The following is a 115,343-nucleotide window of genomic DNA, read 5'->3' as shown; positions in this document are numbered from 1 at the left end:
GCGGCGCTCGACACCGCGGAGCGCTCGCTGCTCCGCGCCCTCGAGGCGAACGGGGGCAATCCGAGGATCTTCGGCGCCCTGGCCGAGGTCCACCGGCAGCGCGCCGCCCTGACCGGGCCGGGGCTCCTCGACGTGCGCTCGGAGGTCGAGGCGGGGCTCGCGCTGATCGAGCGCACGCTGGCCATCGACCCGGGCTTCCCGCTGGCGAGCGCCAGGAAGGGCGCGCTCCTCCTCCTCCGGGCGAAGGTGGAGCGCGAGCGCGCGGCGCGCCTGGATCTGGCCCAGCGCGCCGCGGCCTTGCTCGACGAGGCGCTCCGCGGCAACCCGCTGCTCGCGCGCGAGTACGCGCCGCTCCTCGACGAGGCGCGGAAGGTCGCCGCGGCGAGCCACCCTTAGCCCTCGATCCTCGTGGCGGCGCTACCGACGTCTGGGCCGAGACAGCCTGGCCATCGCCTCGTCGTGGGCCCACTTGACGCGCATGAACTCGCGGGCGTCGCCGCCGCGATCGGGGTGCGTGAGGAGCGCGAGCCGGCGGAACGCCTGGCGGATCTCGTCCGCGCTCGCGGCCTCCGCCAGGCCGAGCACCGCGAACGGCGACGCGCCGCGCGCGGACGCCGGCCGCGACGGCGCGCGGCTCGACGGCCCAGGGGGCGGCGGCGGGGGCGCCTCCCGCCGCGCGCGCGGCTTGGGCCACGGGGGCTCGCCGCGCAGGACGCGCGTCCAGGCCGTCGCCCACGCCGGCTCGATCTCGACGAGCGGGCGCCCGGCCGCGCGCTCGGCCTGCGCCCGCGCCTCCTCGACGGTCCGCGCGCCGCCCTGGCTCGCGTCCGGAGGGCGGAACGGCTCGCGCGCGGGCTCGGCCGTCCACCAGGCGGCCCACAGGAAGCGGCGGCGGCGGGTCGGGGTCACCGCGTAGACGCCGCGGAGCGGGAGCGTCATCGGGGCCTGGCCTTCAGAAGATCTCGGGGCACCACGGGGCGCGCGCGGCGCGGAACAGGCTGTCCGCGCGCTCGATGGCGCCTCCGGAGAGCGCCTCGACCTGGCCCGCGTCGGCCATGCAACGGAACGAGACGCCGCCGAGGTACGCCGAGCCGAGCGCCGTGATGTCGAGGCGGAGGTCCGGCGCCGCCGTGATCCGCGTCGCGCGCCGCTCGCCCCCGTCGAGCTGGAACCGGCCCGCGTTCCAGGGGCAATCGCGGTCGGTGATCTCGAGCGTGAGCGCCTCGCGGCTGCCGTAGGCGCGCGCCGCGAGCGCGGCCTCGACGTCCGCGATGCGCACCCACAGCCCGTCGCTCGCCGTGAGGCGCAGCCGCCGCGGCTCGACGAGGAGCATGCCGAGGGGATGATCGGGCGGCAGCAGGCTCGCCTCGATCCGCTGCGCCAGGTCGATGTCGAAGAGGTACCGCCAGACGAGCCTCGTCCCGAGCGGCGAGGCGCCGATCGCCTCGATGACGCGGACCGAGCCGATCGGGATCGAGGACGCGTCAAACCGGTGGTGCACGCAGTACAGCGCGTAGGCCTCGGCGCGCCCGTCGACCTCGATCACGACGCGCTGGAGCGGGCCGCCCCCGTGGCGGATGAAGTCGTTGTCGGAGAGCCGCCGGCCCTGCCACCAGGGCTCCGAGCGCGCCAGCATCCCGGGGACGAGCGGGCGGGCGCGCTCCCAGACCGGCGCGAACGCCTCGAGCGCCTCGGCTTCCCCGAGCAGCCGCGCCCGGCCCTCCGCGCTCGCCTCCCCACGGAACGCGCTGCGATCGCGCTCGATCGAGATGGAGCACGCCTGCGACGCGAGGCCGTAGCCGAAGCGGCCGTAGATGGAGCCCTCCGTGGCCCAGAGAGCGGAGATCGGCTGCCCCGCGGCGCGCGCCTCGTCGAGGTGCCGCTGGATCAGGCGCGTGAGGATGCCGCGGCGGCGGTGCGTCGGCATGACCGCGACCATCGTGAGTCCGGCGACCGGGACGGCGCCGCCCGGCGTGGTCAGCGTGAGCGAGAACGTGCCGGCGGCCCCGACGAGCGACCCGCCGTCGTACGCGCCGAGGCCATACGTGAGCTCCGGGAGCCGCTTCGTCGCCTCCAGGCGCTCGGTGTTCACGAGCGCGCCGAAGGCGGTGAGGATGGGATGGACGAACTCGCCGTGCTGCTCGGGGGCCAGCTGCCGCAGCTCGATGGTCATCCGCCCACGATAGCAGTCGCGCCGGCGCCCTCGCGCGGCGTCCTACGCGCTCAGCTGTTCGCGCTCCCTCGCCGCCGCCCGCCGGATGCGCGTCTTCAGCCAGGCCTCGATGAGCGGCCACACCGTGAGCGGCGCGTCCCGGCCGACGACGATGTCGAGGTGGCCGCGCGGGAACTCGCGGTACGTCTTGTCCGAGGAGCGGCTGAAATCGTACGCAGGCTTCACCGACGCCGGCGGCGCGAGGTCGTCGTGCGTGCCCGCGATGACCAGGAGCGGCAGGTCGAGCTGCTCGAAGCGGTCGGCGTAGCCGAAGAGGCTCCCCATGTGGTGGCCGCTCTTCCGCGACGCCGCCGCGTCCAGGAACATGTTCCGGAGCACCGTGATGCTGCCGCTGTCCATCGCCAGCGACATGTGCTGCGTGAGCACCCGCGTCTCCATCGAGCCGGGCACGAACCCCCGGATCGGCAGCGGAAAGATCGGGCTCTCGACGAACGCCCGCACGAACCGGAACGGCTCGCCCCAGGCCGACAGCGGGAGCGCCCCCTGCCCGAGCGGGACGCGCCGGTCGACCGTCAGCATCAGCCGGCCGAGCAGCGCGAGCGACCGCGACCCGTGCGTGAACAGGTACGGGCTCCCGAGCGTGACGATCCCGCCGACCGCGTCCCCCATCGTCGGCGCCGTCGCGTAGCCGACGAGCCCCCCGAGCGAGTGGCCGATCAGGTACACGGGCCGCGGGCCCGAGATGCGCCGGATCTCCTCGATCGCCGCCGGCACGTCCTCGCGGACGAAATCGGTCACGTGGGCCGGCCGCCGCGCCCCGAGGTGCCGCGACCGACCGTGCCCCCGCAGGTCCAGGTTGAAGACGTCGAAGCCCGCGCGCGCCAGGTAGTTCGAGAAGCTCCGCGACGGCAGGTGCCAGATGTACCGGTTCTGGCCGTACCCGTGGACCAGCAGCACGCTCGCCACCGTGCTCCGGAGCCGCGCGCTCCGCTTGCGGATCATCGCCAGCGGCACGTCCCGCTCCACCGACTCCGCGTCCTCCACCCCCGGCGCGCGCGCCCCCTCGATGCCACGGCTCGCGCTCGCCGGCGGCGACTCGTGCGCGGTGCTGCGGACCCGCACCACCACGAGCTCCTTGATGAACCTGTCCCGCTCGTCGCGGTCGATCGTCTGCTCGACCTGGGCCTGATGCAGGATCATCCTTTCCGTCTATTGCGGATTATTTTGCTGTGTGCAACCTCGTTTGGTCCGCCAGCAATGCCACCGCCGTGGGGCCCTGCCGCGCCGATATCGCACGGCCGCCGACGGCGATCACGAGCAGCCGCGCTCTGGCGCGCCGTCATGGAAAAAGCTCCGCCGTGGGCGGTCCGCGGGCGTCACATGGCGCTGCGTCTCGTGTACCCTCCCCTCCGCTGGTGCCCGGTCCACCGGGGCGCGCGGAGAACCCGATGCTGGCCTCGGCGCGCCCGTTCCGTGGGCGCGGAGCCCGGCCCTGAACTTACGCATCGCTAGGTGACCTACAATGGACCACGTGAAGATGGGTCGGCAGCTCGCGGTCGGGGTGCACGCAAGGGCCGCCGCGCTCGCCGCATTGCTCGGCGCCGTGAGCTTCTCATCGAGCGCCGGCGCGCAGCCCAAGGACGACGCCGAAGGCAACCTGGACGACTCCGCCGCTGCCGAGAAGCAGGCCGCGGACGAGAAGGCGCAGGACGACAAGGCGCCCGGCGAGAAGGACAAGCCGCAGGAAGCGCCGCCCGAGGCGGCGGATGAGAACGCCCCGTTCGAGCGCGAGGGCAAGACCTATCGGTTCGCCGGGCTCCGGTTCCGGAACCTCATCGTGCCGAAGGCGATGATCAACCTCTTCGCGGACGGCGGGTCGAGCGTGAACGTGTTCACCTTCGGCCCGGAGCTCTCGACGCGCAGGGACGGGCTCGAGATCGATCTGGCGATCTCCTACGCGGACTACTCGATGGATCCCTTCCTCTTCAAGGGGAAGAACGACGGCAACGACGCCTGGGAGATGGTGTCGAGCACCATGAAGCTCGTCTACTTCACGACCGATCTCCTCTACGAGATCCCGCTCGACAAGGAGAAGGGCCGCTTCTCCCTGCTGATCGGCGGCGGCGTCGGGCTCGGCGTCGTCTTCGGCAACCTCTACCGCGCGCAGGCGTACCCGAACAACCCGTCGCGCCTCGACCCCGACGACGTGGGCTCGTGGAGCAAGTGCGCCGGCCCGACCGGCGGCTTCTGCGACGGCTCCAACGAGCATTTCGGCGACTACGACGAGCCGAGCTGGATCAACGGAGGCTCCAAGCCGTCGGTGTTCCCGTGGATCTCGTTCCCGCAGCTCAGCTTCCGGTACAAGCCGATCAAGCAGCTTCAGACGCGGCTCGACGCCGGCTTCTCCATCACAGGGTTGTTCTTCGGGCTGTCCGCGGGGTATGGCCTCTGATCGAGGGATGAGGTGACGTCGCGTCCGCTGTTTCCGCCGCGTTATGAGCCGATCGGGGCCCTCGGAAAGGGCGGTGGTGGCGAGGTGTGGGCGGTGCGCGACCGCCTCACCGGCAAGACGGTCGCGCTGAAGACGCTCGGCGAGGAGGCGGATGAGCCGGAGGTGCTCGCGCTCGTCCGCGAGGCGGCGGCGCTGTCGGGCGTCGAGGGCCTCGGCGTGCCGCGCGTGCTGCGCTTCGGCCGGCTGCCCGCGTCAGGGCGGCCCTTCATGGTGCGCGAGCTCGTCGAGGGGACGAGCCTCGCCGATCTGCTCGCGCGCAAGGGCGACCTGGCCAGGAACCTCGCGGCCATCGCCGACGCGGCCGATCAGCTGACGCGCCTGCACCGCGCGCTCCTGCTGCACGGCGACGTGAAGCCCGCGAACATCATCGTCGGCGAGGGCGGCCGCGCCACGCTCGTCGACCTCGGCCTCGCCGCGCCGTTCCGGGACGACGGCTCGCGGCCCGTGGGCCTCACGCCCCGCTACGCCGCGCCGGAGCTCTTCAAGGGCGACCCGCTCACCGTCCGCGCCGAGGTGTTCGCGCTCGGCGCGACGCTCGCCGAGGCCCTCCGCGACAGCGGGGGCGAGCGTGATCCGAAGGTCGTCGAGGCGCTCCAGGGGGTCGTCGACCGGGCGACCGCCAAGGACCCGAACGCGCGCTACCCGAGCGCGGACGAGCTCGCGAACGCGCTCCGGCGCGCGGCGCGGCTCCCCTCCGGGCCCGGAGAGGAGGCCGCGAGGCCGGGCGAGGCGGGCGCGCGGCCCGACGCGGACGCGGGCGCCGTGGTCTGGCCCATCGTCGGGCTGGACGCGCCCTCCACGCGGCTGCTCGCGCAGATCATGGCGCTGCCCGCGGGCGGCGGGCTCTCGATCGAAGGCCCGCGCGCCTCCGGGCGGAGCGCGCTGCTCCGGCGCATCGCGTGGTCGCTCGAGGTCGGCGGGTACGCCGTCGCGTGGGTCGAGGCGGCCGGCGTGGCAGACCCGCGCGAGGCGCTCTCGATCGAGCTGTCGGAGCACGATCTCGGCCGGGTGACGGCGCTCGTCGACGACGCCGATCGGCTCGGCGACGCGGCGATCGAGCGGCTCGACGAGGTGCGGAAGGCCGGCGGCAAGCTCGTGCTCGTGCTCGGGGATCCATCGGACAGCGGCGCGAACCGGGCGCCAGGCGCGCGGCGCGGCGCGCGCGGTGCGCCCACGGGCGGCGCGCCTTCACCCGCGCGCCTGGGCCGCGGGTTCGAGCGCTTCGAGATGGCGCCGCTCGACGAGCAGATCGCCCGCGAGCTCGTGCAGCGCACCATCCCGTCGCTGAGCGACGCGGTGGCGGCGCACGTCGTCTCCCGCGCGGGGCGGTGGCCCGGGCGCATCCGCGAGATCGTCGCGTGCATCGCGCGCGCGCCCGTCGCGTCGACCGAGGACGTCGATCGGCTGCTCGACGCGCCCCCGACGAGCGCGGTGGCGTCCGGGCCGGGCGGCGCGGGCGCCGAGGGGGCGGCGCTGCCGCCGGCGGAGATCCACCGGCTGCTCGACCGCGGCCACTTCGACGCGGCCGCGGAGGCGCTCGGGCGGCACGAGGGCGACGGCTCGGCCGCCGCGGTGCCCACCTTGACGCTCGCGCGCGCGCGGCTCGCCATGAACCGCGGCGACACGGCGCGGGCGCTCGCCGAGCTCGGGCGCGTGAAGGACCAGGTCGAGGCCTCGGACGATCACGCGCTGGCGGCGTTCTGGTCGCTGCAGATGGCCCGCGCGCTCGTGCGCGCCGGCGACTACGGCGAGGCGGAGCGCCGCGCGGGCGAGGCCGTGGAGCGGGTGGGCCCGCTCAAGATCGAGGCGGGGCTGACCGGCGCGTCGCGCCCCGAGCTCACGACGGCCGCCGCGTTCGGCGCCTCGCCGGAGGCGATCGTCGCCGAGGCGGTGGCGACGCGCGGGCTCGCGCAGAGCTTCGCCTCGCGGCACGAGGACGCGAAGCGCACGCTGGAGCACGCGGTCCGGCTCGCGCGGCTCACCGGAGAGCCGCGGATCCTGTCGGTCGCGCTCGTGTCGCTCGCCTTCGCGCTCCAGCGGGACGACCGCCTCAGCGAGGCGAAGGCGGTCTACGAGGAGGCGCTCACGGCCGCGGAGCAGGCCGGCGACGCGGGCACGCTCGCGACGACCCGCCTGAACCTCGCCGCGCTCACGAAGCTCCAGGGCGACCTCGGCGCGGCCATCCGCCACCTCGAGGCCGCCGTCGATCTGGGCCGGCGCTCCGGCCGCGTGGCGACGATCCGCCAGGCGCTCCTCAACCTCGCCAACCTCGACCTCTACCTCGGGCGGCTCGCGCGGGCCCGGGTGTCGCTCGACGCGCTCGCCGCCCAGCGCGCGGATCTCGCGCCGCAGCAGCAGGCGCAGCTGCTCGCGCTCGAGGCGGAGCACGCGGCGCGCTCGGGCGATCTCGAGCAGGCCGAGCGGCTCTGCCTCGAGTGCGCCGAGGCGTACGAGGCGATGGGCCGGCGCATCGACGGGGTCGAGGCGCGGCTCGAGCGCGTGCTCTTCGCGGTGGCGCGCGCCGGCGCGGATCCGCGCGCCCTCGGCGAGGAGATCGACGTGGCGTCGGAGCGCCTTGGGACGACCGGCGCCCACCGCGCCCTGCTCGCGCTCGCGCGCGGCCGCGTCGCGGCGGTCGCGCGCGACGAGTGGCGGGCCCGCGCGGCGTACGACGAGGCGCTCGACGCGGCGCGCGCCGCGGGCCAGCGCGACTGGATCTGGCGCGCGCTGGAGGCGCGGGCGCAGCTCGAGACGGAGCGGGGGCACCTCATCCGGGCGCGCCACGACCGCGAGGAGGCGCTGATCACGCTGGAGGAGATCGCCTCGAAGCTGCCGCGCGACCTCCGGGAGGTGTTCTGGAACGACGCGCGGCGCAAGGAGATCCGGGCGGCCGCGATGCTCGAGCTGATGAGCAGCCGCACGGTGCCGTTCACCCAGCAGAGCGCGGCGGCTCAGGCAGGCGCGGCGGCCCCGCAGGGCGAGGACCGGCTGGCGCGGGTCCTCGAGATCAACCGCGAGATCGCCGGCGAGCACGACCTCACGCGCCTGCTCGCGAAGGTGACCGATCATGCGATCGCGCTCCTCCAGGCGGAGCGCGGGTTCATCATCCTGCAGCGCCCGCCGCGCGACGAGCTGCAGCAGGTCGCGGGCGAAGGCGCGGTCGATCTCTCGATCCACGCCTCGCGCGATCAGGCGGGGGACGACCCGCACGCGCGCTTCTCCAGCTCGATCGCCGAGCGGGTGATCTCCACGGGCGAGCCGGTCGTGACCGCGAGCGCGCGGGACGACGCGCGCATGAGCGATTACGTCTCGGTGCACCAGCTCATGCTGCAGTCGGTCGCGTGCGTTCCGATCCGGCAGCGGAGCGGGCAGGTGATCGGCGCGCTGTACCTGGAGACCCGGCTGAGCGCGGCGGCGAAGTTCGAGGTGGAGCTCCCGACGCTGACGGCGCTGGCCGATCAGGTCGCCATCGCGATCGAGACGGCGCGCCTCGTGAGCGAGAACGAGCGCCGCGCCCGCGAGCTCGAGCGCGCGAACGAGGAGCTGCGCGCGGCGCGCGCCAAGCTGGAGGAGCTCCTCGGCCACCGCACCGCGCAGCTGGCCGCGACGCGGCGGGATCTGCGCTCGGCGCGCGCGGTGATCCGCGGCCATTTCGGCTACGAGGGCCTGGTCGGCACGAGCGAGGCGATGCGCCGCGTCTACGCGCTCATCGACCGGGTGAAGGACACGGACATCCCGATCCTGATCACGGGCGAGAGCGGGACGGGCAAGGAGGTCGTCGCGCGGACGATCCACAACGCGAGCCCGCGGGCGAAGAAGCCGTTCGTCGGCGTCAACTGCGGCGCGATCCCGGAGCACCTGCTGGAGAGCGAGCTCTTCGGGCACGTCCGCGGCGCGTTCACGGGCGCCGATCGCGACCGGAAGGGGCTCTTCCGGGAGGTGACCGGCGGCACCATCCTGCTCGACGAGATCGGGGAGATGCCGCAGAAGATGCAGGCGGGGCTGCTGCGCGTGCTGCAGGAGAAGGTCGTCCGTCCGGTCGGCGGCGCGCGTGAGGAGCCGGTGGACGCGCGGGTCATCGCGGCGACGCACCGGGATCTCGCCGACATGGTCTCGCGGGGCACGTTCCGCGAGGATCTCTACTACCGGCTGCACGTCGTCGAGGTGCGGGTGCCGTCGCTGCGCCAGCGGATCGAGGACATCCCGCTGCTCATCGACTACTTCCTCGGGATCTTCGCCGCGCGCTACGGCCGCGATCGCCGCAGCGTGTCCCGCGCCGCGCTGAAGCGGCTGTCGGCGTACAACTGGCCCGGGAACGTGCGGCAGCTCGAGAACGTGCTGCTCAACGCGTGGGTCCTGTCGGATCGCCCCGAGCTGGAGAGCGAGGACTTCGAGCTCCCCGACGCGGCGCCTCGGTCGCTGCGGGGCTCGCTCGACAGCGGCGCCACGCCCCCGCCGCGAGCGCCCGCTGGCGGCGGGGCGCCCGCGAGCGCGGGCCGGGCTCCGCCGTCGAGCGACCCGCATCGCGTCGAGACGTCGCTGGACGCGCACAAGGCGAGCGAGCGGGAGCGGATCCTCGTCGCGCTCTCGAGCTGTAACTGGAACCGGGTGAAGGCGGCGCAGGTCGTGGGCCTGCCGCGCCGGACGTTCTACCGGCGCCTCAAGGAGTACGGGATCCAGTGACACGGGGGCCGCGCTCGGGGCAGGGCGCGGCGGCGAAGCGGGCGGAGCACTGGCGCCGCGGCCGGAGCACCCGTGTCCGCGCGGCGGCGTGTCAGCTCGCCCAGAGGACCGAGAGATCGAGCTCGATGGCCTCGAAGGGCTCGGCGCGGACGCGTGTGGCATCGCGGTGGACGACGGCGGGCCCCCAGCGACGATCCTCGCCGAGCACATAGACCTCGAGCGTCCGCTCGATCGGGTCGACCAGCCACGCGTGCCGCACCCCCTCGCGCGCGTAGATGGGCATCTTCACCTGCCGCTTGTACTCTTCCGTCAGCGGGTCCAGGACATCGCACATCCAGTCCGGCGCCAGCTCAACGTACGCCGTCTCGGGGAGCTCTGGCATGCGCTCACGGCGCCACCCCACGAGGTCCGGAACGAGCACGTCCGTGTCATCCGGCGAGCCTCGGTCGGGGAAGTGCAGCTCAGGTCCGTTCAGAATCCACCAATCCCCCGGCAGCCCATGGCCATGGTCCCGGGGCGCCCTGGCACCGGGGCGGAGCTCGCCGAGAAGAGCTGATCTTGCCAGAGCATTCCGCGGGGCAGACCGCGAGGTGATGTGCAGCACGCCCCCGATGAGCTCCGCCACCTTGTTCGGTGGGACAGCTTCGAGGTCGGCGTACGTCGCGCGGCGCTGCTTCTCGGCGGGCTGGCCCATCGGCGAAGCCTGCCCGGGGGCGGATGGCGCGGCAAGGCGGCGAGACGTGCGGGGTAGACCCGCCAATAACAGCTGGAAGCGCCGCACTTCACGGCGCATCATCCCGGCCACGGGACCCACGTGAGCGATCGTTCGAACCTCGCCGCCTCCATCGACGGCGCGCCCCTCGCCGACGAGGAGGCGCGCGATCTCTGGACGCGGTTCAGCCGGTACATGGATGAGCACCGCGGCGACATGGCGGGCTTCGCGCGCGAGAACGGCTACGTGAGCGTGACGCCGACCTTCGAGCGCGGGCAGGCGCTGCTCGTCGTCCGGACGACGGAGGCGCCGCCGGAGAAGCCGGCACAGCGCCCCGGCGGAGCGAAGCCGGCACAGCGCCCCGGTGGAGAGAAGCCGGCACAGCGCCCCGGCGGAGAGAAGCCGGCCCCGCGCCCCGGTGGAGAAAAGCCAGCGCCGCGCCGCAAAGGCGGCAGCAAGCCAGCGCGCGGCAGGCGGCGGCGCTGAGCGCCCACCGTACGGGCGCGAATCGCGAGCTGCCTCGATCCCGGCGGAAAGGCGCCCCGCTCGGCCGGAGCCTCACCGCGACTTGCCGGCCCCTCCGGGGAAGTCCTTGCGCTTGATCTTGGCGCGCCGGCCGTCGGGGTGGTGGAACACGATCCCCTCGGCGAGGTGGCCCGGGGCGAAGCGGCTCTCCAGGTGCTGGAACAGGCCGCGGAGGCCGTCATAGGTCCTCGGGACGTCATCGTAGACGGGGATCTCGAGGTTGAACGGCACGACCATGTGCCTGGCGAGCCCGAGCGGGTTGCCCTGAATGCTCGGTCCGAGCGCCTCCGCCGAGTGCTCGCCGTCCGGCCAGCCCTGGAACTCCGTCCCGCGAACCGCCTCGAAGATCCACCTGTCTTCCGGGCCGTGCTCGTCGGCGTCGACGTACCAGCCGTCGATGATTCCCTGCTGCTTCTGGAGCTTGCTCGGGTTCCTGCGCTTCTCGACCCGGACCACGTGGCCCGAGCGGATGGTCAACCGCACGTTCGTGCCGTCGAGCTTCTCGGTGGGACGGCCCTCGCCCGCAAAGACCCACTCGCACCCCTCCCGCGGCTTCGGGAGCACCTTGAAGTCGTCGCCGCGATCGAAAATCGTCGGAATCTTCTCCATGACCTGAATGCCCTTTCGTACGTGGCCGAGCAGCTCGTCAGGGGTGATGACGCCCCCAGCGAGCCCGCTCGCCAGCGCACGCACCAGCTCCGCGACAGAGGTGTTCGCCTCGAGCGCGACGCGCTTCAGCGCCATCCGCTCCTCCGGCGAGATCCACGCGACAAGGCGTGACCAGCCTTCGGGCGGAACCCATGTCGCGAGCTGCTGCGGATCCTTCCTCGGTCTGCCGCGCGGGCGGCCTGGCGCTGTCACGAGCTTCAAGGTAGCCCGATTTTCTATTGTGTCAATTAGCAAAACAAAAATTGGGAGCGAGGCGGGAGAGGTAGGAACAGGTAAGACGTCGAGTGCTGCCCTCGTGTCGAGCGCTGCTCTCGTGGAGATCGGGAGACAGGGCGAGCTCCGCGAAGGCGCGCGTGGAAGCGCGCCTGGGGACATCGGGGGCTCCGTGCGCGGTGACGCCCTCGCCCTGCAACAGGGCAGCTGGTCTGCCGACGCGGGTTCAGTCGGGGAGGATCCAGGTGGCCTTGGCGGTGCAGCCGTAGGCGTCGAGCGCGCCGGGGTGCGTGAGGGGGACGAGCTTGGTCTGGCCCTTCGCGAGCGGCCCGGTGACCGAGCGGGTGTAGGGCCCCGGATCGCCGTAGTAGTGCGTGACGGTGAAGGTGATCTTCGCATCTTCCGGAACGCCAAAGAGCGAGGTGTTCTTGATCGCGGCGTTCGGGTTGAAGATGCTGGGATAGGTGATCGAGCAGGAGAGGTTCACGGTCTTCGTGACCGGGCCGCCGCCGTCATCCCCGCCGGGGCCGATGATCGCCTCTGCGCCCTCGCCCACGACCTCGGCGGCGTCGCTCGCGCCCTCATCGACGCTGTCGCCCTCGAGCGGCTCGGCGATGCAGCCGACGAGCGAGGAGGAAGAGATGAGCGAGCAGAGGAGCAGGTTCTTGATGTTCATGGTGGTGTGTCCTTGGGCCTTGTGTTCGCGCTCGCGAGATCGCGTGTCGACGGCCTCTTTGCGAGCTCGAGCTCGCCTCGGCGTCCCTCGTCGCTGTCTCGCGGCGTCGCATCCGGATAGAGCAACCGGCGGGCCAGGTTGTCGGGGTGCTTCGGCCCGCCCTCGGCGCGCCCAGGATCCGCGGGGAAGACGGCCTATCTCGGGGTTTTTGCGCTCCACCGCGCCGCGCCGGCGGGCGCCCGCGCGGCGCGGTGGAGGTCAGAGCCCCCATGCCGACGGCGCGGGCCTCCACCAGGTGTCCTCTCAGGTGCTCTCTGGCCCGGAAGATGGCGGCAGGCCCAGACGCGAGCCGCGCCGCCGCGGGGGCCGGCGCTCCCCCTGAAGCCCCGCGACCGAACGCTCAGCGCCGGCGCCGTCGCGACGCCAGCGCGCCGAGCACGCCGAGGAGCATGACGCCGCCGAGATCGGCCGATCGGCCGGTCGTCGAGCAGGAGCACCCGGCATCGCCGCCAGACCCCTCATCGCCGCTCTTCGGCGTGTCGTCGGGATCGGCGCCGCCCGCGCCGCCCACCCCGCCGCTCGAGGCGACCGACGAGCTCACGGTCGCGCCCACGGTCGATCCGCCGCCGGTCGATGAGGAGGAGGAGGTCGACACGCTGCTGCCGTCCGCTCCGCCATCGCCCCCGCTGCCGCCGGCGCCGCCGGCGCCGCTGCCGCCGCCATCGAAGCCAGCGCACTCGGTCGAGCACTCGGTCGAGCATTCCCCGCAGATGCACTCGAGGATGCTGATATACATGCCGGCGCCCTCGGCATGGTCATCCATGCATCGCTCGACGCACGCGTCGTCCTGGCACTCGTTGACACAGCCGATGAATCCCCTGCACGCGTTCGACCCACCGCACGCGTCATAGGGCGCCCTGCAGGTGTCCGCGAGCGAATCGTTCGAGCAGCTATCGCAGCTGCCGCCGCCGCCGGCGGCAGCGCTCGCGGCGCTCGCGGCCGTGGTCCCGCCGATGGGATACAGCGCGCACACGCCATCGATGTCGTCCTGCTCGATGGTGCGCATCGACGAGCCCACGACATAGTAAGGGGTCATCGTCGCGCTCCGCTCGGCGGAGTGGCCGAGGCCCAGGAAATGCCCCTCTTCGTGCGTGGCGATCGACTGCGTGTCGACACAGCCGTTGTTGCCGGTGTCGTTCCAGCAAAACCCGACGTCGTTGAAGACCATGTCGGCGTCAATGATGGCGCCGTCGAAGCTCCAGACCGGCATCGTGACGCCGATGACCGAGTTGACGTCGCCGAGCATGTTCGGCCAGGAGGAGCTGATCCACTGAAACACGTTCTTGCCGTCGTTGTAGTTGTAACGATCGGTGGTGTCGCCGAGGAGCTCGACCTGCCACGCCGTACACCCCGCGTTCGACCAGGCCTCGAACCCGGTCTCGACACGGTCGACGGCGAAGGCGGAGATCTCGCCCGGGATCGTCGAGCGGTTGATGTAGTAGGTGACGGGCAGCTTGCCCCAGCGGGGGACCACGTCATCGAGCGGCGTCCACGCGGCGGCCTCACGGGCCACGGCGAGGGACGAGACGGCGCCGAGCAGGGCGGCGAGGGCGACGCGGCGCCTCACCTCACTTCCCTCCCGCGATGCGCACGACGTCCGTCATGAGGCTCTCGATGGGCTCGACCGCCTCGACGGGCGTCTCGACGGGCACCAGCGCGGCTCCGGTCCGCCGGACGAGGTGCAGCCCATCGAGGATGCGCCGCGCCATGCCCTTCTTGTCCACGTGATAGGCCGACAGCGCCAGCGCCGTGAGGTGCCACCGCCCCTTGTCGCCCGAGCGCAGGAAGACCACGGCGTCCTCGCCGGGCGAGAGCTTGGCGTCGCCGAGCAGCCGCTGTGTCTTGCCGTTGTAGGTCCCGCCCATCTGCTCCAGCACAATCATCTTCGACCCCCCCTTGTCCGCCGCGCCGCCCTTGAGCGGCTGGGTGATCGTGAGCTCGGTGCGGGTCACGATCGATTTTCCGTCGTCGGATTCCGCCGTGTACGATCGGCCGACGATCACGCGCGCGATCGTCGCCGACTGGCGCACGAGCTCCTCCCGCGAGAGAAGGACGGCCGTCGTCGCGTCCGCGGGCGCACCGATGCCTAGCAGAGCGAGCGCGGCGGACAGGGCGAGCACTGCTTTCAAGCCTCTCTTCATGTAGATGACTCCTTAAGACATTCTTTTCTATCCCGAAGCGCACGCGGCGGCCAGACAGGAAACAGCGCTGCAACGTGCTCGCGATGCCGTGGTGTTGCCCATCTGTCGTGACGGCGGATCATCACACCGCGGCGCGATGCCATGCCGACATGTACGGAAGCGGGCATTGGCGCCCGCGCCGTGGTGCGCCTGTATTTGTGCCGTACATGTAGACGACCCACTCCGGAGCTCTCGGGAGGAGATACCCCTTATCGGGTCATCCCGGCTCTCGGCAGCATCGGTCGGAGTCAGGGTGGTTGTCCGTCGATCCGGTCAACTCGCCATCAGCGTCATCAAAGGCTGTCCTCGCTCGCCGGGAGCGGCGCGCGGGTCCTCGGTGCGGCGCCGCGCCGCCCGCGGAGGCCCGGGGGCGCGGAGGCTCTCCCGGGCGCCCTCCGCGCGCCGGCGCGGCTCAGGGCCTCTCTCAGTCGAACCGCTTCAGGCCGTTCGGCGCCCTGGAGTCGCGCTTCGCGAACGCCTCGTCCCGGGCCACGACGCGGCCGGCGAGGACCGCCTCCGCGAGCTCGCGGTGCTCGGCGCTGGTCGCGCGATCGGCCCGCGCGAGCGCCTGCTCCGCCGCGGCGCGCGCCTCGGCCGCGCGGCCCGCGAGCGCGTGCGTCCGGGCGATCTCGGCGAGGGTCGCCGAGAGCTCCGCGGCGTTTCCCGACACGTCCAGGAGCCGCTTCGCGCCGAGGTAGAGCGACAGCGCCCCGGCGAGATCCCCCTGGATGCGCGCCAGATCGCCCCGCGCCCGCAGCACGCCGGCCTGACCCGCGCCGTCCTCGAGCACCTCGAACAGGGCGAGCGCCTGCTCGTAGTCCGAGAGCGCCTCCTCCAGATCCGACGCGTCGGCCGCCGCGACGCCCACGAGCTCGGCCACCAGCTCGAACTGCTTGCGGCGGAGATCGCCCCGCACCTTGAGCGTCGCGGCCTGCCCGCGGCGCTCGAAGCCCGTGCGGAACAGCGCGAGCGCCCGGTCGTAGTCGCGCACCGCGTCCACGAGGTCCTCCTGCACGGAGCGCAGATCGCCCCGCGCCTTGAGCACCGCGGCCTGGCCCAGGACCTCGCGCGTCGCCGTGAACAGCTCGAGCCCCTGGTCGTAATCCTTCTCGGCGCCCGCCAGATCCCCCTGCCGCACCCGGAGATCGCCCCGCGCCTTGAGCACGCCGGCCTGCCCGAGGTGGTCCTCGGTCGCCTGGTAGAGCGTGAGCGCCCAGTCGTAGTCGCGCGCGGCGCCCGTCACGTTGTCCTGGGCGAACCGCATGTCGCCCCGCGCCTTCAGCACGCTGGCCTGCCCGCTCCGATCCCCCGTGTCCTGGAAGAGCGCGAGCGCCGTGCTGTAGTCGCGCGCCGCTCCCGCCAGGTTGCGGAGCCGGACCCGCAGATCGCCGCGCGCCTTGAGCGCCCGCCCGTGCGCGGCGCCGTGAGGGCGGGCGCGAGGCGGCTCCGAGGGGCCCGGAGCGTCGGCGTCGCCGGCCGCCCCGCGCGACCCGGCCCGGGGCTTGAGCGGCTCGCGATCGCCGAGCTGCAGGAAGAGGTGGATCGCCAGATCGTAGTCGCACACAGCGCCGCCGAGATCGCCCTCCTCGGCGCGCGCGAAGCCCCGCGCCCGCAGCGCGTCGCCCTCCGCCGCGCGATCGCCCGCGGCCTGGAACAGCGCGAGCGCCTCGTCGTAGTCGCGCACCGCCTGCACCGGGACGCCCTCCCGCAAGCGCAGCGCGCCCCGATCCATGAACACCTGGGCCTGCCCGAGCGCGTCGCCCGTCGCCCGGAACATCGCGAGCGCCTCGTCGTAATCGCGCGCGGCGCCCGCGTAGTCGTTCCGCCGGAGGAGCAGGTTGCCGCGCTCCCGCAGCGCGTGGCCGCGCGCCTCCGGCGGGGTGCTGTTGAGGCTCGGAGGCGCCGCGCTCGAACGGGGCCCCCGCACCACCCCCTCGCCGAGCACCTCGGCCAGCGATCCGCTCCTCGGCGTGCAGCGATCCGTCACGCTGTCGAACGAGCGCTGCGTGGGAGGATCGCCGTCCACTCCCCTCAGCTCGGACTGGACTTCGGGAAGGCGACGCATGCCAGGCGGAACATCATACCGCGCCGGCGCCCCCCTCGTGGAGACATTGCGCGGTCAGCGCGGCGGCAGCGCTTGGTCTCCCTCCGCCGCCTCCGCCGCCCAGGTCGCGCGCGGCGGCGCGCCGACGGCTGGGGCCGCTGCCTTCGCGCACGTTGGCCCGCTCACGCAATCGGACGCGGGGCCGTGGGCTTCGCCCCGCACACCCCGGCCGTGAAACGCCGCAGGCGGTCGATCCTCAGAGGCCCTTGCGCGAGACAAGCACCGCGTCCCGCTCGACCTCGTACATCGCGTGGGTCACGAGCGCCGCAGCCGTGCGCTCGCGCACATGCACGACCCGCAGCTCGGCGTAGGTCTCGTCCGGCAGCAGCTCCTCGTCGACGCCGAACTTCGGCTCGTCGACCTGCGCCGGACGCTCGTCCTGCACCCGCGGCCGGACCGTGGCCAGCTTGCCGGCGCCGCTGATCTGCTGCAGCCAGCGGTCGCCCCGCCGGACCGCGAAGAAGCGCTGCCCCGGCTTCACGCCGTCCTTCTCGCCCTTGTCGATGAACACAACCTGGTGCTGCCCGACGAGCTGGTAGGGGTAGACGGCCGCGAGGATCTTCGCCTCGAGATCCGCCTCGGCGCCCACCGGCGGCACCACGTCGAGGCGCCGCAACACCGCGCCGACCCTGTCCGTGCGCTCGACAACGTCGAGCGACTCGATGAGCCGCGCGCGCACCATGTGCGTCTTCGGGTTGTAGCGATCCACGCGCGCCGTGCCGCGCACCGTCACGAGCTCGCCCTTCACGTCCCCGCTCTTCACCTTCTTGATCTCGCGGAAGATCGTCAGCTCCTGGCCGATCGAGACGTCGTGATCGTCCGAGAGGCGGAGGTAGACGTCGTCGCCCTCGCTGAGGAGCATCTGGTCGTCGGGGCTCGCGACGAGCTCCCCCCACGTGTCCTTCTTCACGTCGTCGACCCAGCCGAGCTCGCGCAGGAAGATCGTCTTCGACGGCACCCGCCCCCCGCGCCCCAGCTGGTTCGCGCCGAACCCGATGCTGCCGCGGGTCGGGCCCTCGCTCGGGTCGCGGAGCCGGATCCGGTCGCCCGGGTAGATCCAGTGCGGGTTCTGGAGCTGCGGGTTCAGCGCCCAGACCTGCGGCCACGCGTAGGGGTTCGTGTAGTACCTGCCCGAGATGTCCCAGAGCGTGTCGCCGCGCCGCACCGAGTGCGACTCGGGCACGAACTGCCCCTCGACGACGTAGCTGCCGTTCGCGCCGCCCTTCACCGAGGCGGCGCCCTCGCTCCGGCGGCCCAGATCGAAGCCGTCCGACGGGCGGGACGTGTCCGTCGTGCCCCGCGAGCTCGAGGGCAGGTGGGCGTTCGGATCGAACCCCGGCTGCGGATAACCCGGCACCACGACCTGCGTCTCGACGGTCGGCTCGCCCCTCGGGAGCTGGACCACGGTGACGCCCGGCGCCTGGCCGGCGCCCTCCTCGCCGCCCTGCTGGTCCTGAGCGCGCGCCAGCGGCGGCGCGGCGACGATCGCCAGGGAGACCAGGACCAGCGTTGCCTTCGCGGGGAACATCATCGCTTGCGCCTCGACAGGGTGGAGGGGGGCGGGCTCGACGGCGGCGACCCGCCCGTGGGCTCTTCGATCACGGCGCCGTTCGCGGTCGAGCGGAGCACCGGCGGCCGCGCGCCGTCGTCCTCCGGCGCGAGCCGCACCACCTCGAGGTCGGGCCTGTCCGGCTCCTCCGGGGGCACCGCGCGCGCCCCGGCCTCGTCAGGGCGCGCCGCGCTGCGGGCGCCGCCCCGCGAGCGCTCCAGCGAGCCCACACGATCCGCGAGCACCGCGTTCTCCGCGCGCACCCTGACGAGCTCCGCGCGCAGCTCGGAGAGCTGTCGTTCGACCGCGTCGTGCCCTCCGCCGCAACCGACGTTGAGCGCGGCGAGCGCGAGCGCCGTCGAGCCGATGCCCAGGCCAATCCTCATGGGACGCCCAGCCTACCCGCCGCCGCGCCGGCCGGCCAAACGCGCGGCGATCTCCGCGCCCAGCGACAGGACGCCGCGCGCCCCGACGGGGCGACGCGCCGCGCGCGCCGCGCTGGAACCACCGCACGCGACCGGAGGTGCGCGGCGCGACGTCACGCGTTACGGAGCGCGCGCAGTTCTGCTAGGGTCCCAGCCCGAGATCTGGGTGCGAGGGGTGAACGTGCGGAAACTCTTCCTGATTTTCCTTGTCGCGACGGCGTGCGCCGGCGCCGGCTGCGGTGACGACGGCCCCGGGCCCGCGGCGACGGAGTGCTTCGACTACAGCAAGTTCGACGGCACCACGCCCGAGGTGAGCTTCGCGGGCGAGGTCCTCCCCATCTTCCAGCGGTCCTGCGCGTTCAGCTCGACGTGCCACGGCGCCGAGGCCGGCTCGGCCGGGTTCGCGTACCTCGGCCCGCCGCTGATCGAGCAGGCCACGCAGGCGCAGATCGACGCGATCGTGGCCCAGAACGTCGGCGCCGCGTCGAGGGCGCCCTCCGGGATGGCGCGGATCACGGCCGGCGACCCCGCGAACAGCTTCCTCATGCACAAGCTCGACGACACCCTGAGCTGCGGGGACCTCGAGTGCGCCCCCGACGGCTGCGGGGACCCGATGCCCTCTGGCGGCGACCCCCTGCCCTCCGCGGAGCGTGACGTCATCCGCAGGTGGATCCAGCAAGGGGCCAAGGTCAATTGATCGGCCGGCTCTCCGGCCACGTCGTGGAAGAAGGCGACGAGGGCACGGTCGTCCTCGACGTCAGCGGGGTCGGCTACGAGGTGACCGTCCCGCTCGGGGCGCTGGGGCGCGCGCGCGGCATCGCCGCGAACGCGAAGGCCGGCTCGGACGCGATCACCCTGTTCGTCCACACCCACGTGCGCGAGGACGCGCTCCTCCTGTACGGCTTCGCGACGCGCGAGGACCGGGCGGCCTTCCGCGTGCTCATCGGCATCTCCAGCATCGGCCCGAAGATCGCGATGGCCATCCTCAGCGCGCTCGGCGCGGGGGAGCTCGCCGCGGTGATCACCCGCCGGGAGACCGCGCGCCTCACCGCCATCCCCGGCGTCGGCAAGAAGACCGCCGAGCGGCTCGTCCTCGAGCTGAAGGACAAGCTCGTCCACCTCCCCGCGGCCCCGCTCTCCCCCGCGGCCCCCCCGCCCGCGGCCACCGGCGCCAAGCAGGACCTCCTGCACAGCGCGCTCACCCGCATGGGCTACCGCCCGGCCGAGGCCGAGCGCGCCGTCACCGCCCTCGGCGCGCGCGTCGACAGCGCCCCGCTCGGCGACCTCGTGCGCGATGCGCTCGCGCTCCTCTCCAAGTGACCCACGCCGCCGGCGGCCGGCAAAACGCGATCGCCCGCGCCCGGAAAAACGCGGCCGCCCGCGCCCGGCGAGCCGCGATTTGCCCGGCAGAATCGCCCCGGCGAACGGGCGGGCGGCGGCGCGGGACCCCCGCTCGAGGGGCGGAGGAGCGACAGACAGTCGACAGAGGGCCGCCGCGGCGAATATGCTCCCGCCGCCGTTCGCCCTGGGACCCAGTCCGGTCGCTCGTTGTGAGGAGGCGTGGTGATCACCTGCCCGAAGTGCTCCAAAGAAAATCAGGACCATTACAAGTTCTGTCTCGGCTGCGGCGCCGAGCTGCCTCGCGACGTTTCGCCCAAGAAGTTCGCGGCAGGCACCCCGCCCCACGGCGTGCCGGCAGCGACGCGGGCGAAGGATTACGGCGATGAGCCGACCGCTATCGGCACCGGCGCCCAGAAGGGCCCCGCGGTCGCGCCCCCGCCGCCCGCGCTCGTCGATCCCGCGGCGTTCATCGCCCCGGCCCGCGGGGAGGACACCGGCGCCAGCAAGAAGGCCGCGTCCGCGACGCCGGCGGCGGCGGCCGGCGCAGGGACGGTCGTCTGTCCCCAGTGCCAGGAGCCCAACCCGCCGTCGAACAAGTTCTGCGCGCTGTGCGGCTTCAAGCTCGTCAAGCCGGCGGGCCAGGCCGCGCAGCCCTCCACGCCGATCGTCTCCACGTCGGGCGCCGCGAACGTCGTGCTGACGGCGCTCCGGGCCGACGGCACCGAGGCCGGCTCGTACACGCTGCCCACGAACCCCACGCTCATCGGGCGCGACTCGGGCACGATCTTCGGCGGCGACAGCTACCTCTCGCCGCGCCACGCGACGTTCTCGATCAAGGGCGGGCGGCTCTTCGTCAAGGACGAGGGCTCGCTGAACGGCGTCTACCGCAGGCTGCGCAGGGACACGCCGGTGCAGCTCGACAACGGCGACGTCTTCCGCATCGGCCAGGAGATCGTCCGCGTCGAGCCGCTCTCCCCGGCGCCCACGACCCCCGACGGCGTCGAGCGGCTCGGCAGCCCCTCGAAGGGCTACGTCGCGCGGCTCGCCCTCATCATCGGCAGGGACGCGACCGGCAACGCGTTCCCGGTCCCCGACACCGGCCTGCACCTCGGGCGCGAGCGCGGCGACATCCTCTTCCCCGAGGACGGCTACGTCTCCGGGCTCCACTGCCAGATCTCGCTCCAGGGCGGCCGGCTGTTCCTCACGGACCTCGGCAGCTCGAACGGCACCTTCCTCCGCGTCCTCGGCGAGACCGAGATCACGGGCGGCGACATCCTGCTCATGGGTCAGCAACTGTTCCGCATCAACGTCTGAGCGCGCGCCAGCGGCGCCTTGAGGGCGGCGACCGTCCCGCTCGCACAACCCGACGCCCCATCGTACGCTCAGCAGCCCTGAGGCACTCGCCATGGAAATGGTCCGCACCATCCGCGTGGTCGCCGCCGTGATTGAACAGGACGGCCGGTACCTGATCACCCAGCGCCGGCCGACCGCCGTGCTCCCGATGCTCTGGGAGTTCCCCGGGGGGCGCGTGGAGGAGACCGAGACGGACGCGGCCGCGCTGAAGCGCGAGGTCCGCCACCGGCTCGGCGTCGAGATCGAGGTGGGCCAGCTGATCTCGTTCGTGAGCCACCCCTACGAGCGCTACGTCGTCGATCTGTACCTCTACGAGTGCCACATCAAGAGCGGCGAGCTCGCCTCGCTGGCCGTGAACGCGTTCCGGTGGGTCACGAGCGCCGAGTTCGATCGCTACCCGTTCACGCCGGCGGACGAGGCCAGCATGAACAAGCTCCTCGGCATGACCTGACGCGCCCGCGCGCCCTTACAGCCGCGGCGAGCGCCGCAGCAGCACGAGGAACAACGGCCCGCCGAGCACCGCGGTCACCGCGCCCACCGGCGGCTCCGTGCCGAGCCACCGGAACAGGAGCCGCGCGACGAGGTCGCACGTGACGAGCAGGACCGCGCCGGCCACGAGCGACAGCGGCAGGAGCCGCCGGTGATCCGCGCCGCAGAGCCGGCGGACCGCGTGCGGGACGATCAGCCCGACGAAGCCGATGAGGCCCGTGCGGCTGACGATCGCGCCGACGACGCACGAGGACGCGAGGAAGACCCGGCGCTCGACGGCGCGGACGTCGACGCCCAGGGTCCCGGCCGACTCGTCGCCGAGCGAGAGGAGGTTCAGCCGCGCGGCGTCGGCGAGGAGCACGGCGCAGCCGGCGGCGACGTAGACGGCGACGCCGAGGAGGGCCGAGGTCGTGGGCAGCTCGACGAAGCCGATGAGCCACCGGAGCAGCTGCTGGGCGCGCGAGGGAGAGACGAGCGTCTTGAGGAAGGAGATGAGGCCCGCGGCGATGGAGTTCACGATGACGCCGGCGAGGAGCATCGAGGCGCCGGAGGTGCCCTCGGCCGCGCCGCGCGCGATGGCGTAGACGAGCAGCGTCGCGACGAGGCCGCCGGCGAGCGCCGCCGCGGGCAGGAGGGTGGCGCCGAGGACGGTCGTCGCGCCGACGCCGAGCGCGATCGCGACCGCGGCGCCGAGCGCGGAGCCGCCGGAGACGCCCAGCACGTACGGCTCGGCGAGCGGGTTCCTGAGCAGCGCCTGGAACGCGGCGCCCACGGCCGCGAGGCCGGCGCCGGAGACGGCCGCGAGGAGCACGCGCGGCAAGCGCACGTCGATGAGGAGGGTCCGGTCGAGGCCGGGCTCGGCGACGGCGCGCGCGATCGAGACGGGCTCGGCGCCGAGGAGGACGGCGAGGACGAGCGAGAGCACGAGCGCCGCGGGCGCGGCGGCGAGGACGAGCGCGCGGCGGGGGCCCCGGCCGGACGCCGGCGGCGCCGGGAGGGAGGGCGCGCTCGCTCGGCGCGGGGCGGGACCGGACACGGGCGACGTCAATCCTGGCCGCCTCCGCGCGCCGCGGGCGGCAGGGTGGCGGGCCCGCTGTTGCGCTCGGCGTTCCGCTCGTAGATGAGGCGCAGCCCGGTGAGCGTCAGGTCGTCGTCGACCTCCTCGATGGTCTCGGTCTGCGGCGCGATGAGCCGCGCCAGGCCACCGGTCGCGATGACGCGGCACGGGTAGCCGAGCTCCCGCCGGAGGCGGCCCACGAGCCCGTCGACGAGCCCCGCGTAGCCGTACACGATGCCCGACTGCATCGAGTGGACGGGGTTGCGGCCGACGACCCGGGGCGGGAGCGCGATCTCGACGCGGGACAGCCGCGCGGCGCGGGAGAAGAGCGCCTCGGCGCTGATCTGGATGCCCGGCGCGATGACGCCGCCCAGGTACTCTCCCTTCGGGGTCACGCAGTCGAACGTCGTCGCCGTGCCGAAGTCGACGACGATGACGCCGGCGGCGGCGTGATCCCCCCGGTCGTGCTCGGCCGCGTGCGCTCGCGCCGGCGCGGCGCGGGGCGCGGGCTCGGGCTGCCGCCGCACCCACTCGTGCGCCGCGACCGCGTTGACGATCCGGTCGGCGCCGACCTCGCGCGGGTTCTCGTAGAGGATGGCCATGCCGGTCTTGATGCCGGGCCCCACGACGAGCGGCTCGATCCCGAACGCCCGCTCGACGAGCCCCACCATCGTGTCGGTCAGCGTCGGCACGACGCTCGCGACGATCGCGCTGTCGATGCGGGCGAGGTCGACGCGGCGGAGGTCGAGCATCTGCCGGACGAGCACGGCGTACTCGTCCGAGGTGCGGGAGCGCGCGCTCTCGCAGCGGAGGTGGTGCTGGAGCACCTCGCCCTCCAGCACCCCGAAGCTGATGTTGGTGTTCCCGACGTCGATGGCGAGCAGCATGCTGGCCCGACTCTAGCGCCGCGCGCCCGGGATCCGGCCAGGATTTCGGACGCGCTGCCGGCGCGCGCGGCGCGCTGCCGCACGTCCGCCGCGCCCGGCCTTCAGCGCTTGCGCGCGAGCGTCACCCCGTCGCGCACGGTGAGCATGACCTTCTCGACCCGGGGATCGCGGAAGACGAGATCGTTGAAGGCGGCGATGGCGCGGCCGTCCACGCTCTCGGGGGCGAGGACCTCGCCGCTCCAGAGGGTGTTGTCTGCGACGATCAGCCCGCCGCGGCGGAGGCGCGGGAGGGCCTCCTCGTAGTAGGCCGGGTACCGCTCCTTGTCGGCGTCGATGAACACGAGATCGAAGGCAGGGCTCGCCGGCATGGCGCGCAGGGTGGCGAGCGCGTCGCCGAGCGCGATCCGGATCTTCCCGCCGTGCTCGCTGCGGTCGAAGAACGATCGGGCGATGCGGACCACCTCGGGGTCGCGATCGCACGTGATGAGCTCGCCGTCCGGCGGGAGCGCCTCGGCCATGCTGAGCGCCGAGTAGCCGGTGAACGTCCCGATCTCGAGCACCCGGCGCGCCTGCATGAGCGCGACCAGCATCCTGAGCAGGGAGCCTTCGACCCGCCCGACCTGCATGACCGCCCTCGGCTCGTGGGCCAGGGTGAACTCGCGCAGCTCATCGAGGAGCGCGGGCGGCGGCTCGGAGTGGTCGTGAACGTAGCGATCCAGCTCTGGATTGACGATAGCGATCATGGCGAGGCTCCTCGGCCGCGCACCGTAGCATCGGTGCGCGCTCCCTCCTCACCTCACCTTGAGCCGCCGGCGGCCTTCGCGGTAGCGTCGACCATGGCCTTCTCTTCCTGGAAGACGTGCGCCGCAGCGGCGCTCCTGGCGGCGGCCTGCAGCTCGACGGACGGCAGCCCCGGGACGGGCGGCTCCGGCGGAGCCGGCACGGGCGGCGCAGGCGGGGGCACGGGCGGCGCAGGCATGGGCGGCTCCGGCGGGGGCGCGGGCGGCGCAGGCGGCTCCGGCGGCGCAGGCGCTGGCGTGGGGGCGAGCTCCACGACGGCCGGCGGCGGCGCGGGGGGAGAGGCGGTCTACGATTGCGCGTCGCTCGGCGATCCGTGCACGACCTGCCTCGCCCTGCGCTGCCAGGAGAGCTATTGCGCGTGCCAGCGGAGCGCGGAGTGCGCCGCGCTGGGCAACTGCCTCCTCGGCTGCGCGGCGGAGGACGCGGCTTGCGAGCAGGCGTGCCTGACGGCGCACCGGGCGGGCATCTCGGGCATCTTCCTCGAGGGCGGCTGCGCGTCCGAGCGGTGCAGCGCGCAATGCCCATCGCGAGACGCGCTGTCCCCTTGCGCGTCCTGCCGGTCGACAGGGTGCGCAGCCGAGATGAACGCGTGCGTCGCCGAGCCGTCGTGCAGGGCAATGCTCGCGTGCGTGGATGCCTGCCGTGCGGACGGAGATGGCTGCCTGGAGGTGTGCTCGGCGATGCACGCGGACGGCGTGCAGGCTGCCGGGGTGGTCTTCGCATGCGAAGAGGCGCGGTGCGGGGCGGATTGCGAGTGACCGGTGAAACGCCGCGGGCCGCCATGCCGCGCCGCGCCGCGGGGGTCGACGCCCTGGGCGAACAGGCATAACATTCCGTCGTGGCCTTCCTCGGATTGCGCGAGATTGAGCGGGACCCGTACGCGGTCGTCCATCACGACCCCGCTCAGCAGCTCGTGCTCATCAAGCGATATTCGCTGAACTATCCGAGCATCGCGGCGATCGAGCTGAGCTTCGATCGCATCGATCGGTCGCTCGAGGCGATCGCCAGGCGGCACACGCTCCTGCTGGTCGACGCCCGCGACGCACCGCTGCGCAACGACGCCGGATTCGAGAATGCGTTCGCGCACTGTCACACGCGGCTGACGCAAGGTTTCAAGAAGACCGCGGTCCTCCTGAAGAGCGCGACCGGGGTGCTCCAGGTCGGCCGGCTTTCGAAGGGCTATGAAAAACCGATGGGCATTTTCACCCGCCCCGAGGACGCGCTCCACCACCTCGGCGTCAGCGTCGACCTGAAGCAGCTCACCGATCCCTGACGAGCCCCGCTCTAGGAAAGCGGTTTGCCGCCGGTTACACCGAGGACCTCGCCGTTGACGTAGATCGCCTCGTTCGAGGCGAGGAACACGAATGCGGGGGCGAGCTCGACCGGCTGCGCCGGGCGCTCCATTGGATGATTCTTGCCGAAGGTGGCCACCTTCTCCTTGTCGAACGATTGCTGGATGAGCGGCGTCCACACGGGGCCGGGCGCCACGACGTTGACGCGGATGCCACGCTCGATGAGGTCCTGCGCCAGGCCCTTGCTGAAGGTGACGATCGCCCCCTTCGTGGACGCGTAATCGAGGATCGCCGGGCTCGGCTGGTACGCCTGGATCGAGGCGACGTTGATGATCGAGCCGCCTTCCTTCATGTGCGGCAGCGCGTACCGGATCATGTGGAACATGGCCAGGATGTTGACGCGGAAGGTGCGCTCGAGGCGCGCTGCGTCGATGTCCTCGAACCGCTCGACGGCCTTGCCCTGCTCCGCCGCGTTGTTCACGAGGACATCGATGCGCCCGAATTTACGCGCCACCTCCTCGACCACCTTCCGGCAATGAGCCTCGTCGGCCAGGTCGCCGGGTAGCGTGAGCGCCTCGCGCCCCGCCTCCTTGATGACCCGCGCCGTCTCCTTCGCGTCCTCGTGCTCGCTCAGGTAGGAGATCGCCACGTGGGCCCCCTCGCGGGCGAACGCGAGCGCGACGGCTCGGCCGATCCCGCTGTCCCCTCCGGTGATCAGCGCGATGCGGTCCTTCAGCCGGCCGAGCCCCTTGTACGACGACTCGCCGTAATCGGGTCTCGGATCCATCTTGGCTTCGATTCCGGGACGCTCCTGTGTCTTGCCCTCGAAAGGCGGCTTCGGGCCCGCGCCTTTCGGATCCGCTGCCGGTCCAGTGTTCTGCATAACCTCCTCCTGACGCTGCGATGTCGTGAGAGGCCGAACGCGCTCCCACCGAACCCTGGCCATAAGGGCGGCGGCACAGCCCGGCCATCGGTGGCCGCCTGCTCTCCAGATCGGAGGCGCCCCTACACCGGCGCAGCGACCAGCGAGCGGCGCGCCGTCGGACCCTCGCCGGGCGCTCCCGAGCGGACACGGCGGCAGACATCTCTCGTGGATCGACGTGATCGAGCAGACGGCGCGCGCCACTGTCGCGCGGCACCGCCACGACCTGTCACGTCAAGGCTTGACAGGCGACAGCTGGTCCGGTGTCTTCACCCTGCGTTGTCTCGCGGCACGCCGCCGGCGAAGACGCGGAGGAGAACCGTGGTGATGAAACACGTCGACGAGAGCCGTCTGGAGTCAGATCTCGAGTATCGGTTCGGTTATCTCATCGAGTTTGTCGGCTTCGGCGAGGCGGACATCGCGGCGATCCACGGCGCCGCGCCGCACCTCGCCCCGCGGGTCGAGGCGCTCGTCAACGCGGTGTACGAGAAGCTGTTCCTCTACGACGCCACGAAGCGCCACTTCGTGCCGAAGCAGCACGGCTACGAGGGGGCGCCCCCGGTCGACCTCGCGTCGCTCACGATGGACCACGAGCAGATCAAGTTCCGCAAGCAGCACCTCGCAGCCTACCTCGTCCGGCTCGTGACCCATCCGTACGATCCGAAGATGGTCGCCTACCTCGATATGGTGGGGAAGATCCACACCGCGAAGGCCGGCAATCCCGAGGTCGTCGTCCCGCTCGTGCAGATGAACGCGCTCATGGGCTTCGTGTCGGACGCCCTGCTCCAGACCATCCTGTCGCTGGGCCTCGACCGCGAAACCGAGGTGCGCACCCTCCGCGCGTTCAACAAGCTGCTCTGGCTCCAGAACGACCTCCTCGCGCGCCACTACGTCTCGGCGGCCTGATCCCCCTCCCCTTCCGGCCATGTGTCGCCCGCCGGGACGGACCGCAGCGGCGGGCTGCGCGCCGGCATCCCGGGGGCGGCGGCGCGTCGAGCGGACGGCCCATTGCGCAATCGCGCGACCGTTTGCGCAAGCGCACAACGGCGCGCGCTGCGCCGCCCTGCCGCGCGCGCCACGCGCCGGCGAGGGCGCCTTTGGATCGCCTGGATCGGCCGGGAACACCGCGACGAAGAGCCCGGCACATGCGGTGCTAGGCGCCCGCCCACCATGAACCGATTCTTCGATGGCATCGCGCTTCTCGTGGGGCTGTCCGTCATCCCGACGATCGCCGGCTGCAGCGACGAGCCATCCGAGGAAGAGCGCCGCTTCGCCCGGCTCGCGAAGCGCGCCGAGCAGGTGCGCGAGCTGTCATTCCGCCACGCCGTGCCGGTCGTCACGATCACGCGGGACGAGTTCGAGGCGGACCAGGAGGCGGCCGCGGCCGCCGCCGAGGAGGACGACCTCGCGGAGATGGCCGCGACCTACGGCCGGCTCGGCTACTTCGCCGTCGACGCGGACCTCCGGGAGACGCTGGCTCGCTCGGGGGACTGGGCCGCTGCGTGGTACTCTCTCGAGAGCAACGGCATCGTGCTCATCGGCGAGGTGGACGACTCTGTTCTCATCCACGAGTACGTGCACGGGCTCCAGGATCAGCATTTCGACCTGGCGCCGGACCAGGACGACGCGCTGACGAGCGACGCGTTCCTCGCGCAGCGGGCGGTCACCGAGGGCGACGCGACGCTCGCGGAGGGGCGCTTCATCATGCAGGAGCACCTCGACGCTGATCTGCACCTCGTGGACTGGGGCCGGCTCCTGTCGTCGGTGCATGCGCAGCGGGAGGAGCTCCTCGCCGGCAGCGGGCTCCCCCTCTTGTTCATGGCGTATCCATCGTTCGCCTACAGCTTCGGGCTCGAGTACTGCGCCCACAACCTGACCGGCGCGAGCGCGGCGACGCCCGTCATCGACAGGCTCCCGCCGTTCGACTGGTCGAGCGAGGACGCGCTCTTCTCGACGCGGGCGCCCACGAGCACTCAGCAGATCCTCACCCTCGACGCCCAGGACCCCGAGGTCGGCGTCGGCCTGGACGAGATCCCGTCCACGCTCGACGACCGGCTCGAGCGGCTCGACTGGGACACCCTCGGTGAGTGGTTCACCTACCTGCTCCTGCGCCCGCTCGAGGGCGCGCCCGATCTCGGCGACATGCGCGCGCTGGCCGCGGCCTGGGACGGAGATCGCGCCCTGTTCGTGCGCGATCGGAAGACGGACGCGATCGGCACGGCGTGGGCGTCGGCGTGGGACGACGCCGGCGCCGCGGCGGGCGTCGAGGCCGCGCTGTGGCAGCTCTACGACGGCTCGCCGATCGCCGGCGACGAGCCGCGGCTCGGGCGCGCCGGCGACGGCGAGCTCATCTGGATCGAGCGCAGGGAAGAGCGCGTGGTCGCCCTCAAGAACGTGGACGAGGCGCTCATGCCCTCGCTCGCCGAGGCCGCCTTCCCCTCCGGGATCCGGCCGATGCGGCACATGATCCGGACGCGCCCGTCGCTCGCGGCCAGGCTCTCGCGGCGCCTGGCCGGGCGACATCACTGAAGCAGCGACGGCGCGGCGCGCTCAGATGCAGAGCGAGTCGCAGTCGTGATCTTCTTCGCACGCCGAGACGCAATCGCCGTCGTCGTCGCACGCCGCGATGCAATCGTCTCGATCCGTCGAACATGCCGTGATGCAGTCGTCCTCGCCTTCGTCCTTGTCGTCGTCCGCGTCGACGAAACAGCCGGCGGCCAGGGGAATCGTGGAGACCAAGAGCACTGCAAGCACCTTGCGCAACATGGGTTGTCCTCCTTCGTGGTGTACTGTCCGCATGCGATGCAGGGGACATCGAACACTCAAGCAGGGGGCGTACCAATCGCTGTTCTGACGCGACTCAACCGTTGGATCGCAGGCCCGAAGAGCCGTTATGCCGCGCAAAGCGAGCTCGGCGCCGGAGCTCCGGGCCACCCGAGCGCCCCGGCCGGCGGACGTGAGGGTTCCCGCGAGAAGGCAAATCGCCACAGCGGAGGAGGCCATGGCGGCGCGCGACGCCCTCGGCGCCGGGCTTTCCGCGCGGCGCGCCGGGCGTGCGCGCTGGGTCAAAGTGTCACAGCCGGCTCGACCGTGGGCGACGGACCTCCGTCCAGGTGAGCCTCCGGCCACGCTGGGTCTCACCGCAGCGCGGCCCGGCAGCTCACGCCTCGTCCTCGGGCTTCTGCGGCTTGGGCGGCGGCCGGTCCACGGCGTAGCGCCGTAGATCCAGCGTGTAGGGCGCGTCCCCGTGGGCGATCGCCTGCTTCGCGGTCACCGGCCAGGGCGTCGGCCCCTCGATCGTGAACCGCTGCGCGCGCCGCGCCGCCGCCTCGAACCGCGTGAGCGGCGCGGCGTCGTAGGCGCGGCCCTCGGGGTGCCACACGTGGTAGGCGCACGCGCCGATCGAGCGCTTGCCCCACGTGTCCAGGATGTCGATGTGGACCGGGTGGTGAATGCCGATGTGCGCGTGCAGGCTGTGCGGCGGCGCCCAGGCGCGGAACCGCACGCCGCCCACGTGCTCGCCCGCCGTCCCCGTCGGCCGGAGCGGCAGCACGTGGCCGTTCACGAGCACCGTGTGGCGCTCCGGCGTGAGCCCCTGCGCGCGCACCTCGATGCGCTCCATCGACGAGTCCACGTAGCGCGACGTGCCCGTCGTCGTCAGCTCCTCGCCGAGCACGTGCCACGGCTCGATCGCGTTGCGCACCTCCAGCACCACGTCGCCGGCGTGCAGCGTGCCCACCACCGGGCAGCGCAGCTCGATGAACGGCCGGTACGCGTCCGCGGGCAGGGCGAGCCCGCGCTGCTTCAGGTGATCGAGCACGTCCTCGAAGTCGCGCCACAGGTAGTACGGCAGGAGGAAGCGGTCGTGCAGCGCCTGGCCCCAGCGCACGAGCCGGCCCGTGTACGGCTCCTCGGCGAACGAGGCGAGCAGCGTGCGGACGAGGAGCGCCTGGGCGACCGCCATCCGGAAGTGCGGCGGCATCTCGAAGGCGCGCAGCTCGATGAGCCCCTGCCGGCCGTGCGCCGTCTGCGGATCGAACAGCTTGTCGATGCTCACCTCGGCGCGGTGCGTGTTGCCCGTCATGTCCACGAGCAGGTGGCGGAACAGGAGGTCCGAGAGCCACGCCGGCTCGTTCTGCCGGCGCTCGAACGCGCGCGCGAGCGCGATCTCCAGCTCGTAGAGGTTCTCGTGGCGCGCCTCGTCCACGCGCGGCGCCTGCGACGTCGGGCCGACGAAGAGGCCGGCGAACATGTACGAGAGCGACGGGTGGTGCTGGTTGAACGTGAGCAGGCTGGCCAGGAGATCCGGCCGGCGCAGGAAGGGGCTCGAGAGCGGCGTCGGGCCGCCGAACGTGAGGTGATGGCCGCCCCCGCTCCCCGCCATGCGCCCGTCGACCAGGTATTTCTCGCAGTGCAGGCCGCTGTGCAGCGACGCGTCGAACACCGTCTCGAGGAGCGACGCGTACGCGCGCACCCCGTCGGAGGGCGGCAGGTTCACCTCGAGCACGCCCGGGTCCGGCGTCACCGAGAAGCGGAGCACGTTCGCGCCGGACGGGGGCGGGTACCCCTCGAGCAGCACGTCGATGCCCGTCTCCTGCCGGGTCGCGTCGATCGCGGCGATGAGGTCGAAGAAGTCGGCCGGCGAGAGGAGCGGCGGCAGGAAGACGTGGACGAGGCCGTCGCGCGTCTCGACGCAGAGCGCCGTGCGCACGCCGTAGCCCGATCGTCCCGCGGCGGGGGCGGCGCGCTGGGCGTGATGCGCGGCGCGCTCGCCGTCGTGGGCGTGCCGCTGGGCCGCGCGCGCGCGCGCCGTCTCGGCGTGCTCCGGGTCGCCATCGGCCTCGAGGAGCTCGACGCGGCGCTGCCTCTCTTCCTCCTCGTCGGCCTCGGGCTCGCCGCGCCGCGGGTCCTGCGGCGACACGAGCTCCTCGATCGGCGGCGGCGGGGCCACCGCGACGAGCGAGCGGAGCGGGAGGCGCAGGCCGATGGAGCTGTCGCCCGGGATCAGGAAGAGGTGCCCGCGCCGGAAGCCCCAGCGCTCGCTGATCCACGACCCCCACTGGCGCGCGAGGGGCAGGACGAAGCCGACCTCTCGCCCGAGCCCGCGATCGAGGACCCGCGCGAGGCGCCGCCGCTCCTCCGGGTCGTCGAGGTTCGCCTTGAGCGGGTCGACGTCGGTGGGCAGGCTCGCCTCGTCCTGGAGGTGGCGCCAGGGGTCCTCGAGGGCCGGCATCAGGAAGTCGGTGAGCCCGAGCCGCGCCGCGAGCGCGTCGGCGAACTTCCGCGAGAGCTCGACGCCGCGCCCGCGCGACGCGCTCGTCGCCGGATCGGCGTGGCGCGCCTGGGACATCTCGGTCCAGATCGGGACGCCGTCGCGCCGGCCGATGATCTCGAGCGCCCAGCGGGGCAGGCTCTCGCCGGGGTAGTGCTTGCCGGCGCGGAGCAGCAGGACGCCGCCCGGCGTGATCCGGCGCCGGAGCTCGTGCGCGAGCCGGAGCCCTTGCGACCACTTCGTCGGGCCGAGCGCGCCCTCGCACCACTCGGGCGCGTCCGGGTACTCGCGCGAGTTGAACGTCGGCTCGCCGCCCATCGTCAGGGAGAAGCCCGCGGCGGCGAGCCGCTCGTCGGCGCGATCGGCCACGGACAGGAGCTCCTGCCACACGGGCTCCTCGTAGGGCGTGGTGGGCCTCGGCTCGTGGCCGAGCCGCCCGACCTTCATCTCGAAGGTCACGTCGGTCGCGCGCGTGTCGCTCGTGCCCTCGACCGGGGCCGCGAGCGCGGGCGAGGCGGTGCAGGCGAGCGGGATGTGGCCTTCGCCGCAGAGCAGGCCGCTCGTCGCGTCGAGGCCGATCCAGCCTCCGCCGGGGAGGTAGACCTCGGCCCACGCGTGCAGGTCGACGACGTCGCGGCTCACGCCGCGCGGCTGGTCGGGGATCATCCCCTCGTCCGTGAGCTGCACGAGGTAGCCGCTCACGAAGCGCGCGGCGAGCCCGCGCGACCGGAGCGCCGCGATGAGCAGCACCGCCGAGTCGCGGCAGCTGCCGCGCCCTTGCGCGAGCGTCTCCTCCGGCGTCCAGATGCCGGCCTCCTCGCGGATGACGTACTTGATGCGCCGGTTCACGGCGGTGTTCAGCGCGACGAGGAGCGACACGGTGTCGCCCTTCGAGGGCAGCCCGGCGAGGAACTCGTCGAGCAGCGGGCCGCGGGCGAACGAGGGGTCGGTGCTGTCGAGGAAGGGGGCCAGGTCCTGCTTGAGCTCGGCCGGATACGCGAACGGGACCTCCTTCGCGCGGTCGTCGAGGAAGAAGTCGAACGGGTTCACGGGGCGCACGCTGACCGCGAGCTCGACAAGGACGTCGAAGTGAGGGACGCGCTCGCCCGCGGGCAAGAGCACCCGCGCGACGTGGTTGCCATACGGGTCCTGCTGCCAGCGCGCCGCGATCGGCGGGTCGATCTTCAGGCTGTACGACTCGATCTTCGCCTTCGCGTGCGTCGCGGGCCGCAGCCGGATGAGCTGCGGGCCGAGCGAGGCGGGGCGGGGATAATTGTAACGGGTCCGGTGCTGGATGAGCAGGCGCACGGTGGTTTGTCTCCGGGGGTGGCCCTATCCAACCAGAAGTGCCCCCTTCCGTCTCGCCTTCCGTGACGCGCGTGAGGCGCGCTGCGCGATCGTTTCGAGGACGATTCGGCCAGGGATCGACGGCGTGGCGGCGCGTGGGCGCGAGCGTGCGGCGGGCGAGCGCGCGGGCATGCGGCGGGCGAGCGCGTCGCGGCGCGAGCGCGTGACGGTGCGTGAACGCGAGCGCACCGCGGCGCGCGGACGCGATACCACGAGCGTCTGACGGCGGCGTGGCGCAACGCGACCGCACAGCGGCGCGAGCGTCTGACGGAGCGACCGCGCAGCGACGCGAGCGTCTGACGGAGCGACCGCACGCCAACGCGGCCTCGCGACGGCGCGAGCCGCGCGCCGAAGCGACCGTGCGACGGCACAAAAACCGCGTGCTGCTGCGCCTTTGGCGCCGTTCTGTCCGCCTCGCCACGCCGCGCCCCGATACCGGCGCCGCCCGCGCTTGCCGTCCGAGGGCGAAGCGGTGATCATCGCCCGCTGTGTCGGGTTCGGAGACGAAACAGCCCTCGCTGCCCCCGGTCGAGCCGGGGACGGTGCTCGCCGGCAAGTACCGCGTGGAGCGGGTCATCGGCCAGGGCGGCATGGGTGTGGTCGTCGAGGCCCGCCACGTCGTGCTCGACGAGCGGGTCGCCCTGAAGTTCCTGCTCCCCGAGTTCACCCAGCACCCGGAGGGCTCGGCCCGCTTCCTCCGCGAGGCGAAGGCCGGCATGAAGATCAAGAGCGAGCACGTCGCCCGTGTTTCGGACGTCGGCACGCTCGAGAACGGCGCTCCCTACATGGTCATGGAGTTCCTGATCGGGAGCGACCTGGCGCGCCTGCTCCGCGATCAAGGGGTGCTCGGCATCGAGGACGCGATCGATTGCATCGCGCAGGGCAGCGAGGCGATCGTCGAGGCCCACGGGCTCGGCATCGTCCACCGCGATCTCAAGCCGGCGAACCTGTTCCTGACGACGCGCGTCGACGGCTCGCCGCTCGTCAAGGTGCTCGACTTCGGCATCTCCAAGATGGCGACCGGCGCGGTCGACATCCTGACGGGCACGGACGCGGCCCTGGGCTCGGCCCTGTACATGTCGCCGGAGCAGATGCGGCAGACGCGCTCGGTGGATCACCGGACGGACATCTATGCGCTCGGCGTCTCGCTCTACGAGCTGCTCGCCGGCAGGCAGCCGTACTACGCGGAGACGCTGCCGCAGCTCTGCGCGGAGGTGCTGACGGGCACGCCGACGCCGCTGCGGGAGATCCGCCCCGACGTGCCCGCCGCGCTCGCGGCCGTGCTGGAGAAGGCGTACGCGCGCGAGCGCGAGCACCGGCATGCGTCGGTCGCCGAGCTCATCGTGTCGCTCGCGCCGTTCGCGCCCGCGCGCACGTACACGACCCTGGCCCGGATCGCGCGCATGGGCGGCCTGTCGCTCCACGCCGCGATCCCCGGCGGCCAGCGCGCGTCACAGCCGTCGTTCTCCACCATCGACTCGAGGCCCCCTGGGCCGGCCGCTCGCGAGCCGTCGTGGCCGGGGCTCGCCTCGCATCCGGCCGGGCAGCGCGACACCGGGCAGCCGCGCCCGCCGACGCCGCTCCCTCACGGGACGCCGTTCCCGCAGGCGCCGTCGCCCGTCGCCCACGCCTCGACGCCTTACCCGCATCCCTCGTCGCCGTTTTCCCAGCCTCCGTCGTCCGGCAACGGCGCCTTCGGGCCTCGCCCTGGCGAGGACGGCAGGCCGAGCCCGGTCCCGCCGAACGGCTTCCCGGCGCCAACGCCGCAGCAGCACATCGTCCCCGGTCCGTACAACGCGCCGATGAGCTCGCGCGCCGCCGCGACCTTCGCGTCGTCGACCCACCTCGGGATCTCGTCGGACGGGCGCCGGATCCCTGGGCTATCGGTCTCCCCTTCCGCGATCCTCGCGATCGCGCTGATCTCCGCGACCCTCCTCCTGGGGCTCATCGTCGGCAGCGTGTACATGCTCCGCCGGAGCGGCGCCGACGGGACGGAGAGCACGGCGGCGGCGCCGACGGTCGCCGTGAGCGCGACGGAGACCGCCGCGCCGGCGCCGGCGCCGACCCCCGAGCAGCCCGCGCCTGCCGCCGGGACGACGACGCCGGACGGGCCGACGATCCGACCGACAGGCGCGGCAGCCGACGCAGCGACCACGGCGGACACAGCGGCGGCGAGCGCCACCGCGGCCGCGAGCGCCACCGCGCCGAACGCCGCGGCGGCCGCGAGCTCCCCCGCGGCGTCGCCGAGGACGGCGCCCACTGCCGCCCGGGGCGGCTCGCCCGCAGGGCGGACCACGCCGGCCGCCCGCCCGTCGCAAGCCACGACGACGCAGCGCCCTCCGAAGGGCATCGACCTGAACGACCCGCACTGAGCCCACAGCCATGATCCCCTCGACAGTCCATGCCCCCCGCGCGCTCCGTCGCGCCCGCCTCGCCCTCGCCGCGGTCGTGCTCGGCTCGGCCGCCCTGCTCGCGCCCTCGGGCGCCGCCGCGCAGGGCGCGGGCGGCGATCCGACGCTCGCCCAGACGTTGTTCGAGGAGGGGCGCCGCCTGATGGAGGCGAAGTCGTACGCGCAGGCGTGCCCCAAGCTGGCCGAGAGCCAGCGCCTGCGGCCCGGCACGGGGACGCTGCTCAACCTGGCCCTGTGCAACGAGGGGCTCGGCAAGACGGCGACGGCGTGGGGGCAGTTCAAGGAGGCGCTCTTCGCCTCGAAGAAGGAGGGCAACGCCGCGCGGGAGGCGTTCGCGCAGGAGCACATCGACGCCCTGGAGCCGAGGCTCTCGAGGATCCAGCTCAACGCGGAGAACACGCCCGGCCTGCTGGTCCGCGTCGACGGCGGCGACATCCCCGCGGCCGCGCTCGGCACGCCGATCCCGATCGATCCCGGGGCGCACGAGGTCGAGGCGACGGCGAGCGGCTACACGGTCTGGTCGACGACCGTCCAGGTCGGCGAGAGCGCCGATCTGAAGGCGATCGCCATCCCGAAGCTCCTGCCGGTGGCACCCACGAGCAAGCCCGCCGGGCCCGAGGCGCCGCCGGCCGGCGGCACCGACGGCGGCCGCAGCGGCGGACGCGGCCTGCAGACCGCGGGCTTCGTGATCGGGGGCGCCGGCGCGGCGGTGCTCGGCGTCGGCGCGGTGTTCGGCATCCTCGCCGCGGGGCAAGCGAGCGACGCGGAAAAGGACGAAGCGCTCTGTCCGGAGAAGCTGTGTACGCCGGAAGGTCGCAAAGAGATCAACGCGGCGGAGACCAAGGCGCTCGTGTCCACGATCGGCGTCGGCGTGGGCGTCGCCGCGCTCGCCGCGGGGGCGGTCCTCGTGCTGACCTCGGGCCCATCGAGGGCGGAGGGCGCGAGCGCCGCTGGGGCACGGCAGGGCTCGCCGGCGCGGGTGCAGGCGCGCATCGTGCCGCTCATCGGCCCTGAGGGCGGCGGGGTCGGGGTGCTGGGCGCGTTCTAGCGCCGGGGCGCGGCAGACGCCCATCGGCCGGGGACTGAAGAGCCAGCGGGCCGAGGGCGGAGGCGTCGGGCCCGGTGGCCGAGGGCGGAGGCGTCGGGCCCGGTGGCCGAGGGCGGAGACGTCGGCCCCGGTGACGGTCACTTACGCGCCAATCAGGGGGTGTCCTCACGTGACATCCGCGCCGGCGGGCGCTCGCTTTGTAGCGATGGATGACGCCGGCCCGCTAGCAAAGATCTCCGCTGCCTCCCGGCTCCGCAGCTGCAAGCGCGACGTGCTCGATCGCTGGACGCGCCGGGTGCTCGACGATCCCAGGGCGCCGGCGCCGCGGCGGGGCGAGCGCCCGGTGCTCGTCGACGCGGCGCCGGCGCTGCTCGAGCACCTCATCGAGGCGCTCGCGGCGAGCCGGCTCACCGGCGAGGACGCGGCGCTCCGCGGCGCTTACGAGCGGGTCGAGGACCACGCGCGCCGCTGCGTCACGCGGGGCCGCTGCATCGAGGCGGCGCTGCGGGAGCTATCGCACCTCCGGGCCGCGCTGATCGAGGAGTGCGTCGCCCAGGGCATCGCGCTCGGGGCGGGAGAAGCGCAGGTCCTCCATGCGGTGGTGGACGCGAGCATGTGGACGAGCGCGCTCGAGATCGAGCGGGCGACGCGCGCCGCGCTCGAGGACAGCGGCGCGCGCCTGCGGCTCGCGACGCAGGCCGGCGGCGTCGGCGTCTGGGATTACGACACGGTGACCGGCAAGCTGCGCTGGGACGACCGCTGCCGGGAGGTGTGCGGGCTGGAGCCGGCGTCGGACGTCGATTACGAGCTCTTCCTCTCGGCGATCCACCCGGACGATCGCGCGCGCGTGCAGGAGGCCGTGCTGCGCTCACAGGCCCCGGAGAGCGGCGGCGAGTACAGCATCGAGTACCGCCTCGTGGGGATCCGCGACGGGATCGAGCGCTGGGTCTGCGTGCAGGGGCGCACCTTCTTCGACGCGACCGGGCGCAGCGTCCGGATGATCGGCACGGCGATCGACATCTCCGATCGCAAGCGGGCGGAGGCTGCGCGGCTGGACGATCTCGCGTTTCGCGATCGATTCCTGGCCGCGCTCAGCCATTACCTGCGCACGCCGCTCACGGCGGTCACGCTGGCGTCGAGCACGCTGGTGCGCCACGGCAACCTGACGCCGCGCCAGGCGACGAGCGTCGAGGGGATCGCGGCGAGCGCGCGCCGCATGGCGCGGACGATCGACGACCTGCTCGACCTGACGCGGAGCTGCTTCGGCGACAGCATCCCGATCGCGCGGAGGCCGGGGAACCTCCATGTCCTCTGCAAGGGGGCGATCGACGAGCTCCGGGCGACGCGCGCGGGGGTGCCGATCCGGCTCGATCTCCGGGGGAGCGGCGCGGGGCTGTGGGATCCCGAGCGGATCGCCCAGATGGTGACGAACCTCGTGCAGAACGCGGTCGACCACGCCGAGCCCGGGAGCGCCGTGCGGGTGGCGCTCCGGCCGCGCGGGGGCGACGTGCTGATCGAGGTGCACAACAAGGGCCCGGAGATCGCGCCGGAGCGGCTGGCGACGCTGTTCGAGCCCTGGCAGCAGGCGTCGCCCGCGGAGGGGCGAGCGAGCGCGGGGCGGGGGCTCGGGCTCGGGCTGTTCATCGCGCACCAGATCGCGCGGGCGCACGGCGGGGTGATCGAGGTGGCGAGCCAGGCGGAGCGGGGGACGACGTTCACGGCGCGGCTGCCGCGGAGGGAGGCGGCGGCGAGGGGCTGAGGGACGGCGGCGGCGAGCGAATCACGCGTCTGGCGGCGCCGGGAGGTCCGGGAACCTGCGACGCGACCCCGGCACGCCCACGAGGACGTCGACGAGGGCGGCGACCATCGGGTGGTGGGGTGGGTTCGCCTCGAGCCAGAAGAACTCGCCGGCCGGGTTGACCTCGAGGAGCACGTGCTCACCGGCCGGGGTCACGATGAAGTCGGCGGCGCCGTACTGGAGGCCGACCGCGTCCTGGTAGCGGTGAAGGGCGTCCTCGACGTGCCTCGGCAGCGCGTGGTCGCGCCACGCCTCGATGGTCTCGAGCCCCTTCGTGCGCCAGTCGACCTCGGCCCCGGCGAACGTCGGCGAGTCGAGGCGCGCCGCGAAGATCTTGGTGCCGAAGACGGTCACGCGGAGCTCGTAGGCTTTCGGGACCCTCTCCTGGAAGTACATGGGGCAGAGGCGCAGCTGCTCGAGCTTCTCGAGCGTCTCGGGGCGCACCTCGCTCGTCATCACCACCTGGAGCTTTCCGTCGTCCTTCCGGAACGGCTCCGGGCTCAGCATCTTGACGACGGCGCCGTCCGGACAGCTCGCGAGGAAGGCGCGGGCCGCCTCCGGCTCGTTCGTGCCGAGCGTGCGCGGCGTGCGAACGCCCGCTTCCCGGAAGATACGCTGCTGCAGCGGCTTGTGGTCGGCGCCGCGGACGCGCGCGTACGGGTCCACCTTGAAGGCGGGGCAGGCGGCGAGCACCCCGTGCAGGAACCGCTCCGTTTCCGCGAGGACCATCCGCCGGTGGCCCGGGTGCATGGCCTCTGGCAGCCCGACGGGGGCATGGTAGCGGCGCGCCCAGATCGCGTCGCCCGCCCCGATCGCGTGCCCGCCGAGGAGGAAGCGCTCGCCGTCCGGCCCCTGGGCGAAGGAGATCGTCGCCTTCGTCGGGAAGTCCTCCACGTAAAAGACGACCGGCTCGGCGCCGCGGCTTCGGGTCTCGTCGGCCACGCGCTCGATGAAGCGCGGGGCGTCGGCGCGATGGGTGATGAGAAGGACCTTCATGGTTCGTCCTCGTCGCGGAGCAGCGTTTCGGCGAGGGATGCGGCGATCGGCAGACCGAGCTCGGCCTCGAGCATCCCCCACTCGCCGGTCGGGTTGACTTCGAGAAAGACGGTGTCGCCGTCGGGCGTGAGGATCAGATCGAGACAGCCCTGGCGGAGACCGAGGCGCTTCATGAGCGCTGCGAGCTTCGCCTTGGTCGCGACCTCGAGCGCGTGCGGCATCCAGGCGCCCGCCGCCGAGAAGCGCCAGTCGACGTCGGTCTCCTTGCCGTCGAGCGCGCCGGTCCACGCGGCTCCGCCCGCCCAGGCGATGCGGAGCTCGAGGGCCTTCGGGATCGCCTCCTGGAAGATCATCGGCCCCCGGCGGAGCGCGTCGAGGCGCGCGAGGTCCTCGCGGCGGAAGCGGCGCGTCGGAAAGGCGCGGTGCGCCTGCATCCCGTAGTCGAGGGGTGCGTGCAGCTTGCACACGACGCGCCCCTCGTGGGCGTCGAAGAGGGCGCGGACCGCATCCGGGTCCGAGGTATACCGCGTATCCGGGATACGGAGGCCGACCGCGCGCGCGCACCGGAGCTGAAGCAGCTTGTTCTCCGCGGCGCGGACACGCTCGGGGGCGTCCACCCAGCGTCCTTCGAGGAGCGATACCGCCCCGAAGAAGAGCGCCTGTGCTTCGCGGTTCACGGTGGCGCGGTGCGCCTCCGCCATCGCGGGCGCGTCGATCCGCGGCCAGGCCCGCCAGAGCCAGATCGCGTCCGGCCGCACCCGCTCGCCGCGGACCCACACGGTGCCGGGATCGTCGCCGGCGAGGGAGGCCCCGAAGGGCCCGTCGTCAAAGAGCCTGTCGGTATCGAGGCGAACGGGGAGCGCGCCGCGGCGGCGTAGCTCCTCGGCGACACGCTCGGTGACGAAGGGCTCCCTCGCGTGGGAGAGCAGGAGGATCGTCGGCGCGACCACGGCGCTCGGAGGTCGCCGCGCGCTCAGAATGTATAATCGCAGGTGGGCTTGTACGACAGACAGTCGTCCGCGTCCGACGGGTACTTCTTCGTGCACTCGCTGTCGAGGCAGTGATACGTCGGGGCGGTGCCGCCGCTTCCCGCGGCCGGGGCCGGCTGCTCGTCATCGACGAGGAGGTGAGCGAAGAGCGGAGTCGCGTCGTCGTGGTCGGTCGGGTGGGACATGGTGAGTCTCCTTCGGCTCGGCCCTGTAGTCTGCGAGACTTCGCAGCTGGGCCGAGACTATCAACGTACGCCCAACAGGGCGCTTTCTACAAGCCTCTTTTACACGAAGCCTCTTCTTCGGTTTCCTCGTGTGGTCTGGGTTTCATGCTCATGCCGCCACCGCTTCATCACGCTTCGTGACGCGTGCTTGCGCGTGTTGATGTTCACCGGTAGCCGGCCGCCTGCAGGCGGAAGAGGGCCGCGTAGCGCCCGCCCGCCGCGAGGAGCGTATCGTGGTCACCGCGCTCGGCGATGCGCCCGCCATCCATCACGAGGATCTCGTCGGCGAGGCGGACCGTGGAGAATCGGTGGGAGACGAGGATGGCCATGCGCCCTGCGGTCTCCGCCCGCACCCGTTCGAAGAGGGCCGCCTCGGCGGCGGGATCGATGGCCGCGGTCGGCTCGTCCAGGAGGAGCAGGTCGGCGCCTTCGCGGAGGAAGGCGCGCGCGAGGGCGAGCTTCTGCCACTCTCCGCCGGAGAGCTCGACGCCGCCGGAAAACCACTTGCCGAGCCGCTGCTCGAGGCCGCGCGGGAGCCGGCCGACGGCCGGCGAGGCATCGCTGCGGGCGAGCGCGCGCGCGATCGCGTCGTCGGGCACGGCGTCCTCGGCGGCGCGTGGGGCCACGTTCTCGCGGACCGTGAGCTGGTAGCGGACGAAGTCCTGGAACACCACGGCGAGGCGCGCGCGGAGGGCCTCCCCGTCCCAGGCGCGCAGGTCTCGCCCGTCGAGGAGAATGCGCCCCTCGGTCGGCTCGTAGAGGCCGGCCACGAGCTTGAGGACGGTCGATTTGCCAGAGCCGTTCTCGCCGACGAGGGCGAGCTTCCGGCCGGGGGCGAGGGAGAAGTCGACGCCGGCGAGGGCGGGGCGAGCGGCCCCCGGGTAGGTGAAGCCGACGTTCTCGAAGCGCAGCCCCTGTTCGTCCTGCGCGCGGGCCGCGGGGGCGAGCTGCCGCGGAGCGGGGACCGGGAGATCGAGAAAGTCGTAGAGATTGGCGAGGTACTGCTGGTCCATGTAGAGCCCGCGCACGCCGCCGAGGGCCTGCTTGAGGGCGCCGTCCCCCTGCCGGAAGGTGACGAGCGCGAGGCCGAGGTCGCCGACGGTGAGCGCCCCGGAGAGGGCCCGGAGCGCGACGTAGACATAGACCGCGTAGAAGAGGGCGAGGGCGACGAGGTCCGCGACCAGACCGACGAGCAGCCGCCGTCGCGCGAGCGCCTGATCCTCCTCGAAGACGAGCGTGAAGACGCGCCGCGCGCGCTCGAGGAAGGTGGGCCCCGTTCCGAAGAGGCGCACCTCCTTTGCGTGGTCGTCGCGGGTGAGCACCTGCTCCAGGTAGGCCTGTTCGCGGGCCTCGGTGGCGCGCCGGTTCTGGAGGCGAAAGAGCGCGGTCGCGAAGCGGGTCTCCGTGAGGAAGCCCGGGAGCGCGGCGAGGAGGATCGCGAGCGCGCAGAGCGGCGAGAAGCGGAAGAGGAGCGCCGCGGAGCCGCCGAGCACCGCGAGGGCCTGAGCCACGGCGAAGAGCCCGGCGAGGAGCGCCACCGGACGCCCGACCGCCTCGCGCCGCGCCCGCGAGAGCGCGTCGTAAAAGCCGGGGTCCTCGAAGCAGGCGTAAGGGACCGCGATCGCCTTCTCGAGGATCGACCGCTGGAGCAGGAAGCCGAGCGCGAGGCGGAGGCGCGCTGTCGCGAACTGGTTGAGGCCCCCGGCGACGTAGGTGAGGAGCAGGAGCCCCGCCTCCGCCACGATGCCCGTGATCACCGCCTGTCGATCGCCGTGAGCGACGCCGTCGAGGACCCGGCGGGCGTACCAGGCCATCCCGGTCGGAGCGATGCCCGCGAGGACGCCGGCAAGGGCCATGGCCCCGAGGGCGAAGGGGCTCGCGCGAGCGGCAAGGGCGATCGTGCGGAAGAGCCCGGAGCGAAACGTGCGGAGGGGCGGAGGCGGCACGAGGCGAAGGGGACGAGCGGCGGCCGGAAGCGGCCGTGAGAGCGTGAGGATACTCCCGGGCCGCACGAGGCAGCGGGGATATCCGGATCCCTGGTGAAATTTGGAGGGTAGTTCTTCCTGCGCCGATCGGAGGAGCGAGGTGCCTTAATGACTTCCGGGAATGCCCCGCTCAGGCCGTGCAGCAGAAGGTCGATGGCGCGCTCGCCTGGAGCTCACCCACGGGCTCGCCCCCGTGCGGCGCGCACGCGCCCGGCTCGACGTCCGCGATCACGGCCGACTTGCTCCCCAGGCCTGCGCCGGGAGGCGTCACGACGCAGAACGGGACGCTGGAGCTGACGAGGTTCGACGCGAGCAGGTCGGTGCAGGCGGCGTCGCGGTACACGGACGCCATGAGGGTGCACGAGGCGCCGGTCGGATCGCCGCAGCCGCAGGGGGTGCACTCGCGGCCGTCGATCACGTCCTCGAAGAAGACGTGCTTGACGGCGTACCCCTCCGGACAGCTGGCGTCGTCGCCCTCGTGGTAGACGCAGGTCAGGAAGCCCGACGGCGCCGCCGGCACGCATGTCGTCGCGTCGTCGCACGCGGTGTACGCGCCGGCGAGGCACGCCCTGGCCCGCGTCGCCCACGGATCGAGCCTGGGGACAGGCGGCGGGGCGTCGATGCGCGGCGAGCACGCGCCGGTCGTGACCGAGGGCGCCGCGATCGTGAGCGACTGCACGCAGGGCTCGCCGTCGCAGAGCTGATCTTCGGGGATCGGGTTCGCGGCGGTGCATGCGCCATCCCAGCCGTCGGGCGCGGCGAAGGAGGTCATCACGGTGCCTGGCTCATCGCCGGGGCACGAGGCGGACGAGGCCGCCCAGCCGGTGGGGAGCGCGCACGAGGCCTCGGGCGGGTCGCACGCGCAGACCGCGCAGTCCATCGGCGGCTGCTGGAGATCGGCGAAGCCTTCGTAGCCGAGCGTGGGCGCGTCGGCGGGGCAGTCGGGGACGGCCTTAGCCGGGCCGAACCAGAGCAGCGCCGGGCCGAACCAGCCGAGCGGCGCAGGCGGGGTGCACTGGCCGGAGCACAGCGAGCTGTGCATGTCGCCGCCGGATCCGCCCTGACCGCCGGCGCTGGTCTCGTCGCCGGCGCCGCCTTGGCCACCGGCGCCGCCCTGGCCGCCGTCCGCTCCGGCGTCGCGCAATACGCCGCAACCGGACAGATTGTGCTCGATCTCTTCGGGCAGACAGGGACCCGTGATCACGAGCGGCTCCGTGGTACAGCCAATGCACAACAGCGAGCCTGAGAGAGCCCAATGAAATCTGCGCATCGCCGTGAATCTACATGACCGCGGGTCTGCGGCGCAAGATGCGCATTCACGAGCTGCACCATCGGCACCGGCACATCCCCGGATGAGAGCATTCTCCTCATCACACCTTGGATTTTCACGCATTACGCCTCCGCTTCCCTTCCCATTTGTTTTGTTACCGGATCGCTCAAAACCTCGCGTGTACACCGAGCCCGAACGCCACAGAGGCGCTCGGTGCGCTCCACAGGGCGCGCTCGGAGCCAGGAACATTTGGGTGACGCTCGATCGCCATACCGCTCAGGGTCTGGACGACGTCGGTGTATCCGCGCGCCGACAAGCTCTCGGCAAAGGGCCAGGCGACGCCGATCCGTGCGCCAAGTCCAGCCCGGAGACTCAGCCGCGAGGCACCACCCAAGGGGACGTCGGAGGAAGCACGAAGCCCCCCGAGCTCCGAGAGTCCGCAGGCGAAAAGAAACTGTCGATGATGGCATATGGCAGCGTTCGCCGTCAGAAGAGACACCGCCATGGGAACCTTGTCGATTGTCTTCGGCAGCGAGGCGAGCCCGCGGACCTCCAGCGCGACCGACCACGCCGGCCAGCGTGCCCCGAAGGACAGCGCTGGCCCACCGGCGACGCCGGGTGTCATCCCGAGGCCCGCCACAGCGCCGAGGCCGGCCACCCAGGAGAAGCGCTCCCCCGCGACCGGCGACGCGCGGCTCCGGGGCGGCGCGCGCACGGGTGACGCCGTGCGCGGGGATGATGGCGGCGCAGGGGACGGCTTCGGCGGACAGGGCCGATCCGGCGAACAGGGCCCATCGGGTGGTGCGGGCGGCGAAGCGGGCTTCGCTGGCACCCCAGGTGGTGCGGCGAGCTCGGCGGCGTCGTCGAGCAGCACGGCGATGGACAGGGCCATGGCGGTGACGAGCACCTTGCAGTCATCGTAGGCGCTGAACCCGTCGAACCAGCGTCCGTGACCGTCGCCGTCGCGGAGGAACATCGAGGCGGCGAGCTTGCCGCGCCGGCGCTCGATGGACGCCGTCATCGAGAACGGAGCCTCCGTGTCATAGGGGTCGACCCCGCCCATCGCCCGGACCGTCTCCACGCGCAGGAGCTGCTCGTCCGGGCACTCCTCGGCGCCTGGCCCGCGGATGAACTCGAGCCGCGCCCGGAGCGGCGTGGCCGCGGGCTCGGCCCGGACCGGTGCGACCCCGGCGGCCGAGATCGCGGCCGCGGCCATCGAGGCGAGCGCTGCGCGTGCTGCCCGCTTCCTGCGCGCGCCCTCGTCGTGCGATCTCCCGCGCATCGGCCTCGTCCGCGCGGTCACGGAAGCGTCTGCCCCGCCGCGCTGCCGGCCGGCGCTGCCTGCACCGCCGCGGCCTTAGCTCGCAGCCGCTCGCGCGTCAGTTTGAGCCGCCCCTCGGGGAACCGCCGCGCGTGGGCGGCGATGCGCTCCAGCGCGGTCGCTCTATCGCCTTGCAGCAGCGCCTGCCTGGCGGCGCCGAGCAGCTGCAGCTCGTCGGCGAGCGGCTCTCCATCCTGGTCGGAGGGAGCGTGCTGCTCCGGCGCGGCGGGTTTGCGCTGGCGGAAGACACGTGCCGGCGCGGGCGTGGGCGCGCGAGAGGGTGGAGCTTCCTTGTCCGAGATCGCATCGGCTCGCGGCGCCTCGGAGCTCGGCCTTCCACCGGGCTCCGTCTTCGGCCGCGCATCGAGGTCGACCGCACGCGAGAGGAGGAGCGGTGTCGCGATCGGGCCAAGGCGGTTGGCCCAGAGGGCCGGCGCCGGCGCGAGCGCGGCAAACAGCGCGGCGCCGCCGACGCCTGCCGTCGCCCACGCCAGCGCCGGGAGGATGAACCGGGCGAGCGCCGGGCGGACGAACCGGGCGAGCGGGCGCGCGGCACGCCCGGGTCTATCGGCGATGTCCTGAGGTCCGAGATCGCTCGGCAGCTCGGGACAGGTCGCGGGCGTGTTCGTCTCGGCGATGGCAGAGGCGCCGGAGTGGACGGCCGGCGACGCGACGGCGGAGCGCGAGGAGGCGAGGGAGAAGAGCGGGACCATGAGCAAGCCGGACCGGATCGCGCGCTGCTCCTCGGGGCGCAAGCGCTTCACGGCGGCGCGGTAGTCTTCACGCGCCAGGCGCAGCCGACTCGAAGCGGTGTTCTCGTTGAGCTCGAGGGACCGCGCGATCTCGCGCAGCGGGATCTCGACCATGTCGGCCATGATCAGGATGGCGCGCCGTTCGGGCGCGATCGTCGCCAGCAGGCGGGTCGCGATCGCGATCCGCTGGTTCGTGGCGATGCGCTGCTCGCTGCTCGGCGCGATCTCGGCGCCCTCGAAGTACGCCTCATCCGCGAGGCCCACCGGCACCTCGAGGCGCCGGTAGTTGCGCTCCAGATGGCGCCGGACCTTTCGCCAGGCGATCCCGAAGAGCCAGCTGGACTCGGCTCGCCAGCGCGGGCCGAGGCCGTGCGGGCGCGATGGCCGAGGGGGATTGCGCGGCGCCGGCAGCGGGAGCGACGCCGGGTCGTCCTGCTCCTGCTGCTCCTGGGCGGTGTCCGCGGCGGCAGCGGGCACGGCCAGCACGAAGTCCTGGAGAAACGGCGAGGCGACCGGCGGCAGCGAGGCAGAGCCGGGCGCCGAGGCGGGATAGGCGGGGTTGTACCGGGGAAGGCTGGTGTACGCGCCCAGGAGGACCTCCTGGGAGAGGTCGTCGATGTCGTCCTCAGCGACGCCGAGGTAGCGGAGCATCCCCGGGAGCACGTGGACGGCGGTCGCGTGCATGGACGTCCAGGTGCTGTGCTGGACGAGGTCGGCGGGAGGAGGCGGGAGGGGAGAGAAAGGGCTCATGCTTAGAATTGCGGTGGATTCTCGGGATCGTCACAGAATCGACGGGGGCTGGCGCCAAGGGGCGACATCGAGCGCTCCGGGGCCATGTCTTGTCCCTGGGGGACAGCACGGCTAGGGACGGGGAATGCGCAAGACCGTCTCGACTCCCAGCATCGTCTCGATCGCCATCACCACCTGCGTCCTCGCGACGACGGCCTGCAGCTCTGACGAAGAGTCGCCTGCTCCGGACGAGGAGGTCGCCGTCGCCATCTCCGAAGCCCGCGGCCTGGCCGAGGGCTCCACGGCGACGGTCGACGGTGTCTTGACCGTCGCGCCTGGCACATTCAATTCGGCGACCGGCGAGCAGGGCTTCGCGCTGCAGGACGACACCGGGGGCATCTACGTGAGCCTGCCCGACGCGCTCGATCTCAACCTCGACACCCGGGTGCGTGTCACGGGGACGCTCGGGCAGACGGCCCAGCAGACGGTGCTCAACGCCAAGGCAGCCTCGGTCACGACGCTCGGCGAGGCCCGCTCCGTCGGACCGAAGGACGTGACGACCGGAGAGGTCGGCGAGCCCGTCGAGGGCCTGCTGGTGCGCGTGGGCGGACGCGTGACCAAGGCGGTGGAGGACGACCCGCCCTACGGCTTCAAGGTATACATCGACGACGGCTCGGGCGAGATCCAGGTCTTCGTGCATATCGTGGACAGCCAACCTGTCATCGACACCGCGTCGCTCAAGGTCGATCAGGACATCACGGTGACCGGCCTCGCCGCGCAATACGAAACGACTTACGAGGTCGCGCCGCGCTTTGCAGGAGACCTCGTGGCGCAATGAGCGAGCCGGACGGCGCGCCGACCCGACCCTGCGCCTCACCGCCTTGCCTCGCCGCGCGCCCCCGTGCAGGCTTCGCCCATGGGCCAGCCCGCCGAGAAGCAGCGCCGCGCGACGTACGCCGACCTCGAAGCCGTCCCGCCGAACAAGGTGGCGGAGCTCGTCCGCGGCACCCTGCACGTGTTCCCCCGGCCGGCACCGCGACATGCACGAGCGTCGTCCAGGCTCGGCATCAAGCTGGGCGGCCCGTTCGACCTGGGCGACGGAGGGCCCGGCGGCTGGCACATCATCGACGAGCCCGAACTGCACTTCCGCGATCCGGACGCGCCGGGGGAGATCGACGCGCTCGTGCCCGACCTTGCCGGCTGGCGCCGTGAGCGCATGCCCGAACTGCCCGAGACGGCCTACTTTGCGCTCGCCCCCGACTGGATCTGCGAGGTGCTCAGCCCTTCGACGGAGCGCGTCGATCGCGACGAGAAGATGCCGATCTACGCGCGCGAGGGCGTGCGGCACGCGTGGCTGGTCGACCCGATCGCCCGGACGCTGGAGGTCTACGTGCTCGGCGCGGATCGCGGCTGGGGGCCCGCCGTCGTCCACCGCGACGCCGCCCGCGTCCGCGCCGAGCCCTTCCACGCCATCGAGCTCGATCTCTCGGTCCTCTGGGCGAGGTGACCTGCAGCCGCGCTGACCTGTCCGAGCCGACCTGGACCGAGCAGCGATGGTTGTACTCCTGGCCGAGGCGACACAGGGTGTTGTGTATCCCCTGTCCGATATCCTTCGTCGGCCCGGTGCCGGTGCCTAGCGCACCGATCACGTTGGAGTCCCGAGGAATCAACAGAAGGGAAGAGAAACCGCAAGGACGCAAGGTTGGCGGTTCATCTTCTTGCTGTTTGCATGCGGTTTCAACCCGATTGCAGCTCCACGGGGAAGCCAAGCCGCAGGAGAGCATCGCGGCCGGTCCAGCGGCCGCGATGTCGAGGTGCCCTTCGGGCCCATCGCATCTCCTGCGTCATCCCATCACCTGCCTCCGGATCGCCGCCGGCGCAGCCCCAGCACGCCAAGGAGTGAGAGCGCTCCGAGCCACCGCGGAAGGGCCTGGCCAGGGCGCGCGACTCGGCAGCTCATCGACGTGTCGCCGCCGCCGTCCGGAGCGCCGGCGCCAGCGCCGCCGCTTCCAGCGTGGTCTCCATCGCCGCCTGAGCCTGGCTCTGGATCGCCGCCGGACGACTGCGAGGTGCTGCCAGCGCCGTCGCTGCTGCTGCCTCCTTCACCAGTGCTTCCACCGGTGCCACGGCCACCGGCGCCAGCGCTCCCTCCTTCACCAACGCCGTTGCCACCGGCGCCAGCGCTCCCTCCCTCACCAACGCCGCTGCCACCGGCGCCAGCGCTCCCTCCTTCACCAACGCTGCTGCCACCGGCGCCAGCGCTCCCTCCTTCACCAACGCTGCTGCCACCGGCGCCAGCGCTGCCTCCTTCGCCTCCGCTGCCGCAAATGTCGACGGCGCCTGCTGCGCACGCGCCCGCCTGGCAGGTGTCGCCATCGGTGCACGCATCCCCATCGTCGCAGGCGGTGCCCGTGAGCGGCGCACAGCGGCCGTCCTCGGAGGCGCCGGCGGCCACCACGCAAGCATCGCAGGGGCCGGCGTCGCAGGCGGCATCGCAGCAGACCCCATCCGCGCAGAAGCCGCTGTCGCAGGAGGCGCCATCGTGGCAAGGCGCGCCGATCGGAGACGTGGAAAGCGCGTAGAGCTCCGCGTTGGTCGTGGAGACGAGCCCGGGGATGACGACGATGTCGACGACGTCGCCGCCGGCCATCAACACCGCGCCGTCGAGGAGCTGCGTGGCCGTGTGGCCAGCCCGGGGGAGCCTCATCGGCGCGGCCGGGCTCCAGCGCTGGGCGACCGGATCGAACATCCACACGGCGCCAGAGAACTTGTAGTAAACAGGGCAGTCCCACGGATCAGAAGCACCGGTACACGCCTCGGAGCTGGTCTCGCGCGTGTAGCCGCCCGTGAACAATGCGCGGCCGTCCCGCAGCGCCGTGAGCGCCGGCGACACGATCCCGCTCGCGGCCGGCAAGGCGAACGGCGGCATCGCGGTCTGGGTGTCCGTGACCGGGTCATAGACGCTGGACAAGGCGTCGGGGCCATCGTGGCGCAGGATCATGAGCACCTTGCCGTCCGACAGCGGCACGATGTCCTTGAAGCGGAGAGGCGGCCCCAGGGTCCATGTCGCCGAGGCCGGATCGAACAGCTCGGAGCGGGAGACACCATCGCTGACGAGGACCCTGCCGTCCTTCAGCGAGATCGCGCCGCGAACCGCGTTCATCCCGGTCAGCATGGGCGTTGTCGCCGACCACCTGTTGGTGGCAGGGTCGTAGATCTCGGCGACTCCGCGGCTCGGAGAGGGTCCCTCCAGGACCCTCCCGCCGGCGACGAGCACACGGCCGTCGGCCAGCATGGCCGTGCCGCATGTCGAAGCGGCGCGAGCGGTGGGCATCCGGGCCGTGGAGGTCCACACATCGAGCGCGGGATCGTAGAGCTCGAACGAGACCCCTGACGCGACGAGCACCCGGCCGTCCTGGAGGACCATGACGCGGGAGGTCGGCACGGAACCGGTGGTCGCCCTCGGCGCGGCCGGAGCCCATGTCCCTGTCGCCGGATCGTACAGCGCCGTGCTGGTCAGGAGCGTGTCGTCGAACAACCTGAGAGGCTCGGGCTCTACGAGGATCCGCGTCGCGCCACCGAAGACGAGGACCTTGCCGCTGTGGAGCACGACGGCGTCGTGGTCGACCCTGGGCTCGGGCATCGTGGAGTTCGCGGCGTCGGCGGTCGGCTCCTCGCCCGCCGGTTCGAGGAGGGGCGGATCGAGCCAGAGGCCAGCCGGCCCCCTTCCCAGGTCGTCGCCTTGCGCGCAGCCGGCCAGGGCCGCGGTGAAGAGGGCGATCGCCGCTGGCCACACGGGCAGGGGCAAGCCCCCGGCCCCCGCCGCCGCGCCCCGGAAGCCAAGGCTGCTCCTGCTGCCAGGCTCGCTTTCCCGCGAGCCTCGATACGATTGAAGCGTTCGCATCCCGTAAGCTCCTGCGCCCGTTGCCGCGTCGGGCTGCAGGACGTCGGGTGCGCCGGGGCGCGACCAAATTCATCCGTGCCATCGAGGGGGCCGGAGGAGGGCACGTCCTTCCGAAGCTGCTCGCCCACGACCCGATGCGCCGAGCGCATCACCCGCGTGCCGAGAGATCGGCCCGAACCCATCTCGGGATCAGCGCTTCTTGCTCGGCTCGCGCGCCGGCTCGAGCTCCTGGAAGGGCAGCGCGGGCCGGGGGACGAACCGGCTCATCTCGGCGGTCCCGTGGAGGTTCCGCAGCGCGCCGGGCGACGGCTCCGCGCGCCTCCCTTGAGCGACCGCGCCGTCAGAGCAGAGGCTGCAACGCCGCGTACCACTGCTCGCCCAGCAGCACGTAGCCCTGGAGGTTGGGGTGCCACTGATCTTCGAGTAACGTGGTCTTGTTCGGATTGAAGGGCGTGTACATGTCGACGGAGATGATGTGTCGGCCTGCGTCCGCGCGGGCCTTCACCACCGCCGGAATGGCGTCGTCGTAGGTCTTGATGCGCGCGCTGAGCGCGGTGTCGTCGCCCTTGCTCGCGTCGCCGCGCGACGGGACGGGCGCGGCCACCACGATGAGAACACTGGGGAGCTGCTCGTAGATGCTGTCAATCAACGCGCCCAGACGTTTGGGGGCGTTGGGCATGTCGTAATTGTCGATTGCGTCGTTGGTTCCAATCATCAAGAGCACGATGTCGGGCTTGTATTGCGGCATGACGGTCGACACCAGCGTCGAGATGCCGCTCCTTCCGCCGGCGGGGGCGATCGTCCAGCCGCTGTGGCCCTCGTGGTTCTGCGGAAACGCCACGCCGCCGACGGTGTTCGGTCCGTTCGATCCGGAACCGACGAACGTGATGTTCTTGCCCGCCGCGTGCGCGAGCCGGAACAGCTCGACGCGATAGCCGCCCGGCGTGTTCCCGTTGTATCCGTCGGTGATAGAGTCGCCGAACGGCATGATCTTGCACGCCGTACCGTCGGTCGGGCAGGGCCGATAGGTCGAGCCCCCGCCGCCGCCGGCGCCCCCCTGCGCGCCCGAGTCGCCGCCGCTGCCGCCGGCCGCCGCGCCGCCGCCATCCCCGCCACCGCCCGTTCCCGCGAGCGATCCACCGGTGCCGGTCGCAGAGGTCGTTCCGCCGGTGCCCGCGGCAACGCCGTCCATGCCGCCGCCGTCGCTCGTTCCGCCTGCGCCGCCGCCGGCGCCCGCTTCGCCCGCTCCGCCGGCGCCCGCTTCGCCCGCTCCGCCGGCGCCCGCGCCGCCGCCGCAGCCGAGAGCGATGACGACGAGCCCGGCCAGGACCGGCCAAGATGTGAGCGGCTTCATGCCGGAGGATGGTAACGCCGAAAGCTACGGTGTTGTCAACTGAAACGACGGCAGTCGGAATCGACGATCGGGCAGCCTATGACAATCTCACGGCGCGACGACGGTCGCCCATCCGGTGCCCGGCATCGAGAACTGCAGCTTCGCTCTCCCAGCGGACGCATGAGAGATCACCTACCTGATGCGGGCCGTGCGTCTTTCGGGGCGCGTTGGTCAGGAAGAAGCAGTGTAACCGTTCACGGGCTGGATCGCATTCCTGACCAACCTCGGGCGCTTGCGAGTACCAGCAACGGTTGTCTTCATATGCTCGCTCAGTCTTGCAGGCACGCGAATTGTTGCATTGATTGAGTCGATCCGTGAACGATTACGAAGCAGTAGCCCTTGGGCGTGGGGACGCCAACGAGGCGAGGAGGCCAGGACGAGCCGGCCGGATCACGAAAAGCAGAACCGCGCGGGCCACCAACGCGGGCGTGCTGCGCTGGATGCCTCGCTGGTTCCAGCAAAAAGGGGCGTGAAAACCTGGCCCGAACCCCACGGATCGTGGCCGGCCGGGCACGAAGTATCACCTTCTGGTCGATCAGAATGGTATCCCGCTCGCCGTCGAGATGACGCCGGCGAACGTCCATGACTCGAGGATGTTCACTCCTATGGTGGACGCGGTGCCGCCGATCGCGCGTCCTTGCGGCCGACCGCGGCGCCGCCCCAAGAAACTGCATGCCGATAAGGCCTACGACGACCCGGCCCTGCGGTTGGCTTGTCATCTGCGCCACATCGTGCCCCGCATTGCTCGCAAGGGCATCGAGTCGTCGGAGAAACTCGGCCGTCACCGCTGGGTCGTCGAACGGACGATCGCTTGGGTCCGGCGCTTCCGCCGCTTGACCGTGCGGTATGAGCGCCGTGCCGACATTCACCGAGCGTTCCTCCTGCTCGCCGTATGCCTGATCTGCCTCAACCGTATCCCGACAGGCTTTTGTTAGGCTCTCTAAGCATATTCCGAGCGCCACTTCCGCGGCACACGCTTACTCAGCCTCGATCATCGCCCTCCCATCGCCACGAGCCTCGGCCTGCGCCTCACCTTCGCCGAGCCCGTCCGCGGCCCCATCGCCCTCGGCTACGCCTCCCCCTTCGGCCTCGGCAAGCTCGCCCCCGCGCCGTGATCCCCCGCCGCGGATCTCCTTCATCCCCTCCCCCCGCCGCCGTATCCTGCTCGCAGGAGGCTCCATGCCGACCGCGACGCGCCCCCAGAACGCCACGCTCACGGGCACGCTGCCGCTCGACCGCCCCACGGCGGAGCGGCCGCACCGGCTCTACGTGGCCACCTCGAACCACTGCAACCGCTCCTGCCCGTGGTGCTGCACCTGCTCGTCGCCCCGGGGGCAGACCTTCCTCGCCCTCGATCGCTACCTCGCGAGCTTCCCGGCCGAGGGCCCCTTCGAGGTGCAGCTCGAGGGCGGCGAACCCACGATCCACCCGCACTTCGACGAGATGGTCCGCCTCGCCCGCGCCGAGCCCCGCTGCGCGCGCGTCGTCGTGGTGACCAACGGCGTCGAGATCCCGCGCGATCCGGCCGGGCTCGACGCCTGGCTCCGGAAGCTCGGCGAGCCCGCCACGATCAAGCTCTCGGTGAACCACCACCTCCTCGAGCACGATAGCGGCCTGCTCGCCCTCGCGCGCACCCTGCGCGAGCGGCTCTCCGCGCTCGGCGGCGATCGCCAGCTCGTCCTGAACGTCCGGCTGCGCAAGACCGAGCCCGACGGCGACGCGTGGGTCGTCGAGGCGGTGCGCGACGCCGGGCTCATCGAGCTCGCCAACGTGTTTCACCTCCAGCGCTATGGCTTCGCGCAGAAGCGCGAGGACTGGGACGAGCCTTTCCTCGTCGGGACCCATTTCACGATGCTCAACCCGGACGGCAGCGCCTTCGGCCCCGACCTCGTGGCGCGCTCCGACGCGATGAGGAGGCTGCCGTGAGCGCCCGTCCCTTCCGCGAGGAATGGCGCCGCCTGAAGAGCCGCGCCTTCGATCTCAAGGGCAACAGCACCGCCGGCGACACCGTGCGCTTCGACCTGTGGGGCCGGCCAATCGAGGTCTATCGCAACGCGAACTTCTCCATCTACAGCCGTCAGCCCTGCAACGCAAAATGCCACTTCTGCGTCGAGGAGCTCAGGCCCGCGTCGCGCGGGCGCAGCCTGTCGGTGCAGAAGACCGTCGAGGACGACGACGGGCGCTATTTCGATGCCATGGCGGCGTCCCTGGAAGCGCTCCGGCCGCTCGATCCGACGATCTCGGTGACCGGCGGGGAGCCGAGCCACGATCCGCGATTGCCCCGAATCCTCGCGCTCGGGCAGGCCCACCGGGGCCGCAAGCGGACGCTCACGACGAACGGCTCGGGGCTGCTCCAGCAGCGCGAAGGAAAGCGGGTGATCGACTGGATCGTCGACACCGGGATCCAGCACCTCAACATCAGCCGCGCCCACCCCGATCACGACAGGAACGCACGGCTGATGGTGATGAAGGACGGCCTCCGCGCCGACGAGCTGCGCAGCGTCGTGGCGGCGGCGACGGCGGGCGGCACCCGGGTGCGCCTCTCCTGCGTGCTCCTCGACGGGCAGATCGACGCGGTCGAGCCCATCGTCGATTACCTGCGCTTCGCCCGGTCGCTCGGCGTGGACAACGTGATCTTCCGGCAGCTCATGAAGACCGACCCGGCCGCTGTGGTCGAGAACCACGTCGTCAAATACAGCGATCGCGCGCGCGTCCGGCTCGAGCCGCTCCTCGACGCGCTGAGCGCCGACGCGCGGTTCTCGTTCGAGCGGCAGATCGTGGGTTATTACTACTATGTCGAGGTGTTCCGCTTCGAGCACATGGATGTCGTCTTCGAGGAGGCCGACCTCGCCCAGCTCGAGGAGACGAAGCGCTCGGGCCCGGGCATCGTCCACGAGCTCATCTTCCACCCCAATGCGAGGCTCGCCTCCACCTGGCAACCCTGGGACGGCGTCCTCGGCCCTCCTCCTTCGATGCGCGCCTCGCTCACCACGTCATGACACCGCTCATCCTCCCCCTTCCTTATATCGGCCGGAATCTGCTCTTCCTCGAGGAGGTCCTGGACGAGCTCGAAGAGCGCGGCGCTCCTCACCCTCTCCTGTTCCGCGCGAGCGAGGCGGACAAGCTGTCTCGCCTCCTCGAGCACGGCACCGACCGCGCCGGATACCCCGGAGAGAGGGCCTGGACCGACGGCCCGGATCAAGGGCGGCCGATCCGGCACGAAGACGTGATCTTCGCGACGACCGAAGGCGAGATCCGGAGAGGGGAACGGGAGCCCGAGCGGTCCACGTCGCTCAAGAAATTCACCGTGATCGAGCGGCCTCTGTTCATCGCGCACGACGCCCGCTGCTTCGTCAAGCTGTGCGACAGGCAATACGAGTACCGCGATCCGGCGCAGAAGCGAGCGGCGCTGCTCGCGCTGTTCCCGGTGACCCGGGTCGCGCCCCTCCAGGGCTGGTTCTCCGAGGAGGACGGCCTCGCCTACCGGGCGCTTGTGCGCCCCCTCCGGGGCGGCGCGATGGTCGAGGTGGGCTCGTGGAAAGGGCTCTCCACGGCGTACGTCGGGCGGCTCGCCGCGAGGAACGGGGTCGCGCTCCATTGCGTCGACACCTGGGCAGGCTCGAGCGACAAGTACGCTGACAGGTATCGCGCCATGCTCGCCGCGGAGGACGTGCCCGGCGCGTTCAGGGCGAACATGGCGGCGCTCGGGATCCAGCCAGACGTGCTCCGGATGGCGTCCACCGACGCGGCGGCGCGCTTCGCCGAGGACAGCCTGGATCTCGTGTTCCTCGACGGCTCGCACGACCGCGCGGCCGTGCTCGCCGATCTCGAGGCCTGGTGGCCCAGGCTCAAGCCGGGCGGCGTCCTGGCCGGCCACGACCACAACGAGGATCACGCGGGCGTCCTGGAGGCCGTCGCTCACTTCATGTCCCGCGCCGGACGGGCGATCGAGCGCGGCGCAGGCTCGGTGTGGTGGGCGCTGCGATAGGTGGGCTGGTGATGGGCAAACCTCTCTTCGTGGCGACAGGGGCCTATTCGTGCGGCAAGACCACGACGCTCCGTCACCTCGCGTCCACGCGGGGCTACCGCATCCATGGCGAGGCGCACCGGCGCGTGCTCGACGAGCTCGGCGCGCGCACCCACGGCCACGCGCCGGACGCGCCGTTTCGCCCGATCGACACGCCAGAGCACCTCTGTCCGATGTGTCGAAAGCGGGAGTTCGCCGCGCTCGTGCTGGAGGCCCAGAAGAAGATCGAGGCGGACGCGCGCGATGGAGACTGGCTGGAGCGCGGGTACCTCGATCCGGTCGAGTACTACCTGCGCACGAGCGGAGAGGAGGAGTACCCCTGGCCGGAAGGCGAGCCCGCCTTCGAGCGCTATGCGCTGGTGTTCCTGTTCGCGGTGATGCCAGAGCTCCAGGAGCCGCGCTGGGGCAAGAGCAGAGAGGCGCGCGCCGCCGAGGCGGAGCGGATCAACCAGCGGCTCGGCGCGCTCTACCGCGCTGCGGGCTTCGAGGTGATCGACGTCGGCCCCGGCACGGTGGAGGAGCGGGCGGAGTTCCTGGCGAGCCGCGCGCGGCTCATCGAGCGTGCTATCCTGGGCACGAGCCCATGGTAGCCGCTGCGCACATGCCGCTTCCGTCCTCGACCGCTCCTGCGGGGGAGCAGCGGTTCGTGATCCACGGCGTCCCCTGGCAGACCTACGTGAGGCTGCGGGACGAGCTCGACACCCCTGGCCTGCGGATGACCTTCTGCGAGGGAACGCTGGAGCTGATGAGGCCGTCCATCGATCACGAAGTGGCGAAGAAGAGCATCGCCCGCCTCATCGAGCTCTTCGCGCTGGAGCGGGACGTACCTCTCTACGGCTACGGCTCGACCACGTTCCGGCGCGAGGCCAAGTCACGCGGCCTCGAGCCCGACGAGTGCTATTGCGTTGGCGGCACGCTGAAGGAATTCCCAGATATCGCGATCGAGGTGGTGTTGACGAGCGGCGGGCTCGACAAGCTGCCTGTGTACAGCGGGCTCGGTGTCCGCGAAGTCTGGTTCTGGGAGCGCGATGCGTTCCACCTCCACGCGCTGCGCGGCGAGCAGTACGAGCCCATCGCGGCCAGCGAGCTCATTCCTGATCTGGATCTCGTCGCGCTCGCGCGCTTCGTGCGCTGGCCGGATCAACACGAGGCGGTCAAGGCGTTCCGCAGCTGGCTGCGAAACGGAGGCTGAGGCCGCCCCGCCGTCAGCCCACCGCCATGCTCGGCGCGCCAGGGCGCATGGAGCGGCGGCGCGGGGCCCTCACCCCTCCGCGAAGTCCTGAGCGAGCCGCACGTCCTTGAGCTCCGCGCCGAGCAGCTCGATCGCGGCCGTGACGAGCGGGTGGTCGGCCACGGCGCGCTTGGCGGCCTCGACGCGGGCCTTCCGCTCGGCGGTCTCGACCTGGGCGAGCGACGGACCGGCGCTGCCTCGGGTGATCGTCTCGAAGACCAGCTCGGCGGGGGCGCCGAAGTGGGCGCCGAGGACGCGGGCGAGCAGGTCGCGGGACGCCGGCTCGGTGGCCTGGCCGGACAGGAACGAGTTCGCCTCGTAGCCGAGCGCGACGCGGGTCGGCGTGAGCTCCAGCACCGCCGCGTGCTCGAGGACGGAGGCGAGCGCTGGCCGCTGCACCCTGACCGCGGCGATCACCGCGCGCCAGGTGGCGAGGTCCTCCGCGCTCATCGCTGGCGGCGGCGGCGCGCTCGACGCTGGCGCCGGGCTCTGCGCCGAGGGCGGCGCGCTCGACGCTGGCGCCGGGCCCTGCGCCGACGGCGGCGCGCTCGACCTCGGCGCAGAGCCGGGCGCCACGAACTGCGGCGCGCTCTGCGGAACGGAGTACAGCGCGCCGCGCGGCGACGGCGGCGGAGCGCTGTCGGCGCGGTACGCGGGCGCGACCGCGCCGCTCGCGTACGGCGGCGCCTTCGCGAAGGCCGGCGCGGCCCCGCCGCTCGCGAAGCTGGTCGCGGCGCCGTGCACGCCCGGCGCGCCGTTCACGAAGGGGACGACGTTGGCGGCCGACGTGCCGCTCGCCGCGACGCCGCCGTTCGCCGCCACGCCGCCGTGCGCTCTCGCCACCCCGCTCCCGCCCGGCGCGCCATAGACGGCCGCCGCGCCGTTCGCTCGCGCCACGCCGTTGGCCGCCGCCACGCCGTTCGCCGCCATGCCGTTCGCCGCCGCGCCAGTCGGTCTCCCAGCCCCGCCCGCGCCCGCCGCGCCGCTCGCGAAGGCGACGCCGTTCGCCGGTGCGCCGGTGGCGGCCGCGCCGTTCGCTCGCGCCACGCCGCTCGCCGCCGCCACGCCATTCAACGCCGCCGCGCCCTCGGGCGCAGCCTCGGCCGAGGACGCCCCGCGCCGGGGCGCAGCCGCTCCGCCGGACGGCGCGCCGGGCCGCTGCGGCCCGCGCTCCGGCGCGCCGCCGCCGCCACCCCCGCCGCCGCCTCCGCCGTTCAGGCGCCGCTCGAGATCGCCGAGGCGGCGCAGCAGCTCGTCGATCGGCAGGAGCGGCGGCCTCCGGGCGAGCCGGACGAGCGCCATCTCGAACGAGGCGCGCGGCTGGCCGCTCCGGGCGATGTCGTCGAACGCGCGCGAGAAGCCCTGGTGAAGCCGCGTGAGATCGTCCGCGTCCGCCCGCGCCGCGAGCGCGCGCGTGTCGGCGACCTCCTCGTCCGCGAGATCCAGGAGCGGCGCCGGGTCCTCGCAGACCTTGGCCACCACGAGATCGCGCAGGTGCGCGAGGAAATCGCGGGCCACGTGGGGCAGATCGTACCCCTCCTGCGCGAGCTCGCCGACGATGCGCACGCACGCCGCAGGGTCGCCGTCCACGAGCGCGCCCGCGAGCCGGTGCAGCACGACGCGGTCGGCGACGCCGAGCACCTTCGCAACGCCCTCGGCCGTGATGCGATCGCCGCTCGTCCCCACCCACGCGATCACCTGGTCGAGCAGGCTCATCGCGTCGCGCATGCTCCCCGCCGCCTCCCGCGCGAGCGCGCTGAGCGCCGGGTCGTCGGCGGGGATCTTCTCCTGATCGAGCACCCAGCGGAGCCGCGCCGCGATCGCCTGCGCCCCGATGAGCTTGAAGTCGTAGCGCTGGCACCGGCTCAGGATCGTGACCGGGACCTTGTGCACCTCCGTCGTCGCGAAGATGAACTTCACGTGCGGCGGCGGCTCCTCGAGCGTCTTCAAGAACGCGTTCCACGCCGCGTTCGAGAGCATGTGGACCTCGTCCACGATGAAGATCTTGAACCGGTCGCGCGCCGGCCGGTACGGCAGGCTCTCCTGGAGCTTGCGCACCTCGTCGACGCCGTTGTAGCTCGCGCCGTCGATCTCCTGGACGTCGACGTCCGCGCCGACCGTGATCTCCGCGCACGGCGCGCACGTCTGGCAGGGCGTCGCCGTCGGCCCGTGGACGCAGTTCAGCGCCTTCGCGAGGATGCGGGCGCTCGTCGTCTTGCCGACCCCGCGGACGCCCGTGAAGAGGAACGCGTGGGCGACGCGATCCCGCGCGATGGCGTTGGCGAGCGTCGTGGAGACGTGCTCCTGTCCGACGAGATCCTCGAAGGACTGCGGGCGCCATTTCCGCGCGAGGACGACGTAGCTCATACGCTGCTCGACTAGCACCTTCTCGCGGGCGCGTCGCCGCGGCTGTGGCCGGTACGGAAGTCGCCCTGCATTCCGGAGAGTTTGCCAGAATTGCCGCACAAAATGCACCCCGCCCGCGCCAGGGCCGGAACCGGCCGGAACTGGCCGGAACCGCGCCGCCGCGCGCGCCAAGGAGCCCCTGGAGAGCGCGCCAACCAGCCCCCTGAAGAGACGGAGGAGCCCGCTCGCGGCGGGCGGCCCCGGAGGGCGACGCCCGTGGTGCCGCGCGCTGCGTCGAACGGCCGCGCGCTGCGTCGGCGGGCCGCGCGTCCAGCGCCCCTCCTCGTCCCCGTCCCTCCCCCGTCCCCCTCCCCTTCACGGTTGCGGCGCGGCGCGGTTCACGGCATAGACGCCGATCTGAATATGCAATTTCGCGGCGGAATGAACGAGCTGGTTCGCCAGGCGGCGCGCGTGCAGCGCAAGATCGACCAGGTGAAGGACGAGCTGAAGGACCGCGAGGTGAGCGCGACCGCCGCCGGCGAGAAGGTCACCGTCGTGGTCTCCTGCGAGGGCAAGGTGCGCCGGATCGAGGTCGACCCCGCCTTCCTCGCGAGCGAGGGCCTGGAGATGGCGCTCGACGCCATCGTGGCCGCATCGAACTCGGCGCTCGAGGCGGCCGACAAGCTCGTCGAGACCGAGATCACCAAGGTGACCGGCGGCGTCAAGCTCCCCGGCATGCACACTTGACGGCGTTGCGCTCCCCGTCGTCGCTCCCCGGCTCCTCGAAGGTCCCGAACGGCGACCGGGGCGCGCCCGCGGCCGGCTTCCGGAGCGCGCCCGGCGGCCTGCCCGGCCGGCTCTCGCGGGTCGCCCAGCTGCTCGCCCGCCTTCCGGGCGTCGGCGAGAAGACGGCGCAGCGCTTCGCCCTCTTCCTCGTGACCGCCGGCGAGGACACCGCGCGCGACCTGGGGGGCGAGCTCGTCGAGCTCTGCGATCACATCAGGCCGTGCATCCGGTGCGGCCACATCGCCGAGCTCGACGACGACGGCCAGGCGCTCTGCGCCATCTGCCTGGATACGCGGCGCGACGGCGCGCTCCTGTGCGTTGTCGCGCGCGTCCAGGACCTCCTGGCGATCGAGCGGAGCGGGGCGATGCGCGGGCGGTACTTCGTGCTCGGCCGGCTCCTCTCCCCGCTCGAGGGGGTCGGCGCCGAGGAGCTGCCGCTCGAGGCGCTCCGGGCGCGCGTGCGCGATCCCGAGCAGCCGGTGAGGGAGGTGCTGGTCGCCACCCCGCCTTCCGTCGACGGAGAGGCGACCGCGCTCCTGCTCGCGCGGGAGCTCGGCGCGATGGGGATCCAGGTCACGCGGATCGCCAGCGGCGTGCCGCACGGGGGAGATCTGGAGTTCGCCGACCAGGTGACGCTGGGGCGAGCCATCGAAGGCCGGAAGAGCTTCGGCTAGCAGGAAACGCGAGAATCGGCCCCAGCCAACGAAAGCGAGGGGCGGGGCGGGCGGGCGTCCTTCACGCCGAAGCGCCCACGAATTTCAGAGGTCGAAATGTCCAAAATCGCCATCACATCCGATCGGGCCCCGCGCGCCATCGGCCCCTACTCGCAGGCCGTCAAGGCCGGAGATCTCGTGTTCTGCAGCGGCCAGATCCCGATCGATCCCGCGACAGGCGAGCTCGTCGCCGGGGGGATCGAGGAGCAGACGGCCCGGGTGATCAAGAACCTGACCGAGGTGCTGTCCGCGGCCGGCGCGAGCTGGAGCGACGTGGTGAAGACCACGATCTACCTGACGGACCTCGCGGATTTCGCCATCGTCAACCAGGTGTACGGAGCAGCCGTCGGCGGCGTGCTGCCCGCACGGGCGACGGTGCAGGTGGCCGCGCTGCCCAAGGGCGCCGCCGTCGAGATCGAAGCTGTTGCCCATCTTTCGCGATAATCGGGGAGCCGCGGCCGCGGTCCCCATCTCCACTATGTCCCCGGGAGCCTCGACATGAGCACAAAGAACGAGAGCGAGAGCACGGAGCGGACCGCCAGCGCAGTTCCCGAATCTGCGCGCGAGGGCGCCCCCGATGCAGAGAGCGGAGACAAGCCGCGCGCGCGGCGGGTCGTCCGGTCGGCGAGCACGTCCGTCAGCGCGAGCGGCGCGAGCGGCGTGAAGCGGACCGACGAGCCCTCCGAGGGCGCGTCGGCGCAGCCCGCAGGCGAGGCGCCGCGCCCCTCGTCGAAGGCCGCTGCAAAGGAACCGCAGGGCTCGCTGCTGGATCTCATCGCGCCCCGCAAGCGGCCGGCGCTCGCAGACGCGCCGCCGCCGCCGACCACCGAGGACGCCGCGCCGCCGCCGGCCGCCGCGCCGCGGGTGGTGCGCGACTACCGCGCGCCCAGGCCCGAGCGGCCCGCCGTGGCCTCCGGCGGACCGAGGCCCGACCGCGGGCCCAGGCCCGATCGCGGCCCGCGGCCCGACCGTGGACCGAGGCCCGACCGCGGGCCGCGCCCCGACCGCGGGCCCAGGCCCGACCGTGGACCCAGGCCCGAGCAGGGCCCTGGAGCGGCGCAGGTAGCAGGCGCAGAGCAGGGCGCGAGGCCCGACCGCGGGCCGCGCCCCGACCGCCCCTGGTCCGACCGCGGGCCCAGGCCCGACCGTGGGCCCAGGCCTGACCGCGGGCCGCGCCCCGACCGCGGGCCGCGCCCCGAGCGCGGGCCCAGGCCCGACCGCGGCTTCTCGGCGCGGCCGGCAGGAGAAGGCGGTCGGCCGCAGGGCCCCGGGGGCGCCGAAGGACGAGCGCCCGCCGCGGCGAAGCAGCAGCAGAGCGACCGGATGGTGACCGTGGTCGGCCAGGGCGCGACCGCGACGGTCGTGACGGGCAAGAGCGCCCGGCAGCCGCAGGGCCCGGCCAAGCCGGCGCACCTCCTCTTCGCGCTCCCGGCCGCCAAGGCGAAGCCGGTCGCGACCACGGACAAGCCGGCGCCCACGGCGCGCGAGGCGCTCGGCGCGCGCACCGCGAAGGCCCAGCAGGCCGCGGCCACCGCGAAGAGCAAGACCGAGAGCGGCGCCCGCCCGGAAGGCAGCCCGAGCGCCGGGGCGACGAAGGTCGACTTCGACGCCGAGGTGCTCGCGGCGGGCTGGGATCGGGCGCTCGAGGCGCTGAAGTCGGCGGGCGACGCCGCGCCGGCGCTCGTCGACGCCTGGCTCGGCGCCTCCAACGCGGAGGCGATCGCGGCGGCCGCCGAGTCGGAGGACGCCTCCGGCGCGGCGCGGAAGGCGGCGCGGCGCGCGCTCAACGTGATCAAGTCGCGCGGGGTGACGATCCCGACGCGCCCGCGCGTGGTGCGGCTCGCGGAGGAGCGCGCCGAGGTGGTCGAGGCCACGCTCATCCCGCCCGACTCGAGCGGGACCGAGGCCATCGCGATCACGAGCCGCGACACCAGCGGCCGCTACCGGATCGCCGAGGTGATCGTGCGCGACTCGGTCGGCGTGCTGCACGCCGGCGCGGGGTGGCTCAGCGGCTCGCAGATCAAGGAGGGCCGCGCGCGCGCGTACGAGAACCTGGGCACGGCGCCCGTGCCGGTCTCCCTGGAGTGGGCGCGCCACCGGATCGCGGCCGCGAAGCGGCAGAACGCGGTGTCGGGGCAGGTCGTGCCGCTCGGGTTCGAGGGATGTCGCGATCTCATCGAGCCCGCGCCGGACGCCGAGCCGAGGCACCCGGTGGCGGACCTCGAAGAGAGCCTGACGGACGAGCTGGTGACGGCGCAGATCGCCGGCTCCGCCGCGCTGCACGAGGAGCCCGAGTTCCGGCACTGGCTGCCCTCGCGGCCGGCGCTCGACGAGCTCCTGCAGAAGGTCGGCCAGCGGCTCGGGGCCGCCGGGATGCGCGATCCCGGGCTTGTGAACACGGCCCTGCGGGAGGAGATCGACCTCGCGACCGACCGCTTCTTCTCGCCCGAGGTGCGCGGGCAGCTCGCGACGCGGATTCGAAGCAGCGCCGTGTCGCTGCGGGCGCGCAAGGGCGACGCGGCGGCCACCACCGCCCTCGCCGTCGCGCGCGCCATCAAGGACGCCGGGCTGATCACCTCGCCGCCGCGGGAGATCCCCTTCCTGGCGGCCTTCTTCCAGAAGGCGCTCGGCGTGCTCGCCCAGCAGGGCGGCGGGCAGCTGCGGATCCCGGTCCCGGCCGGCGCCGTCCCGCCCGCGAGGGACGCCGCGGCGGGCAGCGAGGAGCCCGCCGAGGGCTCCGGCCCCGAGGCCCAGCCGTCGACCGGCGGCTGATCGGGAGCGCCGGCCTCGCCGGCGCGCCGGCGACGCGAAGCCGGTGACCCAAAGGCCAGGAGGCGAGCCCGGGGCGACCCGGCGCTCGCCTCTCGGCTTTTGTCCTGGCGGAGCTACTTCACAGCGATGGTGATGTCGCCGTTCTCGGTGAAGAGCTCGAGCAGGCCGCCGTCGCCGTCCCCCATCGTGTACGACGTCGCGCTGCCCTCGCCGGCGGTGGCCCACGTCGAGGGGATCCCCTGCTCCACGACGTCGCCGTTGAGCGTCTGCGCGGTCATCGTCCCGTCCACCCCGGCCGGCACCGAGAGCTCGATCGCGCCGTTGCCGGAGCTGATCGCGCCGTCGGAGGCGCTCCACGCGTCGAGGTCGACGAAGACATGACCGTTGTCGGTGGTCACGTCGATCGCGCCGCGCGCGCCGACCACGTCGATGCTGCCGTTGTCGCTCACCACGGTGGTGCCCCGGGACGGGGCGCCATCCAGGTTGATCTCGACGCCGCCGTTGTCCTGCTCGACACGGAGCCCGCCGTCGAACGCGGCGGGCAGGACGACCTGGATGTCGGCGCCCAGCCCTCCCCACCCGCCCGACACGCGCCGCGTCGAGATCACGACATCGCCGTCGGTGATCGCGGCGAGCTTGAGGTCGTTCTCGATCTCCTCCACCGCGACCTGGTTCTCGTCCTTCTTGCGCATCGTGAACGGGGAGAAGATGACCTCGACCTCGCTCACGTCCCCGGTGACGACCTCGACGTCCCCGTTCTCGCTCACGATGCGGACGCTCTGGGTCGGTAGGTAGTCGACCCGAGCGCGCTCCTCGGTGCCCTCGTAACGTACGAGGGTCTCAGCGGTGATGGAGTTGTCGTCGATGCTCAGGGCACATCCGGCCGTCGCTGCAGCGGACGCGGAGCACACCAGGAAGCAGGCGATTCGAAGCGAGCGATTCATCATGGATTCCTCTCGGGCAGATTGTACGGCGGGCGAAGTGCGAGCCCCATCCGACCCGCGCAGGGAACATGCCGGCCAGTTCCTTGGACGCGCGCTCCGAGCGGCACGTCATGGATCGCAAGATTTCGACGCTGTCGAGACGGCCGCAGCGGGCTCAGGGCGTCTCCCACGGGAGGGGCATCGCACCAGCACCCACCCTCCTGCGGAAAGCCGCGTGCAGCGCCCGGGTCTTCGGGCCGGGGACACCCGCGCCGATCGTGTGGGCGTCCACGCGAACGACCGAGACGATCTCCCGGAGGCTCGAGGTGATGAACACCTCCTCGGCGGCGAGGAGCCGGGCCATCGTGACCGGCTCGCAGCACACCGGCATGCCGAGCTCGCCGGCGACGTGCATCACGTGAGCCCGGGTGATGCCGACGAGGATCCCTGCCTCCTTGGGCGGCGTGATCAGCAGGTGCCCCGGGTCCTCCGCGCCCTCGAGCGCCGCGGGCCTCCGCTCGACGAGGAAGACGTTGGACGTCGTGCCCTCGACGACATGACCTGACGGGTCGAGGATCAGCGCCTCGTGCGCCCCCGCGGCCCGCGCCTGGCGCAGGGCGAGCAGGCTCTCGAGGTAGTTCGAGACCTTGGCGCCGGGCGCCGCGTCGCCGGCCCGCTGGGTGCAGATCGTGATGACCGAGATCCCCTCGCGGTAGAGCCCGCCCGGCAGCGGCTTCAGCGGCTCGACGAGGATGACGCGGAGGGGCGCGCCCGCGAGCGAGGGATCGAGCCCGAGCGGGCCGCTGCCGCGCGTCAGCATCACCCGGAGGGTGCTCTCGAGCGGCGCGGCCGAGCCCGCAACGGACGCCGAGCCCTGAGCGCCCGCCGAGCCCGCCGTGCCCCCGGCGCTCCCGGCCGCCGTCGCTGCCCGGAGCAGCGCGACGACCTCGCGGCCGAGCTCGTCGCGCGGGATCGGCAGGGCGAGCGCGATCCGCTCGGCCGAGCGCTCGAGGCGGGCGAGGTGCTCTTCCAGAGCGAACGGCTCGCCGCCGTAGGTGCGGATGGTCTCGAAGACGCTGTCGCCGTAGAGGAAGCCGCGGTCGTAGACCGAGACCCTGGCCTCCTCCGGCCGGTGGATGACACCATCGATGCTGACTAGCCGCGTCACGCGGCGAGATTACGTCACTTCTTGAGCTGCGCCAGGAGCTCCTTCGCCGGGGCGAAGTCCCGCTCGTTGTCGAGCGCGCGCTCCAGCATCTGGATCGCCTTCTTGTCGTCGTTCTGACGGTGGCTGATCACGCCGAGGTAATAGAAGACCTCGCCCTTGCTGATCGGCGCGCCCTCGTCGAGCTTCTGGAGGAGCAGGGCGCGGAAGGTCTTCTGCGCGCGATCGATGTGCGCCGCCTTCGCCGCGTCGTCGCCCGACTCCGACAGATCGAGCGCCAGCACGCCGAGGTCGCGGAGGATGGCGATCGAGCCCGGATCGATCTTGAAGGCGATGTCGAGCTCGGCGAGCGCCCGCTCCCGCTGCCCCTCGGCCAGGTAGGCCTTGGCGAGGCGGTGGTGGATCGCGGCGAGATCCTTCGAGCGGCGGCCGCCGTAGGACTCGACGATCTGCTGGAGCGCCTCGGCGGCCTTCTGGCCGCGGCCCGAGGCGCTGTACGCGTCGCACAGCGCGAGCAGGAGCTCGCGGTCGCCCGGCACGAGCTCGGTCGCCTTGACCAGGAGGTCCGCCGCGCGGCCGGGATCGCTCCGCTTCGCCAGGTGGATGCCGGCCGCCTTGCGGTAGAGCGCCACCTTCTCGGCCGGCTGCGCGGCCGCCTCGGCGTCGCCGGTGATGAGATCGGCGAGCTCGGTGAAGGCCTGCTGCTTCTCGTAGAGGGCGAGGAGCTGCTTCCTGATCTCCTGCGCCGACCCGTCCGCCGCGAGCCCCCGCTCGAGCACGCGCCGGACCGCGCCCTCGTCGCCGAGGGACCGGTGCAGATCCGCGAGCCGGAGCGCCGTGGCCACCGCCTCCGCGGCGCGGGCGTCCTCGAGGATCACCTCGAGCCGCTGCGCCGCCTCGGCCTTCTCCCCGCGCTGCTCGTGCAGGCGCGCCAGCGCGAGGAGCGCGCCGTGGTGGCGCGGCTCGCGCTCGAGGACCGCGCGGTAGGTCTCGATCGCCCGCGCCGTGTCGTTCAGCCGCGCCTCGTAGACCTCGCCGAGGCGGACGCTGTACGAGAGCTCCGCCGCGACGTCGCCGCGGTCCTTCGCGCGCTCGATCTGCGTGACGAACAGGTCCGACAGCTCCTGATCGCGGCCCGTCTTCTCGAGCAGCTGGGCGAGCAGGACGGTCGCCTTCTCGTTGTCGGGCTGCTCGTCGAGGACCGCGCGCAGGTGCTCGGTCGCCTCGCTCACGGCGTCGAGCCGCGAGAGGCAGATCTCCGCGCTCTCGAGGCGCAGCGCCGAGCGGGCCTCGGGCGACTCCGCCAGGTCGGTGAGCCGCTCGAGCAGCGCGAGCAGCTCCTTGTGCTTGCCGGCCTTCGCGTAGAGCTCGCGCAGCGCCGTCGCGGCGCGCGCGTCGCCCGGATCCGCCTCGAAGAGCGTCTCGTAGAGCTCGATCGCCGCCGCGTCGTCGCCGAGCCGCTCGCGCGCGACCGCCGCGGCGGCGTGCCGCGCGTCGCGGATGCGCTCGGCCTCGGCGTAGAGCTCGGACTGGCGCACGAGCAGCCGGAAGACCTCCTTGTGGTCGCCCGCCTCCTCCCGCACCTTCGTGAGCTCGGCGAGCGCCCAGGTGTCGCCCTCGTCCGCGGCGATCATCTCGCGCAGGATCGCCTCGACGAGCTCCCGGTCGCCCAGCGCGCGCTCCGCGAGCTCCTTCGCCTCGCGGCGGAGCTCGCCCGCGCTCCCTTCCATGCCGTCGAGGGCGGCGATCCGGCGCAGCGTGCCGATGAGGTCGCGCTCGCGCCCTGGCGCCCGCTGCAGCTCCTCGATCGACCGCAGGATGTGCTCGCTCGTGGCGTCGTGCGTGAGCGCCGCCTCGTACGCCGCCTCGGCGGCCTTGGCGTCGCCCACCTTGTTCTTCTGCCACTCGGCGATGCGCATCCAGAGGTCGCGCGCCGTGTCGCCGTCGAGCTCGGTCCCGGCCCGCACCGCCCGCTCCAGGGCGGAGGCGGCGCTCGCCCAGCCGCCCGTCAGCGGGGCCAGGCGCTCGATCTCGCCGAGCACGTCCGGGTCCGACGGGTCGTCGGCGAGCGCCTTCTCGAGGGTCTCCAGCGCCGCCCTCGGGTCGTTCGAGCGCACCTCGAGCACCTTCGCCAGGTCGAGGCGCATGCGGATCCGCTCCGCGCCGCCCGGCGCGAAGCGGATGCGCTTCTCGTAGAGGCGCGCCAGCGCGGCGTTGTCGCCCCGCGTCCGGTAGACGCCCTCGAGCGCCTCGGCCGCCTCGTCGAAGAGCGCCGGGTCCTCGGTGAGCGCCTCGATCGCGCCGCTCGCCCGCTCGTGATCGACCGCGCGATCGAGCGCCTGCCGCAGGGTGTTCAGGCCCTGGGGCTTGTCGCCGAACGACCCGATCTGGATCACCGCGAGCCGGTAGAAGAGATCCGCCTGGTCGCGATCGCCGGGCGTGACCGCGACGCGGCGCTCGAGCACGTCCGCGAGCGACCGCTCGTCGGCGAGGCGGCCGTAGAGCCGGTCCAGCGCCTCGAGGAGCTCGGGCGTGTCGCCGGCGTGCTCGACGGCCTTCGCGTAGGCCTGGGCGCTGCGCCGGTCGTCGCCGAGCTTCTCCTCGGCGATGCGGCCGATCCGCAGGAACAGGTCCTTCGCGATCGTCGCGTCGAACGTCGCCGCGGCGCGCTGCGCGAGCGCGTCGCAGTAGCGGCCGAAGCCGTCCGTGCGCTCCGCGAGCCGCTCGATCTCGCCGTGCAGCGACGCGTCGTCCGGCGCGTCCTCCAGCGCGCGGAGCAGCGCCTGCTCCGCCTCGAGCGGGCGGCCGAGCTGCACGTCCTGCACGAGGGCGATCGCCCGGAGGGTCGCGGACCGGTCGGTCGGCTCGGTCTGCGCGCGCAGGCGCAGCTCGAGCGCGGCCGCGAGCTCCTCGTGGCGGCCGGCCGCGCGGAGGACGGGCTCGAGCACCTCGGCGGCGTCGAGCCGCAGCTCCTCCCGGCCCTCGCCGATGGCGCGGACCGCCTGGATCGCGTGGTCGTTCACCGCGTCCTCGTCGAGGACGAGCCGGTACTGCTCGATCGCGTCGCTCGGGCTCTCCAGCTCCCCCGCGTAGAGGTCGCCGATCGCCGTCCGCAGCTTGATGCGCGCGCCCCTGTCCGCGGCCGCGCTCGCCTGGAGCATCAGGTTCGACAGGAGCTCGTCCCACATCCGCTCGGCCCGGTAGAGCCGCTCCAGCGAGGACAGCACCGCCGGATCGCCCTGCTTCGCCTCGAGCGCCGCGTTGAGCGCCGCGATCGCGTCGCGCGGGCTCGAGAGATCCCGCTCGTAGCGCTCGGCGGCGCGCACGTTGAGGTCGTAGCGCAGCTCCTCCTCGTCGGGGCCCGCGAGCTCGACGCGCCGGCCGTAGAGCTCGACGAGGCGGCTCGCGGCGCCGCGCGGCTCGTGCAGCTCGATGAGGGCGTCGATCGTCATCGCGCTCTCCGGATCGAGCTCGAGCGCCCGCTCGTACGCCTGGATGGCGCCCTCCGTGTCCTCGAGCATCTCGAGCTTGGTCTCGGCGATCCGCCGGCAGATCGAGGCGTTCTCCTCGTCCGACGCCATCTCGCTCTTCTTCTCGAGGACGGAGATCAGCGTGTCCCAGTCGCTGAGCAGCACGGCCAGGGTGTCCATCTGCTCGAGCGGCTCGGGATCGCTCGGGTCGAGCGCCGACAGCCGCGCGTAGGCGCGGAGCGCCCGGCGCGGGTCGTCGATGCGCGTGTCGTAGACCTTGGCCAGCGACGAGAGCAGCTCGCGCTTCGTGAGCTCGTCCGACGTGGTGGTCACCCCCGCCTCGAGGCTGTCCGCGAGCTCCTCCCAGGCGCCGAGCTGCTCGGCGAGCCGCTCGAGCTCGCCGCGCGTCTCGCCGTCGTCCGGATCGAGGCCGAACGCCGTCCGCGTCGCGTCGAAGGCGCGCAGCTCGTCGTTGCCGCGCGTCTCCCAGAGCTTCGCCGTCTCCCGGAGCACCGCGACCTTCTCGCGCGCGTCCGAGGCGAGGCCGAACCGCTCGTCGTTGAGCCGGACGAGCTGCCGCCAGTCGTCCGCCCCCTCGTAGAGCGGGCCGAGGATCTCGACGACCCGCGCCTTGTGCTGCGGATCCTGGATGAGCGCCTCGAGCGCCCGGATCGCCTCGGCGTGCGAGGGCACCTCGCCGACGATGGCCTCGAGCTGATCGATCGCGCCCGAGGTGTCCTCGAGCCGCGTGCGCAGGAGCGCCGCGAGCGCGAGCCGGTAGGGCGCCGCCCGCTCGCCGTTCGGGGCCGCCTCGGCCCGGCGCAGGTAGAGATCGGCGAGGTCGCGCGGCCGGTCGAGCTCGCGGTAGAGCTCCGTCAGCGCGTCGAGCGCCCGGGCGTCGTTCTCGTCGACGTCGAGCGCCGCGCGGTACGTCTCGATCGCGAGCGCGGGCTCGCGGAGCTCCGTCCGCTCCAGGCGCGCGATCGTGTGGAGCGCGTCGAGCCGGTCCTCGTCCTTCCGGTAGTCGAGCGCCGCGCGGTAGAGCTGGATGCGCTCGGCGTGGCGCCCTTCCTTGACGAGCAGCCCGTCGATCGCGTCGAACAGCTCGCGCGAGTCCGGCTCGAACTCGTGCGCGCGCCGGTACCACCGCAGCGCGTCCGCCACGTCGCCGAGCTGGGCGTAGAGCTCGCCGGTGCGCCGGCTGAGCTTCGCGCTCGACGCGTCGTCCGAGGTGAGCTCCCCGAGCTCCGCCGCGTAGATCTCCGCGAGCCGCCGCTCCGCGCTCGCCACCTTCGCGAGCCGCTCGAGCTCCGCCCAGACCCCCTCGTCGGTGAGGTCCTCGTGGAGGAGCTTCGCCACCGTCTCGAGCGCCGCGCGGTAATCCTCGAGCTGCTCCTCGTGCAGCGTCGCGAGCCGCTGCAGCAGATCGCGGCGCTCGACCGGGTCCTGGCTCGCGGCGAGGCGCGCGTCGAGCGCGATCTTCACCCGGTTCCAGTCCGCCCGGCGCAGGTACACCGGCTCGAGCATCTCGCCCGCGCGCGCCCTGTGCTCCGCCTCGGCCGAGCCCTCGAGGATCGCCTCGAGCAGCGAGACCGCGCCCTCGTGCGCCGGATCGATGAGCAGCGCCTCGGAGAGCTCGTCGAACGCGCGCTGCAGGTCCTCGGTGTGCCGGTGCGCGACGAGCGCGATCTTGACGTGCAGCTCCGCGAGGTCGCCTGCGCGCACGTCGAGCTGCCGCTCGTAGAGCCGGATGAGGTCCTGGAAGCGCCCCGCCTCGCGGTACAGGCCGTCCAGCGCCGCGATCGCGTCCGGGTGGAGCGCGATGTCGAGGATCGTCTCGTAGGTCGCGATCGCGCTGGCCTGGTCCCCGAGCGGGCCCCGCTCGAGCTCGGCGATCCGGAAGAGCAGCCCCGTCTTCTCCTCGTCGGTCTCGGCGTTCTCGACCCGGAGCTTCAGGATCTCGAGCAGCCGCCCGGCGTCGCGCGCCTCGCCGTAGAGCTCCTCCAGCGCGATCATCGCCCGCCGGTCGTCCCCGCGGGCCTCGAGCGCCTTCTTGTACTGCTCGACCGCGAGCTCGCGGTCGTCGAGCTTGTGCCGCGCGAGCTCGCCGACCCGCAGCCGCACGTTCTGCTGCACGTCGCCGTCGAGGATGTCCGGCGCGATGCGCTGGAACAGCTCGCACACCTCGGACCAGCGCCCCGTGGCCTCGCCGAGCCGCTCGACCGTGGCGATCCAGGTCGTCACCTCGGGCTCACCCGCCGCCTCCCGCACGCCGCGGAGCGCGTAGCCGAACGCCCGCGACGTGTCGCCGAGCGGCCCCTCCGCGGTGCGGAGCGACTTCTGCAGGGTTGCGAGCCGCTCGCTCGGGAGATCCGAGGTCTCGACCTTGATCTCCAGGACCCGGAGGAGGCGCTCGGCGTCGCCGTCCGCCTCGTAGAGCGGCTCGAGCGTCTCGGCCGCGTCGCGCCGCGCGTCCTCCCGCTCGAGCATCGCCTCGAGCGCCGCGCGGCAGCGCGCGTTCGACGGGTCGAGCGAGAGCGCCTGGCGGTACGCCTCGAGCGCCCCCGTCGCGTCGGCCTGGTGCAGCCGCCGCACGTCGCCGAGCCGCGCCAGCAGATCGAGCCGGGCGGGCGTCTCCACCGCGAGGGACAGGTCCACCTCCAGCGTCTCGGCGAGGTCGACCCAGCGCTCGTCGAGCTCGTAGAGCTCCTCGAGGGCCGCGAGCGTCGGGCGCTCGGGGCCGAACTCGTCGAGCACCGCGCGCCACGCGTTGATCGCCTCGGGCACGTCGGCGAGCTTCTGCGCGAGCGTCTCGGCCGCCTTTGTCATCGCGCGCCGCCGCTCCTCCGGCTCCGTCGTCGACTGCTCGCGCGCCCGGAGCACGGAGACGAGCTCCCGCCACTGCGACGTCCGCTCGTAGAGCCGCTCGAGCGCCGCGAGCGCCGCCACGTCGGCGCCGTCGTCGCCGAGCCGCGCCTGCCAGGCCTCGATCGCCCTGGCCGGGTCGTCCAGCACCGTCTCGTGCAGGGTGCCGATGCGCTCGTAGAGCGACCGCCGCGTCTCGACGTTCTCCTCGAGGCGCACCTCGATCGCGAGCACGCCCGCCAGCGCCTGGTGCTGCTCCTTCGCCGCGTAGATGCGGCCGAGCGCCTGCGCCGCCGGGATCACCAGCGTCGGATCGGTCGGATCGATGGCGAGCACGCGCCGGTAGACCTTCTCGGCCCGGTCGGCGTCGCCGAGGAGGTCCTCGCAGATCCTCGCGACTTCCATCAGGATTTCGCCGCGGATGGTCGCCGTCCCGCACGCGTCCGCGGCCGCCGTGAGCACCTCGGCGACCTGCTCGTGCTCGCCGAGGCGCCGGCCGATCTCGATGAGCCGCTCGCGCGCCGCGAGGTCCTCCGGCTCGAGCGGCAGGAGCTCCGACAGGCTGGCGAACGCGCCCGCGTCGTCCCTGAGCCGCTCGTCCTGGAGCACGCTGACCCGGCGGAGCAGCTCGCGCCGCTCCGACTCGGTCTCGGCGCCCTGGCGCCGGATCTCGAGGACCCGCACGAGCTGCCGGATCTCGTCCCGCGCCTCGTACACCGCCTCGAGCACGCGCGCCGCCCGGAGCCGGAGCGCCCCGATGTCGAGCAGCCGCTCGACGAGCTCGCGCGCCTTCGGGTCGTTCTGGCGGATCCGCAGCACGTCCTCGAGGTGCCCGAGCGACCCCTCGGGCTCGTGCAGCCGGTCGAGGTAGATGCTGCCGAGCGACAGCTTGATCTCGACGCTCTCGGCCTCGGTCGCCGTCTTCAGGCGCTGCTCGAGGAGCGCGGCGAGGTCGCGGAAGCGGCCCTCGCGCTCGTAGAGCTTCTCCAGCGAGTCGAGCGCCGCCGTGTAGAACGGATCGAGCTCGAGGATGCGCTCGTAGTAGCCGATCGCCTTGGCGGCATCGCCGATGATCTCCTCGGCGATGAGCGCCACCTCGTTGAGCAGCTCGATGCGCTCGCTCTGGTCCGTCGTGCCCTTCGCGGCGCGGTCGTAGAGCTCCTCGAGCTCGCCCCACCGCTCGGCCGCCGTCAGGATCTGCTTCAGCCGCTCGAACGCGCGGTGGTTGTTCGGGTCGAGGCTCAGCACCCGCTCCAGGTAGGGCTTCGCGCCCTCCGGGTCGCCGAGCTGCTCGTCGTGGAGGCTCGCCGCGCGCTCGCAGAGCTCGACCTCCACGGAGCTGCCGAGCACCTTGTCGCCCTCGGTGCGGCCCGCGACGAGGTGCACGCGGTACGCCTCCGCGAGGTCGGTCGGGCGGCCGGCGCGCCGCGACAGCTCGGCGGCGCGATCCCAGAGCTCGATGTCGTCCGAGAACTCGTGCAGCGCCCGGAGGAGCGCGTCGAACGCCGTCCCGGCCGCGTGCAGCTTCGTCTCCTCGACGCTCGCGAGCGTGAGGTAGAGCTCCCGCCGCCGCGCCGGATCCCGCTCCGACTCGAGGATGACCCGGAGCGCCATCGCCTCGCGCCGGTGGTTGCCCGTCTCGGCGTACTCGACGGCGAGCACCTTGGCCGCGCGCACGCGCGTCTCCGGGCGCTCGACGAGCCGCGAGAGGACGGTGATCGCGTCCGGGTCGTGCGCCGCCAGATCGAGCGCGCGCACCGCCGCCTCGAACGCGTCCGCGGGCCGATCCAGCCGGTCCAGGTAGAGCGTCGCGAGCTCGATCTCGCGGCGCGCCCGCTCGTCGCCCTCGCTGACGTCGCGGTGCGTGGCCACGATCACGGACGCCGCCTCGTACTCGCCCGCGGCGTTCAGGAGGCGCGAGAGCACCCGCAGCGCGTTGATGCGCCCGGGCGTCAGCGCGATGACCTTGCGCAGGAGCTCGATCGCCTTCGCGGGGTCGCCGAAGACCTCCTCCTCGAGCGTCGCCCACTCCTCGAGGATCTCGGCGCGGTCCTCGCCCCCGACCTGGCTCGCCCTGAGCTCGAACAGCCACCGCAGATCGGCCTGCCGCTCGTTCGCCCGGAGGAGCGCGTCGAGCGCCCGCACCGTGGCGTCGTCGGACGGATCGTCCTCGACGAGGCCGCGGTAGACGGTCACCGCCTCGTCGAGCTTGCCCATCTCGCGCGCGTACACCTCGGCGAGCTTCAGCCGCAGCGTGCGCTGCACGTCGGTCTCGAGGTCCTCCGCCGTCCGGAGCCGGCCCTCGACCGCCTCGACGAACGGCCCCCACGAGCCCGCCGCCCGCGACCAGGCCTCGAGCAGATCGAGCCCGTCGTCGTCCGGCTTCAGCTCGTAGGCGCGGCGCGCGTAGCCGAGCGCGCTCGGCTTGTCCGAGAGCGGCCCGCCCGTCACCGCCGCGAGCTTGCGCAGCATGCCGACCTGCGCCTCGGCGTCGTCGGTCGCGTCGAGGAGGATCTCGTAGAGCGCCGGCAGCCGGGCCCACTTCTCCTCCTCCTCGTAGATCGGCACGAGCGCCGCCGCGGCGCGCGCGTCCTTCGGAGAGACGCTGAGCACGCGCTCGTACGAGCGCGCCGCGCGCTCGGGCGCCTTGAGCTGCTCCTCGAAGATCCGGGCCGCGCGGAAGGAGATGTCGAGCTTCGTGGCCGGGTCGGTCGCCTTGTCCGCCGCGCCCGAGAGGAAGTCGACGAGGCCCTCCCAGTCGTTCTGCGAGGCGTAGAGCTCCTCGAGCCCGTCCCAGTCGCCCGCGGCGAAGTACGCGTCGCGCAGGACGCGGAGCGCGCGCGCGTGCCCCGGCGAGAGCGTGAGCACGCGCCGCCACGTCCGCGCCGCCTGGGCCGGATCCTTGAGGCGCTCGGCGTACACCGCCCCGAGCTTCTGCAGCGAGACGAGCCGCGCCGCGTCGTCGGGCGCGAGGTCGACGCGGCGCTCGAGCACCTCGGCGACCGTGCCGAAGTCCTTCTCGCGCTCGGCCTGCTTCTCCAGCGCGTCGAGCACCCCGGGGGCGCTCGGGTCGAGCTCGAGGATCCGCTTCTGCAGCGCGATCGCGTCCGCGCCGCGGTCGAGCCGCTCGGCCGCGAGCTTGGCCATCTCGCCGAGGAGCTCGATCTTGGCGGCGCCCTCGGCGCCCTCGAGCTTGCGCTCGTAGAGCGAGTAGAGCTGCGGCCAGGCGCGCCGCTTCAGGTAGAGCTCGCGGAGCTTCTGCTGCGCCTCCTCGTCGATCGGCTCGACCGTGAGCAGCGCCTCGTACGCCGCGATGGCGTTCTGGACGTTGGAGAACTGGTCGAACCAGCGCCGCGCGACCGCGCGGTAGAGCCCCGCCTTCTCGGCGGGGCTCTCGGTCAGCTCGGCGAGGCGCTGCTGGTACGAGAGCAGGTCGCGCCAGCGCCCGAGCGACTCGTAGATGCGGGTCAGCTCCCGCACGGCGTCGACGTCCTTGTCGTCGAGCTGGACGATCTGGGTGAGGACCGTGACGAGGGCCGCGTCGTTCTTGGCGCGATCGCGGTAGATCCCGGCGATGTCGCGGAGCACCCCGACCCTGCCGGCGACGTCGTCGGCGGGCGTGCGCTCCAGGTCCTGCCGGTGGAGCTCGACGAGGGCGTTGTACCCCTCGGTCTGCAGGTAGAGGCGCTTCAGCGCGTCGCGCGCCTGGCGGTTCTCCGGGTCGGTCCGGAGCACGGACTTGTACTGCTCGATCGCCTTGGCGGCGTTCTCCTGCGACTCGGCGAGCCGCGCGAGCTCCGTGGCGATGGCGCGCTTCTCGGCGCCGTCGGGCACGGCGCGCTGCGCGTCCGTGAGGATCGTCGTGAGCCGCGGCTTGTCGCCGCGCTGCTCGAGGACCTCGCGGTAGAAGTTGAGCATCCCGGCGTGCGCGGGGTCGGCGCGGCGCACGCGGTCGAAATAGGGCTCGGCCGCCTGGGGCTGGCCGCGCATGCGCCAGTGGACCATGGCGATCTGCACGAGCATGCCGAGCTCCTCGCCGGGCTTCACGCCGCCGCTGCGGAGCTGGTCCTCGTAGAGGGCGACGAGGCGATCCCAGTCGCCGGCGGCGGAGTAGGCCTCGGTCAGGAACGAGAGCGCCTCGGGCTGGCCGGGCGAGAGGTCGAGCAGCTCCTCGTACGCCCCGACCGCGCGGGCCGGATCGTTCAAGCGGGCCTTGGTGGTGCGCGCGGCGCGGAGGGCCGCCGCGATGCGGTCCTCCTTGAGCTGGGCCTCGGCCTTGACGAGCGACTGGACGCGGACGACGGCGTCCCAGTCCCCCGCGGAGGAGAAGGCGATCTCGGCGAGGTTGGCCGCGCGGAGGTTCTTCGGGTCGAGCATGAGGGCGAGCTCGATGAGCTCGGCCACCCTGGCGCCGAGCTCGGCGCGGCCGTAGCGGTAGCCGATGTCGGCCGCGCTCGTGTAGAGCGCGCTCTTGAAGGCGCCGTCGGTCGCGCCCTCGGCCTCGGCCACGTACCGGTCCACGAGGTCGCGCCACCGCTCGCGCTTCGAGGCGTCGGTCTCGAGCGCCTCGGCCGCGGCGTCGTCGTCGGGGCGCAGCTCGAGCAGCCGCTTGTACGCGGCCGCCGCGCGGTCGACGTCGATGAGCTCCTCGTGGTAGACGCGGGCGAGCTCGGCCTGCATCGCGGGCTCGACGGCGCTGCCTGCGGCGAGGGCGATCTCCAGCTCGAGGAGGCGGGCCACGGCCTGCCATTCCTTCCGCTGCTCGTGCCGCCCGCGCGCCGCGCCGAGCAGGCGCTCGACGTCCCCGGGGCCCGCGCCGTTGTTCGGAGCAGTCACGGCCTCCGCGAGCTCGTTCCAGGCTGCCTCGTTTTCGGGCTCATCCTGCAGACGCCCAAGGGCCATCCGAATCGTCTCAACGCTCATCGTCTCTCCGCGGACCTCGCGAATTCGGTCCGGTCCGTTCACGGGCCGGGCGAAGATAGCCGGGCGGACGACACGGTTTCAAGGTTCCTCGCCCCCGCGGGCCTGGAAGGTCGGCCGGAGCTTTCGCGCGCTTCTGCTCCTGTGGCGCGTGGACGTCCGAGCGGGCGGGCCGTCAGGCCGCGGCCGAGGGCGGTTCACCGCGCTCTCGGCTTCGGCTATCAACCGCGGGCATGGAAGCTACGACGATCAAGCGCTTCGGGGTGATCGGCGCGGGCCAGATGGGGCGAGGCATCGCCCAGGTCGCCGCGGCCGCGGGCCTCGAGGTGGTCCTGTGCGACGTCTCGAGGGCGCTGGCGGAGTCGGGCAAGGCCCAGATCGCCGCCATTCTCGCGAAGCAGGTGGAGAAGGGCAAGCTGGCCGCGGAGGCGCGGGAGGCGCTCCTCGGCCGGGTCGCGGTGGCCGACGGGATGTCGGGCCTGGCCGGGGTCGACCTGGCCGTGGAGGCGGTGACCGAGAGCTTCGAGGTGAAGAGCGGGATCTTCAAGCTCGCCGACGCGGCGCTGCCGAAGGGGGCGATCCTGGCGTCGAACACGTCGTCGATCTCGATCACGCGGCTGGCGGCGGCGACCGGCCGGCCTGAGCTGGTCATCGGGATGCACTTCATGAACCCGGTGCCGCTGATGAAGCTCGTCGAGCTCGTCCGTGGGGTCCAGACGTCGGACGCGACGTACGAGGCCGTCCGGGCGCTCTCGGTTGGGCTCGGCAAGACGGTGATCACCTCGAAGGACCAGCCCGGGTTCATCGTGAACCGGATGCTGATCCCCTTCCTCAACGAGGCGTGCTTCGCGCTCCAGGAGGGGCTGTCCACGCCGGAGGACATCGACGCGGGGGCGCGGCTCGGGCTGAACCACCCGATGGGGCCGCTCGAGCTCGCCGACCTGATCGGGCTCGATACGGTGCTGTCGATCGCGGAGGTGCTGCACCGGGAGTTCGGGGACTCGAAGTACCGGGCGGCCACGTTGCTCCGGAACCTGGTGGCGGCGGGGTGGTACGGGAAGAAGAGCGGGCGGGGGTTCTACGTGTACGACGAGAAGGGGCAGAAGAGCGGGCGGGCGGTGTAGGCGGCTGCTGCGGAGCCAGGGAGGGAGGGGGCGCCGCGCGGGGGGCCGGCGGGGGCCCCTCCCACGAACTCGCGCCTTTTGGGGGGCCGTGGCCGGCTGAACGGCGGGGCCGATCTGAAAGGGCGTCGCACGGAGCGGGCCGGCGCTCGGGTTCGTGGGGCCCTACCCCGCCGGCCCCCCGCGCGGCACCCCCTCCCTCCCTGGCTCTCTCCAGGGGGGATGATGACGGGGGAGCGGCGGCGGGATACGCGCGAGGCGAACACGGGTGTGCGGGTCGGAGGACGGGCGGTCTGCTCGACTCACCACGATCGCACGCGGGCTCGCGACAGGACCGTCACGTCGCGCACCCGCACTCAAGCGGTGAGTTCGGATCATCGAGCGACGGGCCATGTCCCGGAACAGGTGCGAGACTCCTCCGGAAATCGCTCGCTCGTCGGCTCGTCCACGGGCTCAGCATAGCAGGCCCGTGAGGACACGGAATGACGCCCTCCCCGGCCCGCGGCAGACGCTTCCCCCCGGCGCGGGGCGCTGCTAACCACGCTCCATGACCGCTCAAGAACAGCAGCCGGGGGCCCCTGCTCGCGGTACGCTCCAGTTCGTCGCCGTCGAGCGCGCGGATCACGTCGCCATCGTGACCATCCAGCGGCCCGACAAACTCAACGCCCTGAACCCCGCCGTCCTCGGCGAGCTCACCACGGCCTTCCGCGACCTCCTCGCGCCCGCCGACGGCAACGAGGTCCGCGCGGCGGTGCTGACCGGCGCCGGCAAGGCGTTCGTCGCCGGCGCCGACATCGCGGAGATGGCGGCCATGAACAGCATCGCCGCGAAACGGTTCGCCGACGCAGGCCACCGGCTCGCCGAGCTCATCGAGACTGCCCCCTTCCCCGTGATCGCCGCCGTCAACGGCTTCGCGCTGGGCGGCGGCTGCGAGCTCGCCCTCGCATGCGACTTCATCTACGCCGCCGAAGGCGCCAAGCTCGGCCAGCCCGAGGTGAACCTGGGCGTCATCCCGGGGTTCGGCGGGACCCAGCGGCTGCTGCGACGGGTCGGGCCAGGACGCGCGCGCGAGCTCGTCTATTCAGGAGACATGATCACCGCCCAGCAGGCGCTGTCGATCGGGCTCGTCAACGCCGTCTTCCCGGCGACCGAGCTCCTCGCGCGCGCCCGCGAGACCGCCCTCAAGATCGCCTCACGCGGGCCGCTCGCCGTCGCCGCCGCCAAACGCGTCCTCCTGCGCGGCGAGAGCCTCGACCTCGCCGCCGCCAACGAGCTGGAAGCCCAGGCATTCGCCGCGCTCTTCGGCAGCGAAGATCAACAGCTCGGAATGAAAGCGTTCCTGGCGAAATCGCAGGCCACATTCACGGGCAAGTGAAGGCTCGGGAGGCGCGAACCGCGCGCTCGACGGCAAAAAAAATACCGCGCATCACGCTGGAGGGGGGCCCAGAATGACCGCGGCAGGGACACCGCGCCGGAGTCTTGAACGTCCGCCACGGTGCGAAGAAAAAAGACCGCATGCGCTCCGGGCTGGGGGGTCCGCGCCGGTGCGCATGCGGTAGTCAGATTGTGGCATCCGCAAGCGCGTTGTCGATAACAAAGTGCAATGACTGCACGCCGAGCGAGCAGAGCGCTCCAGACACGAAGGCGGCCAGGCGGGCGCGCAACCCACACACACAAGCGCAGCGGGAATTCACGTTCGAGCCGGGCATACCCCTCCACCGGAGACAGCGCACAGCGCAGCGTTCGCCGTGCATTCCGAGACGAGCGAACACGAAATCCCTCATCTCTTCAATAAGAGATGCCACGAGGCAGCAGGCCGTACACCGGACGCCTGCTCCCGAGTAAAGAGCCCGGACGAACAAAGCACACTGCGGAAAGAACGCGCCGGCGCCTTGTATTCAAGCGCACGAGAGACCCCGCTCAGGCGCAGCCCGCGACAGGCGCTGCACCCGCACGGCGACAAAGTAAACAGGTTTTATCTAAGGGGGACATAATTCAAGACGTGTGCTCGACGACTCTTCGCGTGATGCGTCTGGGTCAATTTCTCGGCCTCGGCCATCGCATCACAGGGCCTCGATCGCTCGTCGGCGCGCCCATGTCTGCTCGATGGGGGCACCGACGGGCGCGCGGCGCGCCTCGGCAGTGATGGCTTCGTGCGCCCCGGCAGTGCCCGCGAGGGCGAGGCGTCCACCAGCGGCAGGCATCACCGCCGCACCAACGCCGCGGACGAGGGCGCGTGGCGGGCCGGAGCGCGCAAGGCGGAAGCTCGACCCCGGTCGACGCACCCGGGTTCGCCCGGTCCGCGCGCCCGGGGTCCGCACCCCGGTACGCGCCCGGCTCGCGTGATCGCGCCGCCTGGATACGTGGGCCGACGCGCGGGGCACCGCGCGCGAGGCGGAGCTGGCCCGCGCTCGACGGGGAGCTCGTCCGACACGCCATGCCAGATGCAGCGCCCGCTGAGCGCCTCCTCCGCGAAGCGCCTCCTCCGCGATCGGGGCGCGACGTCCTTGACGCCGGGCACGAAACGGGATTACCGAGCACCGGCCTGACAATCCATTCCTCGGGTGCCCTCCGGGGCATAACAGGGAAGCCGGTGCAAAACCGGCGCGGTCCCGCCACCGTGAGTGGGGAGCTGCCTCCGAAGACCACTGGGCCTCATTTAGGAAGAGGCCTGGGAAGGTGGACGCAGCGCTGGGAGCTCGATCAGCTCCCTGAACCCATGAGCCGGGAGACCTACCCGAGCCTCCCACGAGGTGCAGCTTGCGCACGTCTTCGTGGCGTTCGGGTGCGGACTTCACCCGGAGCGCCGAAATCGGTCTTCACGGCCGCGCATTGTCGATCGCCGCCGTGTCCCTGGGGACGCTCCTCGCGCCCCGGCCCGCGGCCGCGATGCACCTCGCGGAAGGCGTCCTGCCGCTCGGCTGGTGCGCCTTCTGGAACGCGCTCGCCCTGCCCTTCGTCGCGATCGCCCTCCACCTTCTCCGGCGCCGCACCGAGCAGGACGCCTTCTACAAGCCGTTCGTCGGCCTCATCGCGGCCGCCGTCTTCGCGATCTCGTGCATGCCCGTGCCGGTGCCGACCGCCGGGACCTGCTCCCACCCGTGCGGCACAGGGCTCGCGGCGGTGCTCATCGGCCCCTGGATGACCGTCCTCGTCACCGTGGTGGCGCTCCTTATCCAGGCCCTCTTCCTCGCGCACGGCGGCCTCACCACGCTCGGCGCCGACGTCGCGTCGATGGGCATCGCGGGCGCCTTCACCGGATATTTCGCCTTCCACCTCGCGCGGCGCTGCGGCGCGAACCTCTGGGTCGCGGGGTTCCTGGCGGGCGTGACGTCGGACTGGGCAACCTACGCCACCACGGCGCTCGCGCTCGCGCTCGGGCTCTCGGGCGAGGGGTCGGTGACGTCCATGTTCACGGGCGTCGCCCTGGCCTTCGTCCCCACCCAGCTGCCGCTCGGCTTGCTCGAGGGCGTCATGACCGCGGGGGCGCTCGCCTTCCTGCGCGCCCGGCGGCCCGACATCCTGGACCGGCTCCAGGTCGTCCGGCTCGCCCCGGGGGCGTCGTGACGCGGCGGCTCGGACAGCGCCCGCTGCCAGCGCCGCTCGCGCGGCGCGCGTGCGCGGCAGCGCTCCGGCTCGCCGCTTCCCTCTGGCTCGCCGCCTGCGGCAATGCGTCCTGGGACGGCGTCGACGAGGCCGTGGTGCGCCGCGTCGCCGAGGACGCAGGGCGCCACGACACGGGGCCGCTGTTCGCGGGCCTCGAGGGCGACCTCCTGCTCTTCGCGTTCCTCTGGGCCGGGCTCCTCGCCGGCTTCGCCCTCGGCTATTTCTCGCGCGTGCTCTTCGTCGAGCGCGCGGGCGCGCCCGCGGTCAAGGCCGGCGGCCAAGGCCTCCGTGCGGACTGACCCGCCCCCGCGGCTCCGCGACGTGGACGCCCGGCTCCGCCTCGGGGCCGCCGTGGCGGCGTGCTGCGTCGCCGCGGGCGCGCGCTCGCCCGTCACGCCGGCCGCGCTGCTCCTCCTCGCGTGCGCGGCCCTCCGCCTCCAGGGCACGCCGGCGCGCGCCGTCCTCCGCGCCGCCGCGCCCGCCGCGTGGATCGGAGCGGTCGCGGCGGCGCTCGCGCTCGCGCTCACGCCGGGAGCGCCGCTCCTCCCCGGCGCGCCGTTCCCCGTCGACGCGATCACGGCCGAGGGGGCCCGCCGCGCCGCGGCCATCGGCGCGCGCGTCCTCGCGGCGGCCGCCGTGCTCCGGTGGCTCGCCGGCGCCGCAGCGCCCGCCGAGATCGAGGCGGCGCTCGCCGGGCTCGGCGTCCCCGCGGCCCTCGTCGAGCTGCTCGCGCTGACCCGACGCTTCGCCGGCGTGCTCCAGCGCGCGGCCGACAGCGCGTGGAGCGCCGCCGCGCTCCGCGGCGGGTTCACCCGCCCCGGGGCCGCCGCGCGCTCGGCCGGCGCCGTCGCGGGCGTCGTGGCGCTCCGGACGCTCGAGCGCTCCGAGAGCGCCGCGCTCGCGATGCAGCTCCGCGGCTACCAGGGGAAGCTCCCCGTCGCCGACCGAAGGACGAGCGCGCCCGCCGCGAACGTCGCGTTCGCCGCCGCCGCCCTCGCGGCCCTCGGGCTCAGCGTCGCCGCGGGAGAGGCCGGATGATCGCGCTGCGCGCCCCCCGGCTCGGCTACCGGCGCGGCGAGCCCGTGCTGCGCGACGTGCGCCTCGACGTCGGCGAGGGCGAGTCCGTGGCGGTGCTCGGCGGCAACGGCGCCGGCAAGACAGCGCTGCTCCGGACGCTCGTCGGGCTGCTCCCGGCGCCCGGCGGCGACGTCGAGATCGCGGGCCGCCGCGTGGGCTCGCCCTCGGACGCCGTCGCCGCGGGCGCCGCGCTCGTGCTCCAGGACCCGGACGACCAGCTGCTCGGCGCGACGCTCCTCGACGACGTCCTGTTCGGCCCGCGAAACCTCGGCCTGCCCGCGCCCGAGGCGCGCCGCCGCGCCGAGGCGGCGCTCGCCGCCGTGCAGATCGCCCACCTCGCCGACCGGGCCATCGAGGCGCTGAGCTTCGGCGAGCGCAAGCGCGCGTGCATCGCCGGGATGCTGGCGATGCGGCCGCGGGTGCTGCTGCTCGACGAGCCGACCGCGGGGCTCGACCCGGAAGGCGAGCTCGCCCTGTGCCAGACGCTGCGCGCGCTCTCCGAGCAGCAGGGGACCACGCTGGTCACCGCGACCCACGCGGTGGATCTCGTGCCGCTCTTCGCCTCGCGCGCTGTCTTGCTGGGCGACGGCCAGGTCCTCGCGGACGGGCCGCCGCGGGAGGTGTTCGCGCGGGGGGAGCTCCTCGCGCGGGCGCGGATGCGGCGGCCGTGGGTCGCCGAGCTCTGGACCCGGATGAGCCCTCTGCCGCCGCGGGGCGGCGCGGGCCTCCCGCTCACCCTGGAGGAGGCGCTCGCGTGCATGACGACGGTCTCCTGCTGATCGGCCACGGCAGCCGCGACGCCGCGTCGAACGCCGAGTTCGAGGCGATCGTGGCCGATTACGCCGCGGCGCGGCCCGAGATCGCCGTGCAGCACGGCTACATCGAGCTCGCGACGCCTCACCTCGCCGACGCGCTCGCGGCGCTCGCGGCGCGGGCGTCCCGCGTGGCGGTCGTGCCGCTCTTCCTGTTCGCGGCGGGGCACGTGAAGAACGACATCCCGCTCGCGCTCGAGCGGGCGCGGGCCGCGCACCCGGGGGTGCGCTTCTCGGCGGCGCGGCCGCTCGGCGTGCACCCGGCGCTCGCCGAGCTCGCGTTCGAGCGCGCCGCGACCGCGCTGCCGGCCGACCCGGCGGCGCGGGCCCGGTCGGCGCTCGTCGTCGTGGGGCGCGGGTCGAGCGACCCCGACGCGAACGGCGATTTCTGCAAGACGGCGCGCCTCATCGGCGAAGGCCGCGGGCTCCAGCTCGTCGAGCCGACCTTCATCGGCGTCACCCGGCCCTCGGTCGAAGAGACGCTGGAGCGGGTCGCGCGGCACCGGCCGGAGCGCGTCGTGGTGGTCCCCTACTTCCTCTTCGCCGGGCGGCTCATGACGAAGCTCGCCGAGCAGGTCGAACGCTTTTCATCGACGTACCCGTGGATCCGGGCGTCGCTCGCGCCGCACCTCGGCCGGTCGAGCGCGCTCGCGGGCCTGATCGACGAGCGCGCGCGCCAGGCGCTCGCCGGCGAGGCGCCGCTCCCCTGCGACACGTGCATGTACCGCACCGCGCTGCCGGGGCTCGCCCGGGAGGTCGGCGGGCTCAAGGCGATGCTCTACAGCGTGCGCCACACGCTCACGCACACGCAGGCGTCGAACCACCCGCACGCCCACCGCTCGCTGCGCAAGCACGTGCTCGTCTGCGGCAACGCCGACTGCGTGGACCGCGGCAGCCTGGCGCTCCTCGAGTCGGTGCGCCGGCTCGTGAAGCAGGCCGGCCAGCAGCAGCAGATCCGCGTGACGAGGACGTCGTGCATGGGGCGCTGCGGCGAGGGGCCGACGGTCGCCGTCTACCCCGACGGGGTCTGGTACCGCGGCGTCCGCGAGGAGGACGCGAAGGACCTCGTCGAGGAGCACCTGCTCGGCGACCGGCTGGTGGCCCGGCTCGTCGACGACATCATGCAGTGAGGCGCGGCGCCGGGCGCCGCCTCGAGCGTGGATCGCCGACGCGCGGAGCCTCCCCCGCAGCCCGCGCGCCACCTCGGCCGTCGTGGTCCCCTGCCCACGTCCCGCGCCAGAGCCGCCCGAGTTGACTCATATGCCCAATTCAGTCATATGAGTTCTGTGCCCGTCCGCCGCCCCGACAGACCCCGCGACCCTGCGCGGCGCACCAGGATCCTCGACGCCGCGAAGCGCCACTTCGTCGAGCGCGGCTTCAAGGGCACCAACCTCGACGCCGTCGCCGCCGAGGCCGGCTGCGCAAAGGGCGCCCTCTACCTCGAGTTCGCCGACAAGGAGTCCCTCCTGCGCGAGGTGGTGGAGCAAGCGTTCGCCACGATCCGCGCGCGCTTCGCCGCCGAGGTGCTCGGCCTGGAATCCCCGCTCGATCGCCTCGTCGCGACCCTCCGCTTCGCTTACCGACAGCAGGCGGCCGAGCCGCTCTTCGGCAAGCTCCTCCGCGAGGATCCCGACCTCCGCGCGCTCCGCCCGCTCGACGACGCCGCGAGCGCCGCCGCCGCGAAGGCGCAGATCGCCCAGATCAACGGCTGGGTCGACGAGGGCATCGCGCGCGGGGAGATCCGGCCCGACGTCGATCGCGACGCGATCCCCTTCGTCCTCGGCGTGCTGCGCTTCGCGCCCCAGCACCTCGGGCTGATCACGTCGTTCTGCGCCTTCGCCGGCGAGCGCACGCTCGACGCGATCGCCGACATCTTTCGCGCCGGCCTGGCCGCGCGTCCTGCAGCGCCCCCCACGGAGACGACCTCCACGACGGCGATCCCCACGGAGCAGCGCGCGACCGCGTCGCGCGCAAGGAGCAAGCGATGAACCAGGCGATCGAGGTGAACGCGCTCGGCAAGCGCTTCGCGAAGGTCACGGCCGTCGAGGGCGTGAGCTTCAGCGTCGCGGCCGGCGAGATATTCGGCTTCATGGGGCACAACGGCGCCGGCAAGACCACGACGCTGCGCATGCTCCTCGGCCTGACCCGGCCCACCGCGGGCACCGCGCGCGTGCTCGGGCGCGACGTCGTCCACGAGACGCTCGAGGTCCGGCGGAACGCGGGTTACCTGCCCGCGTCGTACTCGCTGCCCCCCGACATGACGGCGCGCGGCTTCCTCCACTACATCGCCGCGATGTTCGCGCTGCCCGGCGACGTCGCGGCCGCGCGGGCCGGCGCCCTCCTGCGCCGCTTCGGGCTCGAGCGCGAGGCGGACCGCCCCCTGCGCGGCTTCTCCACCGGCATGGCCCAGAAGGTCGGCATCGCCCAGGCGCTGATCAACGAGCCCGCGGTGCTCCTGCTCGACGAGCCGACCTCTGGGCTCGATCCCCTCGGCCGCCACGAGCTGCTCGAGGTGCTCCGCGCGCTCGCGCGCGAGCGCGGCGTCACCATCGTGTTCTCGTCGCACATCCTCTCCGACGTCGAGGCCCTCTGCCGCCGCGTCGCGGTGATGCACCGCTCGCGCCTCGTCGCCTGCGACGAGGTCGAGCGCCTCAAGGACGCGCACGGGGCGCGCACCATGGACGATCTCTACCTCGCGCTCGTGCGCAGGGAGGCCTCGTGATCCGCCTCCTCTGGCTCGACTACCTCACGACGCTACGCGAGCGGAAGACCTGGCTCTGCGTCGCGATGCTCGTCTACGCGCTGGTCGCGATCCCCGTCGTGCTCGCGCGCCCGCCCGATCACGTGCGCGCCGCGATCGCCGCGTGGTTCGGCGACGCCGCGCCGTTCCAGGTCTTCATGTACGTGTGGATCGACCTGACGATGAACAAGGTGATCGCGTTCATCCCCGTGGTGCTCGCCAGCGGCGTCGTGCTCCGCGAGCGCGACACCGGCGTGCTGCCGCTCCTGGCCAGCAAGCCGCTCTCGATCCCCCGCTACTTCGTGCTCCGCGCGCTCAGCGCGTGCGCGGTGATGGTGACCCTGCACGTCGCGACCCAGCTCGCCGGCGCCGCCTACTTCACGGCGCGCGTCCCCGGCTTCCGCCCCGGCCCCTTCCTCGGCGCGATGTCGCTCCACGCCTTCGCGGCGCTCTTCGCGACCGCGCTCTGCGCCGCGATCGCCGCGTGGGTGAGGCACCGCGGCGCCTCGGCGCTGATCGGGTTCGCCACGCTCGGGGGCCTCGTGGGCCTCTCGCTCATCGGCTTCTATCAGCCCGCCTGGCGGAGCCTCTCCCTCGCGAACCCGATCGCCCTCGGCGCGCTCGGCCTCGGGAGCCTCGACCACCTCGGCCCCGCCGTGCTCGGCCCCCCGATGCTCGCGCTCGCCGCGCTCACCGCCCTCACCATCGCGATCGGCGCCGCGGGCGTCCGGAGGATGGAAGCATGACCCGGGCGACCGCCCCCGCCGCGGCCTCGCTCCGCGGCTACTTCGCGCTCGAGGCGCGCCGCGCCCCGCGCCGCACCTCGCTCGTCGCGGCGGCCGCCGGCGTGCTCGTGGTGCTCGGCAGCCACGCGCTGATCGTGCGCCTGCCGGCGCAGGTCATCCGCTTCCTCGAGCAGGCCTTCGCGATCGAGGGGATGGCCGCCGTGCTCCTCATCAACGATCTCCTCGCCGCCTATTTCGTCGCGTACTTCGTCGCCCTGGCGGGCCTCGTCGACGCGACGGTCACGGCGCGAGAGGAGCGTCGCCTCGAGCTCCTGCTCGCCAAGCCGATCCGCGCCCGCGTCTTCCTCGCCGCGCGCACGGCGCCCTCGCTGCTCGCCGGGGCCGCGGCGGGCGTGGTGGTCGCGGCCTCTACGGCGCTCGCCGTGGCGCCGCACATCGGCGCGAGCGACATGATCAGCGCGGCGGGCGCGCTCGGCGCCGGCCTCTTCCTCGTCGCGCTCTCGATCGCGCTGCTCTCGGCGCTCCTGCCGCTCCTGGCGCGGATGCGGGACGGCTTCCTCGCGCTCCTGGTCGCGTCGGGCGCGTGGATCGCGCCGCTGATGCCCACGGCGGCGTTCATCTACCGGCCCGACGCGTTCGAGGCGCACGAGGGGCTCAGGAGGGCGACGGTGCTCGCGTCGCTGCTCTGGAGCGACGCGACCTCGGCCTGGCTCGGCCCGGTCGCGCTGGCGATCGCCATCCCGCTCGCCGCCATCTCCATCGCCGCCTCGGGCGTGCTCCTCGAGCGCACCGACGCGCTCTGAGCCCGGCGTGCGCCGCGGTGTCGGGCGCGCCTCGCCCGCTCTCACGCGGCGGCGCGCGCGTCTCTTCTCCCCGCCTTCGTCTTTCCGCCCTCTCTCCTAGCTGGTACGAGGGACCGACAGAAGGGAACCGATATGGCCTGTCACGAGATCGCCGCGCTCCGCCTTGGGCTCATGAACATCCTGGGCATCGATGATCCCGCCGAGCGCACGCACGAGCTCGCCGAGCTCGGCGCCGCGGCCGCCGAGCCCGGGCCGGTCTCGGCGATGCTGCGCGCCGGGGACCTGAAGAACCTCTCGCGCCTCTTCGAGGGGTCGCTCGTGGAGCTCCAGGAGAAGGTCGCGAAGACCCCCGCCGGCGACCCGAAGCTGCCTTACCTGCGCTCGCTCCTCATCCTCACGAAGCAGGTCGAGCTCGATCTGCGCGCCCAGGTCGACGGGCTCGGCCGGCTCTACCGGGAGCTCGAGGAGATGCACGACTTCGTGCACGAGATTTACCCGGCCGAGTGACGCGCGCGCCGCTCACGCCCCGCTCACCGGAGCGCCCATGAGGCGCGTGATCGCGACCGCGCGAACGCAGGAGTGACGTCATGGCAACACAAGGCAACCCGAAGATCAGGATCGCCCACGCAACGCCGCTCGGCGACGCCGCCCGGCTGCTCCGGCTCGAGCGCGTCGATGGCGCGGAGATCGGCTTCGCCGGCGGGCAGTACGTGATCATCAACACCGGCGTCACCCTGCCCGGCGGCAGGCTCGCGAAGCGCGCCTACTCGCTGCTCTCCAGCGACGCCGAGCAGCGCGCGGTCGAGATCGCGGTGAAGCGCGTCGGGGCCGGGCCGGGCTCGAACGTGCTCAACGACATCGCCGTCGGCGCCGAGCTCGAGTTCAGCGGACCCTGGGGCAAGCTGCGGCTCGCGCCGGGCTTCTCCGGCCGCGCGCTCGTGATCGCCACCGACACCGGCATCACCGCCGCCCTCGGGATCGCCCGGAGCGCGGCCGCCGCCGGCGCGGCGCAGCTCGACCTGCTCTGGCTCGTCGAGCCGGGCGAGACCTTCGCCTCCGAGCCGTTCGTCCGCGAGCGCCTCCCCGCCGCCGTCCGCCTCGCGGTCGCCCGCGATCTCCCCCCGATCGGCCACCCCGAGCGGCCGGCGCGCGCGTGCGCCCTCGTGGAGCGGGAGCTCGCGGGAGGGCCCTACGACGCCGCGCTGTGCGCGGGCGACGGCGCGATCCTCTACCCGCTCCGCGACCACCTGGTCTCGCTCGGCGCGCCGGAGGGGAGCGTGCTCCTGGAGAGCTTCTTCAACAACCCTGCGAAGAAGTCTTTGTAATCGTTCGGGATCTTGCGAGGGCTATCCCTCCGGCCGAGGGGTCGGAGGGATAGCCCTCGGTGGCGGAACCGCCGGCGCCCGTGGCTGCCCGTTTCGGTTGAATCGGCCGCCCCCATGGGCCAAAAGCCCGCCATGGCTGCTTTCCGACACGTCCGCGGCGCGCGCGCTCTCTCTCCGTTTCGTACCGACAAGCGCCTGACCGAGCTGAAGCAGCGGGTGCCCGAGGTGGTCGGGCTGGGGAGCCGCTGGATCTACTTCGTGCACTCGCGGGCCTCGCTCGACGAGCGCGGCGAGCACGTGCTGTCGCGTCTCCTGGACGACGACGCGCTGGCGCACGGCGGGGGCGGGACGGGCGAGGACGAAGGTCAGCTCGTGCTGGTGGTGCCGCGGTTCGGCACGCTCTCGCCCTGGAGCTCGAAGGCGACCGACATCGCCTGGGTGGCGGGGCTCGCGGCGGTGCAGCGGATCGAGCGGGGCATCGCCTACTACGTGCGGGCGTCGCGGCCGCTGACCGGCGAGGAGCTGACGCGCGCGGCGGGGGCGCTGCACGATCGGATGACCGAGTCGGTGGCCTTCGATCTGGCGGCCGGGCAGGCGCTCTTTCGCGAGGAAAAGCCGCGGCCCCTCGCCCGCGTGCCGCTGTCGCGCGAGGGGCGGCTCTCGCTGACGCGCGCCAACAAGGAGCTCGGCTTGGCCCTGGCCGAGGACGAGATCGACTACCTGCTGGCCGCGTTCACGGAGCTGAGGCGGGATCCGAGCGACGTCGAGCTGATGATGTTCGCGCAGGCCAACAGCGAGCACTGCCGGCACAAGATCTTCAAGGCCGACTGGGTGATCGACGGCGAGGCGCAGGGGCTCTCGCTGTTCAAGATGATCCAGAACACCTTCGCGGTGACGCCGCACCATGTCCTGTCGGCGTACAGCGACAACGCGGCGGTCATGGAGGGGCTCGACGCCGAGCGCTTCTTTCCACAGCCGGGGGCCGGCGCGCTGTACGAGACGCGGCGTGAGCCGGCGCACGTGCTGATGAAGGTGGAGACCCACAACCATCCCACGGCCATTTCGCCGCATCCCGGCGCTTCGACGGGCAGCGGCGGCGAGATCCGTGACGAGGGCGCCACGGGGCGAGGCGCGAAGCCCAAGGCCGGGCTCACCGGTTTTTCGGTGTCGAACCTGCGCATTCCCGGCTTCGAGCAGCCGTGGGAAGCCGAGCCGATCGGCAAGCCCGATCGCATCGTCTCGGCGCTCGACATCATGCTCGACGGGCCGCTCGGCGGCGCCGCCTTCAACAACGAGTTCGGGCGTCCTGCCCTGGCCGGCTACTTCCGGACCTTCGAGCAGAAGGTGCCGGGCGACGGCAGCTCGGCCTCCAGCGTGCGCGGCTATCACAAGCCCATCATGCTGGCGGGCGGGCTCGGCAATGTGCGGCCCGAGCTGGCGCTGAAGAAGACCTTCCCGGCCGGGGCGCCCATCGTCGTGCTCGGCGGGCCGGCCATGTTGATCGGCCTGGGCGGCGGCGCGGCGTCGTCGATGGCCTCGGGCTCGTCGTCCGCCGATCTGGATTTCGCCTCGGTGCAGCGGGACAACCCGGAGATGCAGCGGCGCTGCCAGGAGGTCATCGATCGCTGCAACGCCCTGGGCGCCGGTTCGCCCATCCTCAGCATCCACGACGTGGGCGCGGGCGGCCTGTCGAACGCCTTGCCCGAGCTGGTGCACGACGCGGGCGTGGGAGGGCGCTTCGAGCTGCGCCGGGTGCCCTCGGTCGAGCCCGGCATGTCGCCGCTCGAGATCTGGTGCAACGAGGCGCAGGAGCGCTACGTGCTGGCGCTGGACGCCTCGCGCCTTACGATCTTCGAGGAGATCTGCCGGCGCGAGCGCTGCCCCTACGCCGTGGTCGGTCACTCGACGGCGCAGAACGATCTGGTGCTCGACGACGCCGAGCTCCACGACCAGCCGATCGACATGCCGCTGTCGGTCTTGCTCGGCAAGCCGCCCAAGATGACGCGCGACGTCCGCCGCCTGCCCTCCCCCAGGCAGGCGCTCGACGCCGCCAAGCTGCCGCTGCGCGAGGCGGTCTATCGCCTGCTGCGGCTGCCCACGGTAGCCGACAAGTCCTTCCTCATCACCATCGGCGACCGCACCATCACCGGCCTCGTGCACCGCGATCAGATGGTCGGGCCCTGGCAGGTGGCCGTGGCCGACGCAGCGGTGACGCTGACCGACTACACGGGGTACGGCGGCGAGGCCATGGCCATGGGCGAGCGCGCCCCGCTCGCCGTGCTCGACGCTGCGGCCTCGGCGCGCATGGCCGTGGGCGAGGCGCTGACCAACCTGGCGTCGGCTCCGATCGAGAGCCTCGAGCGCGTGAAATTGTCGGCGAACTGGATGGCAGCGGCCGGCGCCCCCGGTGAGGACGCCAGGCTCTATGAAGCCGTGAAGGCGGTGGGCCTCGAGCTGTGCCCGGCGCTCGGTCTCGCCATCCCCGTCGGCAAGGACAGCATGTCGATGCGCACGGTCTGGGACGGCGGCGAGAAGAGCGTCGTCTCTCCCATCTCGCTCATCGTCTCGGCCTTCGCCCGTGTGCCGGACGTGCGCGGCGCGCTCACGCCCCAGCTCCGCACCGACGCCGGGGACACCGTGCTCGTGGCCGTCGACCTGGGGCGCGGCAAGAATCGCCTGGGCCTCTCGGCGTTCGCCACCGTCAGCGAGCAAGTGGGCGACAGCGTGCCGGACGTCGACTCGCCGGCCGATCTGCGCGCCTTCTTTGAGACCGTGCAGGGCCTGCGGCAGCGGGGGCTGGTGCTCGCCTACCACGATCGTTCGGACGGCGGCCTGTTCGTCACCTGGGCCGAGATGAGCTTCGCCGGCCGCGTCGGCGCGGAGCTGTCGCTCGATGCGCTGGCGGCGAACATCTCGCTTCCGGCCGCTCAGGCTGCAGCCTTGTTCTCGGAAGAGCTGGGCGCGCTCCTGCAGGTGCGCGCCCAGGACGCGCCCGAGGTCATCTCGGCCTTCGCCCGCGCCGGTCTCGAGGGAGCGGCGCACGTCGTCGGCAAGCTCCGCAGCGACGATCGGCTGGTGGTGACCGCGGGCGGCCAGGCCGTGCTCGACGAGCCGCGCGTGGACTTGCGCCGCGCCTGGTCCGAGACCAGCTACCGCATGCGAGCGCTGCGCGACAACCCCGAGAAGGCCCGCGAGGAGTTCGACGCGCTGCTCGACGCCGGGGATCCGGGCATCTCGCCGCATCTGCCCTTCGACGTCGAACGATCGCTGGCTCGCCCGCTGATCGAGGCCGCCAGCGAACGGCCCAAGGTGGCCATTCTGCGCGAGCAGGGCGTCAACGGTCAGATCGAGATGGCCGCCGCCTTCCACCGCGCCGGCTTCGCCGCCCACGACGTGCACATGAGCGATCTGATGAGCGGCGCCGTGTCGCTCGAGGGCTTCCGCGGCCTGGCCGCCTGCGGCGGCTTTTCCTACGGCGACGTGCTCGGCGCCGGCATGGGTTGGGCCCGCTCGGCGCTCTTTCACAGCGAGACGCGCGAGGCGCTGTCGGCCTTCTTCAGGCGACCGAACACCTTCGCCCTCGGCATCTGCAACGGCTGCCAGATGATGGCCGGCCTCAAGGACATCATCCCCGGCGCCCAGCGCTGGCCGCGCTTCGTCAAGAACCGTTCCGAACAGTTCGAGGCCCGTCTCGCCCAGGTCGAGATCCTGGAGAGCCCCTCGGTGCTGCTGCGCGGCCTGGTGGGCGCGCGCCTGCCCGTGGCCGTGGCCCACGGCGAGGGCTATGCCCACTTCGCCAGCGACGCCGATCGCCGCGCGGCGCGTGTGGCGGCCCGCTGGGTGGACGGCCGCGGTCAGGTCGCCACGCGCTACCCCGCCAACCCCAACGGCTCGCCCGACGGCATCACCGGCCTCACCACCGACGACGGCCGTGTGACGATCCTCATGCCGCACCCCGAGCGCGTCTTCCGCGCCGTGCAGCACAGCTGGGCTCCCCCGGAGTGGTCGGAGCGCGGCCCCTGGCTGCGCCTCTTCGAGAGCGCGCGGGCGTTCGTGGGCTGAGCGTCTCTCCTGGAGTTTCGCCCCGACCGACCAGCAGGGCGGGAAATCGTCACGCCGCCCGAGGGCGGCGCGCGCCTCGAAAGCTTCTCCCACAACGCCGCGCGAAAATCGTTGTAGTCGTTCCGGCACCTGCGATGGCAGAGCTCCGGCCGAGAGACCCGAAAGGGCAGCGTGAGGGGTTCACGACGGGCGCGTGCGCGGCCGCCGCGGCCAAGGCGGCGGCGCGCGTGCTCGCGCGCGGCGCGGCGGTCGACGCCATCGAGACCACCCTGCCGAACGGGCAGAAGGTCACCTTCCCGCTGAGGCGCTGCGATCGCGACGGGCCGCGCGCCACGTGCAGCGTCATCAAGGACGCCGGCGACGATCCCGACTGCACCCACGGCGCCGAGCTCGTCGCCGAGGTCGAGCTCCGCAGCGAGCCGGGCGTCGAGATCCGCGGCGGCGCCGGGGTCGCCGTCGTGACCAAGCCGGGGCTCGGGCTGCCCGTCGGCGCGCCGGCCGTGAACCCCGTGCCCCGCCGGAACATCACCGAGATGGTCCTCGAGGAGCTCGAGGGCTCGGGCTTCGCCGGGGCCACGGTGACGCTCAGCGTCCCCCAGGGCGAGGAGATGGCGAAGCAGACCATCAACGCGCGGCTCGGGCTCATCGGCGGCATCTCCATCCTCGGGACGAGCGGGATCGTGAAGCCGTACTCGACCGCCGCCTTCCGCGCGAGCGTCGTGCAGGCGATCGACGTCGCCGCGGAGCGCGGCATCGCGACGCTCGCGCTGACGACCGGCGGCAAATCCGAGGCGTACGCGATGAAGCTCTACCCGGAGCTCCCGGAGGAGGCGTTCATCCAGGTGGGCGACTTCATCGGCACCGGGGTCCGCCACGCCGCGCGGCGGCAGATCGCCCGCGCGATCATCGTCGGCATGATCGGCAAGCTCTCGAAGATGGCCGACGGCAAGATGATGACGCACGCCGCCGGCTCGGAGGTGAGCATGGAGCTGCTCGCGCAGATCGCCGAGGAGCTCGGCGCGCGGCCGGAGATCGCCGCCGAGATCCGGCAGGCGAACACCGCGCGGCACGTGCTCGAGCTGTGCCAGCGCGAGGGGCTCACCGGCGTGCCCGGGGGGATCTGCCGGCGCGTCGTCGAGCACACCTCGCGTCACGCGGGCGGCGCCCTCGAGGTGCACGCCTGCCTCGTCGATTTCAACGGGGCGCTGCTCGGCCGATATCCGGCCGGGACCGCCGGTGCCATCGGTGCGGAGAGAGCGGAGGAGCCATGAGCAGTGATGAGGCGCGCGCGGTGAACGACATGCGGCAGATGACCGCGCTCGGGCGGCGCATCGAGGACAAGAGCTTCGCGATCATCGACGAGGAGGCCGGCGCGCACGGCTTCCCGGAGGCCGAGTGGCAGGTCGTCCGCCGCGTGATCCACGCGACCGCCGACTTCGAGTTCTCGTCGCTCATGCGGCTCCACCCCGAGGCGATCGCGCGGGGCATCGCGGCGCTCCGGGGCGGCGCGCCGGTCCTCGTCGACGTGAAGATGATCGGCGTCGGCCTGAACGAGCAGCGGCTCGCGTCGTACGGCTGCGCGATCCACTGCTTCATCTCGGACGACGACGTCATCCAGGCCGCCTCCGCGGCCGGCTCGACCCGCGCGATCGAGTCGATGCGCAAGGCGCACCGGCTCGGGCTCCTCGACGGGGCGATCGTCGCGATCGGCAACGCGCCGACGGCGCTGCTCGAGGTCGTGCGCCTCGCCCGGGAGGAGGGGGCGCGGCCGGCGCTCGTGATCGGCGTGCCGGTCGGCTTCGTGTCGGCGGCGGAGTCCAAGGAGGCCCTCCTCGAGTCCGGGCTCCCCTTCATCGTGGCGCGCGGCCGCAAGGGCGGCAGCCCCATCGCCGTCGCGATCGTCCACGCGCTGCTGCTCCTGTCGGCGGACTCGGCGGAGCCGACAGGATCCGCCGGCTCGACCGGAACGGCCAAGGTGGCGCGATGAGCGCGCGCCGCGCCGTCACCGTCGTCGGCATCGGCGACGACGGGTGCGCCAGCCTGTCGAGCCGCGCCGCGTCCGCGGTCGCCCGCGCCGAGGTGCTCGTCGGGGGCGAGCGGCACCTCGAGTTCTTCCCGCAGTTCCGCGGCGAGAAGATCGCCCTGAAGGGCGGCCTGTCCGCGGCGCTCGACCGCGTGGACGCCCTGTCCGCCGAGCAGAACGTGTGCATCCTCGCCTCGGGCGATCCGCTGTTCTTCGGCGTGGGCGCGCTCGTCGTCCGGAAGCTCGGCGGCGAGCACGTCGAGATCATCCCGAGCCTGAGCTCGGTCCAGTGGGCGTTCGCGCGCACCGGCATCGCCTGGGACGACGCCGCGTTCGTCTCGGTCCACGGGCGCGCCCCCGAGGGGTTCGCGACGCGCCTCCGCCGCCTCACGAAGGTCGCGGTGCTGACCGACGGGGAGAACAGCCCGGCCCGCCTCGCGGCGCGGCTCCTCGAGCACGGCGACGCCGGCTGGAAGGCGTGGGTCTGCGAGAGCCTCGCGGGCGCCGGCGAGCGCGTGCGCGCGTTCGACCTCGCCGCGCTCGCCGCCTGCGAGGACATCGGCCCGCTGAACGTGCTCCTGCTCCTGCGGAGCGATCCCGCGTGGCGCCCGCCGCCGGCCGTCCCCTACCTGCACGAGGACGCGTTCGCGAAGCGCATGCCGAAGAACGGGCTGATCACGAAGCGCGAGGTGCGCATGCTCTCGATCGCGTCGATGGCGATCCGCCCCGACGCGGTCGTCTGGGACGTCGGCGCCGGCTCGGGGTCGGTCTCGATCGAGGCGGCGATGCTCTGCCCCCTCGGGCGGGTCTATGCGATCGAGGTCGACCCGGAGGGCGTGGAGATCTGCCGCGACAACGTCCGCACGCACGGGGTCGACAACGTGCGCGTCGTCGCGGGCCGAGCGCCCGAGGCGCTCGCGGCGCTCGAGGACCCAGACGCGGTGTTCGTCGGAGGGAGCAAGGGGAGCATGGAGGAGATCGTCACGGTGGCGCTCGATCGGCTGCGGCCGGGCGGCCGGCTCGTCGTCAACGCCATCACGATGGAGAACGTCGCCGAGACGTACCGCGCGCTGCGGGCGCGGGGGCTCGACCCCGAGGTCACGCTGCTCTCGGTCTCGCGCGGCGTCCCGCTCGCGCGCTACGTGCGGTACGAGGCGCTGAACCCGATCCACATCTTCGCCGCGACCAAGCCGGCGAACGCCGAGGAGGCCGTGGAGGGCGCAGCGCCGACCCAGCCTGCGGCCGGCGGCGCGCGGCGGTCCACCTCGGAGGCGTCATGAGCGGCCTCGGCAAGCTCTACGGCGTGGGCGTCGGCCCCGGCGCGCCGGACCTGCTCACGCTGCGCGCCGTGCGCGTGCTGCAGGAGGCGGACGTGCTCGCGCTCCCCCGCAGCTCGGATTTCGGCGCCTCGATGGCCTACCGGATCCTCGAGCCCGTCGTCGGCAAGCAGCGGGACAAGGAGCGGCTGCTCCTCACCTTCCCCATGAGCAAGGACCCGGATCGCGTCCGCCCCTACGTGGACGCGGCCGTCGAGCAGATCGGCGACCGGCTCTCGCGCGGCCTCACCGTGGCGTTCGCCACCGAGGGGGATCCGTCGCTCTTCAGCACCTTCGTCTATGTGCGCCGCGAGGCGCTGCGCCGCTTCCCCGGGCTCGAGGTCGAGGTCGTCCCCGGCGTCACCTCGGTCACGGCGGTCCCTGCCGTGAGCGGGCTCGCGCTCGCCGACGGGCAGGAGCGCATCGCCATCCTGCCCGCCACGTACGGCGTCGACGACCTGACCGACGTCCTCCAGCGCTTCGACACCGTGGTCCTGATGAAGATCGGCTCGGAGATGCCGAAGGTGACCGAGGCGCTCACGCGCGCTGGCCTCCTCGATCGGGCCGTGTTCGTGTCCAAGGCGACGATGCCCGAGCAGCGGATCGTCCGCGATCTCCGGGCCGCGCAGGGCGAGCGGGGCGACTGCTTCGCCATGGTCGTCGTCACGCGCGGGGAGCGGAGCGGGCTGCTCGTCGGGGAGGCCCCGGCCTCGCCGCCGGGCGGCTTCGACAAGGCTGCTACCGAACCGGAGGCCCCATGATCGCCGAGCGCAAGCCCTACGCCATTTACGCGATCACCCGGCACGGGATCGAGATCGCGAAGAAGCTCGCCCCGGGGCTCCCGGGCGCGGATCTCTACGTGTCGCAGAAGCTGTTCGACGGCGCGCCGGCGGGTGCGAAGCCGCTCCCGCTGCCGATGGGGCCGCTCTTGAACGAGGCGTTCACGGCCTACGACTGCCACGTCTTCGTGATCAGCGTCGGCGCGGTCGTGCGCATGATCGCGCCGCTGCTCAAGAACAAGAAGGTCGATCCCGCGGTCGTGTGCGTCGACGACACGGCGCGCTTCTCGATCTGCCTGCTCTCCGGGCACGTCGGGCGGGGCAACGCGTTCACCGAGAAGGTGGCAGGGCTGCTCGGCGCGCAGCCGGTGGTGACCACGGCGTCCGACGCGCTCGGGACGCTGACGGTCGACATCCTCGGCCGGGACCTCGGATGGACCCTTGACGATCCCGACCGCAACGTGACGCGCGGCTGCGCCGCCGTCGTGAACGCCGCGCCGGTGCTGTTCGTCCAGGAGACCGGCGAGCCCTCGTTCTGGCCCGAGGCGACGCCGCTGCCGCCGGGCGTGCGTTACGCGACGTCGCTCGACGGCGTGGACCCCGGCGCGTGGGAGATCCTGCTCGTCGCGAGCGACCGTGATCTCTCCCGCTCGCACCCCGAGATCGTCGAGCGCGCCGTCGTCTACCGGCCGAAGAGCCTGGTGCTCGGCGTCGGCTGCGATCGCGGCGCGCCGCTCGACATGGTGGAGCGCGGCGTCGACCGGCTGCTCGAGGAGCACGGGCTGTCGGCGAGATCGGTGAAGGCGCTGGCGACGATCGACAAGAAGGCCGACGAGGAGGCGCTGCTCGCGCTGTCGGCGCGGCGGGGGTGGCCGCTCGTCACGTTCACGCCCGAGGAGCTCGACGCGACCGAGGGCATCGAGAACCCGTCGGAGACGGTGAAGAAGCACGTCGGCGCCCGGGGCGTCGCCGAGCCGGCCGCGCTCCGGGCGGCGGGGGCCGCGAGGCTGCTCGTGCCGAAGCGGGCGTACACCGAGGAGGGCGTGGGGCGGTCCATGACGCTCGCGGTGGCGCGCGTCCCCTTCTCGAAGCGCAACGTGGAGGAGAGCCATGGGTGACAGCAAAGGAGTCCTGTCGATCGTCGGGATCGGCCCTGGCGCCGAGGAGCACGCGTCCCGCGCCGCCCTCGAGGCGATCGCGGCCTCGGACCTCATCGTCGGGTACACGACGTACATCCGGCTGGTGAAGCACCTGATCGAGGGCAAGGAGATCATCAAGACCGGCATGACCGAGGAGATCGGCCGGGCGCGCGCCGCGGTGGAGCGGGCGCGGGACGGCGCGCGGGTCGCGATCATCTCGTCGGGCGACGCGGGTGTTTACGGCATGGCCGGGCTCGTCTTCCAGGTGCTTGAGGAGATCGGCTGGAAGCGGGGCGAGTCGCCGGAGCTCCGCATCGTGCCCGGGATGACGGCGCTCAACGCGTGCGCATCGCTCGTCGGCGCGCCGCTCGGCCACGACTTCTGCGCCATCTCGCTCTCCGACCTCCTGACCCCGTGGCCGGTCATCGAGCGGCGGCTCGAGGCCGCCGCCGGGGCCGACTTCGTCATCGGCCTTTACAATCCCGCAAGCGGGCGGCGCACGCGGCAGATCGTGCGGGCGCAGGAGATCATCCGCCAGCACCGCGCGGGCACGACGCCGGTCGCGCTGGTGAAGAGCGCCTACCGCAAGCTGGAGAGCGCGGTGCTCACCGATCTCGACCATTTCCTCGAGTACGAGATCGGGATGCTGACCACGGTGCTCGTCGGGTCGACCAACACCTTCATGTTCGAGGGGTACATGGTCACCCCGCGCGGGTATACCAACAAGTACACATGGGATGGAGCCGCGCTCCCCGGCCAGACGCCGGGGCGCTCGCTCGTGCTCTCGGACGAGAGCGGCACTGCGGAGGAGGTCTAGATGGCACGCGTAGGGAGGCTGGGCGGCGCGATCCTCGCCGAGACCCAGGGGGCGTATTACCTCATCGGCAACACCAAGGCGCCGTGCGACTTCCGCGCGGCGGGGTTCGAGCCGCCGGACGAGGTCGATCTCGTGAAGGGGGCCTATGTCCGGCTCAAGCCGCTGCGCGAGGTGAAGGTGGCGCCGCCGGTGCTGCTGCTCGACGTCGAGGGCGAGGAGCTCGCGAAGAAGCTCGTCCATCGCTTCGTGATCGATCGCAATGGCTCGGTGAGCGAGCGGCTGTGGCGGCTCGTCTACAGCCACGACGACCCGCTCGACGACGCCGAGGCGCCTGTCGAGCGGGACGCGCGCTGGCTGGGCGGGATCCCCGAGCCGATCTGGCAGCTCGTGCGCGACAACGTGCTGCGCTGCCTGTAGTGCGATCGGGCACGGGGAGGACGCTCCGGCCGCTCGCCCGGACGTCGGGGTGCTCAGGGCGACCCGCACGCTGGCCGCGCGGAGATACCCGGGAAGATGTGCGTCCCACGCCCGGGCTCCTGTGACGTCGAGGATGCCGCTGTTCCATGGCGCACCGTGGCCACGACGGCGGGATGCCGCTGCTCCTTGGTGCAACAAGGTGATGACGGCGCTACGCTTCGCGACGTGCAAGCGCTCAAGGCCCGCGTCCAGAACGGCCGCATCGTCGTGGACGAGCCCACGGATCTGCCGGAGGGCATGGTGCTCGATCTCGTCATCGCCGATCCGGGCGACGAGCTCGACGACGAGGAGCGCGCAGAGCTGCACGCGGCCCTCGAAGAGGGGCTCGCCGAGATGCGAACAGGGGCAGGTGTCGAGGCCGACGTGCTGCTCGCCGAGCTGCGGGCGCGCGGGTGAAGGTCCAATTCCTGGGGAGATCGGCCGAGCAGGCGCGCGCGGTGGATGCATGGTGGCGCGAAAACCGTCCCGCGGCGCCGTCGCTGTTCGCCGATGAGCTCGCCGCAGCGCTCCGCATGCTGCAGCGCACGCCGGAGACGGGAGCCCCCTACGGCCCCAAGGCGAAGGATGGAGTGCGGCGTGTCTTGCTGTCGCGAACGCAGTACTATGTATATTACGCGGTTGAACCGGAGGCGCGCTTCATTGGAGTGCTCGCTGTCTGGAGCTGCTTGCGCGGCAAGCCGCCCAGCTTGGGTCACGCGAAGGACGTGAAGAAGAACCGCTGAGGCGGAGAGCTCTCCCTCCAGCGGGCTCGGCTCGTGATCAACATCATTGCGAGGCTGCTCGCCCTGAGGGAGGCGCGACGCGCCGAGCCTCCTTCGTTGAAAAGCGCTGGGCGATTCCGAGACAGACGGTGCCGCCAGGCTCTCCCGGAGCGCTCCGGTTCGTCCGCGACCGTGCTCTCGCCGCTCGCCCCTTCACTGGCACCAGATCATGATCGAGCGAGCGGCTGTGGCGGCTCGTCTACAGCCACGACGACCCGCTCGACGACGCCGAGGCGCCTGTCGAGCGGGACGCGCGCTGGCTGGGCGGGATCCCCGAGCCGATCTGGCAGCTCGTGCGCGACAACGTGCTGCGCTGCCTCTGATCTCGGCTCCTGGCGCACGCCGGCGAAGCTTGTGAGCGGCCGACGCCGGGCGCGATCTCACCATGCGCCTCGATCCCCAGTACAGTGCAGGACCGAGCTCGCGCTAGTTCCGCGTGGTGACGGTCCAGTTGTCCGACGTGTTCTGACCGCCCGTATCGGCCACCACGTCGTATGTGATATTCCCGCTCTTGATGGAGAACGAGATTGTGCCTGAGATATAGTTGAGCGCCTGCTGCGTGGGCGTCACGAAGAAGCCCTGCGTTGGAGACGTCGTGGAAGGGGCCGCGGAGGAGAAGACCATCTTACCTCCCGGGATCACTATCGAAAAGCTGGACGTCACCGGGTCCTTGCTCCCCGACCACCAAACGATGATATCCTCCTGCTTCAGGGTGACATTCTGCAGCGCGAATTCGCTTTTGTTGGTCACCGAGATATTCACGGTGTTCACATTGTTCACGCCGAGGTTGGTCTGGCCGAGCGAATACGTGAAATTGATCACGACGTCACTCGGGTCGACCGTGAGGATTTGCCTGCTCTTGCTCATGATTCACTCCTGCTCGTTGGTGAGAGTTGCTGCCTGAGCGGCGACCTTGGGTCGAGGCCCCCTTGGCCTGGACCGGACGCCGCCCGTCATGGCGCGAAGGGCGGGTTTGCCCCGTGCGCCAAACCTGTTTCGTGTGAAGGTTGCCGCGTCGGGCCTACGTTCGTACGGCCCCGAAGCGCGGCAACGCGGGGACACGGGAAGTCGACTTTCTCCGCGGCGAGGAACGCAAACGTCGCGTCCCTCGCCGGCGGCGCCTCGAATTGAGCCGGGTCACCTCGATCCCCTGTCCCCTGTCCGCTGTCCACTGTCCCTTGCAGCACGCATACCAAGCACTCGAACCGTCTCCCGCGAGCCGCCGACGGGGCGATCGGCGCGGCCCGCGCGGGCATGCAGGGGCCTCCCGGCAGCCGACGACGGCCGGGCTGCGTCACCTGGAGACACGACGCTTCTTCCAGAGACATGCGCGGCCGGCCACGGAGCCGGGGGGCACGTGGGCAGACGAACCTCACCCCGATTGGCCGGCTGCTTCCGTTGCACGAGGCGCGCGTGCGTGCCCTCGTGGAAGAGGATCTCGCCTGCGCGGATCCTCGGCAGCTAGACGAACAGAGGGACCGGGTTGAGCTCGCCCTCGGCGAGCGGGCGAGCGAGCCAACCCAGCGCGCAGGGCACCTGGTAGAGCCTCCCCGGGCCGAACCGGGGCCAGAAATGGCGCAGCCCTGGGACGATCACCTGGGCCACGGGCAAGCCGATGTCGGGGCGGGTCTTGTCCACGGCGATGAGCTCCAGGCCCGCCCCGTCGAGGCGATCCAGGCATTGCTCGATGTCGGCGCGCAGGTCGGCGCCGCCGATCCGGGGCAGGTGCTCGGCCGCGACCCGGCGGAGATCGGGGCTCGGGAAGAGATGCGCGCGGTCAGGGAGCCGCTCGAGGTCCCACGGCGCCCGGCGCGCCGCGCCGGGATCGAAGAGCTGGTTCAGCTCGGTGAGCGATCGCTGCACGGCGAGGCGCGGGTCGAGGTGGCAGCCGAACCCGATGGTGAATCGATCCTCCCGGGCCTCGTGGGCGAGGGCAACGCAGGTGGGGATACCGAGATCGTGCGTCAGATCGAGCACCCAGACGGCCCAGCCGAGGCGATCATAGTCCGCCTGGAGGGCTTCGAAGTACGGGTCCCCGAAGCTGTCGAGCGCGATGGCCGGGCGCGCGAGCCGGTTGTACCACCAGATCGCAGCGGCATCGCGCTCCACGAGCTCGAGCAGGCCCTGCAGCACGGCCTCTTCGAGGCAAGTGCCGGCCGCCACGCCGTTGCTGCAGGGCCCGCAGAACGCTGTGCCGCTCTCGGCCGGGGCCTCGGCGTAGCAGTAGGCAAGCGGGACATAGCGCCGCTCGCGCTTGCTCAGCGACCAGGCCGGGGTCCAGTCGATCCCGGTGCCGGCATCGAGCGGCTCGGGTATCCACTGGCGACGATCCGCTGCCCGCGCGTTGAGGTGAGCGCGCTCGCGGTGCTGCGCCTCGCTGAAGTTCAGCAGATCGCCGAGCGAGAGCGCCGCCGGGCCGAGCTCGGCCTCGCTCGCGCGGACGCGCGCCTCGTCCCCCTGGTAGACGCCGCTGTACCGCTCGAGCGCCTCGCAGAGCGCGCTCACCCTGGCCTGGTCCGCGCTGCGCCCCTTGCCGGCGCAGGCCTTGTCGAAGACGTTGGTGCGCGGGACGTCCTCCCGAGGGCAGGCCAGGTAGCCGGACGCGTACACGGCGCGGAGCTCGGTGTCCCGCCCCGGCATCGGCACGAGGTATGTCACGGCTCCGGTGATCGGGCTGACGAGGTGCTGATAGCGCTCGTAGGTCCGCCGCGGGGTCTGCCGGCGATATCCACCGTCCTCGTAATGCGCCTTCTCCACCGGCTGCAATTCGACCGGGCGCTCGCCGACGGCCGCCATCCGCGCCGGATCGCCGCACACCGGGCACTGCGGCCTCCGGACGACCGCGTGCGCGGAGATCTCGAACGTGGCCAGATCGAGGGCGAGCACCCGGGAACCGAGCGCCTGGGGAGCGCTGGTGTCTTCCCTGGCGAGCGCGCGGGCGATGGCCGAGGCGCCGAGCCCGCAAGCGGTCCGTACGCTCGCCTCGGTGGCCGCCCTGGGGGGAGAGACGTGGCCCTCGTGCCCCCGGCGGCGGCGAACGAGCTCCTCGACCGGGCGGTTCTGGCGGATCCAGAACGCCAGGCAGCCCCAGCAGGGGCCGGCGCCGGGCTCGAAGACGGGCCCGATGAGCGGCTGGACGCCGGCAGGCTTGATCAGGAACCAGCGCGCTCCTTCGCGCAGCGCGCGGCGGTTGATCGAGGCCAGCTCGGGCTGCAAGTAGTCGTCGGCCACGACCACCTGCACCGCCGCCTCGCCGTCGATCCGCACGCCTGCCTGTTCGAGCGCCTCGGTCATCCACCCGGCGGGAGCGGCTTCGCCGACGGCCAGGACCGACACCGGGGTCCGGCTCAGGGCCTCGGCGGCCGCCTTGCCGTCGAGACCTACCCCGCGCCAGAACGCCGCGTGCTCGGAGGGAAGCTCCGGCGTTGCGGGGACCAGGTAGCCACGCGCCGCGAGCCGGCTCAGGGCGTACAGGGTCTCCGGCTCGGAGAACCGATCGCGCGCGGCGCGCAGGATCTCGTCGACCGTGCGCCGGCCGTCGACGAGCGCGGCCACCTCGGCGGCGCAGGCGCCGGAGACGACGAAGCGCTCGCGCTCGCCGATCAGGAAGACCACGCCCGCATCCATGCGCTCGACGCGCAGGGTGGGCTTGAACGCCAGCACCTGGCTCAGCTCCAGAGGATCCATCATCGTTCCTGGTTTCACCCGCCGATGAGCAAGTGCAAGCGGCGCGCTCGAGGAGAGCGACCGCTGGATGGCCGGGGATCGCCTCGCCCCCAAGACCCGTCAGAATCCGGGCGGAGCGGCGTCGCACGCGGGCGTCCCACGACATCCCCGTGAGGCGCTGGTCTCGTCCCCCGATCAGCAGCAGCAAGTGAACGGGTACGCCGCTCCCCTCGCGTTGTATACGGCGAGCGCGATGGGCTCGGAGTCCACGTTGCTCGGCTTCGTGGGCAGATAGAGCTTGAGCGTATGAGGCTGGAGCGAATCCCAGTACGACGGATGGTCCTTGTCGAGCGGAGATCCCGGCGGATGCCACCGGGCCGCGCCGTCCTCCTCGACGCGCACGCTCATCGTCCAAGGTAGCCTGTAACCTCGGATGGTTCGCAGCGCCGAGGCAAGGTCGATCGTGAGCGCTCGTCGAAATTCCTGGTCGCTCCAGGCTTTGGCCATCGCCGCGAGCAGCACGACGTTGAACTCGGCGAACAAGCCGTCGTCGGGAACGAAGCCCCCCGCAGGAGGGCCGCTGTGGAGGCCGACGCGCTCTTGACCCGCCTCTTCGCCCTCATGACAGCACCCCGCGTGCTCCCGCCCTCGTTCGGGGCGACGGACGAGCTGCACCCCGTGGTCCGCCCGCATGTTGAGCCCGCCCCCTCTGTCCTGAGGGCGCGCATGAGCCCCGTGCTGATCGTGCTCCCGGCTCGATTGATCGCTGAACAGCGACGGGCGCTGCTTGTAATAATCCCCGAGCGCCCTCGCGTAGTCCTCCGGACGGAGGTCTTCCCGCAGATCATCGTACCCTGGACGAGCTGCGGAACGCTTGGGCGCGAGCGGCAGGCGCAGCGTCAAGCAGTCGAGCAGGTCGCTTGGCCAGACCCACTCATCGTGGATCCACATGAAGTCCTCGTCCGCTCGTGCGATCTGAAGCTCGCACGTCCTTGGCCATGGCCAGATATAGCCAAATCGATCCTTGAGCGCGGAAGCGGGGTCGCCCCCGGTCAACTCCTTGCCAAAACCGTCCGGATCGGCCCATGCCTCTGCGATCGCGCGCAGGTACGTCGAGCGAAACTCCGTCAATTGGTTCGTGCTCATGAGCCCCTCTTTGCTTGACCGTTGTTCGCGATGAAGTGTGCGCGGGTCGGTGTCGCGCCCGTTCACGCGCCGCGCGGGCGCGCTGCTTCCGGCAACCCCATGAGCCGCGCAGGGTTGTCCCACAACGCTGCCCGGAGCACGTCCTCGGCGAGCGGCCCGCCCCCGTCGAACAGCCTGGCGACGATCGCGGGATCGTGGTCGACGTGGGGGAAGTCGGTGCCGAAGACGACGCGATCCGCGCCGATGACGCCGACGCAGTGCGCGAGCATCGCCTCGCCCGGCTCGAACGCGATCCAGCACTGGCGGCGGAAGTAGCTCGAGGGGCGCTGGTTCACGCGACCTCTGACCTCGTTGCTCAGCTGCGTATACTCGATCTCGTCGAGGCGCCAGAGCCAGTAGGGCAGCCACCCGCAGCCCGACTCGAGGAAGCCGACGCGAAGGCCCGGATGGCGCTCGAGGACGCCTCCTTCGAGCAGGGCGAGGAACGCCATCATCGCCTCGAGCGGGTGGGAGCAGGCATGCTGCGCGAAGTGCGTTCGGAAGCGCGAAGCGCCGGCCGTCTGCACGCGCGTGTGCGTCCCCTCGTGCAGCAGCAGCGGGATGTCGTTCGCCTCGCAGGCCGCGAAGAAGGGCTCCAGCTCCGGCGCGCCGAGGGTCCTCCCGCGGACCGGGTTCGGCCGGACCACGGCCGCGCTGAGGCCGGCCGCGAGGCCGGCCTCGAGATCCGCGACCATCTGCGCGGGATCGTGGCGCGAGATGAGCGCGGCCCCCTTGAGCCGGGTCGGGTCTCGCCGGCACTGGTCCGCGAGCCAGCGATTGTAGGCTCCCGCGTAGGCGCGGGAGCGATCCGCGTCGATCTCCTCGTCGTACACCAGGAACCCCGTGTAGGTCGGGTGCAGCACGGCGACGTCGACCCCCGCCTCGTCCATCGTTGCGAGCTGGCCGGCCGCCGTCTCCGCGGCGATCAGCTCGCGGCGGTGCTCCTCCGCATGGATCCCGACCTCGATGTAGCCCACCTCGGTCATCCCGCGACAGATGGGCTTTCCTGCGACCGTGACCACCGGCGGGGTCGGCAAGAGGCCATGGTCTCCCAGCCGGTGCAACCGAGCCCGGAGGGGCTCATCATGCTTCGAGAGGGGGCGGACGTCCGGCGCGACGTCGCGGTACCTCGCCGGCAGGTACTCCGGCCAGAGCCCCATGGGCTCCATGACGTGGCGGTCGATGTCGATGATGGCAATCCCGTCGCGCACGCTACCCTCTCCCTACGAGCAGAGCTCCGGAGCTCCATGCGGTGCGGAGGACGCGCCGCGATCCGTCCGGCGGCACGGGATCACGCGAGCGCCTCCTTCGCCCCCGGTCCAGCCAGCGATCGCAGCGTCAAGCGCAGGTGAAGGGGTACTGGGGACCCGTGTCGTTGTACGCGGCGAGAGCGATCGGCCAGATGGCATCATCCGGCGGAGCCTGAGGGATGTTGACGGTGATCGTCACCCGAGCGGGGATCCGGCTCGCAGATTGGCCGTCACCTTGGCCCTGATAAGGGATGTTGTGCCAGAACTTTTCCCAATGGAGGGAGGAGAATTTCAGCTTGAAGTTCCAGTGAATGATCATGCCCATCGAGGCTTGCACGAGGCGCCGAGCATCCTTCGAGGCGAAGAGCTGCTCTTTGAATTTCTCATCGTACCACGTCATCGCGAGGAGGCGGGACGTGATCACTCCGAACTCGCCGAAATCATCGGGCGGCTGGCTCGTCCCGTCCGTCGGCGGACCAAGCATCGACGGGAACCATTGGCAATAGAGAGCAAGGGCGTCCGCGGGCGGCGTGCCGTCCGTCGGAGGGCCCGGCAAGATGATATCGATCTCGTCACCGTCGGCGAGCCAGCCGAGCATCTCATTCGGCCGCCACTGCGGCCTGGGCTCGTCGGAGATGGCGAATTTCACGCTGAAAGGGAACTTGAAGCCATATTCCTTCTCGAGGAGGGGGAGGACGCCATAAGGATCCTCCTTGGACGCACTGACCAGCTGCTTCAGGAAGTCCCGATCGCGCCAGGCACGGGCGATGGCTCGCAGGTAGGCGGTGCGCAGGCGTGGAAAGGGGGCGGCGCTGCCTGTTCCGCCGGTCTCCCATGCTTCAGAGGGCTTGGTCGTCATGGATCACTCCTCGGTGAAAGTAACTTCAGATCAGGAAACGAGTCATGGAGCTGCGTCAATCGGTCCACGAGCGCGGTGTCGTCCCCGAAGACACGCCGGTGCTCCTCGATCGCCGCTGCCTCGAAGCGGTACATGCCGCGCTCGCCGGCCAGCAGCCGAGCCCTGGCGAGCATCTCCCGGATGGCGCCCCGATCGGGCTTCGGCAGGCGCATCTCGTAGCGCGCGCGGCGCCGCAGGAGCTCCACCTCGAAGAAGTGCTCGCCGAGCTCGGTGCACATCGAAAGGCAGGTCTCCACGCGGGCGATCGCCTGGTGCAGACGGCCGGCGTCTGCCTCGATGTCTGCCAGAAAAGACCCGTAGTAGGTGAGCGCCAAGTTGCAGTGGAGGGACTCGAGGGTCCGGATGATCACCTCGACCCCCTGCAGATCCCCCGCGGCCCACGACGCGAGGGCCGCACCGTAGCCCTCGAAGGCAGGCAGCCCGTATGCCTGGGAGGTCGCGAGCAGCTCGCCCGTCGTCTTGTGCACCGCGGGCTTGTCCTCGTTCATGTGCTGGATCTGGCCGAGGTAGAGCAACGCGATCCCGAGGGACGGGACGTGCTTGATCTCCCGCGCCCAGGCGATCGCGTCGTTCGCGAGCTGGAACGCCCGCGTCGTCCGCCCCATACCCCATTGCACCCACGCGAGCTGTCCCGTGGCCCAGACGCGGCAGTCCATGCCGAACACCGAGCCCTGCCGCCCGTCGCGCGCCGGGTCGTACAGATGGATCGCCTCGTCGAACCACGCCTCGGCGTCCAAGAACCGCCCCTCGGCGTGGAAGCCGACGCCTTTGGCTGTCGCGGCCACGCACTGGAGCGACGGGTCCTCGATCCGGTTGGCGAACGCCACGAGCTCGTCGGCCACCCGCCGGCACGCCGCGCGCTCGCTCGCCACGTGGTAGTGCATGTACAGGGCGAAGAGGGTGGACACGGTGTGCTCGGTCGTCGTGCTCGCGGGGAGCAGCGCCCGGGACTTCTCGGCCAGCGCACGCACGTCGGGGGAAGCCCAGCCCTGCATCGACATCAGCGCCTGCAACCGGATGCCGTTGGCGCCGAGCTCGGCGTCCACCCGTTCGCCGGTCGGCAGCGCCCCGATCCAGTCGACGACATGGGAGGCGTGCGCGCTGGCCTCGGCGTAGGCCGAGCGCCCGAGCGCCTGATGTGCCGCCGTCCGGGCGTACCCGATGGCCTCCCGCATCTGCTCCGCCGCCGCGTGGTGGTGCGCGAGCAGATCCGGCCGCGTTCGGACCACCTCCGGAAACCCCTCCTCCAGCGTCTTCGCGATGCGCGCGTGGCTCCGCTGCCGCGCGCCGGTGGACAGCGACTCGTACGCCGCGTCCCGCACCAGCGCGTGCTTGAAGCTCCCCACCGCGTCCTTGCCGCGCCGCCTGCGCAGCACGATCCCCGCGCTCATCAGGCGCTCCAGATCCTCTGCCACCGCCGCCGGGCCGAGCGGGCTCGCGGCCGAGAGCACCTTGACGCTGAACTCCCGGCCCATCGCCGCCGCGAGCTGGGCCGTCTGCTTGGCGCGCGAAAGACGATCCAGCCGCGCCGTGAGCAGCGCCCGCAGCGTCCCCGGGATCGCCGCGCCCGAGAGCGGCCGGGTCAGCTCGTAGCGATCCTCCCGCTCCACCAGGAGCCGCGCATCGATCATCATCCGGAGCAGCTCCTCGGCGAAGAGCGGCACCCCGTCCGCGCGGTCTGCGACCTGCTCTATCACGGCGGGAGGCAGCGCCTTGTGGCCCGAGAGCCCGGTGAGCATCTCCTCCATGTGCGGGCGCTCCAGGCGGCTCAGCGGGAGCAGCAGCATGTCGGCCGTCGAGAACGACGGTGAGAACTCCGGGCGAGCCGTCATGATGACGCACAGGGGGACCGCGGGCGCCTCGCGAACGAGCTGGGCGAGGAACTCCATCGTGGTGGGGTCGGCCCAGTGCAAGTCTTCGGCCACCAGGAGGACGGGCCGCTCGTCGGCGATCGCGAGGAGCAGCGACGCCACGGCCTGGAGCGTCAGCGCCTTGTGCCGCTGCGGCGAGACGTCGAGCGGGGCGTACGGTTCGCCGAGGGGCAGGGAGAAGAGCGGCACGAAGAGCGGCATGGCCTCGGCCAGCGTGAAGCCATGGCCGGCGAGCTCCCGCTCGATCCGCGCGATCTTGCCGCCCGCGTCGGGCTCCTGATCGAGCCCGAGCGTGCGCTCGAGCAGATCGACCACCGGACGGAGGGGGCTGGTTTGCGTGTCGGGCGAGCACCGCGCCTCGAGAAAGGTGTGGGCCTCGCGCGCCAGCCGATCGCGCAGCGCGCGCGCCAGCCGGCTCTTGCCGATGCCGGGCTCGCCCGTGATGAGGATCGACTGGCCCGCCCCCTCGCACGCGCGGCGCCACCGCTCCGCGAGGAGCCCGGTCTCCTGATCTCGGCCGGAGAGCGGCGCCTTCGAGCCGTCGGGGGTCGGCCAGCTCGCCGCGGCGCCGTGCTCCTGCCGGAGGCGGTAGGTCTCCACCGGCGCCGCGATCCCCTCGATGGCGCGGCCCCCTTCGCTCTCGAGGTCGAACGAGGCGCGCAGCAACGCTTGCGACGCGGCGCTGACCGCCACGGATCCCGGCGGCGCCAGCGCGGCGAGCCGCGCGGCGAGCCGCGGGGTGGCGCCGGTGACGAGGCACGCGCCGTCGAGGTCCCCCAGGTTCCCGTCGACGACGAGGCCGGTGTGGAGGCCGACGCTCACGTCGATCCGCGCGCCTGGCGCGGCGCTGCGCGGGTCCTCGGCGTCCTCGGCGCCTGCCATCGCCAGCGCCGCGCGGGCAGCGCGCCTGGCGTCGTCCTCCGCCGCGCTGGGGTAGCCGAAGTAGACGAGCAGATCGTCGCCGAACGCCGCGGCCACGTACCCGCCGTGGCGGCGCCCGAGGTCCGCGCAGCGGGCGAGCGCCGCGCGCAGGGGTTCGTCCAGCCGCTCGACGTCGACGGCGTCGAGGGCCTGCGCGACGGCCGCGCGCGCCCTCACGTGACAGCAGAGGGCCGTCAGCTGCCGGCGCTCGCCGTCGAGCGCCGGCGGAGCGGGCTCCCTCCGCCGGTCGAGCGACGTGGCGACACTCGCGATCGAGGACAGAGACCGCGTGTCCCCGCCGGCCGGGCGGCCGCTGGCGGCGAGCATCGCCTCGCGCGAGAGCCCGCGCAGGGTGCAGGCCTCGAGCGCCTCGAAGAGCCCGCGGGCGGTGGCGTCGCGCGCGCCTTCGTCCTTGCGGAGAGCGCGGGCGAGCAGGTCGCCCAGGGGGTGGTGCTCGAGCGCGGCGGGGATCGGGACGGGATCGGGGCCGAGCAGCCGGTAGAAGATCTCGGCCTCCGTGCCGCCGTACGCCGGCTTGCCCGTGAGGCACTCGAGGAAGACGAGGCCCCACGAGAACAGATCCGCGCGCGGCGAGGCCTCGGCGCCGCGCCACTGCTCCGGCGCGCCGTAGCCGGGCGTGCCCAGCGCGTCGTGGCTGCCGGTCAGGCGCGCGGATCGCCCGTCGTCGAGCGTGGCGCCGATCCCGAAGTCGAGCACCAGCGCGTTGCGGCGGGCGCCCGTGGGGATCACCATGATGTTGCTCGGCTTGAGGTCGCGGTGGACGACGCCCGCCGCGTGGGCGCAGGCGAGGGCGTCGAGCGCCTGGAGCATCAGGTGCCGCGCCTCGGACGGCGCGAGCGCGCCCTCTCGCTGGAGCAGGGCGGCGAGGTTGTCGCCGGGCGCGAAGGCGAACGCGGCGTAGAGGGTCCCGTCTCCTGCCTGCCCCGCGTCGACGAGCTGGACGATGTTGGGGTGGTGGAGCTGGGCGCAGAGCCGCGTCTCGCGCAGGAAGCGCGCGGTCCGCCGGTCGGCCTGCGCGGCGCCTCCCTGCTCGGCGAGGCGCAGGATCTTCAGGGCGATCGGCTGCCCGGTGGTGAGCTGGCGGGCCTTGTGCACCACGCCGAAGCCGCCCTCGCCGAGCTTGGCGAGGATCTCGTAACGCCCGTCGAACGTGGCGCCTGGCGCGAGCGCGGCACCGTCTGCGGCATAGCACTGCATGCTCGATCTCGTGGTCGCTGGAGGCGCTCGGAGAGCGCTGGCACCGCGCCCTCAGGGCTCCTTGTCGGCGTCGAGCACCGCCAGGAGATCCGGGTCGACCTCACCTCCGAGCAGGTCCAGGACCTCGCGCACCCGCGAGAGCTCGCGCCGCAGCGTCCGATGATGGTTGCGGTTCTTGAGCAGCATCTCCTGGCCGAGCAGCGTGAAGGCGTCGTCCCGGTTGCCCGTCCGCTGCACCGCCGCGCCGAGGACCATGCCCCGGAATGCGTCGGTCAGCTCGAGCGGGAGCGGGGCGCCGCCGCCGCGGCGTCGCTCGGCCTCGTTCACGAAGCTGAGCGCCGCCCGCCAGAGCAGCTTGGTCAGCGCGCTCGGCTCGGCGTCGCCGTCGAAGGTGAGCGCGCGCTCGACGTGGCGCCGCTGGATCACCAGATCGCCGCCGAGGCCGCTCTGCCCCGCGAGCTGGAGCGCGTAAGCGCGCCGGACGATGTTGTCGAGCTGCCGCAGGTTGCCCGGCCAGGGCGCGGACACGAGGAGCTTCATGGCGTCGGGCTCGAAGCGCGCCGCCCCCTTGCCGTCGGCCTCCTGATGGCGCCGGTTCAGCATGTAGTCGGCCCAGCGCGGGAGCTCGTCGAGCCGCTCGGCGAGCGGGAGCAGCCGCACCGGCAGCACGTTGATGCGGTAGTACAGGTCCTCGCGGAAGCGGCCGGCGCGCACGGCGGCCCGCAGATCGGCGTTGGTGCCGACGAGGAGGCGCGCGTCGGCGCGGCGCTCCCCCGCCCCGTCATCGCCCAGCATCCGGTAAGCGCGCTCCTCGATGAAGCGCAGGAGGCCCGCCTGGGCCTTGAGCGAGAGCTTGTCGATCTCGTCGAGGAACAGCGTGCCCTTCGCGGCGCGGGCGATCGCGCCCGGGTTGTCCTTGACCGCTCCGGTGAAGGCGCCCCGCTTCCAGCCGAACAGCTCGGCCATCTGCAGGTCCTCGGGCACGCCGAGGAGATCCAGCGATTCGAAGGGCTGGCCCCGGCGCTGCGAGTGCTCGTGGCACCAGCGCGCCAGCCTGGATTTTCCGGCGCCGGTCGGGCCGGTGATCAGGATGGTGTCGTCCCGCGGGGCGAAGGCGCGGAGCAGCTCGACGAGGTGCGCGGTGCTCTGACCGACGACCGGCAAGAACTCGTCCGGGCTCGCCGGCTCGTCCGAGCGAACGGGCAGCGCGCGGGCGGCGATGAAGGCCCCGGCGATGCTGGCGAGGATCGCCAGCTCCTCGTGGCACTCCGCCCAGGGGAGCTCGAGTCCGGCGGCCCCCCTGCAGCTCACCTCGATCGCGATCATGCCGTCGACGCTGCCGCCCGGCGCGCGCAGCGGGACGACATGGACGTGGGTCGCGTCGCGACCGAGCATCCGCTCGCGCGTCGCGTCGCCGGGCATACCCGCCGCCTCCGGCGCGTGGCGGAGCGCGATGGCCCCGTCCGGCATCCACGAGCGGAGCGAAGCGCGCTGGACGTCGATCGAAACGGAACAGCGGTGCTTCTCGATCCAGCTCCAGACGCTGCCGGAGGTGAGATAGCCGGTGCCTTCGATGCGCGCGCCGCTCGGGCGGTCGATGCCGAAGAGGCGCTGGTAGCTGTCCTCGGGACGGAGGTGGACGACGCCACGCAGGATCCGGGCGCGGCTGGCGAAGGAGCTGCCGGCGAGCGCCTCCTCGACGCAGGTGAACATGGCCTGGAGGACCGCCGTGGCAGCCTCGTCGAAGTACGTGGCCGACACCAGGCGGGGGACGAGGGAGATGAAGCTCTCGTCACGGGACGCGGTCACGGTGGGGAGCAGAAGAGCAGGAGAACGGGGGCGGGTCCAGGTGGAACGAACAGGCTCGCGTCTCCCGCGGACGCAGTGCGTCCCGGCGGGACGCGAGCCCCCTGTCACCTCGGAGGCCGTGGCGGCGCCGGCGCTGCTGCTCGGCGTCGGTGCTGGAGCCGGAAGACGCCAGCTCCTGCGGGCGTCACCTCGTCTTCTCGAGCGGGCGTGAGAAGACGAGCACCGGCAGCCCGCTCACCGGCACCACGCTCTCGTCCACCAGCGTGAAGCCGTGCTTGCGGTAGAACGCGGCGTTGCGCGGCTGCTCGGTGCGCAGGACGCAGGTCGTCCACCGCTCCGAGAGCGCGGCGAGGGTGCGCTGGAGCAGCCGGCCCCCGTGTCCGCGCCCGGCCAGCGACGGCTCGACGCCCAGCGTGCCGAGGTAGACGCTGCCTTGCCCGAGAAAGGGGCGAACGCGGGCCATCGCGGCGTCCTCGTGCGCCGAAAGCCGCCACCACACCGCCGGCGGGGCGACGAGCATCACCTGCCACAGGCCGCTGCGGACGACGTCTCCGAGGCCCATGCCCGCGTGCGCGGGAGGCTTCCAGTCCACCGAGCCGACCCCGGGCTCGAACAGCCGCCCGCCGTGCCGGTCCGCGTGCGCCAGCATCGCTCCGAACACCGTGGTCATCGTTTGCTGTCGCCGGGCGGGGTCGGGCTCCGCCCAGGAGATGAAGGGATCTTCGTGAAACGCCCTGGCCAGTATCTGCGCAGCGGTCATGCGCCCACCATGCATTCAGGCGTTTGTCCGTGTGCGCCAGTTGCTTGTCTTCGCGCGCCACGTGGTACCCTCGCGGCATGCCCGTCGTCGCCGCGACCGCACAGGCCATCTCCGAGGCGCTGGGTCGCTTCGGGGTCGATGTTCCGCGGCTGAAGATCGGCCCCATCCACGACGACCTGGCGCTCGCGACGCTGTGGGCCCGGGCGATCGCGCGCACGGGCCGGCGGACCCTCCCGCTCGAGGTGGGGCTGACGATGCCGCTGGGCACGATGGGCGTGGTGGACTACCTCGCGGCGTCCTCGGCGACGGTGGGGGCGGCGCTCACGGTGGCCCAGCGGCTCTTCCCGCTCGTCGCGCCCGGCGTCCAGTTGCTCATCGAGCGGCTGCGGAGCGGCGTGCGGCGCGTGGTCATCGTCAACCAGCCGCCCTTCCCGGGGGAGCTCGAGAGCGACCTGCTGGTGCTCGGCATCGTGCTGGCGCGGATGCGGGCGCTGGCGAGCCGGCCGCTCGAGATGCCGTCGCTCGAGCTCGCCGAACCCAGCCCCGAGCCGCGCGCGCGGTGGATCGAGCTGCTCGGCGTGGCCCGTTTGCGGTTCGGCGCGCGGCGCACCGCGCTGCGCTTCTCGTCGGGCGACTGGACGACGCCGCTGCGCAGCGCCGACCCGCGGCTGCTGGCGACCCTCGAGGCCACGGTGGGGGCCGAGCAGCGCACCAGCGACGCGCTGCTCGTGGCCGTGCGCGCCCTTGCGCTGCAGCGCCTCCCCGGCACGCCGACCCTCGGCGAGGTGGCCTCGGCGCTGGGGCTCAGCGTGCGCTCGCTGCAGCGCAAGCTCTCGCTGAGCCGCACCTCGTTCGTGGAG

The 115,343-nt window shown here is 72.6% G+C and carries 86 protein-coding genes, 2 pseudogenes and 1 riboswitch (2 of these 89 cut by a window edge); of the genes and pseudogenes, 50 read left to right on the top strand and 38 right to left on the bottom strand.

Annotated features, from left to right (window positions below):
- Nucleotides 1-396: the 3' portion of a protein kinase domain-containing protein gene (locus tag WME95_RS01735; protein WP_437906722.1), read on the top strand. It extends 2,925 nt beyond the left edge of the window; only the last 396 of its 3,321 coding nucleotides appear in the window; its start codon lies off the left edge, out of view; its stop codon occupies nt 394-396.
- 21 nt (nt 397-417) lie between these two features.
- Here WME95_RS01735 and WME95_RS01730 read toward each other — a convergent pair whose 3' ends face one another.
- The 3 genes from WME95_RS01730 to WME95_RS01720 are packed head-to-tail and all read right to left on the bottom strand — an operon-like array spanning nt 418 to nt 3,373.
- Nucleotides 418-939 carry a J domain-containing protein gene (locus WME95_RS01730; protein ID WP_437906720.1) on the bottom strand — a complete coding sequence of 174 codons (522 nt, stop codon included), beginning with the start codon at nt 937-939 and terminating at the stop codon, nt 418-420.
- 13 nt (nt 940-952) lie between these two features.
- Complete coding sequence (locus tag WME95_RS01725) at nt 953-2,173, bottom strand: GNAT family N-acetyltransferase (protein WP_437906718.1); 1,221 nt, start codon at nt 2,171-2,173, stop codon at nt 953-955.
- Nucleotides 2,174-2,215: 42 nt separating this feature from the next.
- Nucleotides 2,216-3,373: an alpha/beta fold hydrolase gene (locus WME95_RS01720; RefSeq protein ID WP_437906716.1), complete on the bottom strand. Its 1,158-nt coding sequence runs from the start codon at nt 3,371-3,373 to the stop codon at nt 2,216-2,218.
- 322 nt (nt 3,374-3,695) lie between these two features.
- On the opposite strand from WME95_RS01720, the gene WME95_RS01715 reads away from it, so the two are divergent.
- Nucleotides 3,696-4,625, top strand: coding sequence for a hypothetical protein (locus WME95_RS01715; protein ID WP_437548939.1), 930 nt, complete (start codon nt 3,696-3,698; stop codon nt 4,623-4,625).
- 12 nt (nt 4,626-4,637) lie between these two features.
- Complete coding sequence (locus WME95_RS01710) at nt 4,638-9,368, top strand: sigma 54-interacting transcriptional regulator (protein WP_437906714.1); 4,731 nt, start codon at nt 4,638-4,640, stop codon at nt 9,366-9,368.
- A 91-nt stretch (nt 9,369-9,459) separates the two neighbouring features.
- On the opposite strand, the gene WME95_RS01705 is transcribed toward WME95_RS01710, so the two are convergent.
- On the bottom strand, nt 9,460-10,062 hold the full coding sequence (locus WME95_RS01705) for a Uma2 family endonuclease (RefSeq protein WP_437906712.1): 603 nt from the start codon (nt 10,060-10,062) through the stop codon (nt 9,460-9,462).
- Between the two features lie 120 nt (nt 10,063-10,182).
- Between WME95_RS01705 and WME95_RS01700 the strand changes: the two genes are divergently transcribed.
- Nucleotides 10,183-10,566: a hypothetical protein gene (locus WME95_RS01700; RefSeq protein ID WP_437906710.1), complete on the top strand. Its 384-nt coding sequence runs from the start codon at nt 10,183-10,185 to the stop codon at nt 10,564-10,566.
- 72 nt (nt 10,567-10,638) lie between these two features.
- Here the strand turns inward: WME95_RS01700 and WME95_RS01695 are convergent, their stop codons facing one another.
- The 7 genes from WME95_RS01695 to WME95_RS01665 form a co-directional block, all read right to left on the bottom strand.
- Nucleotides 10,639-11,349: a hypothetical protein gene (locus WME95_RS01695; protein ID WP_437906708.1), complete on the bottom strand. Its 711-nt coding sequence runs from the start codon at nt 11,347-11,349 to the stop codon at nt 10,639-10,641.
- Nucleotides 11,350-11,713: 364 nt separating this feature from the next.
- Complete coding sequence (locus WME95_RS01690; protein ID WP_437548928.1) at nt 11,714-12,163, bottom strand: hypothetical protein; 450 nt, start codon at nt 12,161-12,163, stop codon at nt 11,714-11,716.
- 400 nt (nt 12,164-12,563) lie between these two features.
- The gene (locus WME95_RS01685) at nt 12,564-13,790 is read right to left on the bottom strand and encodes a matrixin family metalloprotease (RefSeq protein ID WP_437906706.1); all 1,227 of its coding nucleotides are present in this window, start codon (nt 13,788-13,790) and stop codon (nt 12,564-12,566) included.
- 1 nt (nt 13,791) lies between these two features.
- The gene (locus WME95_RS01680) at nt 13,792-14,364 is read right to left on the bottom strand and encodes a hypothetical protein (protein ID WP_437548924.1); all 573 of its coding nucleotides are present in this window, start codon (nt 14,362-14,364) and stop codon (nt 13,792-13,794) included.
- Nucleotides 14,365-14,827: 463 nt separating this feature from the next.
- Nucleotides 14,828-16,468 carry a tetratricopeptide repeat protein gene (locus WME95_RS01675; protein WP_437906704.1) on the bottom strand — a complete coding sequence of 547 codons (1,641 nt, stop codon included), beginning with the start codon at nt 16,466-16,468 and terminating at the stop codon, nt 14,828-14,830.
- Nucleotides 16,469-16,703: 235 nt separating this feature from the next.
- Nucleotides 16,704-18,038, bottom strand: coding sequence for a LysM peptidoglycan-binding domain-containing protein (locus WME95_RS01670; protein ID WP_437906702.1), 1,335 nt, complete (start codon nt 18,036-18,038; stop codon nt 16,704-16,706).
- Entirely contained in the window at nt 18,035-18,442 is a 408-nt protein-coding gene (locus WME95_RS01665) for a hypothetical protein (protein ID WP_437906700.1), read from the bottom strand. Before WME95_RS01665 ends, WME95_RS01670 begins: the two co-directional genes overlap by 4 nt.
- Nucleotides 18,443-18,656: 214 nt before the next feature.
- Here WME95_RS01665 and WME95_RS01660 point away from each other — a divergent pair, with 214 nt between their 5' ends.
- From WME95_RS01660 to WME95_RS01645, 4 genes are all read left to right on the top strand, one after another.
- Complete coding sequence (locus tag WME95_RS01660) at nt 18,657-19,178, top strand: hypothetical protein (protein WP_437906698.1); 522 nt, start codon at nt 18,657-18,659, stop codon at nt 19,176-19,178.
- Complete coding sequence (gene ruvA, locus WME95_RS01655) at nt 19,175-19,801, top strand: Holliday junction branch migration protein RuvA (RefSeq protein WP_437906696.1); 627 nt, start codon at nt 19,175-19,177, stop codon at nt 19,799-19,801. Before WME95_RS01660 ends, ruvA begins: the two co-directional genes overlap by 4 nt.
- A 243-nt stretch (nt 19,802-20,044) precedes the next feature.
- A complete protein-coding gene (locus WME95_RS01650) occupies nt 20,045-21,136 on the top strand; it encodes an FHA domain-containing protein (protein WP_437906694.1) in 1,092 nt (363 codons plus the stop codon).
- Nucleotides 21,137-21,227: 91 nt separating this feature from the next.
- A complete protein-coding gene (locus tag WME95_RS01645; RefSeq protein ID WP_272097380.1) occupies nt 21,228-21,626 on the top strand; it encodes a (deoxy)nucleoside triphosphate pyrophosphohydrolase in 399 nt (132 codons plus the stop codon).
- Nucleotides 21,627-21,641: 15 nt separating this feature from the next.
- Here WME95_RS01645 and WME95_RS01640 read toward each other — a convergent pair whose 3' ends face one another.
- From WME95_RS01640 to WME95_RS01630, 3 genes are all read right to left on the bottom strand, one after another.
- Nucleotides 21,642-22,700, bottom strand: coding sequence for a FecCD family ABC transporter permease (locus WME95_RS01640; protein ID WP_437906692.1), 1,059 nt, complete (start codon nt 22,698-22,700; stop codon nt 21,642-21,644).
- An 8-nt stretch (nt 22,701-22,708) separates the two neighbouring features.
- Nucleotides 22,709-23,608: a type III pantothenate kinase gene (locus WME95_RS01635; protein WP_437715229.1), complete on the bottom strand. Its 900-nt coding sequence runs from the start codon at nt 23,606-23,608 to the stop codon at nt 22,709-22,711.
- A 101-nt stretch (nt 23,609-23,709) separates the two neighbouring features.
- Nucleotides 23,710-24,351 carry an O-methyltransferase gene (locus WME95_RS01630; RefSeq protein ID WP_437906690.1) on the bottom strand — a complete coding sequence of 214 codons (642 nt, stop codon included), beginning with the start codon at nt 24,349-24,351 and terminating at the stop codon, nt 23,710-23,712.
- 93 nt (nt 24,352-24,444) lie between these two features.
- On the opposite strand from WME95_RS01630, the gene WME95_RS01625 reads away from it, so the two are divergent.
- Nucleotides 24,445-25,167, top strand: a complete 723-nt coding sequence (locus WME95_RS01625; RefSeq protein ID WP_437906688.1) for a hypothetical protein — start codon at nt 24,445-24,447, stop codon at nt 25,165-25,167.
- A gap of 80 nt (nt 25,168-25,247) precedes the next feature.
- The gene (locus WME95_RS01620) at nt 25,248-25,682 is read left to right on the top strand and encodes a hypothetical protein (protein WP_437715226.1); all 435 of its coding nucleotides are present in this window, start codon (nt 25,248-25,250) and stop codon (nt 25,680-25,682) included.
- Nucleotides 25,683-25,693: 11 nt separating this feature from the next.
- Here the strand turns inward: WME95_RS01620 and WME95_RS01615 are convergent, their stop codons facing one another.
- Nucleotides 25,694-26,584 carry an SDR family oxidoreductase gene (locus tag WME95_RS01615; protein ID WP_437548900.1) on the bottom strand — a complete coding sequence of 297 codons (891 nt, stop codon included), beginning with the start codon at nt 26,582-26,584 and terminating at the stop codon, nt 25,694-25,696.
- A 366-nt stretch (nt 26,585-26,950) separates the two neighbouring features.
- Between WME95_RS01615 and WME95_RS01610 the strand changes: the two genes are divergently transcribed.
- Together WME95_RS01610 and WME95_RS01605 are read left to right on the top strand one after the other, a co-directional pair.
- Nucleotides 26,951-27,529 carry a protoglobin family protein gene (locus WME95_RS01610; protein WP_437906685.1) on the top strand — a complete coding sequence of 193 codons (579 nt, stop codon included), beginning with the start codon at nt 26,951-26,953 and terminating at the stop codon, nt 27,527-27,529.
- 264 nt (nt 27,530-27,793) lie between these two features.
- On the top strand, nt 27,794-29,152 hold the full coding sequence (locus WME95_RS01605) for a hypothetical protein (RefSeq protein WP_437906683.1): 1,359 nt from the start codon (nt 27,794-27,796) through the stop codon (nt 29,150-29,152).
- Between the two features lie 21 nt (nt 29,153-29,173).
- Here the strand turns inward: WME95_RS01605 and WME95_RS01600 are convergent, their stop codons facing one another.
- Together WME95_RS01600 and WME95_RS01595 are read right to left on the bottom strand one after the other, a co-directional pair.
- On the bottom strand, nt 29,174-29,389 hold the full coding sequence (locus WME95_RS01600) for a hypothetical protein (protein ID WP_437906681.1): 216 nt from the start codon (nt 29,387-29,389) through the stop codon (nt 29,174-29,176).
- Between the two features lie 394 nt (nt 29,390-29,783).
- Nucleotides 29,784-33,203: a DUF2126 domain-containing protein gene (locus tag WME95_RS01595; protein WP_437906679.1), complete on the bottom strand. Its 3,420-nt coding sequence runs from the start codon at nt 33,201-33,203 to the stop codon at nt 29,784-29,786.
- A gap of 527 nt (nt 33,204-33,730) precedes the next feature.
- Here WME95_RS01595 and WME95_RS01590 point away from each other — a divergent pair.
- The 3 genes from WME95_RS01590 to WME95_RS01580 all read left to right on the top strand — a co-directional run bounded on the left by WME95_RS01590 (nt 33,731) and on the right by WME95_RS01580 (nt 38,460).
- A complete protein-coding gene (locus tag WME95_RS01590) occupies nt 33,731-35,614 on the top strand; it encodes a serine/threonine protein kinase (protein WP_437906677.1) in 1,884 nt (627 codons plus the stop codon).
- Nucleotides 35,615-35,624: 10 nt separating this feature from the next.
- Nucleotides 35,625-36,701, top strand: coding sequence for a hypothetical protein (locus WME95_RS01585; protein WP_437906675.1), 1,077 nt, complete (start codon nt 35,625-35,627; stop codon nt 36,699-36,701).
- Between the two features lie 205 nt (nt 36,702-36,906).
- Nucleotides 36,907-38,460, top strand: coding sequence for an ATP-binding protein (locus WME95_RS01580; RefSeq protein WP_437906673.1), 1,554 nt, complete (start codon nt 36,907-36,909; stop codon nt 38,458-38,460).
- A 21-nt stretch (nt 38,461-38,481) separates the two neighbouring features.
- On the opposite strand, the gene WME95_RS01575 is transcribed toward WME95_RS01580, so the two are convergent.
- The 7 genes from WME95_RS01575 to WME95_RS01545 all read right to left on the bottom strand — a co-directional run bounded on the left by WME95_RS01575 (nt 38,482) and on the right by WME95_RS01545 (nt 46,786).
- Nucleotides 38,482-39,495 (bottom strand): MvdC/MvdD family ATP grasp protein, encoded by a 1,014-nt coding sequence (locus WME95_RS01575; protein WP_437906671.1) that lies wholly within the window; start codon nt 39,493-39,495, stop codon nt 38,482-38,484.
- Entirely contained in the window at nt 39,492-40,445 is a 954-nt protein-coding gene (locus WME95_RS01570; RefSeq protein ID WP_437906669.1) for an MvdC/MvdD family ATP grasp protein, read from the bottom strand. The genes WME95_RS01575 and WME95_RS01570 overlap by 4 nt, the downstream gene beginning before the upstream one ends.
- A gap of 23 nt (nt 40,446-40,468) precedes the next feature.
- Nucleotides 40,469-40,669, bottom strand: a complete 201-nt coding sequence (locus tag WME95_RS01565) for a hypothetical protein (protein ID WP_437906667.1) — start codon at nt 40,667-40,669, stop codon at nt 40,469-40,471.
- 203 nt (nt 40,670-40,872) lie between these two features.
- A complete protein-coding gene (locus WME95_RS01560; RefSeq protein WP_437906665.1) occupies nt 40,873-42,564 on the bottom strand; it encodes an ABC transporter ATP-binding protein in 1,692 nt (563 codons plus the stop codon).
- 259 nt (nt 42,565-42,823) lie between these two features.
- Entirely contained in the window at nt 42,824-43,897 is a 1,074-nt protein-coding gene (locus WME95_RS01555) for a hypothetical protein (RefSeq protein WP_437906663.1), read from the bottom strand.
- 232 nt (nt 43,898-44,129) lie between these two features.
- Nucleotides 44,130-45,245, bottom strand: a complete 1,116-nt coding sequence (locus WME95_RS01550) for a hypothetical protein (RefSeq protein ID WP_437906661.1) — start codon at nt 45,243-45,245, stop codon at nt 44,130-44,132.
- A gap of 17 nt (nt 45,246-45,262) precedes the next feature.
- Nucleotides 45,263-46,786: an RNA polymerase sigma factor gene (locus tag WME95_RS01545; RefSeq protein ID WP_437906659.1), complete on the bottom strand. Its 1,524-nt coding sequence runs from the start codon at nt 46,784-46,786 to the stop codon at nt 45,263-45,265.
- A 124-nt stretch (nt 46,787-46,910) separates the two neighbouring features.
- Here WME95_RS01545 and WME95_RS01540 point away from each other — a divergent pair, with 124 nt between their 5' ends.
- Both WME95_RS01540 and WME95_RS01535 read left to right on the top strand, forming a co-directional pair.
- Nucleotides 46,911-47,603 (top strand): DNA-binding protein, encoded by a 693-nt coding sequence (locus WME95_RS01540; RefSeq protein ID WP_437906657.1) that lies wholly within the window; start codon nt 46,911-46,913, stop codon nt 47,601-47,603.
- A gap of 78 nt (nt 47,604-47,681) precedes the next feature.
- On the top strand, nt 47,682-48,272 hold the full coding sequence (locus tag WME95_RS01535) for a Uma2 family endonuclease (protein WP_437906655.1): 591 nt from the start codon (nt 47,682-47,684) through the stop codon (nt 48,270-48,272).
- A 345-nt stretch (nt 48,273-48,617) separates the two neighbouring features.
- On the opposite strand, the gene WME95_RS01530 is transcribed toward WME95_RS01535, so the two are convergent.
- The gene (locus tag WME95_RS01530; protein WP_437906653.1) at nt 48,618-50,669 is read right to left on the bottom strand and encodes a Kelch repeat-containing protein; all 2,052 of its coding nucleotides are present in this window, start codon (nt 50,667-50,669) and stop codon (nt 48,618-48,620) included.
- A gap of 340 nt (nt 50,670-51,009) precedes the next feature.
- Nucleotides 51,010-51,861: an SGNH/GDSL hydrolase family protein gene (locus WME95_RS01525; protein ID WP_437906651.1), complete on the bottom strand. Its 852-nt coding sequence runs from the start codon at nt 51,859-51,861 to the stop codon at nt 51,010-51,012.
- A 628-nt stretch (nt 51,862-52,489) separates the two neighbouring features.
- Between WME95_RS01525 and WME95_RS01520 the strand changes: the two are divergent.
- From WME95_RS01520 to WME95_RS01495, 6 genes and pseudogenes are all read left to right on the top strand, one after another.
- Nucleotides 52,490-52,997: pseudogene (locus tag WME95_RS01520) on the top strand (IS5 family transposase); the annotation flags it as partial.
- Between the two features lie 244 nt (nt 52,998-53,241).
- Nucleotides 53,242-53,988, top strand: a complete 747-nt coding sequence (locus WME95_RS01515; RefSeq protein ID WP_437906649.1) for a radical SAM protein — start codon at nt 53,242-53,244, stop codon at nt 53,986-53,988.
- The gene (locus WME95_RS01510) at nt 53,985-55,061 is read left to right on the top strand and encodes a radical SAM protein (RefSeq protein WP_437906647.1); all 1,077 of its coding nucleotides are present in this window, start codon (nt 53,985-53,987) and stop codon (nt 55,059-55,061) included. The genes WME95_RS01515 and WME95_RS01510 overlap by 4 nt, the downstream gene beginning before the upstream one ends.
- A complete protein-coding gene (locus tag WME95_RS01505; RefSeq protein WP_437906645.1) occupies nt 55,058-56,050 on the top strand; it encodes a class I SAM-dependent methyltransferase in 993 nt (330 codons plus the stop codon). Before WME95_RS01510 ends, WME95_RS01505 begins: the two co-directional genes overlap by 4 nt.
- Nucleotides 56,051-56,061: 11 nt before the next feature.
- Nucleotides 56,062-56,679, top strand: coding sequence for an AAA family ATPase (locus WME95_RS01500; protein ID WP_437906643.1), 618 nt, complete (start codon nt 56,062-56,064; stop codon nt 56,677-56,679).
- Nucleotides 56,673-57,281: a Uma2 family endonuclease gene (locus tag WME95_RS01495; RefSeq protein WP_437906641.1), complete on the top strand. Its 609-nt coding sequence runs from the start codon at nt 56,673-56,675 to the stop codon at nt 57,279-57,281. The genes WME95_RS01500 and WME95_RS01495 overlap by 7 nt, the downstream gene beginning before the upstream one ends.
- Nucleotides 57,282-57,350: 69 nt before the next feature.
- Here the strand turns inward: WME95_RS01495 and dnaX are convergent, their stop codons facing one another.
- A complete protein-coding gene (dnaX, locus tag WME95_RS01490; protein WP_437906639.1) occupies nt 57,351-59,687 on the bottom strand; it encodes a DNA polymerase III subunit gamma/tau in 2,337 nt (778 codons plus the stop codon).
- A 402-nt stretch (nt 59,688-60,089) separates the two neighbouring features.
- Here dnaX and WME95_RS01485 point away from each other — a divergent pair, with 402 nt between their 5' ends.
- The 4 genes from WME95_RS01485 to WME95_RS01470 all read left to right on the top strand — a co-directional run bounded on the left by WME95_RS01485 (nt 60,090) and on the right by WME95_RS01470 (nt 63,937).
- Entirely contained in the window at nt 60,090-60,413 is a 324-nt protein-coding gene (locus WME95_RS01485) for a YbaB/EbfC family nucleoid-associated protein (protein WP_437906637.1), read from the top strand.
- Nucleotides 60,414-60,511: 98 nt separating this feature from the next.
- Nucleotides 60,512-61,126, top strand: coding sequence for a recombination mediator RecR (gene recR, locus WME95_RS01480; RefSeq protein ID WP_437910940.1), 615 nt, complete (start codon nt 60,512-60,514; stop codon nt 61,124-61,126).
- Between the two features lie 96 nt (nt 61,127-61,222).
- Nucleotides 61,223-61,609, top strand: coding sequence for a RidA family protein (locus WME95_RS01475; RefSeq protein WP_437279214.1), 387 nt, complete (start codon nt 61,223-61,225; stop codon nt 61,607-61,609).
- A gap of 54 nt (nt 61,610-61,663) precedes the next feature.
- On the top strand, nt 61,664-63,937 hold the full coding sequence (locus WME95_RS01470) for a hypothetical protein (RefSeq protein WP_437906635.1): 2,274 nt from the start codon (nt 61,664-61,666) through the stop codon (nt 63,935-63,937).
- A 113-nt stretch (nt 63,938-64,050) separates the two neighbouring features.
- Here WME95_RS01470 and WME95_RS01465 read toward each other — a convergent pair whose 3' ends face one another.
- The 3 genes from WME95_RS01465 to WME95_RS01455 form a co-directional block, all read right to left on the bottom strand.
- On the bottom strand, nt 64,051-64,884 hold the full coding sequence (locus WME95_RS01465) for a hypothetical protein (protein WP_437906633.1): 834 nt from the start codon (nt 64,882-64,884) through the stop codon (nt 64,051-64,053).
- Between the two features lie 151 nt (nt 64,885-65,035).
- Nucleotides 65,036-66,028, bottom strand: coding sequence for an aminotransferase class IV (locus tag WME95_RS01460; protein WP_437906631.1), 993 nt, complete (start codon nt 66,026-66,028; stop codon nt 65,036-65,038).
- Nucleotides 66,029-66,042: 14 nt separating this feature from the next.
- Nucleotides 66,043-77,196 carry a tetratricopeptide repeat protein gene (locus WME95_RS01455; protein WP_437906629.1) on the bottom strand — a complete coding sequence of 3,718 codons (11,154 nt, stop codon included), beginning with the start codon at nt 77,194-77,196 and terminating at the stop codon, nt 66,043-66,045.
- A gap of 317 nt (nt 77,197-77,513) precedes the next feature.
- Here WME95_RS01455 and WME95_RS01450 point away from each other — a divergent pair, with 317 nt between their 5' ends.
- From WME95_RS01450 to WME95_RS01345, 22 genes and pseudogenes are all read left to right on the top strand, one after another.
- Complete coding sequence (locus WME95_RS01450; RefSeq protein WP_437906627.1) at nt 77,514-78,404, top strand: 3-hydroxyacyl-CoA dehydrogenase family protein; 891 nt, start codon at nt 77,514-77,516, stop codon at nt 78,402-78,404.
- A 544-nt stretch (nt 78,405-78,948) separates the two neighbouring features.
- The gene (locus tag WME95_RS01445) at nt 78,949-79,776 is read left to right on the top strand and encodes an enoyl-CoA hydratase/isomerase family protein (protein WP_437906625.1); all 828 of its coding nucleotides are present in this window, start codon (nt 78,949-78,951) and stop codon (nt 79,774-79,776) included.
- A gap of 1,170 nt (nt 79,777-80,946) precedes the next feature.
- Nucleotides 80,947-81,156: riboswitch (cobalamin riboswitch) on the top strand.
- 98 nt (nt 81,157-81,254) lie between these two features.
- The gene (locus WME95_RS01440) at nt 81,255-81,968 is read left to right on the top strand and encodes an energy-coupling factor ABC transporter permease (protein WP_437911127.1); all 714 of its coding nucleotides are present in this window, start codon (nt 81,255-81,257) and stop codon (nt 81,966-81,968) included.
- On the top strand, nt 81,965-82,306 hold the full coding sequence (locus tag WME95_RS01435) for a hypothetical protein (protein ID WP_437906623.1): 342 nt from the start codon (nt 81,965-81,967) through the stop codon (nt 82,304-82,306). The genes WME95_RS01440 and WME95_RS01435 overlap by 4 nt, the downstream gene beginning before the upstream one ends.
- The gene (locus WME95_RS01430; RefSeq protein WP_437906621.1) at nt 82,296-83,045 is read left to right on the top strand and encodes a CbiQ family ECF transporter T component; all 750 of its coding nucleotides are present in this window, start codon (nt 82,296-82,298) and stop codon (nt 83,043-83,045) included. The genes WME95_RS01435 and WME95_RS01430 overlap by 11 nt, the downstream gene beginning before the upstream one ends.
- Nucleotides 83,042-83,863 (top strand): energy-coupling factor ABC transporter ATP-binding protein, encoded by an 822-nt coding sequence (locus WME95_RS01425; RefSeq protein WP_437906619.1) that lies wholly within the window; start codon nt 83,042-83,044, stop codon nt 83,861-83,863. Before WME95_RS01430 ends, WME95_RS01425 begins: the two co-directional genes overlap by 4 nt.
- Nucleotides 83,839-85,026 (top strand): CbiX/SirB N-terminal domain-containing protein, encoded by a 1,188-nt coding sequence (locus WME95_RS01420; protein WP_437906617.1) that lies wholly within the window; start codon nt 83,839-83,841, stop codon nt 85,024-85,026. Before WME95_RS01425 ends, WME95_RS01420 begins: the two co-directional genes overlap by 25 nt.
- Nucleotides 85,027-85,173: 147 nt before the next feature.
- On the top strand, nt 85,174-85,884 hold the full coding sequence (locus WME95_RS01415) for a TetR/AcrR family transcriptional regulator (RefSeq protein ID WP_437906615.1): 711 nt from the start codon (nt 85,174-85,176) through the stop codon (nt 85,882-85,884).
- Nucleotides 85,881-86,618 (top strand): ABC transporter ATP-binding protein, encoded by a 738-nt coding sequence (locus WME95_RS01410; protein WP_437906613.1) that lies wholly within the window; start codon nt 85,881-85,883, stop codon nt 86,616-86,618. The genes WME95_RS01415 and WME95_RS01410 overlap by 4 nt, the downstream gene beginning before the upstream one ends.
- Nucleotides 86,615-87,382: a hypothetical protein gene (locus WME95_RS01405; protein ID WP_437906611.1), complete on the top strand. Its 768-nt coding sequence runs from the start codon at nt 86,615-86,617 to the stop codon at nt 87,380-87,382. Before WME95_RS01410 ends, WME95_RS01405 begins: the two co-directional genes overlap by 4 nt.
- Nucleotides 87,379-88,185, top strand: a complete 807-nt coding sequence (locus tag WME95_RS01400) for a hypothetical protein (protein ID WP_437906609.1) — start codon at nt 87,379-87,381, stop codon at nt 88,183-88,185. Before WME95_RS01405 ends, WME95_RS01400 begins: the two co-directional genes overlap by 4 nt.
- Nucleotides 88,186-88,317: 132 nt before the next feature.
- Complete coding sequence (locus WME95_RS01395) at nt 88,318-88,692, top strand: DUF3209 family protein (protein ID WP_012232878.1); 375 nt, start codon at nt 88,318-88,320, stop codon at nt 88,690-88,692.
- 80 nt (nt 88,693-88,772) lie between these two features.
- Nucleotides 88,773-89,510, top strand: coding sequence for an FAD-dependent oxidoreductase (locus WME95_RS01390; RefSeq protein WP_437906607.1), 738 nt, complete (start codon nt 88,773-88,775; stop codon nt 89,508-89,510).
- A gap of 132 nt (nt 89,511-89,642) precedes the next feature.
- On the top strand, nt 89,643-93,572 hold the full coding sequence (purL, locus tag WME95_RS01385; protein ID WP_437906605.1) for a phosphoribosylformylglycinamidine synthase: 3,930 nt from the start codon (nt 89,643-89,645) through the stop codon (nt 93,570-93,572).
- Nucleotides 93,573-93,706: 134 nt separating this feature from the next.
- Nucleotides 93,707-94,843, top strand: a complete 1,137-nt coding sequence (locus tag WME95_RS01380) for a cobalt-precorrin-5B (C(1))-methyltransferase (protein ID WP_437906603.1) — start codon at nt 93,707-93,709, stop codon at nt 94,841-94,843.
- Nucleotides 94,840-95,559 (top strand): precorrin-8X methylmutase, encoded by a 720-nt coding sequence (locus tag WME95_RS01375; protein WP_437906602.1) that lies wholly within the window; start codon nt 94,840-94,842, stop codon nt 95,557-95,559. The genes WME95_RS01380 and WME95_RS01375 overlap by 4 nt, the downstream gene beginning before the upstream one ends.
- Entirely contained in the window at nt 95,556-96,875 is a 1,320-nt protein-coding gene (gene cbiE / locus WME95_RS01370; RefSeq protein ID WP_437906600.1) for a precorrin-6y C5,15-methyltransferase (decarboxylating) subunit CbiE, read from the top strand. The genes WME95_RS01375 and cbiE overlap by 4 nt, the downstream gene beginning before the upstream one ends.
- A complete protein-coding gene (gene cobI, locus WME95_RS01365; RefSeq protein WP_437906599.1) occupies nt 96,872-97,672 on the top strand; it encodes a precorrin-2 C(20)-methyltransferase in 801 nt (266 codons plus the stop codon). Before cbiE ends, cobI begins: the two co-directional genes overlap by 4 nt.
- Nucleotides 97,669-98,808, top strand: coding sequence for a cobalt-precorrin 5A hydrolase (locus WME95_RS01360; protein ID WP_437906598.1), 1,140 nt, complete (start codon nt 97,669-97,671; stop codon nt 98,806-98,808). Before cobI ends, WME95_RS01360 begins: the two co-directional genes overlap by 4 nt.
- Nucleotides 98,801-100,063 (top strand): annotated as a pseudogene (cobJ, locus tag WME95_RS01355) (precorrin-3B C(17)-methyltransferase). Before WME95_RS01360 ends, cobJ begins: the two are co-directional and overlap by 8 nt.
- Nucleotides 100,064-100,288: 225 nt before the next feature.
- Nucleotides 100,289-100,519, top strand: a complete 231-nt coding sequence (locus tag WME95_RS01350) for a hypothetical protein (RefSeq protein WP_437715169.1) — start codon at nt 100,289-100,291, stop codon at nt 100,517-100,519.
- On the top strand, nt 100,516-100,845 hold the full coding sequence (locus WME95_RS01345; protein WP_437906596.1) for a type II toxin-antitoxin system RelE/ParE family toxin: 330 nt from the start codon (nt 100,516-100,518) through the stop codon (nt 100,843-100,845). Before WME95_RS01350 ends, WME95_RS01345 begins: the two co-directional genes overlap by 4 nt.
- Nucleotides 100,846-101,310: 465 nt before the next feature.
- Here WME95_RS01345 and WME95_RS01340 read toward each other — a convergent pair whose 3' ends face one another.
- The 8 genes from WME95_RS01340 to WME95_RS01305 all read right to left on the bottom strand — a co-directional run bounded on the left by WME95_RS01340 (nt 101,311) and on the right by WME95_RS01305 (nt 114,483).
- The gene (locus WME95_RS01340; protein ID WP_437906595.1) at nt 101,311-101,751 is read right to left on the bottom strand and encodes a hypothetical protein; all 441 of its coding nucleotides are present in this window, start codon (nt 101,749-101,751) and stop codon (nt 101,311-101,313) included.
- Between the two features lie 594 nt (nt 101,752-102,345).
- Entirely contained in the window at nt 102,346-104,574 is a 2,229-nt protein-coding gene (locus WME95_RS01335) for a TOMM precursor leader peptide-binding protein (RefSeq protein WP_437906593.1), read from the bottom strand.
- 171 nt (nt 104,575-104,745) lie between these two features.
- Complete coding sequence (locus tag WME95_RS01330) at nt 104,746-105,696, bottom strand: BMA_0021/BMA_0022 family TOMM bacteriocin (protein WP_437906591.1); 951 nt, start codon at nt 105,694-105,696, stop codon at nt 104,746-104,748.
- A 62-nt stretch (nt 105,697-105,758) separates the two neighbouring features.
- Nucleotides 105,759-106,946, bottom strand: coding sequence for an amidohydrolase family protein (locus WME95_RS01325; protein WP_437906589.1), 1,188 nt, complete (start codon nt 106,944-106,946; stop codon nt 105,759-105,761).
- A 127-nt stretch (nt 106,947-107,073) separates the two neighbouring features.
- Nucleotides 107,074-107,844 (bottom strand): BMA_0021/BMA_0022 family TOMM bacteriocin, encoded by a 771-nt coding sequence (locus WME95_RS01320; RefSeq protein WP_437906588.1) that lies wholly within the window; start codon nt 107,842-107,844, stop codon nt 107,074-107,076.
- Entirely contained in the window at nt 107,841-111,914 is a 4,074-nt protein-coding gene (locus tag WME95_RS01315; RefSeq protein WP_437906586.1) for a TOMM system kinase/cyclase fusion protein, read from the bottom strand. The genes WME95_RS01320 and WME95_RS01315 overlap by 4 nt, the downstream gene beginning before the upstream one ends.
- Nucleotides 111,915-111,965: 51 nt before the next feature.
- Nucleotides 111,966-113,723 (bottom strand): sigma-54-dependent transcriptional regulator, encoded by a 1,758-nt coding sequence (locus WME95_RS01310; RefSeq protein WP_437906585.1) that lies wholly within the window; start codon nt 113,721-113,723, stop codon nt 111,966-111,968.
- 184 nt (nt 113,724-113,907) lie between these two features.
- Entirely contained in the window at nt 113,908-114,483 is a 576-nt protein-coding gene (locus tag WME95_RS01305; protein WP_437906583.1) for a GNAT family N-acetyltransferase, read from the bottom strand.
- A 77-nt stretch (nt 114,484-114,560) separates the two neighbouring features.
- Between WME95_RS01305 and WME95_RS01300 the strand changes: the two genes are divergently transcribed.
- On the top strand, nt 114,561-115,343 hold the 5' portion of the coding sequence (locus tag WME95_RS01300; protein WP_437906582.1) for an AraC family transcriptional regulator ligand-binding domain-containing protein. It continues 195 nt past the right edge of the window; 783 of the gene's 978 nt are visible here — the first part of the coding sequence; it begins with the start codon at nt 114,561-114,563; its stop codon lies off the right edge, out of view.

The organism is Sorangium sp. So ce327 (assembly GCF_051530205.1).
Classification (GTDB): domain Bacteria; phylum Myxococcota_A; class Polyangia; order Polyangiales; family Polyangiaceae; genus Sorangium; species Sorangium cellulosum_B.
The sequence above is the reverse complement of the archived record's forward strand: the minus strand, read 5'-3'. Positions and strand labels throughout refer to the sequence as shown.

Coding starts and splice junctions, on each gene's coding strand:
- WME95_RS01525 (WP_437906651.1), bottom strand. CDS start 51,861: ATGGACGGCGTTGCCGCGGGCACCGGCGGAACGACCTCTGCGACCGGC.
- WME95_RS01375 (WP_437906602.1), top strand. CDS start 94,840: ATGAGCAGTGATGAGGCGCGCGCGGTGAACGACATGCGGCAGATGACC.
- WME95_RS01600 (WP_437906681.1), bottom strand. CDS start 29,389: ATGTTGCGCAAGGTGCTTGCAGTGCTCTTGGTCTCCACGATTCCCCTG.
- WME95_RS01535 (WP_437906655.1), top strand. CDS start 47,682: ATGGGCCAGCCCGCCGAGAAGCAGCGCCGCGCGACGTACGCCGACCTC.
- WME95_RS01605 (WP_437906683.1), top strand. CDS start 27,794: ATGAACCGATTCTTCGATGGCATCGCGCTTCTCGTGGGGCTGTCCGTC.
- WME95_RS01395 (WP_012232878.1), top strand. CDS start 88,318: ATGGCCTGTCACGAGATCGCCGCGCTCCGCCTTGGGCTCATGAACATC.
- WME95_RS01415 (WP_437906615.1), top strand. CDS start 85,174: ATGAGTTCTGTGCCCGTCCGCCGCCCCGACAGACCCCGCGACCCTGCG.
- WME95_RS01475 (WP_437279214.1), top strand. CDS start 61,223: ATGTCCAAAATCGCCATCACATCCGATCGGGCCCCGCGCGCCATCGGC.
- cbiE (WP_437906600.1), top strand. CDS start 95,556: ATGAGCGCGCGCCGCGCCGTCACCGTCGTCGGCATCGGCGACGACGGG.
- WME95_RS01485 (WP_437906637.1), top strand. CDS start 60,090: ATGCAATTTCGCGGCGGAATGAACGAGCTGGTTCGCCAGGCGGCGCGC.
- WME95_RS01445 (WP_437906625.1), top strand. CDS start 78,949: ATGACCGCTCAAGAACAGCAGCCGGGGGCCCCTGCTCGCGGTACGCTC.
- WME95_RS01645 (WP_272097380.1), top strand. CDS start 21,228: ATGGAAATGGTCCGCACCATCCGCGTGGTCGCCGCCGTGATTGAACAG.
- WME95_RS01630 (WP_437906690.1), bottom strand. CDS start 24,351: ATGATCGCTATCGTCAATCCAGAGCTGGATCGCTACGTTCACGACCAC.
- WME95_RS01335 (WP_437906593.1), bottom strand. CDS start 104,574: ATGATGGATCCTCTGGAGCTGAGCCAGGTGCTGGCGTTCAAGCCCACC.
- WME95_RS01360 (WP_437906598.1), top strand. CDS start 97,669: ATGATCGCCGAGCGCAAGCCCTACGCCATTTACGCGATCACCCGGCAC.
- WME95_RS01615 (WP_437548900.1), bottom strand. CDS start 26,584: ATGCAGAACACTGGACCGGCAGCGGATCCGAAAGGCGCGGGCCCGAAG.
- cobI (WP_437906599.1), top strand. CDS start 96,872: ATGAGCGGCCTCGGCAAGCTCTACGGCGTGGGCGTCGGCCCCGGCGCG.
- WME95_RS01495 (WP_437906641.1), top strand. CDS start 56,673: ATGGTAGCCGCTGCGCACATGCCGCTTCCGTCCTCGACCGCTCCTGCG.
- WME95_RS01725 (WP_437906718.1), bottom strand. CDS start 2,173: ATGACCATCGAGCTGCGGCAGCTGGCCCCCGAGCAGCACGGCGAGTTC.
- WME95_RS01610 (WP_437906685.1), top strand. CDS start 26,951: ATGAAACACGTCGACGAGAGCCGTCTGGAGTCAGATCTCGAGTATCGG.
- WME95_RS01470 (WP_437906635.1), top strand. CDS start 61,664: ATGAGCACAAAGAACGAGAGCGAGAGCACGGAGCGGACCGCCAGCGCA.
- WME95_RS01675 (WP_437906704.1), bottom strand. CDS start 16,468: ATGCGTCGCCTTCCCGAAGTCCAGTCCGAGCTGAGGGGAGTGGACGGC.
- WME95_RS01550 (WP_437906661.1), bottom strand. CDS start 45,245: ATGCGCGGGAGATCGCACGACGAGGGCGCGCGCAGGAAGCGGGCAGCA.
- WME95_RS01390 (WP_437906607.1), top strand. CDS start 88,773: ATGGCAACACAAGGCAACCCGAAGATCAGGATCGCCCACGCAACGCCG.
- WME95_RS01410 (WP_437906613.1), top strand. CDS start 85,881: ATGAACCAGGCGATCGAGGTGAACGCGCTCGGCAAGCGCTTCGCGAAG.
- WME95_RS01380 (WP_437906603.1), top strand. CDS start 93,707: ATGGCAGAGCTCCGGCCGAGAGACCCGAAAGGGCAGCGTGAGGGGTTC.
- purL (WP_437906605.1), top strand. CDS start 89,643: ATGGCTGCTTTCCGACACGTCCGCGGCGCGCGCGCTCTCTCTCCGTTT.
- WME95_RS01505 (WP_437906645.1), top strand. CDS start 55,058: ATGACACCGCTCATCCTCCCCCTTCCTTATATCGGCCGGAATCTGCTC.
- WME95_RS01530 (WP_437906653.1), bottom strand. CDS start 50,669: ATGCGAACGCTTCAATCGTATCGAGGCTCGCGGGAAAGCGAGCCTGGC.
- WME95_RS01575 (WP_437906671.1), bottom strand. CDS start 39,495: ATGAAGGTCCTTCTCATCACCCATCGCGCCGACGCCCCGCGCTTCATC.
- WME95_RS01465 (WP_437906633.1), bottom strand. CDS start 64,884: ATGATGAATCGCTCGCTTCGAATCGCCTGCTTCCTGGTGTGCTCCGCG.
- WME95_RS01500 (WP_437906643.1), top strand. CDS start 56,062: ATGGGCAAACCTCTCTTCGTGGCGACAGGGGCCTATTCGTGCGGCAAG.
- WME95_RS01730 (WP_437906720.1), bottom strand. CDS start 939: ATGACGCTCCCGCTCCGCGGCGTCTACGCGGTGACCCCGACCCGCCGC.
- WME95_RS01330 (WP_437906591.1), bottom strand. CDS start 105,696: ATGAGCACGAACCAATTGACGGAGTTTCGCTCGACGTACCTGCGCGCG.
- WME95_RS01680 (WP_437548924.1), bottom strand. CDS start 14,364: ATGAAGAGAGGCTTGAAAGCAGTGCTCGCCCTGTCCGCCGCGCTCGCT.
- WME95_RS01540 (WP_437906657.1), top strand. CDS start 46,911: ATGCGCAAGACCGTCTCGACTCCCAGCATCGTCTCGATCGCCATCACC.
- WME95_RS01625 (WP_437906688.1), top strand. CDS start 24,445: ATGGCCTTCTCTTCCTGGAAGACGTGCGCCGCAGCGGCGCTCCTGGCG.
- WME95_RS01580 (WP_437906673.1), top strand. CDS start 36,907: ATGGATGACGCCGGCCCGCTAGCAAAGATCTCCGCTGCCTCCCGGCTC.
- WME95_RS01560 (WP_437906665.1), bottom strand. CDS start 42,564: ATGGCCCTTGCCGGCGTCCTCGCGGGCATCGCTCCGACCGGGATGGCC.
- WME95_RS01715 (WP_437548939.1), top strand. CDS start 3,696: ATGGACCACGTGAAGATGGGTCGGCAGCTCGCGGTCGGGGTGCACGCA.
- WME95_RS01515 (WP_437906649.1), top strand. CDS start 53,242: ATGCCGACCGCGACGCGCCCCCAGAACGCCACGCTCACGGGCACGCTG.
- WME95_RS01450 (WP_437906627.1), top strand. CDS start 77,514: ATGGAAGCTACGACGATCAAGCGCTTCGGGGTGATCGGCGCGGGCCAG.
- WME95_RS01305 (WP_437906583.1), bottom strand. CDS start 114,483: ATGACCGCTGCGCAGATACTGGCCAGGGCGTTTCACGAAGATCCCTTC.
- WME95_RS01665 (WP_437906700.1), bottom strand. CDS start 18,442: ATGAGGATTGGCCTGGGCATCGGCTCGACGGCGCTCGCGCTCGCCGCG.
- WME95_RS01585 (WP_437906675.1), top strand. CDS start 35,625: ATGATCCCCTCGACAGTCCATGCCCCCCGCGCGCTCCGTCGCGCCCGC.
- WME95_RS01315 (WP_437906586.1), bottom strand. CDS start 111,914: ATGCAGTGCTATGCCGCAGACGGTGCCGCGCTCGCGCCAGGCGCCACG.
- WME95_RS01400 (WP_437906609.1), top strand. CDS start 87,379: ATGACCCGGGCGACCGCCCCCGCCGCGGCCTCGCTCCGCGGCTACTTC.
- WME95_RS01425 (WP_437906619.1), top strand. CDS start 83,042: ATGATCGCGCTGCGCGCCCCCCGGCTCGGCTACCGGCGCGGCGAGCCC.
- WME95_RS01720 (WP_437906716.1), bottom strand. CDS start 3,373: ATGATCCTGCATCAGGCCCAGGTCGAGCAGACGATCGACCGCGACGAG.
- dnaX (WP_437906639.1), bottom strand. CDS start 59,687: ATGAGCTACGTCGTCCTCGCGCGGAAATGGCGCCCGCAGTCCTTCGAG.
- WME95_RS01565 (WP_437906667.1), bottom strand. CDS start 40,669: ATGTCCCACCCGACCGACCACGACGACGCGACTCCGCTCTTCGCTCAC.
- WME95_RS01670 (WP_437906702.1), bottom strand. CDS start 18,038: ATGATGTTCCCCGCGAAGGCAACGCTGGTCCTGGTCTCCCTGGCGATC.
- WME95_RS01635 (WP_437715229.1), bottom strand. CDS start 23,608: ATGCTGCTCGCCATCGACGTCGGGAACACCAACATCAGCTTCGGGGTG.
- WME95_RS01320 (WP_437906588.1), bottom strand. CDS start 107,844: ATGACGACCAAGCCCTCTGAAGCATGGGAGACCGGCGGAACAGGCAGC.
- WME95_RS01695 (WP_437906708.1), bottom strand. CDS start 11,349: ATGGCGCTGAAGCGCGTCGCGCTCGAGGCGAACACCTCTGTCGCGGAG.
- WME95_RS01705 (WP_437906712.1), bottom strand. CDS start 10,062: ATGGGCCAGCCCGCCGAGAAGCAGCGCCGCGCGACGTACGCCGACCTC.
- WME95_RS01690 (WP_437548928.1), bottom strand. CDS start 12,163: ATGAACATCAAGAACCTGCTCCTCTGCTCGCTCATCTCTTCCTCCTCG.
- WME95_RS01340 (WP_437906595.1), bottom strand. CDS start 101,751: ATGAGCAAGAGCAGGCAAATCCTCACGGTCGACCCGAGTGACGTCGTG.
- WME95_RS01545 (WP_437906659.1), bottom strand. CDS start 46,786: ATGAGCCCTTTCTCTCCCCTCCCGCCTCCTCCCGCCGACCTCGTCCAG.